The sequence below is a fragment of the Azohydromonas aeria genome, from assembly GCF_009760915.1.
Lineage (GTDB): Bacteria > Pseudomonadota > Gammaproteobacteria > Burkholderiales > Burkholderiaceae_C > Azohydromonas > Azohydromonas aeria.
In genome coordinates this window covers 55,737-145,700 of sequence record NZ_VIDQ01000007.1, presented here as the reverse complement: position 1 = coordinate 145,700, position 89,964 = coordinate 55,737, and the positions used below count along the sequence as shown (strand labels likewise).

Annotated in this window: 68 protein-coding genes; 30 read left to right on the top strand and 38 right to left on the bottom strand. The window is 72.0% G+C overall.

The annotated features are described in order from the left end of the window. Positions 1-843: 843 nt before the first annotated feature. Positions 844-2,250: a bifunctional enoyl-CoA hydratase/phosphate acetyltransferase gene (locus tag FJ694_RS06670; protein WP_157265330.1), complete on the bottom strand. Its 1,407-nt coding sequence runs from the start codon at positions 2,248-2,250 to the stop codon at positions 844-846. Positions 2,251-2,713: 463 nt separating this feature from the next. Here FJ694_RS06670 and FJ694_RS06665 point away from each other — a divergent pair, with 463 nt between their 5' ends. The 3 genes from FJ694_RS06665 (at position 2,714) to FJ694_RS06655 (ending at position 5,474) form a co-directional block, all read left to right on the top strand. After that, positions 2,714-2,953: a thioredoxin family protein gene (locus FJ694_RS06665; protein ID WP_157265329.1), complete on the top strand. Its 240-nt coding sequence runs from the start codon at positions 2,714-2,716 to the stop codon at positions 2,951-2,953. A gap of 133 nt (positions 2,954-3,086) precedes the next feature. Beyond that, a complete protein-coding gene (gene ccoG, locus FJ694_RS06660) occupies positions 3,087-4,529 on the top strand; it encodes a cytochrome c oxidase accessory protein CcoG (RefSeq protein ID WP_157265328.1) in 1,443 nt (480 codons plus the stop codon). Between the two features lie 162 nt (positions 4,530-4,691). Beyond that, positions 4,692-5,474 carry a hypothetical protein gene (locus FJ694_RS06655; RefSeq protein ID WP_157265327.1) on the top strand — a complete coding sequence of 261 codons (783 nt, stop codon included), beginning with the start codon at positions 4,692-4,694 and terminating at the stop codon, positions 5,472-5,474. 4 nt (positions 5,475-5,478) lie between these two features. Here the strand turns inward: FJ694_RS06655 and FJ694_RS06650 are convergent, their stop codons facing one another. Then, entirely contained in the window at positions 5,479-6,081 is a 603-nt protein-coding gene (locus FJ694_RS06650) for an MBL fold metallo-hydrolase (protein ID WP_157265326.1), read from the bottom strand. Positions 6,082-6,320: 239 nt separating this feature from the next. On the opposite strand from FJ694_RS06650, the gene FJ694_RS06645 reads away from it, so the two are divergent. Then, positions 6,321-7,679, top strand: a complete 1,359-nt coding sequence (locus FJ694_RS06645; RefSeq protein WP_157265325.1) for a sigma-54 interaction domain-containing protein — start codon at positions 6,321-6,323, stop codon at positions 7,677-7,679. An 18-nt stretch (positions 7,680-7,697) separates the two neighbouring features. On the opposite strand, the gene FJ694_RS06640 is transcribed toward FJ694_RS06645, so the two are convergent. Next, positions 7,698-8,075 (bottom strand): OsmC family protein, encoded by a 378-nt coding sequence (locus FJ694_RS06640; protein ID WP_157265324.1) that lies wholly within the window; start codon positions 8,073-8,075, stop codon positions 7,698-7,700. Positions 8,076-8,462: 387 nt separating this feature from the next. On the opposite strand from FJ694_RS06640, the gene ccoG (FJ694_RS06635) reads away from it, so the two are divergent. Together ccoG (FJ694_RS06635) and FJ694_RS06630 are read left to right on the top strand one after the other, a co-directional pair. Beyond that, on the top strand, positions 8,463-9,917 hold the full coding sequence (ccoG, locus tag FJ694_RS06635; RefSeq protein WP_157265323.1) for a cytochrome c oxidase accessory protein CcoG: 1,455 nt from the start codon (positions 8,463-8,465) through the stop codon (positions 9,915-9,917). 60 nt (positions 9,918-9,977) lie between these two features. Continuing rightward, entirely contained in the window at positions 9,978-10,913 is a 936-nt protein-coding gene (locus tag FJ694_RS06630) for a LysR family transcriptional regulator (protein ID WP_157265322.1), read from the top strand. Here the strand turns inward: FJ694_RS06630 and FJ694_RS06625 are convergent. The 7 genes from FJ694_RS06625 to FJ694_RS06595 form a co-directional block, all read right to left on the bottom strand. Beyond that, a complete protein-coding gene (locus tag FJ694_RS06625; RefSeq protein WP_157265321.1) occupies positions 10,898-11,752 on the bottom strand; it encodes an amidohydrolase family protein in 855 nt (284 codons plus the stop codon). The genes FJ694_RS06630 and FJ694_RS06625 overlap by 16 nt on opposite strands. Before the next feature lie 7 nt (positions 11,753-11,759). Then, on the bottom strand, positions 11,760-12,746 hold the full coding sequence (locus FJ694_RS06620) for a Bug family tripartite tricarboxylate transporter substrate binding protein (protein WP_157265320.1): 987 nt from the start codon (positions 12,744-12,746) through the stop codon (positions 11,760-11,762). Then, the gene (locus FJ694_RS06615; protein WP_157265319.1) at positions 12,743-13,690 is read right to left on the bottom strand and encodes an SMP-30/gluconolactonase/LRE family protein; all 948 of its coding nucleotides are present in this window, start codon (positions 13,688-13,690) and stop codon (positions 12,743-12,745) included. Before FJ694_RS06615 ends, FJ694_RS06620 begins: the two co-directional genes overlap by 4 nt. Before the next feature lie 2 nt (positions 13,691-13,692). After that, positions 13,693-14,655 carry a Bug family tripartite tricarboxylate transporter substrate binding protein gene (locus FJ694_RS06610; protein WP_157265318.1) on the bottom strand — a complete coding sequence of 321 codons (963 nt, stop codon included), beginning with the start codon at positions 14,653-14,655 and terminating at the stop codon, positions 13,693-13,695. A 117-nt stretch (positions 14,656-14,772) separates the two neighbouring features. Continuing rightward, the gene (locus FJ694_RS06605) at positions 14,773-15,696 is read right to left on the bottom strand and encodes an NAD(P)-dependent oxidoreductase (protein WP_157265317.1); all 924 of its coding nucleotides are present in this window, start codon (positions 15,694-15,696) and stop codon (positions 14,773-14,775) included. Then, a complete protein-coding gene (locus tag FJ694_RS06600) occupies positions 15,696-16,394 on the bottom strand; it encodes an RraA family protein (protein WP_157265316.1) in 699 nt (232 codons plus the stop codon). The genes FJ694_RS06605 and FJ694_RS06600 overlap by 1 nt, the downstream gene beginning before the upstream one ends. Before the next feature lie 88 nt (positions 16,395-16,482). Then, positions 16,483-17,454, bottom strand: coding sequence for a tripartite tricarboxylate transporter substrate binding protein (locus FJ694_RS06595; RefSeq protein WP_157265315.1), 972 nt, complete (start codon positions 17,452-17,454; stop codon positions 16,483-16,485). A gap of 246 nt (positions 17,455-17,700) precedes the next feature. Between FJ694_RS06595 and glgC (FJ694_RS06590) the strand changes: the two genes are divergently transcribed. After that, positions 17,701-18,960: a glucose-1-phosphate adenylyltransferase gene (gene glgC / locus FJ694_RS06590; protein WP_157265314.1), complete on the top strand. Its 1,260-nt coding sequence runs from the start codon at positions 17,701-17,703 to the stop codon at positions 18,958-18,960. Positions 18,961-18,978: 18 nt separating this feature from the next. On the opposite strand, the gene FJ694_RS06585 is transcribed toward glgC (FJ694_RS06590), so the two are convergent. Together FJ694_RS06585 and FJ694_RS06580 are read right to left on the bottom strand one after the other, a co-directional pair. Continuing rightward, positions 18,979-20,415 carry an MFS transporter gene (locus FJ694_RS06585; RefSeq protein ID WP_232539924.1) on the bottom strand — a complete coding sequence of 479 codons (1,437 nt, stop codon included), beginning with the start codon at positions 20,413-20,415 and terminating at the stop codon, positions 18,979-18,981. Positions 20,416-20,639: 224 nt separating this feature from the next. Further along, positions 20,640-20,804 carry a hypothetical protein gene (locus FJ694_RS06580; RefSeq protein WP_157265312.1) on the bottom strand — a complete coding sequence of 55 codons (165 nt, stop codon included), beginning with the start codon at positions 20,802-20,804 and terminating at the stop codon, positions 20,640-20,642. Positions 20,805-21,019: 215 nt separating this feature from the next. Here FJ694_RS06580 and FJ694_RS06575 point away from each other — a divergent pair, with 215 nt between their 5' ends. The 6 genes from FJ694_RS06575 to FJ694_RS37760 all read left to right on the top strand — a co-directional run bounded on the left by FJ694_RS06575 (position 21,020) and on the right by FJ694_RS37760 (position 28,619). Continuing rightward, the gene (locus tag FJ694_RS06575; protein ID WP_157265311.1) at positions 21,020-22,897 is read left to right on the top strand and encodes a PHA/PHB synthase family protein; all 1,878 of its coding nucleotides are present in this window, start codon (positions 21,020-21,022) and stop codon (positions 22,895-22,897) included. After that, entirely contained in the window at positions 22,887-23,300 is a 414-nt protein-coding gene (locus FJ694_RS06570) for a hypothetical protein (protein ID WP_157265310.1), read from the top strand. Before FJ694_RS06575 ends, FJ694_RS06570 begins: the two co-directional genes overlap by 11 nt. Before the next feature lie 124 nt (positions 23,301-23,424). Further along, positions 23,425-24,237, top strand: a complete 813-nt coding sequence (gene fabI, locus FJ694_RS06565) for an enoyl-ACP reductase FabI (RefSeq protein ID WP_232539923.1) — start codon at positions 23,425-23,427, stop codon at positions 24,235-24,237. Between the two features lie 50 nt (positions 24,238-24,287). Continuing rightward, positions 24,288-25,724, top strand: a complete 1,437-nt coding sequence (locus tag FJ694_RS06560; RefSeq protein ID WP_157265309.1) for a bifunctional enoyl-CoA hydratase/phosphate acetyltransferase — start codon at positions 24,288-24,290, stop codon at positions 25,722-25,724. A 4-nt stretch (positions 25,725-25,728) separates the two neighbouring features. Next, the gene (locus FJ694_RS06555) at positions 25,729-26,925 is read left to right on the top strand and encodes an acetate/propionate family kinase (RefSeq protein ID WP_157265308.1); all 1,197 of its coding nucleotides are present in this window, start codon (positions 25,729-25,731) and stop codon (positions 26,923-26,925) included. A gap of 122 nt (positions 26,926-27,047) precedes the next feature. Next, positions 27,048-28,619 (top strand): methyl-accepting chemotaxis protein, encoded by a 1,572-nt coding sequence (locus FJ694_RS37760; RefSeq protein ID WP_310735034.1) that lies wholly within the window; start codon positions 27,048-27,050, stop codon positions 28,617-28,619. A gap of 26 nt (positions 28,620-28,645) precedes the next feature. Here the strand turns inward: FJ694_RS37760 and FJ694_RS06545 are convergent, their stop codons facing one another. Further along, entirely contained in the window at positions 28,646-29,353 is a 708-nt protein-coding gene (locus tag FJ694_RS06545; RefSeq protein WP_157265307.1) for a glutathione S-transferase, read from the bottom strand. A 116-nt stretch (positions 29,354-29,469) separates the two neighbouring features. Between FJ694_RS06545 and FJ694_RS06540 the strand changes: the two genes are divergently transcribed. Further along, positions 29,470-30,687, top strand: a complete 1,218-nt coding sequence (locus tag FJ694_RS06540) for a polyhydroxyalkanoate depolymerase (protein ID WP_157265339.1) — start codon at positions 29,470-29,472, stop codon at positions 30,685-30,687. A gap of 220 nt (positions 30,688-30,907) precedes the next feature. On the opposite strand, the gene FJ694_RS06535 is transcribed toward FJ694_RS06540, so the two are convergent. Further along, positions 30,908-31,900, bottom strand: a complete 993-nt coding sequence (locus FJ694_RS06535; RefSeq protein ID WP_157265306.1) for a Bug family tripartite tricarboxylate transporter substrate binding protein — start codon at positions 31,898-31,900, stop codon at positions 30,908-30,910. Between the two features lie 144 nt (positions 31,901-32,044). Here FJ694_RS06535 and FJ694_RS06530 point away from each other — a divergent pair, with 144 nt between their 5' ends. From FJ694_RS06530 to FJ694_RS06515, 4 genes are all read left to right on the top strand, one after another. Beyond that, positions 32,045-32,542, top strand: a complete 498-nt coding sequence (locus tag FJ694_RS06530; RefSeq protein WP_157265305.1) for a MarR family winged helix-turn-helix transcriptional regulator — start codon at positions 32,045-32,047, stop codon at positions 32,540-32,542. Positions 32,543-32,649: 107 nt separating this feature from the next. Further along, on the top strand, positions 32,650-33,855 hold the full coding sequence (locus FJ694_RS06525; protein WP_157265304.1) for a 3-hydroxybenzoate 6-monooxygenase: 1,206 nt from the start codon (positions 32,650-32,652) through the stop codon (positions 33,853-33,855). Positions 33,856-33,875: 20 nt separating this feature from the next. Beyond that, complete coding sequence (locus FJ694_RS06520) at positions 33,876-34,913, top strand: cupin domain-containing protein (protein ID WP_157265303.1); 1,038 nt, start codon at positions 33,876-33,878, stop codon at positions 34,911-34,913. Between the two features lie 45 nt (positions 34,914-34,958). Continuing rightward, a complete protein-coding gene (locus tag FJ694_RS06515) occupies positions 34,959-35,666 on the top strand; it encodes a fumarylacetoacetate hydrolase family protein (protein WP_157265302.1) in 708 nt (235 codons plus the stop codon). 23 nt (positions 35,667-35,689) lie between these two features. Here the strand turns inward: FJ694_RS06515 and FJ694_RS06510 are convergent, their stop codons facing one another. Both FJ694_RS06510 and FJ694_RS06505 read right to left on the bottom strand, forming a co-directional pair. Beyond that, complete coding sequence (locus tag FJ694_RS06510) at positions 35,690-36,568, bottom strand: spermidine synthase (RefSeq protein WP_157265301.1); 879 nt, start codon at positions 36,566-36,568, stop codon at positions 35,690-35,692. 7 nt (positions 36,569-36,575) lie between these two features. Further along, the gene (locus tag FJ694_RS06505) at positions 36,576-37,193 is read right to left on the bottom strand and encodes a fused MFS/spermidine synthase (protein ID WP_198320739.1); all 618 of its coding nucleotides are present in this window, start codon (positions 37,191-37,193) and stop codon (positions 36,576-36,578) included. 173 nt (positions 37,194-37,366) lie between these two features. Between FJ694_RS06505 and FJ694_RS06500 the strand changes: the two genes are divergently transcribed. Both FJ694_RS06500 and FJ694_RS06495 read left to right on the top strand, forming a co-directional pair. Then, positions 37,367-38,338 carry a Bug family tripartite tricarboxylate transporter substrate binding protein gene (locus FJ694_RS06500; RefSeq protein WP_157265300.1) on the top strand — a complete coding sequence of 324 codons (972 nt, stop codon included), beginning with the start codon at positions 37,367-37,369 and terminating at the stop codon, positions 38,336-38,338. A gap of 5 nt (positions 38,339-38,343) precedes the next feature. Further along, positions 38,344-39,072 carry a class II aldolase/adducin family protein gene (locus FJ694_RS06495; RefSeq protein WP_157265299.1) on the top strand — a complete coding sequence of 243 codons (729 nt, stop codon included), beginning with the start codon at positions 38,344-38,346 and terminating at the stop codon, positions 39,070-39,072. Here the strand turns inward: FJ694_RS06495 and FJ694_RS06490 are convergent, their stop codons facing one another. After that, the gene (locus FJ694_RS06490; RefSeq protein ID WP_157265337.1) at positions 39,073-39,597 is read right to left on the bottom strand and encodes a MarR family winged helix-turn-helix transcriptional regulator; all 525 of its coding nucleotides are present in this window, start codon (positions 39,595-39,597) and stop codon (positions 39,073-39,075) included. It lies immediately after the preceding gene. Positions 39,598-39,729: 132 nt separating this feature from the next. On the opposite strand from FJ694_RS06490, the gene FJ694_RS06485 reads away from it, so the two are divergent. Then, entirely contained in the window at positions 39,730-40,239 is a 510-nt protein-coding gene (locus FJ694_RS06485; RefSeq protein WP_157265298.1) for a hypothetical protein, read from the top strand. On the opposite strand, the gene FJ694_RS06480 is transcribed toward FJ694_RS06485, so the two are convergent. Beyond that, on the bottom strand, positions 40,151-42,367 hold the full coding sequence (locus tag FJ694_RS06480; protein WP_198320738.1) for a hybrid sensor histidine kinase/response regulator: 2,217 nt from the start codon (positions 42,365-42,367) through the stop codon (positions 40,151-40,153). The two genes, FJ694_RS06485 and FJ694_RS06480, sit on opposite strands and share 89 nt — an antisense overlap. Before the next feature lie 90 nt (positions 42,368-42,457). Continuing rightward, entirely contained in the window at positions 42,458-42,931 is a 474-nt protein-coding gene (locus FJ694_RS06475; RefSeq protein ID WP_157265296.1) for a hypothetical protein, read from the bottom strand. Positions 42,932-43,278: 347 nt separating this feature from the next. Here FJ694_RS06475 and FJ694_RS06470 point away from each other — a divergent pair, with 347 nt between their 5' ends. The 3 genes from FJ694_RS06470 to FJ694_RS06460 all read left to right on the top strand — a co-directional run bounded on the left by FJ694_RS06470 (position 43,279) and on the right by FJ694_RS06460 (position 46,278). Beyond that, a complete protein-coding gene (locus tag FJ694_RS06470; RefSeq protein WP_157265295.1) occupies positions 43,279-44,346 on the top strand; it encodes a PEPxxWA-CTERM sorting domain-containing protein in 1,068 nt (355 codons plus the stop codon). A 28-nt stretch (positions 44,347-44,374) separates the two neighbouring features. Beyond that, positions 44,375-44,800 (top strand): VOC family protein, encoded by a 426-nt coding sequence (locus FJ694_RS06465; protein WP_157265294.1) that lies wholly within the window; start codon positions 44,375-44,377, stop codon positions 44,798-44,800. A gap of 329 nt (positions 44,801-45,129) precedes the next feature. Further along, a complete protein-coding gene (locus tag FJ694_RS06460; RefSeq protein ID WP_445661318.1) occupies positions 45,130-46,278 on the top strand; it encodes an extracellular catalytic domain type 2 short-chain-length polyhydroxyalkanoate depolymerase in 1,149 nt (382 codons plus the stop codon). Between the two features lie 102 nt (positions 46,279-46,380). Here the strand turns inward: FJ694_RS06460 and malQ are convergent, their stop codons facing one another. The 10 genes from malQ to FJ694_RS06410 form a co-directional block, all read right to left on the bottom strand. Then, on the bottom strand, positions 46,381-47,901 hold the full coding sequence (malQ, locus tag FJ694_RS06455) for a 4-alpha-glucanotransferase (protein WP_157265293.1): 1,521 nt from the start codon (positions 47,899-47,901) through the stop codon (positions 46,381-46,383). Positions 47,902-48,004: 103 nt separating this feature from the next. Further along, a complete protein-coding gene (locus FJ694_RS06450; RefSeq protein WP_157265292.1) occupies positions 48,005-50,485 on the bottom strand; it encodes a glycogen/starch/alpha-glucan phosphorylase in 2,481 nt (826 codons plus the stop codon). A 54-nt stretch (positions 50,486-50,539) separates the two neighbouring features. Continuing rightward, positions 50,540-51,991: a glycogen synthase GlgA gene (gene glgA, locus FJ694_RS06445; protein WP_157265291.1), complete on the bottom strand. Its 1,452-nt coding sequence runs from the start codon at positions 51,989-51,991 to the stop codon at positions 50,540-50,542. Beyond that, entirely contained in the window at positions 51,991-53,295 is a 1,305-nt protein-coding gene (gene glgC / locus FJ694_RS06440) for a glucose-1-phosphate adenylyltransferase (RefSeq protein ID WP_157265290.1), read from the bottom strand. Before glgC (FJ694_RS06440) ends, glgA begins: the two co-directional genes overlap by 1 nt. A gap of 158 nt (positions 53,296-53,453) precedes the next feature. After that, entirely contained in the window at positions 53,454-55,538 is a 2,085-nt protein-coding gene (gene glgX / locus FJ694_RS06435; protein ID WP_157265289.1) for a glycogen debranching protein GlgX, read from the bottom strand. Further along, a complete protein-coding gene (glgB, locus tag FJ694_RS06430) occupies positions 55,535-57,724 on the bottom strand; it encodes a 1,4-alpha-glucan branching protein GlgB (protein ID WP_157265288.1) in 2,190 nt (729 codons plus the stop codon). Before glgB ends, glgX begins: the two co-directional genes overlap by 4 nt. A 92-nt stretch (positions 57,725-57,816) precedes the next feature. Continuing rightward, a complete protein-coding gene (locus FJ694_RS06425; RefSeq protein WP_157265287.1) occupies positions 57,817-59,064 on the bottom strand; it encodes a spore maturation protein in 1,248 nt (415 codons plus the stop codon). 91 nt (positions 59,065-59,155) lie between these two features. Further along, positions 59,156-60,013: a PEP-CTERM sorting domain-containing protein gene (locus FJ694_RS06420; RefSeq protein ID WP_157265286.1), complete on the bottom strand. Its 858-nt coding sequence runs from the start codon at positions 60,011-60,013 to the stop codon at positions 59,156-59,158. A gap of 38 nt (positions 60,014-60,051) precedes the next feature. Beyond that, positions 60,052-60,879, bottom strand: a complete 828-nt coding sequence (locus FJ694_RS06415; RefSeq protein ID WP_157265285.1) for a PEP-CTERM sorting domain-containing protein — start codon at positions 60,877-60,879, stop codon at positions 60,052-60,054. 204 nt (positions 60,880-61,083) lie between these two features. After that, complete coding sequence (locus tag FJ694_RS06410) at positions 61,084-62,148, bottom strand: AI-2E family transporter (protein ID WP_232539926.1); 1,065 nt, start codon at positions 62,146-62,148, stop codon at positions 61,084-61,086. Positions 62,149-62,391: 243 nt separating this feature from the next. Here FJ694_RS06410 and FJ694_RS06405 point away from each other — a divergent pair, with 243 nt between their 5' ends. Continuing rightward, a complete protein-coding gene (locus tag FJ694_RS06405; RefSeq protein WP_157265283.1) occupies positions 62,392-63,717 on the top strand; it encodes an erythromycin esterase family protein in 1,326 nt (441 codons plus the stop codon). Positions 63,718-63,922: 205 nt separating this feature from the next. Here the strand turns inward: FJ694_RS06405 and FJ694_RS06400 are convergent, their stop codons facing one another. Next, on the bottom strand, positions 63,923-64,594 hold the full coding sequence (locus FJ694_RS06400; protein WP_157265282.1) for a hypothetical protein: 672 nt from the start codon (positions 64,592-64,594) through the stop codon (positions 63,923-63,925). Between the two features lie 107 nt (positions 64,595-64,701). Continuing rightward, the gene (locus FJ694_RS06395; RefSeq protein ID WP_157265281.1) at positions 64,702-65,100 is read right to left on the bottom strand and encodes a hypothetical protein; all 399 of its coding nucleotides are present in this window, start codon (positions 65,098-65,100) and stop codon (positions 64,702-64,704) included. Between the two features lie 163 nt (positions 65,101-65,263). Between FJ694_RS06395 and FJ694_RS06390 the strand changes: the two genes are divergently transcribed. The 5 genes from FJ694_RS06390 to vapB all read left to right on the top strand — a co-directional run bounded on the left by FJ694_RS06390 (position 65,264) and on the right by vapB (position 72,623). After that, entirely contained in the window at positions 65,264-66,541 is a 1,278-nt protein-coding gene (locus tag FJ694_RS06390) for a phospholipase D-like domain-containing protein (protein ID WP_198320737.1), read from the top strand. Between the two features lie 100 nt (positions 66,542-66,641). Further along, entirely contained in the window at positions 66,642-68,813 is a 2,172-nt protein-coding gene (locus tag FJ694_RS06385) for a PAS domain-containing hybrid sensor histidine kinase/response regulator family protein (RefSeq protein WP_157265279.1), read from the top strand. A 213-nt stretch (positions 68,814-69,026) separates the two neighbouring features. Then, entirely contained in the window at positions 69,027-70,706 is a 1,680-nt protein-coding gene (locus FJ694_RS06380; protein WP_157265278.1) for a PAS domain-containing sensor histidine kinase, read from the top strand. Positions 70,707-70,868: 162 nt separating this feature from the next. Then, entirely contained in the window at positions 70,869-72,095 is a 1,227-nt protein-coding gene (locus FJ694_RS06375) for an amylo-alpha-1,6-glucosidase (RefSeq protein WP_157265277.1), read from the top strand. Between the two features lie 291 nt (positions 72,096-72,386). Then, positions 72,387-72,623, top strand: a complete 237-nt coding sequence (vapB, locus tag FJ694_RS06370; RefSeq protein ID WP_157265276.1) for a type II toxin-antitoxin system VapB family antitoxin — start codon at positions 72,387-72,389, stop codon at positions 72,621-72,623. Positions 72,624-73,465: 842 nt separating this feature from the next. Here vapB and FJ694_RS06365 read toward each other — a convergent pair. The 7 genes from FJ694_RS06365 to FJ694_RS06335 form a co-directional block, all read right to left on the bottom strand. Then, on the bottom strand, positions 73,466-76,024 hold the full coding sequence (locus FJ694_RS06365) for a putative bifunctional diguanylate cyclase/phosphodiesterase (RefSeq protein ID WP_157265275.1): 2,559 nt from the start codon (positions 76,022-76,024) through the stop codon (positions 73,466-73,468). Positions 76,025-76,073: 49 nt separating this feature from the next. Then, entirely contained in the window at positions 76,074-77,132 is a 1,059-nt protein-coding gene (locus FJ694_RS06360; RefSeq protein ID WP_198320736.1) for a substrate-binding domain-containing protein, read from the bottom strand. A 329-nt stretch (positions 77,133-77,461) separates the two neighbouring features. After that, positions 77,462-78,628, bottom strand: a complete 1,167-nt coding sequence (locus tag FJ694_RS06355) for an HlyD family type I secretion periplasmic adaptor subunit (protein WP_157265274.1) — start codon at positions 78,626-78,628, stop codon at positions 77,462-77,464. After that, a complete protein-coding gene (locus FJ694_RS06350; protein WP_157265273.1) occupies positions 78,625-80,832 on the bottom strand; it encodes an ATP-binding cassette domain-containing protein in 2,208 nt (735 codons plus the stop codon). Before FJ694_RS06350 ends, FJ694_RS06355 begins: the two co-directional genes overlap by 4 nt. Next, entirely contained in the window at positions 80,829-82,145 is a 1,317-nt protein-coding gene (locus FJ694_RS06345) for a TolC family protein (protein WP_157265272.1), read from the bottom strand. Before FJ694_RS06345 ends, FJ694_RS06350 begins: the two co-directional genes overlap by 4 nt. A 162-nt stretch (positions 82,146-82,307) precedes the next feature. Next, positions 82,308-88,112, bottom strand: coding sequence for an Ig-like domain-containing protein (locus FJ694_RS06340; RefSeq protein WP_157265271.1), 5,805 nt, complete (start codon positions 88,110-88,112; stop codon positions 82,308-82,310). Between the two features lie 396 nt (positions 88,113-88,508). Next, a complete protein-coding gene (locus FJ694_RS06335) occupies positions 88,509-89,861 on the bottom strand; it encodes an NAD(P)H-dependent oxidoreductase (RefSeq protein WP_157265270.1) in 1,353 nt (450 codons plus the stop codon). Positions 89,862-89,964: the final 103 nt, after the last annotated feature.

Sequence of the window (89,964 nt, the reverse complement as noted above, 5' to 3'; positions counted from 1 at the left end):
TTCAATCTGAGCCAGGATCAAACTCTTCAGTTCGATCTTGAAAAAATCACTGCTCAAAGGAAATCGACAAGAGAAGCAAAGCTCTCTCAATCAATTTCTCAGAGCGTTCGAGACCAGTAAAGGCCCCAGGAACTCCAGGCATCCCCGAAGCTCCGATGTGTCAGGCACCTCACCCAACGCCTCGAACGCCCACGCTTATCGGCTGTATGTTTTTAAAGAGCATCGACTTTGTTCAACACTTCGCAAACTGCTGCCGGTAACCCGGCTTGCTGCCTGCATCGCGTTTCGCTGTTTCTATCAGCGAAGCCCAAGATTCTAACACGTTTTAAATCAGTGTCAAACACTCGGACTTTCCTGGCGTCAATCGCAAAATGATTTGCGATTTCTGCCGTCTTGCTGCTTCTGCGTTGACAACATCAAGCTGTCGGCGTCAGCAGCAAGGGAATGAATTCTGCCTTCAGGCATTAACTTCGTCAACCGCCGTCTTATTTCCCAGCTGCGTTGCGGGTTATTGCCCGACTCGCTTCAAACTCTTCCCGCATGCACTCGACGGTGCGCTGCCGGACATTTGAACGACCCAACCTTCAAACTCCGGGCAATTCCACAGGGAACCGCGCCGAAGCTTTTCAAGCCTAGATCGAGACACGCTCTCAAATCACCCGGAGCGGTTTCGAGGCCGTCCGAACGATTGGTTTGTGTCAGCGAGGGGATAGAGTATACACGCTTTCGCGGGGATGTCCAGCCTTTGGGTGCTTGACATGCGAAGAAGATGCTCGCGACGCATGCTGACGTTAGCAAGCAGGTCCGCCGCCATCAGCTGGCAGGAGGCCAGCGCCAGAGGGCTCAAGCCGGCAGCCGTTGCCGCCGCGCCGCCACCAGCCGCGCCAGCGCCGCCGAGGCCAGCCGCGTGCGCAGCGAGTCGGCGCGGCTGGTGAGGATGATCGGCACGCGCGCGCCCACCACCAGCCCGGCCGCGTCGGCATTGGCCAGGTAGATCAGCTGCTTGGCCAGCATGTTGCCGGCCTCCAGGTCGGGCACCAGCAGGATGTCGGCACTGCCCGCCACGGGCGAGACTATCTCCTTGGTGCGCGCCGCGTCCACGCTGATGGCGTTGTCGAAGGCCAGCGGCCCGTCCACGCGGCCGCCCCGGATCTGCCCGCGCACGGCCATCACCGTGAGCGCCGCGGCGTCGAGCGTGGCGGGCATGGCCGGGTTGACCGTCTCCACCGCCGCCAGCACCGCCACGTGCGGCGTGGCCACGCCCATCACGTGCAGCAGGTCGATGGCGTTCTGGCAGATGTCGCGCTTGTGCGCCAGCGTCGGGCTGATGTTGATGGCCGCGTCGGTGACGATGAGCGGCTTGTGGTAGCTCGGCACGTCCATGGCATAGACGTGGCTGATGCGCCGCTCGGTGTGCAGCCCCGAGCCCGGCGCCACCACCGCGCCCAGCAGCTCGTCGGTGTGCAGGCTGCCCTTCATCAGCGCCTCGACCTGGCCGCGCACGGCCAGCTCCACCGCGCGCGCCGCGGCAGCGTGGCTGTGTTCGACGCCCTCAATGGCCACGCCCTGCAGCGACAGCCCGGCGGCTTCGGCCACGGCGCGGATGCGCGCCTCGGGCCCGACGAGCAGCGGCTCCAGGAGCCCCTCGTCGCGCGCCTCCAGCGCCGCGGCCAGCGCCTCGGCCGAGCAGGGATGGACGATGGCCGTGCGCATGGCGCCGCAGCCGCGCGCCTCGGCCATCACCGAGGCATAGCGGTCGTGGCGCTGCAGCGCCACGTCGGGCGCGGGCATGCGCGGCCAGGCGATGGCCCGGCCCGGCGCCAGCACCAGCGCCTGGCCCGACAGCACCTCCTCGCCACGCTGGTTCACGCAGCGGGTGTCGAGCACCACCTGCCCCTTGCCCTCGCGCTTCTCGAACACCGTGACGGTGGCCGTGACGGTGTCGCCCGGCAGCACCGGCCGCGCAAAGCGCAGGTCCTGGCCCAGGTAGATGGTGCCCGGCCCCGGCAGCTCGGTGCCCAGCACGGCCGACACCAGCGCCGCCGTCCACATGCCGTGCACGACGACCTGGCCGAAGCGGTCGGTGGCGGCAAAGGCGGGGTCCATGTGCGCCGGGTTGACGTCGCCGGAGACGGCGGCGAAGAGCGCGATGTCGTCCTGGCCCACGGTGCGGGTGAGCGAGGCGCTCTGCCCAAGCCGCAGCTGGTCGAAGGTGTGGTTGCGCAGCAGCGCGGGATCGGCCTGGGACATGCAGGGAACGCCTTTCAGGGGAATGGGGGAAGCCGGCTCGGCGCTGCAGCACCTGGCAACCCGGCGCGTCGCCGTCCTTCCGCTGCGGCGCGGCAGCGCGCACGCGCCCAGGCCGGCATGGTGCGGACAACGGATCGGCAACTCAGGGTTTCCACGGAAGCCGATGATTTGGCACACCCGTGCGCACCCGTTTGACATGCGTCAACCGCCGGCCGCCGCAGCCCGGTGTTTTCCCTGGCCGGCGCGTTTCTTGTCGCCGCCGTTGACCTGCCTCAGCCCGCGGCGTGGTTGCGTACGCATGCTGTGGCTGCGCCCCGAACCTGAACGGACGATGCCACGCGGAGGCGGCTTCCCTTGCCAGCGCCACGTACGGCCGGCGCCGCACCCGCTCCATGGCGCGGCGGCGGTTCATGTCGTCCGGTTCGGTGGACGCTCAACCAAGCCACGAGCAAGGACGTCAGACATGGACATCAAGGTACTGGGCAGCGACCGCGCCAACTGCGCGGCCACGTTCGCACTCATCGAGGAAGTCGCGCGCGACATGGGCGTGCCCGTCACGCTGGAGAAGGCAGAGGACTTCGGCGCGCTCATCAGCCACGGCGTGATGAGCACGCCGGGCGTCGTCGTCGACGGCCGGCTGGTGCATGCCGGCAGCGTGCCCAGCCGCGGCCGGGTCGAGGGCTGGCTGGAGCGCAACGGCTGACCGGGCCTCGAAGGCGCGGCTGGCCGGGACTTGACGGCCGTCAAGGCCCGCCGCGCCAGGGAGCGCAGACTGCAAGCACACCGGCCAGGCGCGCCGCGCCGCCGGTCACGCAGTCAACCAGACCGCTCCCGCCATGAACACCGCCTCCACCGACCCGGCCACCGCCGCCGACGACTCGACCCAGGTCGTCTCGCTGTACCAGGCGCGCAAGAAGATCTACCCGCGTGCCGTCGAGGGCCACTTCGTCAAGTGGCGCTGGGCCGTGGTCTGGCTCACCCAGATCGTCTTCTACGGCCTGCCCTGGCTGATGTGGAACGACCGCCAGGCCCTGCTCTTCGACCTCGGCGCGCGGCGCTTCTTCATCTTCGGCCTCGTCTTCTACCCGCAGGACCTGATCTACCTCTCGGCCCTGCTCATGATCTCGGCCTACGCCCTGTTCCTCTTCACGGCCGTGGGCGGACGCCTGTGGTGCGGCTACGCCTGCCCGCAGACCGTCTACACCGAGATCTTCATGTGGGTCGAGCGCAAGATCGAGGGCGACCGCGCCAGGCGCATGAAGCTCGACGCCGCCCCGTGGAGCCTGGAGAAGCTCGCGCGCAAGGGCGGCAAGCAGGCCGCCTGGATCGCCATCGCCCTCTGGACCGGCTTTACGTTTGTCGGCTACTTCACGCCCATCAGGACGCTGGCCGGCGAGGTCGCGACGCTCTCCACCACGCCCTGGGAGACCTTCTGGGTGCTCTTCTACGGCTTCGCCACCTGGGGCAACGCCGGCTTCATGCGCGAGCAGGTATGCAAGTACATGTGCCCCTACGCGCGCTTCCAGAGCGCCATGTTCGACCGCGACACGCTCATCATCAGCTACGACACCGAGCGCGGCGAGCCCCGCGGCTCGCGCTCCAAGAAGGCCGACCCCGCCAGGCTCGGCCTGGGCTCGTGCGTGGACTGCAGCCTGTGCGTGCAGGTCTGCCCCACGGGCATCGACATCCGCAAGGGCCTGCAGTACGAGTGCATCGGCTGCGCCGCCTGCGTGGACGTGTGCAACGAGGTCATGGACAAGATGGGCTACCAGCGCGGCCTCGTGCGCTACGACACCCTCAACGGGCTGCAGCAGCACCTCGGCCGCGCGCAGGTGCTGCGCCGCATCTTCCGCCCGCGCATCCTCGTCTACAGCGCCATCCTCGTCATCATCTGCATCGCCGCAGCCGCCAGCATCGCCATGCGCTCGCCCTTCAAGGCCGACATCGTGCGCGACCGCTCCACGCTGGCGCGCCAGGTCGAGGACGGCCAGGTCGAGAACGTCTACCGGCTGCAGGTCATGAACGCCACCGAGACGGCGCAGACCTACACCGTGGCCGCCCAGGGCCTGCCCGGCCTGGCCCTGGCCCAGCCGGTGCGCCTGATGCTGGGCCCGGCCGAGGCGCAGTGGGCCACCGTGGCGCTGCGCGTGCCGCCCGAGACCGTGGCGGCCACGCCGGCCGGCGCCCACGAGGTGCACCTCACCATCGAGCGCCAGGCCAGTGACGGCGAAGCCGCGCGCTCGCTCGTCGAGAAGACCACCTTCGTGCTGCTGCGCTGAGGCCGGCAGTGGACGGCGGCGGGCGCTGTCGCAAAGCCTTACGGTATTGCCCGGCGCCCGCGCCAAAAGTGCCCTTGACCTGAGGCAAGCTCGCGGCCGTCGGCAGCGTGCGCCGGCGCCCTGGCGCGCCGCGGCGCCGGCCGAATGCAGTGGGCCGCCTCGATGTCAAGCTTCAAACCTCTCCTTCCTTTCCTGCTGTCGGGCCTCCTGGCCGGCCTGACGGCGCTGCCGGCGCGCGCGGCCGAGGCCGACGCCGCGTCGCTGCCCATGCCCTGCGTCGGCCCGGTGTGCGTCAACGCCGGCTTGCAGTCCCTCCTGGACCTGCCCTGGAAAGCCGTGGCCCAGCCGCGCGCCGAAGGGGTGCAGCAAGTGAAGCTGCAGGACCGCATGGCCCAGGCGCTGCGCGGCGACGCCGCCGCCGTGCAGACGGTGCTGGCGCACTGGCCCGGGCGCTGGTTCGGCGCGCCGGCGCTGCGCGCGCTGGCCTCGCTCGACGCGGTGTGCGAGGACATGGGCGTGTGGTGGCGCCCGCACGCGGCGCTCGACGGCCCGGGCGGCTCGCGGCTGCTGGTGGCCTTCGAGCCGGTGCCTTCGCCGAGGGGCCGGCAGCAGTTCCGCGTCGCCAACGTGTCGGTGCAGTTTCCCCAGGAGGCCGACCCGTCGCAGGCCGAGGCGCTGCGCCAGGAGTTGCGCGCCCGGCTGGAGGGCTATCCCAGCTATCCGGGCGAGGCGCAGCCCGCGGCGCGCTGGCAAGCCGGCGCCCAGGGCCGCGGCGCGCTGGAGCTGTTCGCGCCGCTGCAGGCCCTGGGCGAGCTGCACCTGCAGCCCGCCTGCCGGCGCGCGGCGGTGGCGGCCTCGCCGCTGGCCGCCGAAACGGCGGACGCGCCGCAGGCGCCGGGCGTGATGGGCCGCCAGGCGCAGGCCGCCAGCGCCGCCGCCCACTGACCCGTCACGCCGCCCCGGCGGCGCTGCCCACCCGCGCCAGGAAATCGTCGCGCGTCGCCCCGGCGAACCACGGGTGCGCATGGCGCTGCTCGTAGACCTGGCTAACGGCGCGCGTGCCGTGGGCATGCGCGCTGAACAGCAGCGTCTCGCCGGGCAGCGTGAACACCTCGCGCGTGACGCTGTCCCACAGCGCCGCGGGGTCGGCCGGACGCGGCTGGAACGGGCAGTCGCCGGCGGCCAGCAGCCCGCCGCAAAAGAGCCGGTCGCGCCAGTGGAAGCTCAGGCAGCCCCGCGTGTGGCCGGGCGTGGCCAGGGCGCGCAGCACCTCGTGGCCGAAGGACAGCTCGCCGCCCGGCGGCGGCCGGTGCAGCACGCGCGGCGCGTCCAGCGCGTCGAGCGCCGCGCGCTCGGCGGGCGGCAGCTGCGCGTCGTGCTCATGCGTGCGCAGCACCCAGCGCAGGCGCAGCCGGTGCTCGGCGAGCATGGCGCGCAGCACCGGCACGTCGGGCCCGCGCGGGTCGATCAGCACGGCCTCGCGCGTTTCCAGGTCGGCCAGCAGGTAGCTCATCGCGCCGCTGGCGGGGTCGTGAAGCATGCGGAAGTACATGCGGTCCTCTCTTCTCGCGCGATGCGGGCCGCCGCGCGGGCCGGCCGTCGCAGCCGCAACCAGTCATGCCCGGTCTTATCAAGATGCGGGCCAGCGCCGCGGCGGTGCCCCGCGCCCCTGGGCGGCCCGGGAAATCCGCAGGCCGGGCGGCCCTGACGGCGCCCGCGCCGCGCTGCCAGGACTGACAATGCTGGCAGCCGCGGCCGGCGCCGCCGCCCACGCATCCGGAACCGATCGCCATGACCCAACTGCTGCCCGAGCTCGTGTCCTACCTCGAAGGGTTGTCCGAGCCGCACATCGTCTTCGACCGCCAGTACCGCATCGTCGCGGCCAACGCGGCCTACCGGCAGCAGTTCAGCGCGGGCGGCGCCTCCATCGTCGGGCGCACCTGCTACGAGGTGTCGCACCACTTCGACCGGCCCTGCGACCAGGCCGGCGAGAGCTGCCCGCTGGCGCGCTCGCGCGTGAGCGGGCAGCGCGAGCGCGTGCTGCACCTGCACCACACGCCGCGCGGCGAGGCCTACGTCAACATCGAGCTCGCCCCCGTCGCCGACGCCTCGGGCCAGGCCGCCTTCTACGTCGAGAAGATGGAGCCGCTGCGCATTGCCGAGGGCAAGGCGTCGGCGCAGGGCATGATCGGCCGCGCCCCGGCCTTCCAAGCGATGCTGTCGCTGGTGGCGCGCGTCGGGCCCTCGCAGGCCAGCGTGCTGCTGCTGGGCGAGTCCGGCACCGGCAAGGAGCTCGTGGCGCGTGCCGTGCACGAGGTCAGCCTGCGCGCGGCGCGGCCGCTGGTGGTGGTGGACTGCGCCAGCCTGCCCGAAGCGCTGTTCGAGAGCGAGCTCTTCGGCCACGAGCGCGGCGCCTTCACCGGCGCGCACGCCAGCAAGCCTGGCCTGGTCGAAGCGGCCAGCGGCGGCACATTGTTCCTGGACGAGGTCGGCGACATCCCGCTGCTGATGCAGGTGAAGTTGCTGCGCCTGTTGGAGAACGGCACCTACCGCCGCGTCGGCAGCACCGAGCTGCGCCGCGCCGACGTGCGCGTGGTCTCGGCCACGCACCGCGACCTCGACGCCATGGTGGCCGACGGCCGCTTCCGCGAGGACCTGTACTACCGGCTCAGCACCTTCCCGATCCGGCTGCCGGCGCTGCGCGAGCGGCGCGAGGACATCCCGCTGCTGGCCGCGTCGCTGCTGGAGCGGGTGGCGCCGCGCCCGCTGAAGCTCGCGCGCGAGGCGCTGGCACGCCTTTGCGCGCACGACTGGCCCGGCAACGTGCGCGAGCTGCGCAACGTGCTGGAGCGCGCCGCGCTGCTCACCGACGGCGAGCGCATCGAGGCCGCGCAGATCGAGCAGGCCCTGGCCGTGGGCCGGCGCGGGCCCGCGGCCCCGGCCCACGCCGCGCCGCCCACCGTCGCGGCGGCGCCCCAGGCCGCGCGCACCGGCCAGCCGCTGCGCGACGCCGAGCTCGAAGCGCTGGCCGCCATGCTGGCCGCGCACCGGGGCAGCCGCGCCGAGCTGGCACGGCAGCTGGGCATCAGCGAACGCTCGCTCTACCGCAAACTGCGGGCGCTGGAGCCGGCCACGCCGCGCGAAGGCTGAAGGAGCAGGCCGCCGGGCTCAGCCCTCGCGCACCACGAACTCCACGCCCGCGCCCTGCTGCACCAGTTCCTTGACGGCGCAGTGGCTCACCGCGTCGAGCACGGCCGGGCGGTGCTCGGCCGGGAACTCCGGCGGAAAGCTCAGCGCCGTCTCGAAGCGCTCCAGGCTCAACGCGCCGGCCCGGCCGGCGTGCGGGCGGCAGCGGATGTGGATACCGCGCGCGGGCAGCCGCAGCTCCTTGCAGGCCTTCTTGACGTACACCGCCGCGCAGCCCGCCAGCGCCGCGTAGAAGCCTTCGAGCGGGTTCATCGCGGAGCTGTCCGTCGCGAAGTCCATCGACTTGGCGCGCGCCTGCACGCGGATCGCCGCGCCCTCCTCCACATCGACCTGGTACATGGTGTCCTCTCCCGGCGTTGCCGTTGCTCTCCGCCATGCGGTGGCGGGTTGGCGGGGCTTATCAAGATTCAGGCCAAGGGCGAAAGCCGGGCAATCGTTGCAGGCACATCGAAGTCAGGCGCCGCGCGTCGGCTGGCGATGGGCTTGGGGTCCGCCTGGATTCCCGCCTTCGCGGGAATGACGAAGCAGGGGGCGTGATTTCGCAGCCTCCGGCCAACGTCACGAGAACTGCCACGCCCTGCCACCAACGGCAGCCCCAGGCAGCCGCTCCCGGCAGTGCGGCACCCGCCGCGCGCGCAAGTCCTTGAGCCGCCATGCCCGCACACGCCGCGCCGGCATGGCACGGATCTTGGAGAAGCGGTGTGAAGCAACCAGCCCGCTCCCGCCATGAGCACCACCACGTCCACCCCCGCGGCGCCCGCGCCGGCCGCCGCCGACGACTCGACCCAGGTCGTCTCGCTGTACCAGGCGCGCAAGAAGATCTACCCGCGTGCCGTCGAGGGCCACTTCGTCAAGTGGCGCTGGGCCGTGGTCTGGCTCACCCAGATCGTCTTCTACGGCCTGCCCTGGCTGATGTGGAACGACCGCCAGGCCCTGCTCTTCGACCTCGGCGCGCGGCGCTTCTTCATCTTCGGCCTCGTCTTCTACCCGCAGGACCTGATCTACCTCTCGGCCCTGCTCATGATCTCGGCCTACGCCCTGTTCCTCTTCACGGCCGTGGGCGGACGCCTGTGGTGCGGCTACGCCTGCCCGCAGACCGTCTACACCGAGATCTTCATGTGGGTCGAGCGCAAGATCGAGGGCGACCGCGCCAGGCGCATGAAGCTCGACGCCGCCCCGTGGAGCCTGGAGAAGCTCGCGCGCAAGGGCGGCAAGCAGGCCGCCTGGATCGCCATCGCCCTCTGGACCGGCTTTACGTTTGTCGGCTACTTCACGCCCATCAGGACGCTGGCCGGCGAGGTCGCGACGCTCTCCACCACGCCCTGGGAGACCTTCTGGGTGCTCTTCTACGGCTTCGCCACCTGGGGCAACGCCGGCTTCATGCGCGAGCAGGTATGCAAGTACATGTGCCCCTACGCGCGCTTCCAGAGCGCCATGTTCGACCGCGACACGCTCATCATCAGCTACGACACCGAGCGCGGCGAGCCCCGCGGCTCGCGCTCCAAGAAGGCCGACCCCGCCAGGCTCGGCCTGGGCTCGTGCGTGGACTGCAGCCTGTGCGTGCAGGTCTGCCCCACGGGCATCGACATCCGCAAGGGCCTGCAGTACGAGTGCATCGGCTGCGCCGCCTGCGTGGACGTGTGCAACGAGGTCATGGACAAGATGGGCTACCAGCGCGGCCTCGTGCGCTACGACACCCTCAACGGGCTGCAGCAGCACCTCGGCCGCGCGCAGGTGCTGCGCCGCATCTTCCGCCCGCGCATCCTCGTCTACAGCGCCATCCTCGTCATCATCTGCATCGCCGCAGCCGCCAGCATCGCCATGCGCTCGCCCTTCAAGGCCGACATCGTGCGCGACCGCTCCACGCTGGCGCGCCAGGTCGAGGACGGCCAGGTCGAGAACGTCTACCGGCTGCAGGTCATGAACGCCACCGAGACGGCGCAGACCTACACCGTGGCCGCCCAGGGCCTGCCCGGCCTGGCCCTGGCCCAGCCGGTGCGCCTGACGCTGGGCCCGGCCGAGGCGCAGTGGGCCACCGTGGCGCTGCGCGTGCCGCCCGAGACCGTGGCGGCCACGCCGGCCGGCGCCCACGAGGTGCACCTCACCATCGAGCGCCAGGCCAGTGGCGGCGAAGCCGCGCGCTCGCTCGTCGAGAAGACCACCTTCGTGCTGCCGCGCTGACGGCGCGGCCGCGCAGGTCCGCTCGATAATTTCCGTGGAACCATTCACGGAGCTTTTGCGATGGACCTGCGCGACCTGCGCTACTTCGAGACCATTGCCGAGCTGCAGCACATCGGCCGCGCCGCGCAGCGGCTGCACCGCACGCAGCCCGCGCTCACGAGCTGCGTGCGCCGGCTCGAAGAGGCCTGCGGCGCGCCGCTGTTCGAGAAGTCGGGCCGGGGCATCCGGCTCACGCCGGCCGGCAAGGTGCTGCAGAAGTGGGCACAGCGCATGCGCTTCGACGTGGAGGACGCCAAGCGCGAGATCGGCGACATCGGCCGGGGGCTGTCAGGGCACGTGCGTGTCGGCGTGGTGCCCACGGCGGCGCAGTTCCTGCTGCCGGCCGTCACGCGGCAGCTGCTGGCCGAGGCGCCGTCCGTGACGCTCAAGACCGTGGTGGGGCTGGTGGACGTGCTCAAGCCGCAGCTCACGGCCGGCGAGCTCGACCTGATGGTGGCGACGGAAACCCCGGCCGAGCCGGGCTTCGAGTCCCGGCCGCTGGCCGAGGACAACATCGTGGTGGCGGCCAGTGCCAGCCACCCGATCTTCGACCAGCCGGTGTCGATGGCCGCGCTCGGCGCCCACCGCTGGGTGCTGCAGCCGCCGGGCGCGCCCACGCGTGACTGGCTGGATGCGGCCTTCGACCGCGCGCGGCTGCCGCGCCCGGTGGTGCAGGTCGAAAGCACCATGCTGCTCATGCTGCCGCCGCTGATCGCCGAGACCGGGCTGCTGAGCTTCGTGTCGCGCCACCACGTCGGCGAGGGCACGCTGCTGCGCGAGGTCGTGCTCAAGGAAACCACCATGCGCCGGCGCCTAACCGTGAACTACCGCGCCGACAGCTACCTGCTGCCGGCGGCGCAGCGCCTGATCGAGCTGTTTGCCGCCGTCCAGGACGGCGGGCCCGAGCCGGCGCCCCGCGCGCGCCGTGCCAAGGGCCGCGCTCAGCCCAGCCGGTAGAGCGCGGCCGGGTTGTCATGCAGCACGCGGCGGCGCTGCGCCGCGTCCGGGGTCCAGTCCCGGAAGCGCTGCCACAGATCCGTCGTGCGCACCGCCGCGCCGTGCGCGCGGGTGTGCGGCCAGTCCGAGCCCCACACCAGCCGCTCAGGGTTGGCCGCGAGCAGCCGCCGGTGCACCGCGCCGGCATCGTCCCAGCCCGGCCGCTGCGAGATGTTGGCCGCGCCCGAAAGTTTCACCCACAACCATCCTTCGTCCAGCAGCGCGCACATCGCCTCGATGCCCGCGTGGTCGGCGCCCAGTGCCGCGGGCGCGCGGCCCATGTGGTCGAGCACCACCGGCACGCCCGCGGCGCGCAGCGCGGGGGCGATGCCGGGCAGCAGCCGGCTGTCGGTGAGCAGCTGCAGGTGCAGGCCGTGCGCCCGCAGCCGCGGCGCCAGGGGCGCCAGCGCGTCCGCCAGCATCACGAAGCCGTTCATGCGCCGCGGGTCGTCGGGATCGACATGCGCCATGCGCACGCCGCGCACGCCGGCCTGCGCCAGCGCGGCCAGCTCGGCGTCGGTGATGCCGGGCTCGACGGCGGCGATGCCCGCGAGATCGCCGCCGCCCTCGGCCAGGGCGTGCAGCAGCACGCGGTTGTCGGTGCCGTAGAAGCTGGGCTGCACCACCACGCCGCGCGCCACGCCCAGCGGACCGAGCGTGTCGCGCCAGCCCTGCAGCGGCGCCGGCGCGGGCGTGTAGCTGCGCTCGGCCAGCATCGGGGACTCGTCCGGCGCGGCGATGACGTGGAAATGCGCGTCGATGGCCGCGCAGGGCGTGGCGAGCGTGGCGGGCTGGGCCATGGCGGCTTCAATCCAGCGTGATGTTGGCCTGCCGCACGATGCGCGCCGTGCGCGCCACCTCCGAGCGGATGAACTCGGCGTACTGCTCGCGCGTGCCCGGGCGCGGCTGCGAGCCCAGCCTGGCGAACTGCTCCTGCACCGCCGGCTGCTGCAGCGTGTCGTTGAGCAGCGCGTTGAGCTGCGCCGCCATCTCCGGCGCCACGCCCGCGGGCATGACCAGGCCCAGCGTGGTGCTGGCGTCGAAGCCCGGCACGCCGGATTCCGCCAGCGTCGGCACGTCGGGCAGCAGCGGCGTGCGCCTGGCCGTGGTCACGGCCAGGGCCTTGAGCTTGCCGCCCTGCAGCAGCGGCAGCAGCGAGGACAGCTGGTCGACGTGCAGGTCCACGTGGCCGCCGGCCACGTCCGTGTTGGCCGGCGCGCTGCCCTTGTAGGGCACGTGCGTGAACTTCACGCCCGCCGCGTCCTGCAGCAGCTCGCCGACGATGTGGTTGCCGCTGCCGCTGCCCGCGGAGGCCATGGTCAGCGGCGTCTTGCGGCTCCTGGCCAGCGCGACCAGTTCCTGCACGCTGTGAGCCGGCGAGGACGGGCCGACCACCAGCACCATGGGCACGCTGGCCACCAGGCCGATGGGCGTGAAGCTGCGCACCGGGTCGTAGGGCAGCTTCGGGTGGAGCGACGGCGCCGCGAGGTGGTTGATGGGCGAGGCGATGCCCAGCACGCAGCCGTCCGGCGCGGCCTTGGCCACGGCGTCCAGCCCCAGCGTGCCGCTGGCACCGGCGCGGTTGTCGATGACCACCGGCTGGCCCAGGCGCTTGGCGAACTCCGGCTGCAGGATGCGCGCGCTCAAGTCCACGTTGCCGCCGGGCGGGAACGGCACCACCAGCTTCACCGGCTTGCCTGCACACAGCTGCGGCTGCGCCAGGGCGGCGGGCGTGGCCAGAGCGGCGGCCAGGACCGCGGCCGCGGCCTTCAGTGCGGGGGCGATGGGCTTCATGCGGTGGGCCTTGCTTGCGGCGGTTGGGCAGGACGGGCGACCGGCAGCCCAGGGGCTTCCATGCGCGCCATGAGGATGGAGCCCGAGACCGATTCGGTGCAGTAGAGGGTGCGCCGGTCGGCGCCGCCGAAGGCCAGGTTGGTGAGCGACGCGCCCTCGGGGCTGCGGATCACCTGCACCGGCTCGGCGCGGTGGTTCAGCACCCAGCACCAGCCGAGGCCCGGGTTGGCGACGAGGAGGTGGCCCGCCTCGTCCATGGCCAGGCCGTCCGGGCCGCTGGGGCCGTAAGAGGTGAAGAACTGGCTCGCCTTGGACACGCTGCCGTCGGCCATCAGCGGCACGCGCCAGACGCAGTTGCCGCGCGTCACGGCCACGAACAGCAGCTTCTCGTCCTTCGACAGCACCACGCCGTTGGGGCTGGGCACGTTGGCCAGCAGCAGGTCGAGCTGGCCCGAAGGGCGCAGCCGGTACACGCGCCCGGTGGGGTCGTGCAGGCCGCTCTGGCCCTGGTCGGTGAAGTAGAGGTTGCCCTGCGAGTCGAAGGTCAGATCGTTGACGCCGCGGAAGCGCTCGCTGTTGCGCCGCTCCAGGAACGGCCGCACCGCGCCGGTGGCCACGTCGCAGACCATCAGCCCGTTCTTGTAGTCCGTGATCAGCAGCTCGCGCGCGCCGAGGAACTTCATGCCGTTGGGCTCGCCGTCGTACTCGGCCACCTGCGTCCAGCGGCCTTGCGCGTCGATGCGGAAGATGCGCCCGAAGGGGATGTCCGAGACGTAGAGGTTGCCGGCGTCATCGAACACCGGCCCTTCGAGGAAGGAGTCGCAAGGCACGCCGCCGCGGTTGGCGTCGGCCCAGTCCGAACGCACCCCCGTGCGCCGGAACTCCGCCGGCATGCTGGTGAAGACCTCGGCGTCGCGGACCTGGGGAGCTTGCAGCAGGAACATGGTCACTGGCGCTCGAAGGCGGTATTGGCGGCGATCTTGCCCCAGTAGGCGGTGCGCGCGGCCAGGTCCTTGCCGAAGGCGGTGGCATCCCAGTAGCCGGGCTCGGCGGCGATGCCCTCGGCATACGCCTTCATCTCGGCCGTGCCCATGGCGGCGGCAATCTCCTTCTGCAGCTTCGCCAGCACGTCGGCCGGCGTGCCCTTGGGCGCCCACAGGCCGGTGAAGTTGACGACGCTGAAGTCCTTGACGCCGGCCTGGGCGAAGGTGGGCACGTCGGGCAGCGCGGGCAGGCGATGATCGCCGCTGACGGCCAGCAGCCGCGCCTTGCCGCCCTTGACCTGGCCGATGATTCCCGGCGTGGAAGCGATCTGGAAGTCGATGGTGCCCGACAGCAGCGCCAGCGTCGCCTCGCCCGCGCCCTTGAAGGGCACGTGCATGAACTTCGCCCCCGTGGCGATGCCCAGCGCTTCGGAAGCGAAGTGCGGCGTGGTGCCGGCGCCGCCGGTGCCGTAGGTGATGGCGTCGGGCTTGGCCTTGGCGACGGTGATGAGGTCGCCCAGCGTCTTCTTGTCGCTGTCGGCCTTGACCACCAGGGCCATCGGCGCGAACACGAAGGCCGACACCGGCAGCAGGTCCTTCTGGTGGTCGAAGGGCAGCTTCTTGAAGATGTGCGGCAGCAGCGCGTAGGTGGTGTCGTTGGCGACCAGCGTGTAGCCGTCGGCCGGCGCGTTCACCACCGACGTGATGCCGATGGTGCCGGTGGCGCCGGCCTTGTTCTCGACGAAGAAGGTCTGCCCGGTCTGCGCCTGCAGCTGCGCGGCCATCTTGCGCGTGACCACGTCCACCGCGCCGCCCGGCGGGTACGGCACGATGATCTTGACGGGCTTGCTGGGGTAGGACTGCGCGTGAGCCAGGGAAGCGGCGGCGAGCAGGGCGGCGCCGGCCAGGGTGGCAATGAATTTCATGGCTTGTCTCCGTTGTGTTCGTCGCCCGGGGGCTTGTAGGAGGCCCGCTTGCGGGCCGAATTGCAGCCGGGCCACGGTTCGGCCCGCAAGCGGGCCTCCTACCGGCTGGGCAACTGGTCAGCTTGCGAGCATGGCCAGCGCGTTCTGCGCCGCCGCCACGCCCATGTTCACGTAGGCGTCGCTGGTCACGCCGCCGATGTGCGGGCTCAGCGTGATGCGCTTCTCGCCATGGAAGGGATGCGGCGCCGTCATGGGCTCGACCGCGAAGCTGTCCAGGCCCGCGCTGCGGACCTGCCCGCTGCGGACCGCTTCGAGCAGCGCGCCCTCGTCGATGAGGCCGCCGCGCGCGGTGTTGACCACGATCACGCCGGGCTTGCACTGCGCCAGCGTCCGCGCGTTGAGCAGTTTCGCGTTGTCGGCGGTCAGCGGGCAGTGCAGCGAGATGGCGTCGGACTCGCGCCAGATCGTCTCCAGGTCCACGCTCTGCACGTAGTCCGGCAGGTCCCTGGCGTAGGGGTCGAAGCCGATGACGCGCATGTCCATGGCGTGGGCCATGCGCGCGAAGCGCAGCCCGATGGCGCCCAGGCCGACCAGGCCCACGGTGCGCCCGGCCAGCTCCAGGCTCTTGTGCGTGGCCTTGTCCCAGTGGCCGGCATGCATGCGCTCGTCGAGTTGCACCACCGACTTGGCGCAGGCCAGCAGCAGCGCCAGCGCGTGCTCGGCCACCGCCGCGGCGTTGGCGCCCACCGCGGCCTTGACCTGGATGCCGCGCTGCGCGGCGGCCGCCTTGTCGATGGTGTCGGTGCCGCTGCCGTGCTTGGAGATGACCTTGAGCGACGGTGCGGCGTCCATGACGGCGCCATTGACCTTGCCGTAGCGCACGATGATCGCCACGGGGTCGTGCTGGCGGCACAGGGCGATCAGGTCATCCTCGGTCGGCGTCTTGCCGGCGTAGACCACCTCGTAGTCGCCCAGCAGCGCCAGCGCCTGGGTCGCCAGGTCCGCGCCGGTGACGATGAAGACGGGCTTTTTCGCGCTCATCACAGCGTCTCCCCGTCCTTGAGCACGCCGGCGGCGCGCAGCGCGCCGTCGAGCCAGGCCGGGCGCAGCGCCTGGCGGCTCTTGATGCCCTGGATGCGCTTGGTTTCGGCCTCCACCTTCTCGGCGGCCAGCGGGATCAGCGAGGCGGCCTTGGCGCGCTCGACCACGGTCACGCCGTCGGCGTCCCCCACCACCAGGTCGCCCGGGTGCACCGTGACGCCACCGATGGAAATGGGGTGGTTCAGTCGGCCGGCGATGTTCTTGGTCGGGCCGTTCGGGTTCAGGCCGGCGGCGAACATCGGGAAGCCCAGCGCGCGGATGGCCTCGCTGTCGCGCACGGCGCCGTCGATGACGACGGCGGCGATGCCCAGCGCCACGCACTGCTGGGACATGATCTCGCCCATGAGCGCGCTGGAGAGGTCGCCCTTGCCGTCCACGATGATCACGTCGCCGGGCTGGGCGACGGCCATGGCGGCGTGGATCATGAGGTTGTCGCCCGGGCGCACCTCCACGGTGATGGCGGTGCCGGCGAAGCGCATGGACGGGCTCAGCGGCTGGATGCGGCCGTGCAGCGCGCCGCGGCGGCCGGCCACGTCGGCCAGGATGGAGGAGGGAAATTCGGACGCCTGCTTGACGACGTCGGCGGACAGGCGCTCGACGTCACGGATCACGTCGGGCAATGCGGCGGCTTGGCTCATGGAAATCTCCAGGGAATGCGGTGGGATCGATGGATCGGGTGGATGCGCTTGAAACGAAATCGGCAGGGGCGGCACCGGGCCGCCGTGCTCAGTCGGGCTTGGTGCCCGAGTCCTTGACGACCTTGCCCCAGCGCTGGATCTCGTCGCGGATCAGCGCGGCGAACTGCTCGGCCGTGCCGCCGCCGACCTCGGCGCCCTCCTCGGCCAGGCGCTTGCGCAGGTCGGGCTGCTGCAGCGCCTTGTTGAACTCGGTGTTGAGCCGCGCGACGACGTCCTTGGGCGTGCCGGCCGGCGCCAGCAGGCCGAACCAGGTCGAGGCGTCGAAGCCCTTGTAGCCGGCCTCGGCGATGGTGGGCGTCTGCGGCAGGTCGCCCACGCGCTTGGCCGAGGTCACGGCCAGCGGGCGCAACTTGCCGTTGCGGATTTGCTGCAGCACCGAGGTCACCGAGGACATGTACATGTCCACCTGGCCGCCGATCACGTCGTTGAGCGCCTGGTTGGCGCCCTTGTAGGGAATGTGCTGGAAGCGCACGCCCGCGGCCTTCTGGAACAGGTCGCCCGTCAGGTGCGCCACGGTGCCGTTGCCCGGCGAGGCGAAATTCACGCTGCCGGGCTTGGCCTTGGCGGCGCTGACCAGGTCGGCCAGCGTCTTGTAGGGCGAGGTGGCCGACACCACGATGGCCAGCGGCGCCGTGGCCACCGTCGTGATGGGCGCCAGGTCCTTGACCGGGTCATAGGGCAGCTTCGCGTACAGCGAAGGGTTGATGGCCAGGTTGCTGGTCTGGCCCAGCACCAGCGTGTAGCCATCGGCCGGCGACTTGGCCGTGGCGTCCACGCCCAGGTTGCCGCCCGCGCCCGGGCGGTTGTCGACGACGAAGTTCCAGCCCGTGGTGGTGGACACCTTCTGCGCCACCTCGCGGGCAATGATGTCGGTGCCCCCGCCCGGCGGGAACGGCACGATCAGCTTGATGGCCTTGGTGGGGTACGCCTGGGCGAAGGCGGCGGGCGCGCAGGCGGCGGCCAGCGCGGCGGCCAGCAGGTGGCGGCGGTCGAGCAGCATGTTGTCTCCAGGGGCGGTCACTTGGGTCCGCCGCCGTCCTCGGGATGAGGAGGCAGCCCCGTGCCGTCGTGTTGGAGCCAGTATTGGCGCCGCACGCCAAACGGTCCATTTGATAATTTCTGCGGAACGATAGATGCGGCTTTTGCATTCCCGGCCGTCCGGGCCGGTGCCGGTTGCGGGCTCCTCCCGGGGGCAAGAGGCACATCGATTGCCGTTTGCAACCGCCTATTCAAAAAAGGGGATGACATGGCGGTGAACGAACTTGCCCGGACACTCGAATTGCCCAAGCGCACGGTGGCGCTGGTGCTCGCCGGTGGGCGCGGCACGCGGCTCAAGCAGCTCACCGACCGGCGCGCCAAGCCGGCGGTCTATTTCGGGGGCAAGTTCCGCATCATCGACTTCGCGCTGTCCAACTGCCTGAACTCCGGCATCCGCCGCATCGGCGTCATCACCCAGTACAAGTCGCACTCGCTGCTGCGCCACCTGCAGCGCGGCTGGGCCTTCCTGAAGGCCGAGATGAACGAGTTCGTGGATCTGCTGCCGGCGCAGCAGCGCATCGACGAGGAGAACTGGTACCGCGGCACGGCCGACGCGGTGTGGCAGAACGAGGACATCATCGACAGCTACCGGCCCGACTACGTCGTCGTCCTGGCCGGCGACCATGTCTACCGCATGAACTACGCGCTGATGCTGGCCGACCACGTCGCCAGCGGCGCCGAGTGCACGGTGGGCTGCATCGAGGTGCCGCGCGCCGACGCCAGCGGCTTCGGCGTGATGGCGGTGGACACGTCCTGGCGCGTCACCGACTTCGTCGAGAAGCCGGCCGACCCGCCGCCCATGCCGGGGCAGCCCAACACCGCGCTGGCGAGCATGGGCATCTACATCTTCAACCGCGAGTACCTGTTCCGCGCGCTGGCGACCGACGTGCAGGACGAGAGCTCGGGCCACGACTTCGGCCACGACATCCTGCCGCGCGCGGTGCGCGAGGGCGTGGTCATGGCGCACCCCTTCGGCCGCAGCGGCGTGGTCGGCGGCGGCGGCGAGCCCTACTGGCGCGACGTGGGTACCATCGACGCCTACTGGGACGCCAACATCGACCTCACCGCCGCGCGCCCGCTGCTCGACCTCTACGACCAGCGCTGGCCGATCCTGACCTTCCAGCCGCAGCTGCCGCCGGCCAAGTTCATCGGCGACGGGCGCCCGAACTGCGGCAGCGCCACGGACTCGCTGGTGTCGGGCGGCTGCATCGTGGCCGGGCGCGTGACGCGCTCGGTGCTGTTCTCCAGCGTGCGCCTGGACACGGGCGCGCAGGCCGAGCGCAGCGTGCTGCTGCCCTACGTGCGCCTGGGCCGCGACGTGCGCCTGAACCGCGTCGTCATCGACCGCGGCTGCACCGTGCCCGACGGCATGGTCATCGGCGAGGACCCGGCCCTGGACGCCCAGCGCTTCGAACGCACCGCGCAGGGCATCACGCTGGTGACGCAGGAGATGCTGGCGCGGCTGTGAGGGCTTGAGCGGGCGGCCTCACTCCCCGCCCGCCTCCAGCCGCGCGCCGTCCTCCAGGTGCACCGGCGGCACCCGCGAGGCGATCCACGCGCCCAGCGCCACGAACAGCGCCAGCACGCCGTACACCACGTGGAAGGCGCGCGTCAGCGCCTCGGGCGGCAGGTCCACCGACAAGCCGCCCGACGCCGACGCCGCACCCTCGCCGCCCGGTGTGACGTGCAGCAGCACGAAGGCCAGCCCGCCGAAGGCCGCCGTGCCCAGCGAGGCCCCCAGTGAGCGCGTGAGCGACAGCAGCCCCGCCGCGGCGCCCAGCCGCGCCTGACCGGCCAGCACCTGCGTGGCCAGCTGCGCACCCGGCATGACGGTGCCGAAGCCCAGCCCCACCACCGCAGCGGCCACCATGATCAATCGCGGCGACGGCGGCGCCAGCGCCAGCACGCCCAGCGCCAGCGCGGCCAATGTCAAACCCCAGGGCGGCGTGCGCGTGGGCAGCGCGGTGCGCGCGGTGATGCGGCCGTTGATGGTCGAGCCGACCACCAGGCCCAGCGTCAGCGGCAGCATCTGCAGCCCGGCATCGGCGGCGTTGGCGCCATGGGCCAGCTGCAGCTGGATCGGCAGCAGGAACACCAGCGCGAACATGCTCGACGCGAACACGATCACCGTGCCGCAGATCCAGCCCACGCCCGGCAGCCGCAGCAGCTCCAGCGGCAGGAAGGGCGACGCGTGGCGGCGCTGCTGGCGCAGCAGCAGCGCGCCCGCGGCCAGCGCAAGCGCGACCAGTCCCAGGCTCGGTGCCGACAGCCACGGGAAGCGCCGCCCCGCCAGGCTGAACCACAGCAGCGCCGCCACGGCGGTGAGCACGAACAGCAGCAGCCCCGCGAAGTCCATGGGCGCGCCGCGCAGCGCTGGCGGCGCCTTCTGGCGCGGCAGCCGCAGCACGCGCCACGCGGCCAGCGCGCACAGCGGCACGTTGGCCCAGAACAGCCAGCGCCAGTCGGCGTGGTGCACCACCAGGCCGCCGATGACGGGACCGCCCACGCTCGAAGCCGTGAACACGGCGGCAAAGTACGCCTGGTAGCGCGGGCGCAGGCGCGGCGGCACCAGCTCGCCGATGAGCGCCTGCGACATCACCATCAGCCCACCGCCGCCCAGGCCCTGCAGCACCCGCGCCGCGATCAGCTCGCCCATGCCACGCGCCAGGCCGCAGGCCATCGATCCCAGCGCGAACAGCACCAGCGCGCCGAACAGCACGTTGCGCCGCCCGAAGCGGTCGCCCAGCCGCCCGTATACCGGCGCCATCACGGTGGCGGCGATGAGGTAACCCACGGCGATCCAGGCGCTGTCGCCCAGGTCCTGGAAGTCCGCCGCGATGCGCGGCGTGGCCGTGGCCAGCAGCGTCTGGTCCACCGCCGCCAGGAACATCGGCAGCATCACCGCGCCGAACAGCGCCAGCACGGCCGCCCGGGGCGGCGCTCCAGCGTCGGCGGCAGGCTCCAGGGCAGGCGATGGCGGTGAGCGGGGCGGGTCCAGGGCAGGCGATGGCGGTGAGCGGGGCGGGTCCAGGGCAGGCGGCATGGGCTGCAGAGTGCAAGCCTCATGCCGCAAGCCGCGAGCCCGAGCCGCCGAACGTCCGCCAGGAGGCATTTAGGGTTTGCCCGGAATCAAATTTGATGCGCAATTCACAATCCGGTGATGAGCTGGATATCGGACATGAATTTCAGCCACGGCCGATATTCCTGCCGGCCCGACCCGGGCGCCTGTGGAAAATAAACAGCCTTCGGGTTGACTTGCGTCAAGCCGCACATTGCTGCGGGGCAGCATGCAGCCATTTTCGTGATCAACATCACGATATGCGCCACCGATACGGCCTGAAACCTCATCCTGGCTTGCACGGAACTGACGGCGACAGACTGCCAACTATTTGTCGCCGGCTGGAGAAAAGGCCGGTTTTCCGGTCCAGTTGCTTTATTCACAGTCCTGCCATCAATTCATAGTCACGGCTATCGACAGTCACGAATCAACGGTTTCCCGCTGAACTCTCATGTCCAAACAGCGAACGATGCTTGAAGAATCTCCGGCGGCCGGCGCCGCGACGCAGGCCGCCGTGGCCGCGACCGCGCCGGCCACGCGCCCCGCGCCCGTTGCCGCCGCCCTGCCGGCACCGCGCGCCGCGGCCACCGAGCTGCCGGCCGCGCAGCACCTGGACCAGGCCGCGCACGCGCTGTTGTCGCGTGCCGCCATGGGCCTGTCGCCGATCAGCCTGACGCTGGCCTGGGCCGACTGGGCGCTGCACCTGGCCGCCTCGCCGGGCCGCCTGGCCACGCTGGCGCAGGAGGCCGCGCGCGGCGCCGCCGCGGCGTTGCCGGCGCAACCGGGCACGCCCGCACGCCCCGAGAGCGACGACCGCTTCCGCGACCCGGCCTGGGCGCAGTGGCCCTACGCCGTGTTCAAGGACCAGTACAAGGCCGCCTGCGCCTGGTGGGAGCAGGCGGTGCAGGTGGACGGCGTGTCGCGCCACCACGCGCAGCTGGTGAGCTTCTTCACGCGTCAGGCGCTGGACGCGCTGTCGCCCTCGAACTTCGCCGCCACCAACCCGCTGGTGGCGCAGGCCGCGCGCGAGACGGGCGGCCAGAACTTCGTCAAGGGCCTGCAGCTGCTGGCGCAGGACCTGGCGCAGCAAGCCACGAAGGGCGACGCGGCCGACGCCGCCGCGGCGCTGCAGCCGCTGCCCTTCGCCGTGGGCCGCGACGTGGCCGTGACGCCGGGCAAGGTGGTGTACCGCAACCACCTCATCGAGCTGATCCGCTACGAGCCCACCACCGCCACGGTGCATCCGGAGCCGGTGCTGATCGTGCCCAGCTGCATCATGAAGTACTACATCCTGGACCTCTCGCCCGGGAACTCCATGGTGCGCTACCTGGTGGGCCAGGGGCACACGGTCTACATCATCTCCTGGCGCAACCCCGAGGCCGCCGACCGCGACCTGGGCCTGCGCGACTACCTGCACTCGGGCGTGATGGACGCCATGGCCGCCGTGGGCCGCACCAGCGGCGCCACGAAGCTGCACGCGGCCGGCTACTGCCTGGGCGGCACGTTCCTCTCGATCGTCGCGGCGGCACTGGCCGGCGCGAAGGCGCGCGGCGACGCGCAGCCGCACCGCCGCCACACCGACACCGCGACGGACCTGCCCGAGCTGGCCAGCGTCACGCTGCTGACCACGCTCACCGACTTCACCGAGCCGGGCGAGCTGGGCGTGTTCATCGACGACGACCAGCTGCGCACGCTGCGCGAGGAGATGGCGCGCACGGGCTACCTCAGCGGCAAGCAGATGAGCGGCTCGTTCCAGCTCATGGGCTCGCGCGACCTGATCTGGTCGCGCAACCTGCGCCGCTACGCGCTGGGCCAGGACGACAAGCCCATGGACCTGATGAGCTGGAACGCCGACGCCACGCGGCTGCCCGAGCGCATGCACTCGGAGTACCTGCAGTCGCTGTACCTGAACAACGCGCTGGCCACGGGCCGCTACCGCGTGGGCGACGCCGCCGTGGCGCTGTCGGACCTGCACATGCCGCTGTTCGTGGTCGGTACCGCGCGCGACCACGTGGCGCCGTGGAAGTCGGTCTACAAGATCCACCTGCTGACCGACACCGACACCACCTTCGTGCTGGCCAGCGGCGGGCACAACGCGGGCATCGTCTCCGAGCCGGGGCGCCCGCGCCGCGGCTACCAGATCGCCGAGCGCCGGCGCGGCCAGGCCTACGCCACGCCCGAGGACTACGTGAACAGCGCGCCCGCGCGCGAGGGCTCGTGGTGGGAGGCGTGGAGCGCGTGGCTGGCCGAGCGCTCCGGCGAGCGCGTGGCCGCGCAGGCCATCCCGGCCGAGCAGGCGATCGAGGACGCCCCGGGCCGGTACGTGCACGTGCGCCATGCGGACTGAGGCCCACACCGCCCTGCTGGGCGCGCGGCCGGACACCGACCGGGCGCACCGTCTCGAAGCCGAGCTCGGCGCGCTGCAGGCGCGCATCGCGCAGCTGGCGCTGGCGCTGCGCGCGCCGCTGGAGACGGCGGCCGACGTGGAGCGCATCCTGCAGCGCCCGCCCACGCCGCCGGTGGCGGTGGAGCGGCGCCAGGAAGGCAGCGGCCTGAACTACCGCGGCCCCGAGCGGCGAGCCAGTCACCTGTGGGACGAGCTGCGCGCGCTGCTGGTGTTGCGCTGGCAACTGTGCAGCCGCCTGGCCGGCACGGTCGGCGCCCCGGCGACGCAGCACCTGCTGCAGGCCGCAGGCGACCAGCTGCAACGCAAGGGCTTCAACAAGACACCGCCCGGCATGGCGCTGTAGCCCCCGGGACATTCATCAACCGATCACACACCGGCGCGACGCTGCCGGCATGACCCCACCGCAGCGTCCCCGACCGACACCGCTTCCGCGTGGAAGCACCGAAACGAACGAAAGAGGAAACACCATGGACCAAGCCGTCAACACCGTCACCGCCCGCATCGCCGACCGCCTCTCCCGCATGGGCCTGGCCGGCAAGAAGGGCCTCGTCGTGGGCGTGGCCAACGAGCACAGCATCGCCTGGGGCTGCGCCGAGCTGGCCAAGCTGCAAGGGGCCGACGTCGTCGCCTCCTGCCTCAACGAGAAGGCCGTGCGCTTCGTCGCACCCCTGACCGAGCCGGCGGGCATCCCGCTCAAGCCCTGCAACGTCGAGCAGCCGGGCGAGCTGCAGGCGCTGGTGGACTTCGCGGTGCAGAAGCTGGGCAAGCTCGACTTCATCGTCCACTCCATCGCCTGGGCCCCGCTGGAGGACCTGCACGGCCGCGTGGTGGACAGCTCCTCCACCGGCTTCGCCCGCGCCATGGAAGTGTCGTGCCACTCGCTGGCCGAGCTGGCCAAGCTGTGCGCGCCGCACATGGCCGACGGCGGCGCCATCGTCACCATGACCTACCTGGGCGCCGACGAGGCCGTGCCGCACTACGGCCTGATGGGCCCGGTCAAGGCCGCGCTGGAATCGCTGGTGCGCTACATGGCGCTGGAGCTGGGCCCGCAGGGCATCCGCGTGCACGCCGTCTCGCCCGGCCCGATCCACACCCGCGCCGCCTCGGGCATCGCCGGCTTCGACGAGCTGGTGGCCCACTCCATCGCCAAGGCCCCGCTGGGCCGGCTGGTGACGCTCGACGAGATCGCGCAGCTCACCACGTTCCTGTGCAGCGACGCCGCCAGCGGCATGACCGGCCAGACCATCTACGTGGACGCCGGCTGCCACGCCGTGGCCTGAACGCGCCGCGACCGAGCACTGATCAATTGATTGACTGAGCAAAGAACACCATGAACGCCCTGCTCGAAATCGACCACATCGAGAACACCACCTACGACGAGATCAGCGTCGGCCAGACGGCCAGCCTCTCGCGCACCATCACCGCCGCCGACATCCAGGCCTTCGCCGCCGTCTCCGGCGACACCAACCCGGCGCACCTCAATGCCGAGTACGCCGCCGACACGCTGTTCCACGGCGTCATCGCCCACGGCATGTGGGGCGGCTCGCTGATCTCGGCGCTGCTGGGCACCGTCTTCCCCGGCCCGGGCACGATCTACCTGGAGCAGGACCTGCGCTTCACCAAGCCCGTGCGCATCGCCGACACGCTCACGGTGAACGTCACGGTCGCCTCCAAGGACGACGCCAAGAAGCGCGTCGAGCTCGACTGCCAGGTCGTCAACCAGAAGGGCGCGGTCGTGCTACACGGCAAGGCGCGCGTGCTGGCCCCGACCACGAAGGTGAAGCTGCCGCGCGACAAGGCGCCGCAGATCCACCTCTTCGACGCCCAGGCGCGGCTGCGCGACCTGCTGGCCCTGGGCGCGGACATTCCGGCCGCGAAGTGCGCCGTGGTGCACCCCTGCGACGCCGACTCGCTCTCCGGCGCCATCGACGCCGCGATGCTCGACCTGATCGACCCGGTGCTCATCGGCCCCGAGGTGCGCATCCGCCACGTCGCCAAGGAAGCCGGCATCCAGCTCGGCGACGTGCGCATCATCGACGTGCCCTTCTCCGAGGCCGCGGCCGAGAAGGCCGCCGAGATGGCCGCGCGCGGCGAGGTGGAGATGCTCATGAAGGGCAGCCTGCACACCGACGAGCTGATCCACGCCGTGCTGGCGCAAAAGGCGCTGCGCACGGGCCGCCGCATGTCGCACGTGTTCCGCTTCGACGTGCCGCTGTACCGCAAGCCCATCCTCATCACCGACGCGGCCCTGAACATCGCCCCGACGCTGATGGAGAAGAAGGACATCATCCAGAACGCCATCGACTTTGCGCGCGTCATGGGCGTGGACTGCCCCAAGGTCGCGATCCTGGCGGCGGTGGAGACGGTGAACCCGGCCATGCCCTCGACGCTGGACGCCGCGGCGCTGTGCAAGATGGCCGATCGTGGCCAGATCAACGGCGGCCTGCTCGACGGCCCGCTGGCCTTCGACAACGCCATCTCGGCGCACGCGGCCGAGGTCAAGCACATCGCCTCGCCCGTGGCCGGCGACGTGGACATCCTGGCCGTGCCGGACCTGGAGGCGGGCAACATGCTGGCCAAGCAGCTGGAGTACCTGGCCGGCGCCAGCGGCTCCGGCGTGGTGCTGGGCGCGCGCGTGCCCATCGCCCTGACCAGCCGTGCCGACGGCCCGGATGCGCGCGTCGCCTCCGCGCTGCTGGCCAAGCTCGTGGCGCACAACGCGCGCCGCGACCACGCCCGCAAGAACTGGCACCAGCAGGAGAAGTAAGGCCATGGGCATCCTTTCCGTCAACGCGGGCTCCTCGACGCTGAAGTTCGCGGTCTATCCCCTGCAAGGCGGCGAGGTGCAGCCCGCGCTGCTCAGCGGCAGCTTCGAGGGCCTGGAGCCCCAGGGGCAGATGCGGCTGAGCTGGAGCGCGGGCGCACAGCGCCAGCAGCGCGAGCTCGCCGCCGGCAGCGACCCCTTCGCGCAGGCACTCGTCTCCCTGAGCGAGCTGCTGGAGACCGAGGGCAAGGCGCTGCGCATCGAGGCCGTGGCGCACCGCGTGGTGCACGGCGGCGCGCATTTCCGCGACAGCGTGGTCGTGGACGAGGCCGTGCTCAGGAAGCTGGAGCCGCTGTGCCCGCTGGCGCCGCTGCACCAGCCGGCCAACCTCGCGGGCATCCGCAACTTCATGCGCGTGCTGCCCGGGCTGCCGCAGGTGGCCTGCTTCGACACGGCGTTCCACGCCGGGCTGCCGGAAGTCGAGTACAGCTTCGCGCTGCCGAAGTCGCTGCGCGACGAAGGGGTGCGCCGCTACGGCTTCCACGGCCTGTCCTACCAGTTCGTGTCCGGGCAGCTCCAGCAGCTGGCCGGCGCGCCGGCGCGGGGGCGGCTGTTGATGGCGCACCTGGGCAACGGCGCCAGCCTGTGCGCCGCGCGCGAGGGCCGCAGCATCGGCACGACCATGGGCTTCTCCGCGGTGGAGGGGCTGATGATGGGCTCGCGCTGCGGCGCGCTCGACCCCGGCGTGCTGCTCTACCTGATGGAGCAGGGCTGGACGCACGACCGCATCCAGGCGCTGCTCTACAAGCAGAGCGGCCTGCTCGGCGTCTCGGGCCTGACCGCCGACATGCGCCGGCTGCGCGACAGCGACAGCGCCGACGCGAAGTTCGCCATCGAGCTGTTCACGCACCGCGTGGCGCGCGAGGCCGGCGCGCTCACGGCCTGCCTGGGCGGCCTGGACCTGCTGGCCTTCAGCGGCGGCATCGGCGAGCACGACACGCGGCTGCGCGCCGACGTGGCCGAGCGCCTGGCGTACCTGGGCGTGAAGCTGGATGCCGCGGCCAACGCGCGCGCCACCGGCAACGAAGCACTGCCCATCCACGCCGCCGACAGCGCGGTGCAGGTCTGGGTGGTGCCCACCGACGAGGGCATCGTCGCGGCGCGCGACGCCGCGCGGCTGGTGACGCTGCCGGCCAACGGCTGAGGCGCCACCGTGATGTCCTGAACCCCAGCCCCGGCGCCGTTCGCGTACGGGGCATTTTTTCAATCCGACAACGGGCCGACAGACTCAGAAACGAGCAAGCAGCGCCCGGGGAGACTGCCTCCATGAATACCTCAACCATGAAGCTCGGCACGAAGCTGAGCCTGGCCTTCCTGGCCATGGTGCTGATGACCCTGGCCGTGGGCGGCTTCGGGCTGCTGCGCCTGAGCCACGTCACCGAAGAAGCGCAGGAGATCGCCGACACCTGGCTGCCCAGCATCAAGGTGCTGGGCGACCTGCGCATCGTCTCCAACCGCATGCGCCGCATCGAGGCCGACCACCTGCTCTCCAGCAGCGAGACCGAGATGGCGGAGATGGAAAAGAACCTCGCCACGCTGCGCACCACGCTGCAGGAGAAGCAGTCCGCCTACGAGAAGCTGATCGCTTCCCCGGAGGAACGCCAGGGCTACGAGGAGTTCAAGCGCCAGCGCGACGCGTACCTCGCCATCCAGACCAAGCTGCTGCAGCTCTCGCACGGCGGCCAGGCGACGATCGAAGCCGCCCGGAGCACCTTCCGCGGTGAATCGCGCACCGCGTTCAACGCCATGGTCGGCGCGCTGGGGAGCCTCGTGGAGATCAACGAGAAGGGCTCCGAGGTGTCGGCGCAGCGCGCGCGCGACAGCTACGCGGCGGCCGTGACCGGCACGCTGGTCATCATTGCCCTGGCCGCCGTGGCGGCCGCGGCGCTGGCCCTGTTCATCGTGCGCGGCGTGACGCGCCAGATCGGCGGCGAGCCGGCCGAGGCCGTGGCGCTGGCGCAGCGCGTGGCCGACGGCGACCTGGGCACCGCCATCGTGCTGCGCCCGGGCGACAACGCCAGCCTGATGGCCGCGCTCAAGCGCATGCAGGACAGCCTCGCGGGCATCGTCGCGAGCGTGCGCAGCAACGCCGACGGCGTCTCCACCGCCTCGGTGCAGATCGCGCAGGGCAACGGCGACCTCTCCAGCCGCACCGAGCAGCAGGCCTCGGCGCTGCAGGAAACGGCGGCCTCGATGGAGCAGCTGGCCTCGACGGTGAAGCTCAACAGCGAGAACGCGCAGCAGGGCAGCCAGCTGGCCAAGACCGCCTCCGACGTGGCCACGCAGGGCGGCGCCGTGGTGAGCCGCGTGATCGAGACCATGCAGGGCATCAACGACAGCTCGCGGCGCATCAGCGACATCATCGGCACCATCGACGGCATCGCCTTCCAGACCAACATCCTGGCGCTCAATGCCGCGGTGGAAGCCGCGCGCGCCGGCGAGCAGGGCCGCGGCTTCGCGGTCGTGGCCGGCGAGGTTCGCTCGCTGGCGCAGCGCAGCGCGGAAGCGGCCAGGGAGATCAAGTCGCTGATCAACGCCAGCGTCGGGCGCGTCGAGGAGGGCAGCGCGCTGGTGGACCAGGCCGGTGCCACCATGGGCGAGGTCGTGACGGCGGTGCGCCGCGTGGCCGACCTGATGGGCGAGATCAGCGCCGCCAGCATCGAGCAGAGCGCCGGCGTGCAGCAGATCGGCGAGGCCGTGACGCAGATGGACCACGCCACGCAGCAGAACGCCGCGCTGGTGGAGGAAAGCGCCGCGGCCGCGGAAAGCCTGCGCTCGCAGGCGCAGCAGCTGGTGTCGGCGGTGGCGGTGTTCCGGGTGGGGCACGCGGCGGCCTGACACCGCCCCCGCGCCCGGGGCGCGGCTCAGAAGTCCATGTCGAGCTCCTCGATCTCGTCGGGCTCCTGCAGTGCCGCCTCGACCCACTCCTTCATCTCCGGCAGCGCCATGATGGTTTCGCAGTAGGCGCTGCAGCCGGCATCCAGCGGCACGCAATAGGTGAGGAAGCGCGTGACCACCGGCGCGTACATCGCGTCGGCCATGCCGGGGCGCGGGCCGAAGAGGTACGGCCCGCCATAGGACTGCAGGCACTCGCTCCAGATCTGCACGATGCGGTCGATGTCGGGCTGCGCGCCGGCCCAGACCTTGTGGCCGGGATGGCGCGCCTTGAGGTTCATGGGCAGCGCCGCGCGCAGGTTGGAAAAGCCCGAGTTCATCTCGCCGCACACGCTCCAGCAATGTGCCCGCGCGACACGCGCCGCGGGCACCAGCGGCGCGTCGGGCCGAATCTCGTGCAGGTACTGCGCGATGGCCAGCGTGTTCCACACCCGCGCGCCCTCGTGCGTGAGGCAGGGCACGAGGATCGAAGGCGTCAGCAGCAACAGCTCCTGGCGCGCGTCCACATCGTCGGGCTCGACCACCACCACGTCGAAGTCCAGCCCGGCGAAGCGCGCCAGCAGCCAGCCACGCAGCGACCACGAGGAGTAGTTGCGGCTGCTGATGGTCAGCGTGGGCCGGCTGCCGGGCGCGGCGGCCTGGCGGGTGCCTCTGCGGTGTGGGGTGGCTTGGGCCATGGCGCGCCTCTCGCTCGCGTGAAGGTTGCGCACGCCACGCAAGGCACATGCCACGCCGCACCGCGCTGGCGTGCAAGTTGCATCGCCCGCCCACGCCCAAGCGAGCGGGAGAAGCGATGCTCTACGACACCTACCAGGTCCAGGCCGACCTGATGCGGCCGCTGCGCGCCGCGGCGCGCCACGCCGCGCCCACGCTGGCCCGGCGCCGCCCCGGCCTGGACAGCCTGACGCAGCGCCACCTGGCGGCGGCGTTCGAGGTGTTCAACCTGGCCGAGATCACGCACCAGCGCCCGGACTGGGGCATCCGCAGCGTCACCGTGCAGGGCCGCGAGGTGGCGGTGACGGAGGAAGCCGTGGCGGTCACCCCCTTCGCCACGCTGCGCCGCTTTCGCAAGGACATGGCCGAGCCGCCGGGCGAACGCGTGCTGCTGGTGGCGCCCATGTCCGGGCATTTCGCCACGCTGCTGCGCGACACGGTGCGCACGCTGCTGCAGGACCTGGACGTGTACGTGACCGACTGGCACAGCGCCCGCGACGTGCCCCTGGCCGCCGGCCGGTTCGGGCTCGACGAGTACACCGAGCACCTCATGGGCTTCCTGCGCACCCTGGGTCCGGGCGCGCACCTGATGGCGATCTGCCAGCCCTGCGTGGCCGCGCTGGCGGCCACGGCGCTGATGGCCGAGGACGGCGAGCCGGCCACGCCATCGAGCCTGACGCTGATGGCCGGCCCCATCGACTGCCGCATCAACCCCACCACGGTGAACCGGCTGGCGACGGAGAAGCCGATCGCCTGGTTCGAGGACAACGTGATCAGCGTGGTGCCGCGGCGGTTGCCCGGCGGCGGCCGGCGCGTGTACCCGGGCTTCGTGCAACTCGGCGCCTTCATGAACATGAACCGCGAGCGCCATGTGAAGGCCTTCCACGACTACTACCTGCACCTGGTGACCGACGACCACGACAAGGCGCTGGCCACGCGCAGCTTCTACGAGGAGTACTTCGCCGTGGCCGACCTGCCGGCGGAGTTCTTCCTGGAAACCGTGCGGCTCGTGTTCCAGGAGTACGCCCTGCCCCGCGGCGAACTGCGCTTTCGGGGCCGCCCGGTGCGGGCCGAGGCGATCCGGCGCACCGCGCTGCTGACGGTGGAGGGCGAACGCGACGACATCTGCTCCACCGGCCAGACACTGGCCGCGCAGGACCTGTGCAGCAAGGTGCGCCCGTACCTGCGCACGCACTTCGTGCAGGCCGACGTGGGCCATTACGGCGTGTTCAGCGGCAAGCGCTGGCAGAAGTACATCTATCCGATGGTCAGGAACGTCATCCACAACGCGCGCTGAGAGCCGGCCCGCAGCCGCCGCGCACGCACGCACCGCGCGCGTGCGGCTTGACCAAGGTCAGTTCAGGGTTTCCCCCAGGAACTGTGGATAAGTCTGTGCACAGCCTGCAGACAACCGTGCCAAGTGGCTGTCGGGGCAGGCCCGGGGTTGCCGTGCTCAATCGGTGGGCAGTTTCATGGTCCGATGCACCGCGCCGGGGCGGCGTGTGCCCCGTCCAGGCTCACTCCAGGCTGATGCTCTTGCGCTGCGCCAGCTCGCCGTAGACCTTCGACTTGAGCGCGGCCTGGCGGCCGATCTCGTCGGGAGACCAGCCCAGCGTCTCGAAGGCGAAGGTGTTGAAGCGCGCCTGCACGTCGGGCTCGGCCACGGCCTTGGCGACGTCGGCGTGGATCCTGTCGCGCACCGCGGCGGGCAGCCCGCGCGGCGCCACCAGCACCACGAAGGAGTTGACGTCCAGCGCCGGGCCGCCGGCCTCGGCCATGGTCGGTACCTCGGGCAGCTGCGCCAGGCGCTTCGGCGCCGCCACCGCCAGGTAGCGGATCTTCCCGGCCCTGTAGGCGCCCTGGCTCGACGGGATCGAGCCGAAGCTCCACGACACGTCACCGCCGCCCACCGAGGTGAAGAGCTGCGATACCTCGCGGTAGGGCACGTGCTGCATCTCGGTGCCGGTGCGCAGCTGCAGCTCCTCGCCGCCCAAGTGGCCCGGGCTGCCCACGCCCCAGGAGCCGTAGCTCACCTGGCCCGGCGCGGCCTTGGCGGCGGCCACCACGTCGGCCACCGTCTTCCACTTCGAGTCGGCCGCCACGGCCAGCATGAAGGGCGTGCGGAACAGGATGGCGGTGGGCTCGAAGGTCTTCAGCGTGTCGAAGCCGCGCGACTTGTAGAGGTGCGGCAGCGCGGCAAGGTGCTCGCTGTCGAGCTGCAGCAGCGTGTAGCCGTCGGCGGGCCTGCCTTTCACGGCATCGATGGCGATGAAGCCGCCGCCCCCCGGGCGGTTCTCCACCAGCACGCGCTGGTTCCAGGCCTTGCCCAGCTTCTCGGCCACCATGCGCAGCACGGCATCGGGGCCGCTGCCCGGGGCGAAGGCGGTGAAGATCGTCACCGGCTTGTTCGGAAAGCCGTCCCCTTGCGCCTGCGCCGTGCCGGCCAGCAGCGCGGCTCCGGCAGCCAGCAGCGCGAAGCGGCGGTCAAAGCGGGAAGTCGTGAAATCCATGCGTGTCTCCATCGGTCCTGGTTCGGCCCGGGGCGGTGAATCCACCGATGCCGCTTTGTTCCGCACGCCTATCATCAGCATGCTTAATTTCAGCATAGATGATTGATGGATCTGCATCAGCACGGGTTTACGACAATGGCTGCCATGACGACCGACGCTTCGACCGACTCACTTTCCGCCCTGCCGGCCCTGGACGACCTGCCCGGCCATTTCATCCGCCGCCTGCAGCAGATCGCGGTGGCGCTGTTCATGGACGAGCTCAAGGACTGGAACCTGACGCCGGTGCAGTACGCGGCGCTCAATGCCGCGGCGCGCATGCCCGACATCGAGCAGGGCGCGCTGGCACGGGCCATCGGCTTCGACACCTCCACCACCGGCGGCGTGGTGGACCGGCTGGAGCGCCAGGGCCTGCTGCTTCGTAAACCCTCGCCCAGCGACCGGCGCGTGCGGCTGCTGGGCATCACCGAGGCGGGCCGGGCGCTGCTCGACCAGGTAGGACCGGCCATCGCCACGGTGCAGGAGCGCATCCTCGCGCCGCTGCCGATCGAGGAGCGGCCGCTGTTCCTGCGCATGCTGCGCACGCTGGTGGAAGCCAACAACGAGCTCAGCCGCGCGCCACGCGAACTGCCTGACGGGCGCTGAGCCTCTTCGGACACCGGCCAGGGTTAGCCCGGATTTGATCTGTGCCAATCAAACCTACACTAATCTTCAGTGTGCTGACATTCAGCGTGCATTAACAGGAGACAGGCATGCTCACGGTGGCAAGCGCGGATCTTCCGATCCTGGTGGCCGGTGGCGGCATCGGCGGGCTGGCGGCGGCGCTGGCGCTGGTGCGCCGCGGCTTCCAGGTGAAGGTGATGGAGCAGTCGCCGCAGATCGGCGAGATCGGCGCCGGCATCCAGCTCGGCCCCAATGCCTTCCATACCTTCGACGCGCTGGGCGTGGGCGAGCGCGCGCGCGGCCGCGCCGTGTACACCGACTACATGGTCATGCACGACGCGATCGACGAGACCCGCGTCGGCCTGATCCCCACCGGCGAGGCCTTCCGGCAGCGCTTCGGCAACCCCTACGCCGTGATCCACCGCGCCGACGTGCACCTGTCGCTGCTCGAAGGCGCGCAGGCCAGCGGCCGGGTGGAGTTCCTGACCTCCACGCGCATCGAGCGTGTCGAGCAAGACGCGCAGGGCGTCACGGCGCTGGACCAGCACGGGCGCGCGCACCGCGGCATCGCGCTCATCGGGGCCGACGGCGTGAAGTCGGCGGTGCGGGCGCAGTACGTGGGCGACCCCGCGCGCGTCACCGGCCACGTGGTGTACCGCGCGGTGGTGGACAAGGCCGACTTTCCTGAAGAGCTGCGCTGGAACGCGGCCAGCATCTGGGTCGGCCCCAACTGCCACCTGGTGAACTACCCGCTGCGCGGGGGCGAGCAGTACAACGTGGTCGTCACCTTCCACAGCCGCGAGGCCGAGGAGTGGGGCGTGCGCGAGGGCAGCAAGGAGGAAGTGCAGAGCTACTTCCGGGACATCTGCCCCAAGGCGCGCCAGCTCATCGACCTGCCGAAGAGCTGGAAGCGCTGGGCCACGGCCGACCGCGAGCCCATCGCGCAATGGACCTTTGGCCGCGCCACGCTGCTGGGCGATGCCGCCCACCCCACCACGCAGTACCTGGCGCAGGGCGCGTGCATGGCGCTGGAGGACGCGGTCACGCTGGGCGAGGCGCTGCGCGTGCACGGCAACGCGCTGGAGCCGGCCTTCGAGCTGTACCAGCGCTCGCGCGTGGCGCGCACGGCGCGCATCGTGCTGTCCTCGCGCGAGATGGGGCGCATCTACCACGCCAAGGGCGTCGATCGTCTCGTGCGCAACGACCTGTGGCGCGGCCGAAAGCCCGAGCGCTTCTACGACGCCATGGAATGGCTCTACGGCTGGAACGTGGACAACTGCCTGGCCGATCACTGAAGCACACGAGGAGACAAGGCATGAACGAACTGGGCCGCCTGGAAGACCTGCCCGCCGACTACGTGCAGGCGCTGCGGGCGCAGAACCTGGTGCCGCTGTGGCCCAGCCTGCGCGCCGTGCTGCCGCCGGGCCAGCCGCGCCCGGCCACCCGGCCCACGCACTGGTCGTATGCCGCGCTGCGCCCGCTGCTGCTGCAGGCCGGCGAGCTCACGCCGATCGAGCGCGCCGAGCGCCGCGTGCTGGTGCTGGCCAACCCCGGCCATGGCCTGGAGAAGATGCAGGCCAGCGCTGCCATGTACCTGGGCATGCAGCTGCTGCTGCCCGGCGAGTGGGCGCCGTCGCACCGGCACACGCCCAACGCGGTGCGCATGGTGGTCGAGGGCGAGGGGGCCTGGACCAACGTGGACGGCGAGAAGTGCCCCATGCGCCGTGGCGACCTGATCCTCACGCCCACGGGCCTGTGGCATGACCACGGCCACGACGGCGATGAACCCGTGGTGTGGCTCGACGTGCTGGACCTGCCGCTCGTGTACTACATGGAGGCCTCCTACCACGTGGACGGCCCGCGCCAGGCGGTGAAGCCCGGCCACGGCGAGCGCGCCTGGACGCGCAGCGGCGTGGTGCCGATGCCGGTGTTCCAGCGCTCGGCCAGGGCGTACCCGATGCTGCGCTATCCCTGGGTCGAGGCGCGCGCGGCGCTGCAGTCGCTGGCCGCGGACCAGCCGGCGCTGGAGGCGGTGCAGGTCGGCTACGTCAATCCGGAGACCGGCGCCGACGCGCTCAACATCCTGGGCTTCTACGCGCTGATGCTGCGCCCGGACCAGAGCCTGCGGCTGCCGGTGCGCTCGCCGGCCTGCGTGTTCCACCTCATTGAGGGCGCCGCCGAGGCGCGCATCGGGGGCGAGCGCTTCACGCTGTCCGAGGCCGACACCTGCTGCGCGCCGGGCTTCAGCGCGGTGACGCTTGCCAACGGCTCGTCTTCCGAGCCCGCCTTCCTGTTCATGGCCGACGAGACGCCGCTGCACCGGAAGCTGGGCGTGTTCGAGAACCGGGGCTGAGCCCTGCCCTGTCGGTTGCCTTCACATCCTTCCCTGGAAACCCTCATGACCCAAGCCACGTACCTCTGGACCCCGCCTGCCACGCCCTCGCTGCCCGTGCGCGGCCAGTCCGCGCGCCTGCCGGTGAACCGCATCTTCTGCGTCGGGCGCAACTACCACGCGCATGCCGTCGAGATGGGCAAGCCGGTGGACAAGTCGGCAGAGCGGCCGTTCTACTTCACCAAGTCGGCGCAGGCCCTCGTGCCCTCCGGCGCCACGGTCGCCTACCCGCCGCAGACGAAGAACTACCACTTCGAGATGGAGCTGGTGCTGGTGGTGGGCAAGCCCGGCTTCGAGGTGAAGGCCGAGGACGCGCACGAGCTCATCTACGGCTACGCCTGCGGCCTGGACATGACGCGGCGCGACCTGCAGCTGGCCGCGCGCGACAAGGGCCGGCCGTGGGACCTGGGCAAGGACTTCGAGCAGTCGGCGGTGTGCGGCGAGGTGGTGCCGATGCCCGGCGTGGTCATCGAGCAGGGCGCCATCGCGCTGGCGGTCAACGGGCAGGCGAAGCAGCAGTCCGACGTCAACAAGCTCATCTGGAACATCCGGGAGATCGTCGCGGACCTGTCGCTGTTCTATCACCTGCAGCCCGGCGACCTGATCTACACCGGCACGCCCGAAGGCGTGGGCGCGGTGGTGCCGGGCGACCGCATCACCGGCCACGTCGAGGGCGTGGGCGAGGTGGCGCTGACGGTGGGGTCGGCGCGGTGACGGGCTAAGCCGGCGCCCCCCGTTCAGCGCCCGTTCATCAGGTTCGCCGGCGCGAACTTGTCCGTCAGCAGCCGCGTGCCTTCGGGCCAGCGCGTGCCGGTCTCGAACAGCGGCAGCAGCCATTCCGGCGTCACGCTGAAGCGGCGCAGCGGGCCGTCGAGCGCGGCGGCGCGCGTGCGCACCTCGGCCATGGGCGGCAGCCCGCCCTTGCGCGCCAGGATCACGCGGTTGTGCCGACGCGGGTTCACCAGGTTGTAGAACGGCCCGAACACGCTGAAGTGCGTGGCCGACTCCGCGGCGTACAGGCTGCTCCAGGAAAAGGTGTTGGTGCCGATCACGCCCTGCGGCGCCAGCACCCCGAGCAGCTCGCCGAGGTACTCGCGCGTGACCATGTGCTCCGGAATGTAGTTGTGGTCGAACACGTCGTGCAGGATCAGGTCGTACTGCCGCTGCTGGCGCAGCGCGCGCTTGACGAAGACGCGCCCGTCCTCGGTGAAGACCTGCATGCGCGGCCCCGGCGCGAAGCCGAAATGGCTGCCGGCCACGCGCACCACGGCCGGGTCGATCTCCACGCAGTCGATGCCGGCCTGCGGCAGCAGCTTCTGCAGCGCCATCGGCAGCACGCCGCCGCCCAGGCCCAGCACCAGCACGCGCTTCGGTTCCGGCCCCAGGTACAGCGCGCCCAGCAGCATGCGGTAGTAGTCGAAGAGCAGGTCGTCGGGGTTGTCGAGCGAGACGCAGGTCTGCGCCACGCGCGCGTCGCGCCCGAACTGCAGGCAGCGCCGGTCCTCGCGCTCGTACACCAGGATGTTGCGGTAGGCCGACTTCTCGGTGTGGATCACGCGCTCGGCCGCCGCCGCGCGGCCGGCCGGCAGCGCCAGTGCCGGTGCCAGCGCAACCATCAGGACATCACGCCGCCGCCACATGGCCGCCCTTTCCCCTGGCCACGGCCAGGCCCGCCAGCCCGATACCGGCCGAGGTGGCCAGCAGCCCGGCCATGATCTGGTCCAGGTCGAAGACCAGCACCAGGTAGAACGACGTGGCCAGCGTGCCGATGGTGCTGCCCAGCGTCGAGACGAAGAACACCCAGCCCGCCACGCGCCCGGCCGAGCCCAGCCGGTCCACCAGCAGCCGCACCGCGTAGGGCGACACGGTGCCCGACACCGTGATGGGCAGGAAGAACAGCGCCACCGAGCCGGCCAGCGCGCCGTAGCGCGCGTCCTCGATGCGCGCGGCCACCGCCTCCAGGATCGGCTCCTGCGCCAGCGCGCAGGGCAGCGCCGCGGCCATGGCCAGCAGCACCAGCGCGCTCAGGCGCGCCAGGCTGGGCCCGCGCGCCGACAGGCTGCCGCCGATGAGGTAGCCCAGCGACAGCGACAGCATGAAGAGGGTGATCACCGCGCCCCAGACGTAGATGCCCGAGCCGAAGTAGGGGCCCAGCGCCCGCGCCCCCAGCAGCTCCAGCGCCATCACGAAACAGCCCGACCAGAAGGCCAGCACATAGACGCACAGGCGTTCGCTTCTCAAACCAGCTCCCCGGCGCGCCACGCGCGCGCCCACGCCTGCATGATCGCACCGCGCGCCGGGGCCGCCGCGGCACGCGCCCTGCCCCGCCACCACGGGTAAGCCATGGTGGGCAGGCGCGGCGCCATGCATTAACTTAGATGGCTATGTTTTTCACGGCGCACGGAGACAACCTGATGAAGTACGCGATGGGCGCGCTGGCGCTGCTGCTGGCCTCGGCCGCGGTGGTGCCGGCACAGGCACAGGCGCAGGGGGACTGGCCTTCGAAGCCGGTGACGGTGGTGGTGCCCTCCTCGGCCGGTGGCGGCACCGACGCCTACGGCCGCATCCTGGCGCAGGCGCTCACGGAGCAGATGAAGCAGAGCTTCGTGGTGGACAACAAGCCCGGCGCCAGCGGCGCCATCGGCGCGACCCACGTCGCCAAGGCCGCGCCCGACGGCTACACCGTGCTGGTGGCTTCGAACTCGTCGCTGGGCATCAACCCGGCGCTGTACAGGTCGCTGAGCTACGACGTGTTCCGCGACCTCGCGCCGGTGACGCGTGGCGTGATCGCGCCGATGGTCGTCGTGGCCCATCCCGGCGCCAACGCGCGGACGCTGCGCGAGCTGGTCGAGCGCGGCAAGCGCGAGCCCGGCAGCCTGTTCTACGGCACCGCCGGCGTGGGCAGCCCGCTCTACATCGGCGTGCGCATGATCGAGGCCGCCACCGGCGCGCAGTTCAACCACATCCCGTACAAGGGCGTGGGTCCGGCCTACCAGGACCTGCTGGGCGGGCGCGTCAACTTCATGCTCACCGACCTGGCCAGCGTGCGGCAGTACATCGACGCGGGCAAGGTCCGGGCCCTGGCCGTGACCGACAGGACCGCGCTGCTGCCCGGCGTGCCCACGCTGGCCGAGGCCGGGGTGCCGGGCATCAAGGCCTTCACCTCGTTCTCGGTGATGGTGCCGGCGAAGACGCCGCAGCCGGTCGTGAAACGCCTGGCCGCCGAGATCCAGAAGGCGATGAAGGAGCCCGCCACCGCGCGGCGCCTGGAGCAGCAGGCGCTGGAGCCGGTGGCCGACACGCCCGAGGAGTTCGCCGCCTCGCTCAGGGAAGAGCAGCAGAACTGGGGCGCCTTCATCCGGCAGCACCACATCCAGCCGGAGTGACGGCCATGCCCGACATCGACGCCAGCCCCGGACTGGTCGAGGACCTGGTGGATGCGAACCACATCCTGTTCCACCAGGGCATCGTGGACGCCTTCGGCCACGTGAGCGTGCGCAACGACCGCGATCCCGGGCGCTTCCTGCTGGCGCGCAACATGGCGCCGGCGCAGGTGACGGCGGCCGACGTCGTCGAGTACGAGGTCGCCAGCGGCGAGGCGGTGGCCCCCGACGCGCCGCGGCCGTACCTGGAGCGCTTCATCCACAGCGAGATCTACCGCGCCCGGCCCGACGTGGTGGCGGTGGTGCACAACCACTCGCCGGCGGTGCTGCCCTTCGGCATCGTGAAGGGCGCGCGGCTGCGCCCGGCCTGCCACATGTGCGGCTTCCTAGGCGAGGGGCCGCCGCTGTTCGAGATCCGCGACCACGCCGGCGACGCGACGGACCTGCTCATCCGCAGCCGCGAGCTTGGCGCCGCGCTGGCGCGCACGCTCGGCGCTGCGCGCGTGGTGCTCATGCGCGGCCACGGCTGCACCGTGGTGGCCGACTCGCTGCGCCTGGCCGTCTACCGCGCCGTCTACACCGAGGTCAACGCGCGGCTGCTGCTGCAGTCGCTGCCGCTGGGCGAGGTGGAGTACCTCACGCCCGAGGAAGCCGACGCCGGCCACACCACGGAGGGGCAGGTGGACCGGCCGTGGAACCTGTGGCGGGCGCAGGCGCGCGCGGCGCGGCAGGCCTGATCAGCCCGGCGCCGGCGCCTCGCCTCCCGCGGCCTCGTCGCGCGAGAGGTTGTCCAGCATCGTCAGCAGCGCGCGGCGCGCGGCGGCCGCCTCGCCCTCGGGGATGCCGTGCAGCGCGATGGCGTTCACTTCTTCGGCCAGCGGCACCAGCAGTTCCTTGAGCTTGCGGCCGCGGGCGGTGAGGAACACGTAGACGTTCTTGCGGTTGTCGGCGCGCTGCTCCAGCGTGACGTAGCCCAGCGACTCCATCGCCCGCAGCGCGATGAAGGTGGTGGGCTCGGCCACGCCGGCCTCGACGCTGAGCTCGCGCTTGGTCAGCCCGTCGCGCTCCCAGAGGATGCGCAGGTAGACCCAGTGCCCCATCTGCACCTCGTGCCGCGCCAGCCGCGCGCGCAGCGAGCGGTCGAAGGCGCGCATGGTGTCCTTGACCAGGTGCGCCATGCGGTCGTTCGGCACGGCCTCGTGCCAGTGCCGCAGCACGCGGCGGGCGATTTCGGCTTCCCGGTCCTGGGCGGCTTTGGATATGCGCACGGTAGAGGCAGGCCGGTCAGGCCCCGTGATGGTTGTTTGAAGGCATTCTGACAAAGCCCGGGCGGCCCGGGCTTGCTCCGGGCCGGCGCGACGGCCCGCAGTCCCATTCAGCCGGGAGTCGAGCCCATGCCCGCCATCACCGGCTCCACCCGCGTCTTCTGGATCCTGGGCGACCCGCTGTTCCAGCGCCACGGCGTGGACGCGGTGGTCGTGCCGCTGCAGGTCAGCGCGGCGGCCCTGCCGGGCTGGCTGGAGCATGGCATGCAGGCCGGCAAGGTCGGCGGCTTCCGGGCCACCATCCCGCACAAGCCGATGCTGGCGCAACTGCTGCGGCCCGCCGACCCGGTCGCCGCCATCGCCGGCGCGGCCAACGCGGTGCGGCGCCATGCCGACGGGCGGCTGGAAGCGGCGCTCTTCGACGGCATCGGCTTCGTCAAGGGGCTGGACCACTTCGGCATCGAGGGTCCGGGCCGCTGCGGGAGTCCGTGCATCCGAAGTGAGATGCGGGCCCCGGCGCTGCCGCAAACGCCACGGGTTCCGCAGCCTCCTAACCCGTACCCGCCGCCCCCGTCTCCCCCATCCCCGCCTGCACCTGCTGCAGCACCGCCTGCAGCGCCGCCGGGTCCACCGGCTTGACCAGGTGCAGCGTGAAGCCGGCCTGCCGCGTGGCCTCCCGGTCGCGCTCCTGGCCCCAGCCGGTGATGGCCACCAGCGTCAGCGGCGCGCCCTGGGCGCGCTCGCGCAGGCGCCGCGCCACCTCCAGCCCGGACAGGTCGGGCAGCCCCAGGTCGAGCAGCACCACGCCCGGGCGCAGGCTGTCGAAGGCCTGCAGCGCCGCGGCGCCGTCGTAGACCGCGCTGGCGCTGTGGCCGCCGGCGCGCAGCAGCGCCGCCAGGCTGTCGGCGGCGTCGCGGTTGTCGTCCACCACCAGCACCGCCGGGCCGTGCGCGAACAGCGGCACCACCTGCGCCACGGCGGCGCCGCCGTCGGGCGCCGGCGCGCGCGCGGCCAGCGGCAGCCGCACCGTGAAGCGGCTGCCCCGGCCCGCGCCCTCGCTGTGCACGCGCACGCTGCCGCCGTGCAGCTCCACCAGCTGCCGCACCACGGCCAGGCCGATGCCCAGGCCGCCGCTGCCGGCGCCGCCGCGCTGCACCTGCGTGAACAGCTCGAACACCTGCGCCTGGTCGCCGGGCTCGATGCCCACGCCGTTGTCGATCACGGCCACCACCGCCTCGGCGCCCTGGCGGTCCAGCCGTAGCGTGACCTCGCCGCCCGGCGGCGTGTACTTGGCGGCGTTGTCCAGCAGGTTGCCCAGCACCTGCTGCAGCCGCGTCGAGTCGCCGTCCACCCACACGCTGTCCGGCGGCAGCGACACCACCAGCCGGTGCCGCTGCCGCGCGAAGGCCGGCCGCGCCGTGTCGGCGGCCTGCTCGACGACGGCGCGCAGGTCCAGCACCGCGCGCTGCAGCTCGATGGCGTTGCGCGTGATGCGGCTCATGTCGAGCAGGTCGTCGAGCAGCCGCGCCATGTGCGCGGCCTGGCGCTCGATGACGGCGCGCGCCTGCTCGCGCACCGGCGCCGGCGTGTCCCCGCCCAGCATCGCCACGGCGTAGCGGATCGGTGCCATCGGGTTGCGCAGCTCGTGCGCCAGCGTGGCCAGGAAGGCGTCCTTGCGCTGGCTTTCCTGGCGCAGCTGCGCCTGCGCCGCGGCCAGCTCGGTGATGTCCACCGAGGCGCCGACCACGCGCGCCACGCGCCCGGCCTCGTCCTTGACCGGGCGCGCCGAGCACAGCAGGTGGTAGGGCTGGCCGCGCGCGATGCCCTCGACCTGGAACTGCACCGGCTCGCCGGCCGCGTACACGCGGTCCAGCGCCTGCATGTGCGCCTCGTTCGGGATGGTCTCGCCGATGCGCCGCCCCACCACGTCGGCCGGCTGCAGGCCGAAGCCGGTGTTGGCGATCCAGGTGTAGCGCCGCTGCGCGTCGCATTCCCAGGCCGTGACCTTGCCGATCTCCAGCGCCAGCTCGAAGCGCTCCTCGGCGGCGCGGCTGGCCTCCAGCGCCAGCTGGCGCTCGGTCACGTCGGCCGTCACGCCCGAGACCCGCAGCGGCCGCCCGGCGGGGTCGCGGTGCACGCAGCCGTGGGTCTCGATCCAGCGCAGCTCGCCGGTGTCGGCGCGCAGCATGCGGCTCACGAAGCGGTAGTGGCTGCCCTCGCGCAGCGCCGCCTTCACCGTGGCGCGCACGCGCCCGACGTCGTCCGGATGGCCCAGCGGCCAGGCCTCGTCCACGTGCGACCAGGTCTTGCCGAACAGGGCCTGCGCGCCCTCGGAGAACTTCACCGCGCCGCTGGCCACGTTCCAGTCCCAGGCGGCCATGCGCCCGGCCGTGAGCGCCAGGTGCAGCCGCTCGCGGCCCAGGCGCGCCTGGCGCAGCAGCCGGCGTGACCTGGCGGACACGGCCACCACCATGCCGCCGGAGAGCAGGAACAGCCCGACGATGAGCAGATCGCTGGGCCGGGTCACCGGCCAGGGCACGCCGACCGGGTCGAACCAGAAGGTGCTCACGGTCAGCGCCGCGCCCACCAGCACCGCCGCGCCCGGCCCGGCGCCGGCGTGGTAGCCCGTGAGCACCAGCGCGGGAAAGTAGGGCAGCCACGGGATGCGGCCGTTGAAGAGGGGCTGCAGCCAGAAGTTCAGGGCCGTCGGCAGCCCCCACGCCAGCGCGGCCAGCAGCCAGCGCCTCCACCGCACATCAACAACCAAGACGACCTCCGGCGACTGCAGGGTCGTCCATTGTTGACGAGGCACCGCCGCGCCGCCCGCGCGCCGGGGCGGCGGCGCGAAACAAGCGTGTCAGTCCTGGCTGGCAGCGGCCGCCACGGTGGCCGCGGCGGCGCCGGCCTCGTAGCGCAGCGCGGCCACGGCGCTGCGGTCCAGCGTGTCGGCGTAGTCGTAGCGCACCTGCAGCGCCATCTCGGCGCCGGGCGCCGCGTCCGCGGCGCGCGCAAGCAGGTAGCTGCAGCTCGCCGCCGAGGGTAGCGGCTCGCCGGTGCAGCCGTCGTGCAGCAGCCTGAAGGCCGCCGGCAGCACCAGTGGCTGGATGTGCGTCGCGGTCTCGACGCCCTCGTTGCGCAGCGTCAGCACGATGCGCGCCGGCCGCCCGGCGGCGTCCACGTGCTGCACCTCGGCACCGAGCGTCAGGCCCCGGCCGCCGCCGCGCGGCTCGGCGGCGAACCCGCCCTCGTCGCCGCCGCGCAGGCCACCGCCGGCCAGCAGCAGGGCGGCCAGGCAGGAGCCGGCCGTGACATGGATGACTGCGTTGCGCATGCAAGCTCCTCCCCGTTCGTGATGCCCCCGCCCGGCGCAGCCGTCCGTGACGGGTCGAGCCCATGGTGGCTCAGCACCCGCGGGCCAGCCAGGGAGGCGTCGGGCCCCGCGCACAGGAGCTTTGTCCTGCCCCGACCGGGACAAAGCTCCTTGCAAGGCATTTCCCAGGGGGTCCGTGCAATATCTCTTCCATGATGTATCCGGAATGATCAGTAATACTCCCGGGTTGAAATCCAGAATTTGTCATCAATATGTCGCAGTCCGGTTGTCAGTCGTGAAACCCATGAACGAGGCATTTGGTCGCCCTTGACAAAATGCCTATGCTGGAGTTTCCCAGGAGACAACACATGAAATATCCATATTTCCACGCGCAGAGTTTTGTTGCATTGGCGCTGACGGCGCTGGGCATTTCCGTGGCGCAGGCGGTGCCGCTGTACCGGGTGCAGGCGCTGCCCGCCGCCAACAGCGGCGACGGCTTCTTCAACGCCGTGGCGCTCAACAACCGCGGCGACGTGGCTGGCTATGCCGCCGATGCCCAGGGCTCGCGCTCGTTCGTCTGGACCCGGGGCGGTTTCAGCTACCTGCCGCAGGCCGGCGCGTCGAGCCTGCCGGTGGACATCAACAACCGGGGCCAGGTGCTCTTCAATGCCAGCGGCGCCAACGGCACGACGCAGCCCTTCCTGTTCAACCGCGAGGGCGGCGTGAACATCAGCCCGGCCGCGGGCGGCGCGGGCTTCGGCCGGGCGCTCAGCAGCAACGGCCTCGCCGTGGGCGACGCCGGGGGGCGCAGCTTCTATTTCGACGGCCGCGACAGCCGCTGGCTGGACTGGTCGCTCGACGGCGCGCGTGCCGCCTTCGCCACCGGCATCAACCGCAACTGCACCATCGTCGGCCACGCCCTGACGTCGGGCGACGGCTCGCAGGCCTTCATCGCGCGCAACGGCCGGGCCTCGTTCCTGGACGGCCTGTCCGACGCCTGGGCCATCAACGACCGCGGCCAGGTGCTGGGGCTCGACGGCAAGGGCTACCTGGTGCGCGACGCCGACGGCAGCACGGCCTACCTGGGCTTCGCCAACGCCACGCAGCTCAACGCGCGCGGCTGGGCCGTGGGCAGCGCGGTGGTGGATGGCGCGCTGCACACCCACGTCTGGCGCGACGGCCAGAGCCTGGACCTGAACCGGCTGCTGGCCGGGACCGCCGCCACGCGCTGGACGCTGGCCACCGCCGCCGACATCAACGACCGCGGCCAGATCATCGGCATCGGCTGGCTCAACGGCGTGCGCACCTCCTTCATCGCCACGCCCGTGCCCGAGCCGCAGACCTGGGCGCTGCTGCTGGGCGGCGTGGGCCTCGTCGGCGCGGCGGTGCGGCGGCGCCGCGGCCCGGACCACGCGCAACCCACGAGCCCGCGCTGAACGCGACCGGTCCCGACGCCCGCGTGCCATGCGGCCCCGCATCACCCTCATCACCCTGGGCGTCGCCGACCTGGCGCGCGCCGTGGCCTTCTACCGCGACGGCCTGGGCTGGGCGACGCAAGGCATCGTCGGGGCCGAGCTCGGCGACAACGGCGCCGTGGCCTTCTTCAACCTGGAGGGCGGGCTGAAACTGGCGCTGTGGCCGCGCGCGAGCATCGCCGCCGACACCGGGCTGGCCGAGGCCGCCCCCGCGCCAGGCAATTTCACCCTCGCGCACAACGTCGCGTCGCGCGGGGAAGTCGATGCCGTGCTGGCCCAGGCCGTGGGCGCCGGCGCCGAGTTGGTGAAACCCGCGCACGACACTTTCTACGGCGGCTGGGCCGCCTATTTCCAGGACCCGGACGGGCACCTGTGGGAAGTGAGCTTCAACCCGGGGTTTGCCGAGCTGGGCTGAGCCGCCGACAAAACCAGCCGGATATTGGCCGCCCGAGCCGGCCCGCCCTCACCGGGTTGAACCGGGCCAGGATGGATGATCGCATGTAAACAGTTGTTGCGTCAAGCCACAATCGCATTCAGAAACTCCCTTGAAATCCTCAGCGACGCTCCTTTTGCACACTTTGGTCATTTGAATTATTGCGGCGCACCAATGCCGCAAGCTCCCGTCATATAGTGCGCGGCGCTGGGAATCCGCTCTGGATTTTCATGCAAATCCATTTGAAAACGGGTAAGGTTCATATGAGCAAACATCGTGGCTTCTGGGTATCGGGTGGTTTGCTGCTTGGAATGATTGCAATGCAATCCCATGCGCAGACTCAATTGCCGGCATTGAAGCTGGACGAGAATCAGACGACGGTATCCGGGCTCTCCAGCGGAGCGTACATGGCCGTCCAGATGCAGGTGGCTTATTCACGCAGCATTGCCGGCGCGGGCGTCGTGGCGGGCGGACCGTATCACTGCATGGCACCGGTTGACGGCACCAACCCGTACTTGAAAACGCCCGAGGTTTCGCAGCGGGTAGCCGACTGCATGATGGTCAAGAATTACAAGACTCCGCTGCCTTTCTGGACGCTCAAAGGCAAGACTCCTCCAGATACCGCGCAGTTGGTGGCCGCCGCCAGAAAGGCGGCGCTCGACGGCAGGATCGATTCGCTGGAAAACCTGAAGAACAGGAAGATTTATATCTTCGGAGGCACCCGCGACGAAACCGTCGGCGCGCCGGTGGTCAGCGCCACCAAGGATTTCTTCACGCAACTTGGCGTGGACGAACGCAACAATATCGAGTTCGTCAACGACAAGCCCGCTGGCCATGCCTTCATCACCGACAATTTCGGCAACGAATGCGGCATTGCCTCAAAGGAACCTTATATCAGCAATTGTAAGTATGACCAAGCCAAGGCCATATTGAAGCATCTGTATGGCGACCCGAAGCCTGTCGATGCCAAGTATGCCGACAAGCCGGGGCAACTGCTGAAATTGAGCCAGGCCGAAGCGGCGAAGAAGGCGACGGGCGACGCGAGTTCCACGCCGCTCGACACGGCATTTCTGGAGGCCGACGCCTATCTTTACGTGCCCGCCGCCTGTGCCGCCAGCGAACCTTGCAAGCTCCATGTCGTGTTTCATGGCTGCCATCAGTCCGCGCGCATGCTCAAATCCCAGGCCGTAACGCACATGGGTTTCAATGAAACTTATTTCATTGACAACGCCGGCTACAACCGGTGGGCCGACAAGTACAACGTCGTGCTGTTGTATCCCCAGGCTGCCGCATCATCGATGTGGGCCTTTCCCAAACTCAATCCCAATGGCTGTTGGGATTGGTGGGGCTACACTGACGTCAGCCGCAGCGATTATTTGAAGAAGAGTTATTACGCCTACAAGGACGGCTATCAGATGAAGGCCGTAAAAGCCATGGTCGATTCGCTGACTGGAAACTGATTCCATGCCGCCGGCTGCGGCCGGCCCGGGCACGAGGCCGCTCCTGGGGCAGCGGGCCGGTGAAACGGCCCGCCGCTTCTTGATTCGGATTCCGGCGGCCCCTCAGCCCGCCGGCACCCGCCCGTAGAGCCCCGCCATGCGCCGCAGCCGCGCCGCCGTGTCGGGCGCCACCATCGGCCACTCGAAGCGCCAGGCCCAGTTGCCCTCGGCCGTGCCGGGGCGGTTCATGCGGTGCCCGGTGTGCAGGCCCAGCGCGTCCTGCAGCGGGAACAGCGCCAGGTCGGCGACGCTGGCCAGGGCGCAGCGGATCAGGTCCCAGTGGATGGCGCGGCCGTCGCAGGCCAGGTACTCGCGCAGGTGATGCCGGACCTCTTCGGAGGCACCGGCCCACCAGCCCGGCGTGGTGTCGTTGTCGTGCGTGCCGGTGTAGACCACCGTGTCGCTCGCGTGGCTGTGCGGCAGGAAGCGCGGCTCGCCGCCGGCCGCCTCCGGGCCCCAGGCGAACTGCAGCACGCGCATGCCCGGGAAACCCAGTTGCCGGCGCAACGCCTCCACGTCCGGCGTGATCACGCCCAGGTCTTCGGCGATCACGGGCAGATCGCCCAGCGCGCGCGCCGCCGCCTGGAACAGCGCCGCGCCCGGGCCCGGACGCCAGCGGCCGTGCACGGCCAGCGGCTCCGTGGCCGGTATCTCCCAGTAGCCGGCGAAGCCGCGGAAGTGGTCGATGCGCACGATGTCCACCAGCGCCAGCGTGCGGCGCAGCCGCTCGGTCCACCACGCGTAGCCTTCCTCGGCATGCGCGCCCCAGCGGTACAGCGGGTTGCCCCAGCGCTGGCCGGTGGCGCTGAAGAAGTCCGGCGGCACGCCGGCCACCACCGTGGGCCGGCCGTCGGGGCCCAGCTCGAACAGCGCCGGATTCGCCCACACGTCGGCGCTCTGCAGCGCCACGAAGATCGGCATGTCGCCGACGATGCGCACGCCGCGCGCGTTGGCGTAGCGGCGCAACTCGGCCCACTGGCGGAAAAAGGACCACTGCGCGAACTCGTGGAAGGCGATGCGCCCGGCCAGCGCCGCGCGCGCCGCGCGCAGCGCCGCCGGCTCGCGCCAGGCCAGGCCCTCGGGCCACTCGACCCATTCGCGCCCCTGGTGGGCCTCGGCCAGCGCCATGAACAGCGCGTAGTCGGGCAGCCAGGCGGTGTGCTCGGCCCGGAAGGCTTCGAAAGCCTCGCGCTCGGCCGCGCCGGCCTGGGCCGCGAAGCGCTGCGCGGCCAGGGCCAGCCGCTCCAGCCGCCACGGCGCCACGCGGGCGAAATCGACGTGGCCGGTGGGCAGGCCCGTCGGGGGCACGACCTCTTCGGGCGTGAGCCAGCCGTGGCGCTGCAGCGCATGCAGGTCGATGAGCTGCACGTTGCCGGCAAACGCCGAGCTGCTCATGTAGGGCGAGTTGCCCAGTCCGACGCCGCCCAGCGGCAGCATCTGCCACAGCGTCTGCGCGCCGGCGGCGAGCCAGTCCACGAAATGGTAGGCGCCGGCGCCGAAGTCGCCCGAGCCGTGCGGCCCGGGCAGCGAGGTGGGATGCAGCACGACGCCGCTGCCGCGGGGGAAGCGCTGGGCGAGGGGCATGGGGAAGTCTCTCGGTCAATGTTGTTCTTGGGAACACCGGGGCGCACCTTGCGTGCGGCCCGGCGGACAGGCCCGTCGTCTGTCCAGGCTGTGCCTGCGGCAATCAGCCCGCGCTGCCCTTCGCCGCCAGCTTCACCGGCGCCGTCTTCCAGATCTCGCGCGCGTACTCGGCGATGGTGCGGTCCGAGGAGAACGGGCCCATGCCGGCGACGTTCATGATCGCCTTGCGGGTCCAGGCCTCGCGGTCGCGGTAGAGCGCATCGACCTGGTCCTGCGTGTCCACGTAGCTGCGGTAGTCGGCCAGCAGCATGTAGTGGTCGCCCCAGTTCACCAGCGTGTCGAAGAGCTGGCGGTAGCGCCCGGGCTCCTCGGGGCTGAAGACGCCGTCGCGCAGCGCATCGAGCGCGCGCTTGAGCTCGGCGTCGCGCTCGTAGTACTCGCGCGGGTGGTAGCCGTGCGCGCGCAGCGCCTGCACCTCGGCCGTGGTGTGGCCGAAGATGAAGATGTTGTCCTCGCCCACGTTCTCGCGGATCTCGATGTTGGCGCCGTCGAGCGTGCCGATGGTCAGCGCGCCGTTGAGGGCGAACTTCATGTTGCCCGTGCCCGAGGCCTCGGTGCCGGCGGTGGAGATCTGCTCGGAGAGGTCGGCCGCCGGGATCACGGTCTCGGCCAGGCTCACCGAGTAGTTGGGCAGGAACACCACCTTGAGCCGGCCGCGCGTGCGCGGGTCGGCGTTGATGATGCGTGCCACGTCGTTGGCCAGGTGGATGATCTGCTTGGCCACGTGGTAGGCGCTGGCCGCCTTGCCGGCGAACACCACCACGCGCGGCACCCAGTCGCGCCCGGGCTCATCGACCATGCGGTGGTAGCGCGTGATCACGCCCAGCAGGTTGAGCAGCTGGCGCTTGTACTCGTGGATGCGCTTGACCTGCACGTCGAACAGCGCGTCGGGGTCGAGCTCCAGCTTCAGCTGCGGCAGGTGCGTGGCGATCCACTGCGCCAGCCGCTCCTTGTTGTGGCGCTTGGCCGCGGCGAAGGCCTGCACGAAGGCGCCCTGGTCCACCATCTTGCGCAGCTGCGAGAGCTGGTCGAGCTCGCGGCGCCAGCCGCGGCCGAGCTTGGCGTCGAGCAGCGCGGACAGGCGCGGATTGGCCTGCGACAGCCAGCGCCGCGGCGTGATGCCGTTGGTCTTGTTGTTGAAGCGTTGCGGCCACAACTTCGCGAACTCGCTGAAGATGCTTTGCTGCATCAGGTCCGAGTGCAGCTGCGACACGCCGTTGATGCTGTGGCTGGCCACCACCGCCAGGTACGCCATGCGCACGCGGCGCTCGCCGGACTCGTCGATCAGCGACACGCGCCGCAGCAGCTCCGGGTCGTGCCCGTGCGTCTCGGCCACGCGCTTGAGGAACTCGGCGTTGATGTCGAAGATGATCTGCAGGTGGCGCGGCAGCACGCGGCCGAGCATCGACACCGGCCAGGTCTCCAGCGCCTCGTGCATCAGCGTGTGGTTGGTGTAGCTGAAGATGCGCTGCGTCAGGTCCCAGGCCGCGGCCCAGGGGATGCCGTGCTCGTCCACCAGCAGCCGCATCAGCTCCGGCACGGCCAGCACCGGGTGCGTGTCGTTGAGGTGGATGCTGACCTTCTCGGGCAGCTTGGCGAAGTCCTTGTGCGTGCGCAGGAAGCGGTGCAGCAGGTCCTGCAGGCTGGCGCTGCAGAAGAAGTACTCCTGGCGCAGCCGCAGCTCGCGCCCGGAGGGCGTGCTGTCGTCGGGATAGAGCACGCGCGAGACGTTCTCGCTGTGGTTCTTGCGCTCGACCGCGGCGAAGTAGTTGCCCTGGTTGAAGGCCGAGAGGTTCATCTCCTCGGTGGCCAGCGCGCGCCACAGCCGCAGCGTGTTGGTGGCCTGCGTGCCGTAGCCGGGGATGATGGTGTCGTAGGCCATGGCCTCGACGTCCTCGGTGGGCACCCAGCGCCGGCTGGTGCCCTCGATCTCGACGTGGCCGCCGAAGCGCACGCGAAAGCGTACCTCGGGGCGCGGGAACTCCCACGGGTTGCCGTGCGAGAGCCAGTAGTCGGGCACCTCGACCTGGCGCCCGTCCACGATGGTCTGGCGGAACATGCCGTACTCATAGCGGATGCCGTAGCCGAAGCCCGGCACCCCGAGGGTGGCCATGCTGTCGAGGAAGCACGCGGCCAGCCGGCCCAGGCCGCCGTTGCCCAGCGCCGCGTCGGGCTCCAGGTCGGCCAGCGAGTCGAAGTCCACGTCGAACTCGGCCAGCGCCTGCTTCACCGGGTTCATGATGTCCAGGGCCAGCAGCGCGTTGGTGAAGGTGCGCCCGACCAGGAACTCGGCCGAGAGGTAGTAGGCGCGCTTCACGTCCTGCTGGTACTGCGCGCGCGTGGTCTGCATCCAGCGCTCGACGAGCTGGTCGCGCACGGCCAGCGCCACGGCATGCAGCCAGTCTTCCTTGCGCGCGGCCACCGGGTCCTTGCCGACCGCGTAGATCAGCTTGTTGGCAATCGCCTTCTTGAAGAAGGCCACGTCGCGGTCGGGGTGGTCGTAACTGAAATCGTCAAGGCTCATCGCCTGATCTCCCGGCAAGTCCGTTCTTTCAAAACAATTCGTTGGGCTGCGTCGTCAGGTGCCGAGAGCACGGTACAGGGCCATGTACTGCTCGGCCGCGTCGTCCCAGCCGAAGTGTTGCGCCATTGCGCGCCTCTGTACCGTCTTCCACTCGGTTTGGCGCGCAAATAGCGCGAACGCGCGACGCAGTGCACGCCGCATCTCCCCCGCATCGAAGGCGTCGAAGACGAAACCCGTGGACTTTCTCTCGGCCAGGTCTTCGAGCGTGCAATCCACCACGGTGTCGGCCAGGCCGCCCACGCGGCGCACCAGCGGCAGGCTGCCGTAGCGCAGCCCGTACATCTGCGTCAGCCCGCAGGGCTCGTAGAGCGAGGGCACCAGCGTCACGTCGCTGCCGGCGAAGATGCGGTGCGCCAGCGCCTCGTCGTAGCCGACGCGGATGGCCACGGCCTCCGGATGCGCCGCGGCCGCCTCGCGCAGCGCGGCCTCGATGCCGGCATCGCCCGAGCCCAGCGTGACGAGCTGCCCGCCGCGCGCCACCAGCTCCGGGATCAGCTCGACCAGCAGCGGCAGCCCCTTCTGCCCGGCCAGCCGGCTGACCATGCCGAACAGCGGGCCCGGGCGCGGCTCCAGCCCCATCTCGGCCTGCAGCGCCTTGCGGCAGTGCGCCTTGCCGGCGAGCTTGTCCTTGTCGAAACGCCGCGCGATGAGCGCGTCGGCCGCCGGGTCCCACACACGCCGGTCCACGCCGTTGAGAATGCCCGTGAGTTGGCCCAGCGCCGCGCGCGCGCGCAGCAGCCCCTGCAGCCCGCAGCCCTGCTCCGGCGTCTGGATCTCGCGCGCATAGCTCGGGCTGACGGTGGTGACGTGGTCGGCGTAGAACAGGCCCGCCTTCATGAACGAGAGCTGGCCGTGGAACTCCAGCCCCTCCACCGCCAGCGCCGTGTGCGGCAGGCCCAGCTCGGCCAGGTGCCCCGGCCCGAACAGGCCCTGGTAGGCCAGGTTGTGCACGGTGTAGACCGTGGCCACCGGCGGGCGGTGCGGGCTGAAGGCGAGGTAGGCGTTGACCAGCGCGGCGTGCCAGTCATGGCTGTGCACGACCTGGGGCGCCCACCAGCCGTCGAGCCCTTCCGCCAGCCGCGCCGCGGCGAAGCCCAGCAGCGCGAAGCGGCGGTGGCTGTCGGCCCAGGGCTGGCCGTGCTCGTCCTGGTACGGGTTGCCGCCCCGGCCGTACAGGTTCGGCGCCTCGACCACGTAGCCCGGCAGGCCGCCGAGCGCGGGCAGGTGGCCGAACAGCAGCCGCGCCGGCTCGCCCCAGGGCGCGTGGATCTCGGCCACCAGCGCCGGCTCCTGCAGACCCTCCAGCAGCGCCGGGAAGCCCGGCAGCAGCACGCGCACGTCGGCGCCGGCCTGCGCCAGGGCCGCGGGCAGCGCGCCGGCCACGTCGGCCAGCCCGCCGGTCTTGAGCAGCGGAAAGATCTCCGCACTGACTTGCAGGACCCGCATCACGCCGCACGCACCGGGTTCGCCAGCCTGGCCAGCATCTCGCCGGTGACGAGCACCACGCCGCCCTCGCTGCGCTCGAAGCGCGCGGCGTCGGCTTCGGCGTCCTCGCCGATGACCATGCCCGGCGGTATCTCGCAGCCGCGGTCGATGACCACGCGCTTGAGCACCGCGCCGCGCCCGACCGTCACGCCGGGCAGGATCACCGCGTCCTCGACGCGGCAGAACGAGTGGATGCGCACGTTGGAGAACAGCACCGAGTTGATGACCTGCGAGCCGCTGACGATGCAGCCGCCCGACACCATGGTGTTGACCGCCAGCCCGTGCTTGCCCTCGTGGTCGGGAATGAACTTGGCCGGCGGCAGCTGGCGCTGGTAGGTCCAGATCGGCCAGTCGTCGTCGTAGATGTCGAGCTCCGGCGCGATGCTGGCCAGGTCGAGGTTGGCGGCGTGGAAGGCGTCAAGGGTGCCGACGTCGCGCCAGTAGGCCTGGCCGCCGCCGCGGTTGCGCACGCAACTCATGCTGAACGGGTGCGCCAGCGCGCGCCCTTCCTCGACGGTGCGCGGGATGATGTCCTTGCCGAAGTCGAGGCTGGAGCCGGGCTTGTCCATCTCCTCTTCGAGCAGCCGGTACAGGTACTGGGCATTGAAGATGTAGATGCCCATGCTGGCGAGCGAGGTGTCGGTGCTGCCGGGCATGGTGGGCGGGTCGGCCGGCTTCTCGACGAAGCTGGTGACGCGCCGCTCGCCGTCCACCGCCATCACGCCGAAGGCGCTGGCCTCGGCCTTCGGGACCTCGATGCAGCCCACCGTGCAGCCCGCGCCGCTGCTGACGTGGTCGCGCAGCATGATGGAGTAGTCCATCTTGTAGACGTGGTCCCCGGCCAGCACCACGATGTACTCGGGCTTGCCCGAGGCGATGATGTCCAGGTTCTGGTAGACCGCGTCGGCCGTGCCGCGGTACCAGTGCTCCTCGTCGATGCGCTGCTGCGCGGGCATGAGGTCGAGCATCTCGCTCATCTCGCCGCGCAGGAAGCTCCAGCCGCGCTGCAGGTGCCGCAGCAGCGAGTGCGACTTGTACTGCGTGATCACGCCGATGCGGCGGATGCCGGAGTTGATGCAGTTCGACAGCGCGAAGTCGATGATGCGGAACTTGCCGCCGAAGTACACCGCCGGCTTGGCGCGGCTGTCGGTGAGCTGCTTGAGCCGCGAGCCGCGCCCGCCTGCCAGCACCAGCGCAATGGTCTTGCGCACGAGTTGGGCCGAATGCACCGGCCGGTCGATGGAACTTGTCGCCTCGGTCTTCATGACTGCTTCTTCTGTGGGGGGTGTTGGGGGCCCGCCGCCGGCGCGGCGCGGCATCCAGCCGGCCCGGGCTCCCGTTTCGCAAGCTTCATGCCGCGCAAACGGCCCGCCCGGGGCCGGACCGCTCCATTCTGGGGCGCAGCCCGCCGGGCGCGGTTGCTTCAGGCCAACAAGGTGTCAGCGTCCGCATCGGCGCCGCCACGCTCGGCCACCCACAGGCTGTGCCCGGGCAGCACCGCGTCGTCGCCCAGCACCGGCGCGACCAGGTCGAGGTCGCTGCGCAGCACCAGGCGCCAGCCGGGTTCGCCGCCATCCCCGGCGGGCAGCGTGAAGCGGTGCGGCGCCCCGTCGGGGTTGAACAGCAGCAGCAGCTCGCAGCCGGCCCCGCCGTCGGGCAGCCAGGCGCCGAAGGCGCGGCGGTCCAGCCGCTGCCACTCGTTGCCCGCGAGCCGGTCGCCGTCCGGATGCAGCCAGCGCACCTCGCCGTCGTCGAACCAGCGGTTCATGCGCAGCCGCGCATGGCGCCGGCGCAGCGCCAGGCAGCGCGCCACGAAGTCCGGCAAGCCGGATTCCGCATTCGCCCAGTCCAGCCAGGTCGTCTCGTTGTCCTGGCAATAGGCGTTGTTGTTGCCGCGCTGGCTGTGGCCGATCTCGTCGCCGGCCAGCAGCATGGGCGTGCCCAGCGACAGCGCCAGCGTGGCCAGCAGCGCGCGGCGCAGCCGCAGGCGCAGGCCGGCCACGGCCGGGTCGTCGCTGGGCCCTTCCACGCCGCAGTTCACGCTGAGGTTGTGGCCGTGACCGTCGCGGTTGCCTTCGCCATTGGCCTCGTTGTGGCGCTCGCGCCAGCTCACCAGGTCGAGCAGGTTGAAGCCGTCGTGCGCGGTGACGAAGTTGACGCCCGCCAGCGGCCCGCGCCGCGACGGCCGGAACACCTCGCTGGACCCCGCCAGCGCGTGCACGAAGCCGCCGCGCGCCAGGCTGCCGGTGAGCCAGTAGCCGCGCAGCGCGTCGCGGCTGCGGTCGTTCCACTCCTGCCACGGCGCCGGGAAGTGCCCCAGCTGGTAGCCGCCGGGGCCGATGTCCCAGGGCTCCGCAACCAGTTTCACGCCCGCCAGCACCGGGTCCTGCGCCACGGCGGCGAAGAAGGTGGCGCGCGCCGAGAAGCCGCCGGCGTCGCGGCCCAGCACCGGCGCGAGGTCGAAGCGGAAGCCGTCCACGCCGACGTGCTGCACCCAGAAGCGCAGCGCGTCCATCACCAGCCGCAGCGCCGGCGGCTCGGACAGCTTGAGCGTGTTGCCGCAGCCGGTCCAGTTCTCGTAATGCGCCGCGTCGCCCGGGCGCAGGTGGTGGTAGGCGCGGTTGCCGATGCCGCGCAGGCTCAGCGTCGGGCCGGCCTCATCCAGCTCGGCGCTGTGGTTGAAGACGACATCCACCAGCACTTCCAGGCCGCGCGCGTGCAGCGCATCGACCATGGCGCGGCACTCGGCCAGCGGGCTGCCGCCCGGAGAGGCGTAGCGCGCCTCCGGCGCGAACCAGGCGATCGGGCTGTAGCCCCAGTAGTTCGACAGGCCCAGCTTCAGCAGCCGCGCCTCGTCGGCGCGGTGCGCCAGCGGCATCAGGCTCAGCGTGGTCACGCCCAGGCGCTGCACGTGGTCCAGGAAGGCCGGATGGGCGAGTCCCGCATAGGTACCGCGCAGCTCGGCTGGCACGCCCGGATGCCGCATCGTTGCACCACGCAGGTGCACCTCGTAGAGCACCGTGTCTTCCGGCGCCACGCGCACGTGCGCCTCGGCAGGCAGCGGCGGCGGCTCGGCCACCACGCGCGCCTTGAGCGCCCTTGCCGCGTTGTCACGCGTGTCGGGCCGCTGCGGATGCGCCGGGTCGTGGCCGAGGAAGAGGTCGCTGCCGTCGTAGCGCCCCACCACCTCGCGCGCGTACGGGTCCAGCAGCAGCTTTTGCGGATTGAAACGGTGTCCCTGCGCCGGCTGCCACGGCCCGTGCACGCGCCAGCCGTAAACGAGCCCGATACCCGCGCCCGGCAGGAAGCCGTGCCGGATGCCGTGCGTGCAGCCCGGCAGCGCCAGCCGGCGCAGCTCGGTGCGGCCCGCGGCGTCGAACAGGCACAGCTCCACCCGTGACGCATCCGGGGCCGCCAGGGCGAAGTTGATGCCCTCCTGCGTGAGCGTCGCGCCCAGCGGCCAGGGCCGCCCCGGGGCCAGCGTGTCCGCCACCGTCGCCCCGCTCATTCCGCCGGCGCCCACAGCAGCGTCGCCAGCGGCGGCACGTTGATGACGAGGGAATGCGCGTGGCCGTCCCAGGGCACCTCCTCGGCATGGCGCACGCCGCTGGCCACGCCGCTGCCGCCATAGACGTCCAGGTCGGTGTTGATGAGCTCGCGCCACGCCCCGGCCCGCGGCACGCCGATGCGCCAGCCGTGCCGCACCACGGGCGTGAAGTTCGACACCGCAACGATCACGCCGCCGGCGTCGTCGCGGCGCTGGAAGGCGAACACCGAGTGCGCCTTGTCGTCGTGGCGGATCCACTCGAAGCCGCCCGGGTCCACGTCGCGCCGGTGCAGCGCCGGGAAGTGGCGCAGCACCGCGTTGAGGTCGCGCACCAGGCGCTGCACGCCGCGGTGCAGCGCGGCATTGGGCCCGTGCTCCAGCAGGTGCCAGTCCAGGCTGCTCTCGAAGTTCCACTCGCGCTCCTGCGCGATCTCGCCGCCCATGAACAGCAGCTTCTTGCCCGGGTGCGCCCACATCCAGCCGTAGCCCGCGCGCAGCGTGGCGAAGCGCTGCCAGTCGTCTCCGGGCATGCGCCCGATCAGCGAGCGTTTCCCGTGCACCACCTCGTCGTGCGACAGCGGCAAGACGAAATTCTCGTTCCAGGCGTACATGAAGCCGAAGCGCAGCTGGTCGTGGTGCCAGGGGCGGTGCACCGGCTCGCGGCCCAGGTAGCCCAGGGTGTCGTGCATCCAGCCCATGTTCCACTTGAAGTGGAAGCCCAGCCCGTGCAGCGCGTCGCCGCCGGGCGGCCGGCTCACGCCGGGCCAGGCGGTGGACTCCTCGGCAATGGTCACGGCCCCGGGCCGCTCGGTGCCCACCACGTGGTTCATGCGGCGCAGGAAGTCGATGGCCTCCAGGTTCTCGCGCCCGCCGTGGCGGTTCGGCAGCCACTGGCCAGCCTCGCGGCTGTAGTCGCGGTAGAGCATGGAAGCGACCGCATCGACGCGCAGCCCGTCGATGCCGAAGTGCTCCAGCCAGTACAGCGCGTTGCCGATCAGGAAGCTGCGCACCTCGGCGCGGCCGAAGTTGTAGATGAGCGTGTTCCAGTCCGGATGGAAGCCCTCGCGCGGATCGGCATGCTCGTACAGGTGCGTGCCGTCGAAGCGCGCCAGCGCGAAGGCGTCGGTCGGGAAGTGGCCCGGCACCCAGTCCAGGATCACGCCCAGCCCGGCCTCATGCGCCGCGTCCACGAAGGCCCCGAAATCCTCGGGCGTGCCGAAGCGCGAGGTCGGCGCGTACAGCCCGGTGGGCTGGTAGCCCCAGGAGCCGTCGAAGGGGTGCTCGTGCACCGGCAGCAGCTCCAGGTGCGTGAAGCCCATCTCGCGCGCATAGGGCACCAGCTGCCCGGCCAGCTCGCGGTAGGTGAGCCAGCGGTTGCCCTCGCCCCGGCGCCAGGAGCCCAGGTGGACCTCGTAGATGCTCATGGGCGCATCCAGGCCGTTGGCCGCGGCGCGCGCCGGCGCCATGGCCCGGCGCGGCGGCAGCGCGGCCACGCGCGAGGCCGTGCCCGGACGCAGCTCGGCCGCGAAGGCCATCGGGTCGGCGCGCAGCGCCACCTGGCCGTGCGCGTCGAGCAGCTCGAACTTGTAGAGCGCGCCGGCCGCGAGCCCGGGAATGAAGAGTTCCCACACCCCGGCCTCGCGGCGCAGCCGCATCGGGTGGCGGCGGCCGTCCCAGTGGTTGAAGTCGCCCACCACCGACACGCGCCGCGCATTGGGCGCCCACACCGCGAAGCGCACGCCCTCAACGCCATCAACGCTGAGCAGCTGCGCCCCCAGCGCCTCGTGCGGCCGCAGGTGCGTGCCTTCGGCCAGTAGCCACAGGTCGATCTCGCCCAGCAGCGGCGGGAAGCGGTACGGGTCGTCAACGTCCACCTCAAGCCCGTCCCAGTCCACGCGCCAGCGGTAGGCGAAGGGCTCCAGCGGCCCGGCCACGGCCGCCTCGAACACGTCGCTGCCCTCGATGCGCTGCAGCTCGGCGATGTCGGCGCCGTCCTCCGGCGCGACCGCCCGCACGCGCCGCGCGCCCGGCAGCAGCGCGCGCAACCACCAGGCGCCGTCCTCGTCCGGGCCGTGCAGGCCCAGCACGGCAAAGGGGTCGCCATGGTCGGCGCGCATCAGGGACTGGACGGTGGCGGCGGGGAGCATCGGGGGCAATCCTTCTACTTCGCGTACTTCGACAGGGGCCGGGGCGGCCGTCGTCGATCCTACCCGCCGGATTCGGGACTAACCCGCACCCCTCACCGGTAGAACAAGTACGCCACCCCGATGGCCCCCACCAGCCCCACCGCGTCCGCGATCAGCCCGCAGGCCAGTGCGTGGCGCGTGCGCTTGATGTCCACGCTGCCGAAGTACACCGCCAGCACGTAGAAGGTGGTTTCCGTCGAGCCCTGGATGATCGAGGCCAGCCGGCCCTGGAACGAATCGACACCGTAGGTGCGCAGCACGTCCACCATCAGGCCACGCGCGCCGCTGCCCGAGAGCGTCTTCATCAGGCCCACGGGCAGCGCCGGCACGAAGGCGGTGTCCAGGCCCAGCGCCGCCACGCCGCGGCCGATGAGGTTGACCAGCGCATCCATCCCGCCGGTGCTGCGGAACATCGAGATCGCCACCAGGATCGCGATCAGGTACGGAATGATCCGCACCGCCACATCGAAACCCTCCTTGGCCCCTTCGACGAAGGTTTCGTACACATTGATGCGCCGCCAGGCCCCGACTGCCACGAACAGCGCGATCACGCTCACCACCGCACCGCTGCCCAGCAAGCCCACCAGCTCGGCCATGCGCGCCGGCGGGTAGCTGCTGAGCCAGGCGTACAGCCCGCCGGTGAAGCCGACGAAGCCGGCGAAGAAGATGAGCACCGGCGCGCACAGCAAATTGATGCGCTGCCACGCCGCCACCGCCAGCAGCCCGGCGGTGAAGGAGATGAAGGTGGCGATGAGCGTAGGCAGGAAGATGTCCGCGCCGTTGAAGCCGGTGAGCCCCTGCTCGATGGCAATGGACTGGCGCAGCGCGATGACCGAGGTGGGGATCAGCGTGATGCCCGCGGTGTTGAGCACCAGGAAGGTCACCATGGCGTTGCTCGCGGTGTCCTTGCGCGGGTTGATCTCCTGCAGCTCGCGCATGGCCTTCAGGCCCAGCGGCGTGGCCGCGTTGTCCAGGCCCAGCATGTTGGCGCTGAGGTTCATGACGATGCTGCCGCCGGCCGGGTGGCCGCGCGGGATGTCGGGAAACAGCCGCTCGAAGAACGGCGCCAGCGCGCGCGCGAAGAGCCGGATCAGCCCGGCCTGCTCGCCGATGCGCATCACGCCCAGCCACAGGCTCATGATGCCCACCAGGCCCAGCGAGATGTCGAAGCCGAGCCGGGCGGTGTCGAAGATGCCGGCCATGACGCGGCCGAACACGCCCGTGTCGCCGAGCAGCAGCTGCACCAGCGCCGCGAGAAAGCCGATGAGGACGAAGGCAACCCAGACGTGGTTCAGGATCATCGGCGGCGCGCGCGGCAGGCGGGAGACGAAAGGCGGCGCAGCATAAGCGACGCCCCGCGCCCTCCCCGGCGCGCACGCCCGGGCGGGCGCTTCAGGCGCCGCGCCGGCGCCCCCGTGCGGCCGCCCCGGCCACCACGCCCAGTCCGCACAGCAGCAGCGCCAGCGTGGCGGGCTCGGGCACCGGCGCCAGCGCGCCAGGCATGAGCCCCGGGGACACCTGCCCCGTGGCGAGGACCTGGATGCCCAGGACGCCGTTGCCGACGCTGCTGCCGGCGTTTTCAAACGTGAAGCTCACGCTCTGGCGCAAGCGCCGGTGCCTCTCGGCGCCGCCCGCCAGCTCCACGCCGTATTCGCGCCGCTCGCTCCAGCCAGGCTGGGTGCTGTACGTCAGGTGCACGCTGGCCTGCGCGGTCTGCACGAAGCTGGCCGAATCCGCCACGGTCCGGCGTACGTCCGTGGTCACGACCCCGGAGAACACGACCCGGGTGAAGGGCGTGACCTCGAACAGGCCGTCGCCATAGCTCTCGAAGCTCGGCTGCAGCAAGGCGCCGAAGCCGCGCTCCACGTCTTCCGCGGCCCGGCTCCGCAGGAAGCCGCTCGCGACCGCGCTGAAACGGCCCGGCCCCGCGCCGAAGACGCCGCCCATCCGCGCCTCGGCATGGAGCCCGGGCAGGTCGCTCCGCAACACCATGGGCGCGAAGTTGGACAGGCCGTTGGAACGACTTTCGAATTCCTCGCGCGAGCCTTCGGTCAGACCCACGCTGGCCGACGAATCCCCGCCCCGCACGAAACGCAGCGCCGGCGCCATGCCGTCGCGCGGCCGCAAATCGACCAGCCGGTAGCCGAAATTGTCCAGGCGTGCCCGGGCCGATATGTCGGCATGCGCGCTGGGCCAGGCCGCCGCCATGACGAGCGCGGCCAGCAGTGGCAGCGGAAATCCGGTTTTCATGGCGGCTCTCCCGCGGGCCGAATGATTCAGGGCGGTTTTCATGCCGAGCCCCGCCGCCGCGCGCCGGCCACGCCCGCCAGCAGGCCCAGGCCGCCCAGCATCAGCCAGTTCGTCCCGGGCTCGGGCACGGGAAACAAGCTCTCGCCCTGGAGATCGAACCGGGTTTCCAGGGTGAATTGCCGCGACTGCGCGCCGGCATTGGCAAAACCCAATCCGAAATCCTGCATCCCGCTGCGGCGGTCCACCTGGCCCGGGGTCAGGTAATGGCCGAAGAACGCCTGTTCCACCGTCTCCCCCGCCTCGTCCGTGAGCAGCATGCGGCCCTCGGCATCGGCGACCTCCACCCGCGCCCCGCGCCGCCCCAGGGTCTGGGCCAGGTCCACCAGCAGCGTCCCGCTCCACACCACCTCGGTAAAGGGCGTCACCGTGAACGCCACCCTGTAGGCCGGCGTGCCGGTCAAGGTCGCGCGGCTGCTCAAGACCCGGCTGGCGCGGGTGTTCCGCGCCACGCCCTGCGCGTGGATCTCCAGGCTGTGGCTGGCCAGGGCGCCGGAAATGCCGAAAGCCGCCTCGGCGTACGGAAAATCCACCTCGCGGAACAGGCTGCCGCCATCGTCAAATTGCCCGCCCTTGTGGACATATGAACCCTGCGCACTGCAATAGGGCGGCATGCATGAATCGCTGCCGACATCCGCGCGCAGATTGTAAAAATTGGGACCCAGGGCCAGCGCCGGCGCAATGCCGTCGTCCGGGCGCAGGTCGATCAGGCGGTAGCCGAAATCCTTCAATCGCACGTCGAACGTCGCATCGGCGCGGGCCATATTCGCGGATGCCGCCGCAACGGCACCCAGCGCCATGATATCCATCGGCACTGCATTTCAGCACTCCTGCTGACACCGACGACCCATCGGCCCGGGAATATTAAATACCGAAGAACCCGGCGCCGAAAACCATGAACCCGTTACGGCCCCGATTGGGGGCTGAAAAAATCCATGGCCCCGCTTGTTTCAAATTGGACATGGCATTGGTGCCGGTTTTGTCGCCGGGATCGGCACGGGCCGGCCGGCGCGTCAGTCCTGACGGGCTCCGCCCTGCTCCTCGCCCGGCACCCGCACCGGCGTGTCGAGCGCGTCGCGCACGTACAGCCGCGCCACGGCCACGGCCAGCAGCACCGTCAGCGGTGCGGCCAGCACCAGCCCCAGCGGGCCCAGCACCAGGCCGAGCGCCACCACGGCGAACAGCACCAGCGCCGGCGGCAACTCCAGCATGCGCTTGGCCACCAGCGGCGTGATGACGTTGCCTTCGAGCTGCTGCACCACCACGTACACCGCCAGCGCGTACAGGCCCATCTCCGGGCCCAGCGACAGGCCCAGCAGCACGCCGGGCACGGCCGCCACGATCGGGCCGACGTAGGGCACGAACTCGGCCAGCCCGGCGATCAGCCCCAGCGCCAGCGGCGCGGGCATGCCCACCGCCCACAGCCCCAGCCCGGTGAGCAGGCCGACCGCGGCCATGATCGCCAGCTGTCCCATCAGCCACAGCCGCAGCGCCTGGCCGCCGTCATCGAGCACGGCCTCGACCTCCGCGCGCGCGGCGCGCGGGAACAGCTTCAGCAGGCCGCGCCGGTACAGGCCCGGGTCGGCCGCCATGTACACCGCGCCGCAGGCCACCAGCACCAGCCCCACCAGCACGCCGGCGGTGGCGGCCGTGAACTGCGTGACGCGCTGCAGCAGCGGGCCCAGCACCGGCCCGGCGTCCTGCAGCCCGGACAGCAGCATCGCCCCGACCTCGCTGTGCTGCAGCAGCCCGCGCAGGTCGCTCCAGGCGCCCGGCAACTGGTCGATAAGCTGCGTGAGCTGCGCTGCGGCTTCCGCGCCGAACAGCGCCAGCGCCCCGGACAGCAGCGCCAGCACCAGCAGCACCGACAGTCCCAGCGCCACCTTGGGCGACACCCCGGCGCGGCGGGCGATCGGCTCGGCCAGCGCGCGCAGCAGGATCGCCCCCAGCACCGAGGCGAAGGCCAGCAGCAGCACGTCCAGCACGCGCCACAGGAACAGCGCCAGCGCGCCCAGCGCCAGCACCACGAGCACGCGCAGGGTGAAGCTGCGCAGGGCGGGCGGCGGGGCGTCGGGCATGTCGGGCAAGGGGGTGGGAATGCGGTGGAAGGCGGCCGGGACGGCTGGCCGGTCATGGCAAGTTCCCGTCCCGGCATGGCCCCGCTTTCAGGCGGTACCCCGGGCCGCCGCGCCGTCCCGATCCAGCCGCAATCCGTGCGCTTGCTGGGAACGGCGGTTGCCGCAGCCGGGCCGGGACGGCGGCCGGGCCGGCTCGCGGTTCGGCAGGCACCGTCCTGCACGCACCGCCCGGGGAGCACCGCCATGACCAAGTTCCGAGAAGCCGCCTTGCAGGCGATACGGCAATCCGCGCGTCCGCTCACCGGCCCGCACGCCCTGGACGGCCTGCTCGACCTGGCCGGCGACGCGCGCGTCGTGGTGCTGGGCGCGGCCGCGCCCGGCTCGCGCGAAGGCCAGCAACTGCGCGCCGAGATCACGCGGCGGCTGGTCACGGAGCGCGGCTTCGACGCCGTCGCCGTGGACGCCGATGCCGGCGCGGCGCTGCGCGTGCACCGCTGGCTGCACGGCCGCTCGCCCGACGCCTCGGCGGCGCAGGCACTCGGCGGATTCGGCCGTTTCCCGGGCTGGACCTGGCGCAATGCCGAAACCATGGCGCTGCTGCAGGCGCTGCGCGCCTGGAACGAGGCACAGGGTGCCGGCGCGGCGCGGCCCGCGGGCTTCTTCGGGCTCGACTTCCATGATGCGGGCGAGGCCCGGCACGCGCTGCTGCGCCACCTGGACGAGGCCGACCCGGCCGCCGCGCGGCGCGCCCGCGAGCGCTTCGCCTGCCAGGACGACTTCACCCACCACGTGGCCGCGCCCGGCCACGCCGTGGCTTTTGGCCTGGAAGCCGGCGCCGAAGGCGAGCTCCTGGCGCTGCTGGCCAACCGGGCGCGCCATGCCGGGCAGCGCCTGGCACGCCAGGGTTCGGCCGGCGCCGACGTGCCCGACGAGCGCTTCTTCGCCGCGCGGCAGGCGCTGGCGCTGCGGGACGGCGAGGCGCACTGGCGCGGCCTGCTCGCCGGCCGCGCCGACAGCTGGAACGTGCGCACCCGGCACCTGGCCGGCACGCTGCAGGCGTTGCGCGAGCACCTGGCGGTGCAGCACGGGCGAGCGGCGCGCATCGTGGTGTGGACGCACAACGCGCAGGCCGGCGACGCCCGCGCCACCGACCGGGCCGCGCACGGCCAGCTCAGCCTCGGGCAGCTGCTGCGTGACGGGCAGGCCGATGCGGATTCAACCTTCCTGCTGGGCATCACCGCGCACGAGGGCCTGCTGGCCGCCGCGCCCGACTGGGACGCGCCGGCGCTGCCCATGGTGCTGCAGCCCTCGCGCATCGACAGCGTCGAGCGGCTGCTGCACGAGAGCGGCCTCGGGCACTTCGTGCTGCCGCTGACGCGCGGCGCCCCGGCGGCCCTGCGCCAGGCACTGCAGCCGCCGCGACTGGAGCGCGGCATCGGTGCCGTCTACCGGCCCGGCACCGAGCGCTGGAGCCACTATTTCCACGCCTGCCTGCCGGCGCAGTTCGACGCCGTGGCGCACCTGGACCGGTGCGAGGCGCTGCAGGCCCTGACCGGAGTTCCGACATGAAGAAGAGAGCGACCCCGCCTGCCGCCACCGTCCCGGACTCGCCGCTGGAGCAGCCCGAGCGGCTGCCGCCCACGCCGCAGCCGCCCGTGCCCAGGACGGCGCGCTAGCGCGGGCCGGGGCCGGGGCCGGGGCCGGGGCGGGGGCCGAGGCCGGGGTCTCCAGCCTCGGCCCGCTCCAGGGATCGGGTCACCGGGTCAGCGGGGCCTCAGTGCAGCGCCGCGCCGTCCCGCTCGTGCCCCGGCGCCTGCTGCGGGCGCCAGGGGTCGGCCGGCGCGCCGAGTTCGGCCATGTGGGCGCCCTGCCCCGGCGGCTCTTCCTGCGCGGGCCGGTGCGTGAGGCGGGCCATCGCCTGGCCCAGGTGCGAAACCCGGTCGCGCGCCTGGGCCAGGCGCTGCCGGCCTTGCTGCGGGTTGAGCCAGTACATGGCAGCCGCCCCCAGTGCGGCCACGGCCGCGACGGACAGCAGCGCGGTGCCGAGGCCCGGGCCGTGCCTGTCCCGGGGGAGTCCGGATTCCAGGTCGCGCCGCACGCCGTGCAGGCGGGCCGACAGGCGCTCGCGGCCCGCGAGGGCCAGCTCGCGCACCTGCCGCAGCCCTTGCGAGCCCTTCTCCCGGCCCTCGTCGGCCGCGTCATGCGCCAGCGCCCGGGCGCGGTGCAGGAGGCTGCGGCCGGCGTCCTGGAGTTGGGCGGCGGCTGCATCGGCCTGGGCGGCGGCCTCGCGGCCGGCGCGCTCCATGGCGTCCATCGTCTCGCCGGCCGCCGCGGCGAAGCGGCGCTTGAGCAGCGCGCGGCGGTGGCGGCCCTGTTCCGGGTCCGACAGGTAGACGGCGGCCGCGCCCAGAGTGAGCGCGCCCACGGCGGTCAGGAAATTGTTCATGAGCCTCTCCTTGTGCGGGCCGCAGCCGGCGCGGCCCTGCCCGGGAGCCTGCAACCGATGTTCCCGCACGGCCCCGGCGCCGTCCCGGGTGCCGCCGCGGGCCGGCGCTAGGGACGGTGGCCCGGGTCGCGGTCCGGTGCGCCGGGGCTGCCCGGTTCGCCGGGCCCGGCCGCGCGGCCGGCGCGCCAGCGCGTGAACCGGTCGGCGAAGTCGTCGCCCTCGCTGCCGCCCTGCTCGCGCCAGGCGCGGTAGTCCTCGTCCAGCGCGCGCAGCTGCGCCTCGCGCCAGCGCAGGTAGTCCGGTTCGAAGGCGTGTTCCTGCGCCGCGCCGTGGGCGGCCGGCGCCGGTGCCGCGTGCGGGTCCGCGCCGGCGGCACCCGACTGCACGGCCGCGCCCGCCGGCCGGCCCCAGGGCACGCCGCGCTTGTCCTCGGCCCCGGCCGGCTGCACCGGCGCCTCGGCGGGCAGCGCGCCGGGCAAGGGCATGGAATCGTGCTGCGAGTTCATGGCGTCACTCCTTGGAGGTTTGTCGGGTCGGCCCCGGGCCGCTCCGGGCGGCGTCCGGGGCCGGCCCGCGCCGGGCAAGCCCCGTGCCCCGCTGGAGCGGCGGGAGGAAAACCGCCCTGGCGCGGTGTCGCCGCCTTTGCGCGCGGGTGTTGCAATCACCCTCATGTGGGAAGCCGACATGCTGTGGGAGCTGGCGCTGGGCGCGCTGGTGGTGGTGCTGGGCATCGTGATCTGGTCCATCAAGCGCCACCGCGACCCCGAGCTGGCCATGGCGCACGAGTGCAACGAGCCGCTGCACGAGCTGCTGCCCTCGGTGAGCGGGCTCACGCACGCCGCGCTGGTCGAGGGCAACGCGGTCGAGCTGCTGGAGAACGGCGACTTCTTCGACGCGCTGTTCGAGGAGATCGGCGCGGCGCGGCTGTCGGTGCACTTCGAGACCTTCCTGTGGAAGGAGGGCCGCCTGGGCGCGCGGCTGGCCGCGGCGCTGGCCGAGCGGGCGCGCGCCGGCGTGCAGGTGCGCGTGCTGCTGGACGCGCGCGGCTGCAGCGGGATGGGCGAGGCGGCCGACCGGCTCATGGCCGCGGCCGGCTGCCGCATCGTGCGCTACCACGCGCCGCGGCTGCGCAACCTGGGCATGCTCAACCGGCGCGACCACCGCAAGGCCTGCATCGCCGACGGGCGCGTGGCGCTGGTGGGCGGGCACTGCATCGTGGACCACTGGCTCTACGAGGGCATGAAGGGCGGCCCGCCCTTCCGCGACATCGGGCTGCGCCTGCGCGGGCCGGGCGTGCACGCGGTGCAGTCGGCCTTCAGCGAGAACTGGGTGGCCGAGTGCGGCGAGCTGTTCGTGGGCGAGGACGTGTTCCCGCGGCTGGCGCCCGCGGGCGACGTGATGCTGCACGTGGCGCGCGCCAAGCCCGAGCGCGCGGCGCCGGCGGTGAAGATCCTGCACCACCTGGTGCTGTGCATGGCGCGCGAGCGGCTGTGGATCCAGAACCCCTACTTCCTGCCGCAGAAGAAGGCCGTGCACGCGCTGGCCGCGGCCGTGAAGCGCGGCGTGGACGTGCGCGTGATGGTCCCTTCCGCCCAGGCCTCGGACATGCCCGTGGTGCAGCACGCCGCGCACCACAACTTCGAGGCGCTGCTGGCCGCGGGCGTGCGCATCTTTGAGTACCCGCACACGCTGCTGCACCAGAAGGTCATGACCATGGACGGCCGCTGGTGCGCCATCGGCTCCAGCAACTTCGACGACCGCTCCTTCGAGATCAACGACGAGATCACGCTGGGCCTGCTCGACGCCGGCCTGGCGCGGCGGCTGGAGGCGATCTTCGAGCGTGACATGCGCGAGTGCCAGGAACTCGACCTGGCCACCTGGCGCCAGCGCGGCCCCGGGCACCGGCTGCTCGACGCCGCGGCCAACCTGCTGCGCGAGCAGCTCTAGCCGCGCCCCGACACGGCCCCGGCGCACGGAAGCCGGCGCGGCTCGGCTTAAGCTGGCGCCGATCCCGCCGCCGTCGCGCGGGACCCCTTCCGCCGACACCGTGCCCTTCACCGTCCCGACGCTGCCGCCCCTGACCAAGCGCCTGCTGCCGCTGCTGCTGCTGGTGCTTGCGCTGACGCTGGCCGGCGTGCTGTGGGTGCTGCACGAGCAGCGGCGCACCCAGGCGGTGCGGCTGGACGCGCTGGCCGACGCCAAGGCGCAGCAGGTGGCCGAGTGGGTGCGCGAGCGCCGCGGCGGGCTGCGCTTCCTGGGCGGCAGCCCGTTCCAGGGCGAGCTCTACCGGCGCGGCTACGAGCGCGGCGACGCCGGCGCGCGCGCGGTGATGGCGGCGCGGCTGGCGGAGTGGCGCCGCGGCGCCAACGTCGATGAGCTGCTGCTGCTCGATGCGCACGGCGCCGTGCTGTGGTCCTCCGATCCCGGCGCGGTGCCCCCCGCGGCGCTGCCCGAAGGGCTGACGGCCGAGGGCGCGATGCGCGGCCCGCACCCGGTCGGCGAGCGCGTGGCGGTGGAGTTCCTGGTGCCGCTGGCCGGCGTGCCGCGCGCGCAGGCGCCGGTGCTGCTCAGCCGCGTCTGGGCCGAGCGCTTCCTGGTGCCGGTGCTGGCGAGCTGGCCCGCCGACTCGCCCGGCGGCGAGACGCGCATGGCGTGGCGCGTGGACGGCGGCGACGGCGACGGCGCGGGTGCCATCCGCATCCTGCGCGCCGTGCGCGACGGGCCGGCGGCCCGCGCCGCGCTGCTGGCGGCCACGCCCGAGTCGCCGGCGGCGCGCGTGGTCGAGGGCCGCGAGCCGCCGGGCCAGGCCTTCGACGGCACCGACCCGCTGGGCCGCGACTACCTCGTCACCGGGCGCCCGGTGGCGGGCACGCCGTGGTGGCTGCTCACCGGCGTGCCGCAGGCCGAGATCCGGCAGAACGCGGTGCTGCCGGCGGTGGCCGTGTCCTTCGCCGGGGCCATGGCGCTGCTGGCCACCGGGGCGCTGGGCCGGCTCGAATCCAAGCGCCGCGAGCTCGCCACGCTGGAGCGGCTGCGCCTGAGCGAGCAGCGCCTGGCGCTGGCGGTCGAGGGCGCCGGGCTGGGGTTGTGGGACTGGGACCTGCGCACCGGCGCGCTGGCCTTCAACGAGCACTGGCCGCGCATGCTCGGCCGCGAGCCGGCGTCGATGGAGCCGCGCTACGGCACCTGGGAGTCGCTGGTGCATCCCGACGACCTGGAGGCGGCGCGCGCGGCCTTCCAGCGCCACCTGCGCGGCCAGGCGCCGCTCTTCGCCATCGAGTACCGGCAGCGCCACCGCGACGGGCACTGGGTCTGGCTGCTGACGCTGGGCCGGGTCGTCGAGCGCGCCAGCGACGGCCGCGCGCGCCGCGCCGTGGGCGTGTTCCTCGACATCTCCGAGCGCCGCCGCATCGAGGATGAGCTGGCGCAGTACCGCCAGCGGCTGGAGACGATGGTGGCGCAGCGCACCGCGCAGCTGGCCGAGGCGCGCGAGCGCGCCGAGGCCGCCAACGAGGCCAAGAGCCGCTTCCTGGCCAACATGAGCCATGAGATCCGCACCCCGCTCAACGCCGTCATCGGCCTGAGCCAGCTGCTGTCGGGCATGGCGCTGCCGGACAAGGCGCGCGGCTTCGTCGGTCACATCGCGCTGGCCGGCGAGCAGCTGCTGGCGCTGACCAACGACGTGCTCGACCTCTCGCGCATCGAGTCCGGCGAGCTGCACCTGGAGGCCGTGCCCTTCGAGCCGGCGGCGCTGCTGGAAACGGTGCGCGCCATCGTCCAGGCCCAGGCCGCCGCCAAGGGCCTCACGCTTCACTTCGAGGCCGACCCCGAGCTGCCGCGCGAGCTCGTGGGCGACCCCCTGCGGCTGCGCCAGGTGCTCATCAACCTGCTGGGCAACGCCGTGAAGTTCACGCCGCAGGGCAGCGTCACGCTGCGCGTGGGCGTGCCGCGCCGCGACGCCACGGGCTGCCTGCTCTGCTTCGACGTGATCGACACCGGCATCGGCATCGCGCCGGAGGCGCAGGAGCGCATCTTCGAGGCCTTCACGCAGGCCGACGGCTCGACCACGCGGCGCTTCGGCGGCACGGGGCTGGGCCTGTCCATCGTGCGCCGGCTGGTGCACATGATGGACGGCGAGCTTGTCCTCGACAGCGCGCCGGGCCGGGGCAGCACCTTCAGCGTCCGGCTTCGGCTGCGCACCCCGCTGGTGCCCGGTTAGCCGGAAGCCGGCGCAGGCACCGGCGCCGCGCGCAGCTTTCCTGGCCGTACGTGCAAGGCCGCGCTGTCCATGACAAAACTCCCATGACAAAACCGTGGCCGCCGGAGGTTTTGCCGCTTCCGCAAGCCCCGGTGCGCGGGTAGGCTGCGCGAACGGGTGGTTACGCCCGCGCCGGGGTCCATCCGAGATGCCTTCCAACACCTGCCGCCGCCCATGAGCCCACTGTCCTTCTCGCCGTTGTCGCGGCCCGATGCCCCGCCGCTGCCGGAGCGCGGCGCCGAGGTGCCGGGCTCGGCCGGCTCGGCGGCGCAGGACCTGGCGCGCAGCGAGGCGTGGTGGCGCGGCACGGTCGAGCATGCCGCGGTGGGCATCGCGCACGTGGCGCCGGACGGGCGCTTCCTGGCCGTCAACGACCGCTTCTGCGCCATCACCGGCTGGTCGCGCGAGCAACTGCTGGCCGCCGGGTTCCAGCACATCACGCACCCGCAAGACATCGCCGGCGACGAGGCCAACGTGACGGCGCTGCTGCGCGGCGACGTGAGCCACTACACGATGGACAAGCGCTACGTCAGCCCGGACGGCGCGCCGGTGTGGGTGTCGCTCACCGTCGGGCTGGTGCGCCGCGCGGACGGCACGCCCGACCACTTCGTCTCCGTCATCCAGGACGTCGCCGAGCGCAAGCGCGCCGAGGAGGCGCTGCATGCCAGCGAGGAATTCAACCGCCGGGTGCTGGAGGGCTCGCCCGACTGCATCAAGGTGCTGAGCCTGGACGCGCGCCTGGAGTTCTTCAGCGTCGGCGGCCTGTGCGCCATGGAAGTGGACGACTTCGAGCGCCAGTTGCGCGGCGCACCCTGGCTGCCCTTCTGGCAGGCCGAGGACCGGCCGGCGGTGGAGGCGGCCATCGCCGTGGCCAAGGCCGGCGGCTTCGGCCGCTTCCAGGCCTTCTGCCCGACCGCCAAGGGCACGCCGAAGTGGTGGGACGTGTCGGTGAGCGCGCTGCTGGATGCGCAGGGCCGGCCGGAGAAGCTGCTGGCCATCTCGCGCGACATTACCGGGCTCAAGGCCGCCGAGGAGCGGCTGGCGCGACTCAATGCCGAGCTGGAGGCGCAGGTGCGCGCGCGCACCGCCGAGCTGGAGCAGCGCTCGCGCGAGCTGCAGGCGGCCAAGGACGCCGCCGAGGCCGCCAGCCAGGCCAAGAGCACCTTCCTGGCGCACATGAGCCACGAGCTGCGCACGCCGCTCAATGCCGTCATCGGCCTGAGCGACCTGCTGCGGCGCATGGCGCTGCCCGAGCGCGCGGCCGGCTACGTCGGCCACATCCAGGAGGCGGGCGACCAGCTGCTGGCGGTCATCTCCGACGTGCTCGACCTCTCGCGCATCGAGTCCGGGCAGCTGCGGCTGGAGCAGCTGCCCTTCGAGCCGCGGCCGCTGCTGGAGACGGTGTGCGCGCTGCTGCGCCCGCAGGCCGAAGCCAAGGGGCTGGCGCTGCGGCTGGACCTGCCGGCGAAGCTGCCCGAGGAGCTCGAAGGCGACCCGCTGCGGCTCAAGCAGGTGCTCATCAACCTGGTGGGCAACGCCGTGAAGTTCACCGCGCACGGCCACGTGGCGGTGCGCGCGCGGGTGCTGAAGCAGGACGCGGCGCAGTGCCGGCTGCGCGTGGACGTGATCGACACCGGCATCGGCATCGCGCCGGCCCTGCAGCCGCGCATCTTCGAGCCCTTCACGCAGGCCGACAGCTCGACCACGCGGCGCTTCGGCGGCACGGGGCTCGGGCTGTCGATCGTGCGCCGGCTGGTGACGATGATGGACGGGCAGGTGGAGCTCAGCAGCACGCCCGGACGCGGCAGCACGTTCAGCATCGTCCTGAACCTGCGGCTGCCCGCCGGCCACTGAAGGCGCGTCCCCGCGAGCGCCGCGCGTGCCGTGCATAGGTCACGGCAAGTGTGGCGACAGGGTGAACTGGCAGGCTTTGAGGCGGCAATTGCGGCGTTGGCGGCGCATTGGGCGCGCGACCATGCCGGTTGAACCATGCCCAGCGCTGCCCGAGACCATTCCATGCTGACCCTGAAGGACGCCCATTCACCCGCGCCACTGCCGGCGCACGCCGACGAGGAAGCCGCGCTGCTGGAGCGATGCCGCCAGGAATCGCTGGCGCTGCTGCGCCGCAACTGCACCGCCGGCGGCGTGCTGGCGGCCACGCCCGGCGCGATGGCCGAGTCGCGCAGCTACACGCGCGTGTTCGGGCGCGACGCCGCCATCTGCGTGCTGGCCATGGCCGGCAGCGGCGACGCCGAACTCGAAGCCGGTGCCGTGGCCAGCCTGGATGCGCTGGCGCGCGGGCAGGCTGGCAACGGGCAGATCCCGAAGTACGTGGACCCGGCCGGCACCGAGGCCGACTTCTGGTATCTCGGCTGCATCGACGCCACGCTGTGGTGGCTGATCGCGGTGGACCACGTGCGCCGCCATGGCCGCGACCCGGCGCTGAAGGCGCGCTGGCAGCCGCAGGTCGAGAAGGCGATCGCCTGGCTGCAGGCGCAGGAGCACCAGCACTTCTTCCTGCTGCAGCAGAACGAGGCCAGCGACTGGGCGGACATCATGCCGCGCTCGGGCTACGTGCTCTATACGAACGCGCTGTGGTTCCGCGTCAAGTCGCTGTACGAGCTGCCGCAGTGGGAGGAGACCCGCTGCCACTTCAACGACCTCTTCAATCCCTTCGACCGCCGGCTGCCCGCGTACCGGCGCAGCCGGCTCATGGGCCACTACGCGCGCCGCGGCAAGGAGAACCCGGGGCTGTACCTGAGCTTCGTGAACCTGTCGTTCACGGGCGACGAAGGGGACGTGTTCGGCAACGTGCTGGCGGTGCTGTACGGGCTGGCCGGCGACTCGATGGCGCAGCAGGTGCTCAAGACGCTGCAGGCCGGCGGCGCCGGCACGCCGTACCCGGGCCGTGCGGTGCTGCGGCCCATTCCCCAGGACCACGCGCTGTGGCGCCCCTACATGGGACGGCACCAGCAGAACCACCCGCACCAGTACCACAACGGCGGCATCTGGCCCTTCATCGGCGGCTTCTACGTGAAGGCGCTGGCACTGATGGGGCAGCGCGAGCTGGCGCGGCGCGAGCTGGTCAAGCTGGCGCAGGCCAACGCGGCGGCCGACTGGCGCTTCACGGAGTGGTTCCACGGGCGCTCCCTGAAACCCTGCGGAATGGCGGGGCAGAGCTGGAACGCGGCGGCGTTCCTGACGGCACTGGAGGCAGTGGAGGGGGGGAGGTTCTGCATGTGACACCGACTCGTTCTAGCCGGTGAAACAGCAAGCGGCTGACCGGAGCCGGTAGGAGTTGTTCACCGTGCTTCGCACGTCCCACGACCTGGGAAACGGCGAGCCAGTTTCTTCCTAGGCCCGCTTGCGGGCCGAACCCGCCACGGTGGCCACGAATTCGGCCGGCAAGCGGGCTTCCTACAAACGCTTGCGCGAACAATCATTTAGCCAGCGAGCTGGATTTGGAATGAACCGTCCGGCTTGCCCGCTGCGGCAGTGGAGTACAACCACTGTCATTTCCCTACCGGAGCGGCCATGCACACCACGCGAATCTTCATGGACGGTGACTCCCAAGCGGTTTTAATTCCTGCCGATCTGGCTTACGGGCGGACGGATATGGAACTTGAAATAGAACGGATTGGCGACGAGATTCGCATCCGGCCTGCTCGCCGCTCGCTGTCCGGCGTGCTGAATAAATTCGCCAGTTTCTCGCCGGACTTCATGGCCGAAGGCCGCGGCGACCAGGAACAGGCTGACAGGGATGCGCTGTGATGGCGCTTGCAAAGATAATGCCAAAATCGCCAAGGCTGAGGGTGCGATGGGTAACGGATTTATCCGCTGGACAAATTCTTTCCCGTTCGCCCTGAGGTATCGAAGGGTGAACGGCCCGCACGGTGTGCGGGCTTTCGAGCCTGTCTGATTCGGCCTTCGATACTTCAGTGCGAACGGAGTGGCATTCGAAGATCAAATGCGATGCGTATGACCCATGTATTGTCGAAGACGAAATATGTGCTTCCGAATTGAAAAAATTTTGCGCCATAGCAATTACCAATCCAACGGCAAACAGCACGCCGTACTCCACAACGAATCCACGCCGAGGCCGGCACCGAAGTGCGCTGCCGCACCACGCCGCCGCGCTTCGACGGCTCGACGCGCTCCGGCGAGTTCCTGGCGCCCCTGGCCTCCAGCCCTCGACAACCGCGGCGACGTGGTGGGCTACTTGCAGCCACGGTGGGGCAAGTCCCGCCTGGTGCAGACCGCCTGCCTGTACTCCGGCGGCCAATAGCGGCACCTGCGCGCCTGACCGCCCCGCCCCTCACCGCGCCGGCGCCGCCAGCCCCTCCAGCCTGCGCCGCGGCCTGAACCGCGCGGCGGAACCAGGCGATGGCGGTGCCGCCGGACGGGTCCTGCTCGGTCGTGGCGATGATCAGGCGTGGTCGGCGCCGCGGTAGCTGGCGTCCAGCACGTCCTTGAGCGCGCCAGGCCTCGGTGGCGCGGTCCAGGTACAGCTCGACCAGCACCAAGCCGCTGACCGTGGGCGGCGCCAGCGCCCGCCGCCGTTGACCCGGCACCGTAGCGCCGTCAACTGCTGGTTTGGGGCGTGGCGCCGGGCCTCACGCCGCCAGCCGCACCCGCTGCGCCGACGGGGTGGCGGTGGCGCCAGCGGTGGCCGCCGCCTCCCGCTCCAGCAGCGCCTCGAACTCCTCCACCGCCATCGCCTTGCCGAACAGCCAGCCCTGGAACAGCCGGCAGCCGTTGGCCTGCAGGAACTCCAGCTGCGCCTCGGTCTCGATGCCCTCGGCCACCACCTCCAGGCCCAGCTCGTGGCCCAGCGCGATCACGGCGCGCGCGATCGTGGCGTCGTTGGCGTCGCTGAGCACGTCGCGCACGAAGGAGCGGTCGATCTTGAGCTCGCGCAGCGGCATGCGCTTGAGGTAGGCCAGCGACGAGTAGCCGGTGCCGAAGTCGTCGAGCGCGAAGGCGATGCCGGCGCGGCGCAGCGCCTCCATCTTGGCCACCACGTCGGCCACGTCGTCCACGAACAGGCTCTCCGTGATCTCCAGCGTGAGGCGCGCCGGGTCGGCGCCGGTCTCGCGCAGCACGCGCAGCACCTGCGCCACGAAGTCGGCCTGGCGGAACTCGCGCGGGCTGACGTTGACGGCCAGGCCCAGGTGCGCGCGGCGCGCGTCGGCGCTCCACGCCACCAGCTGCGCGCAGGCCTGGCGCAGCACCGCCTCGCCCAGCGGCAGGATCAGCCCCGTCTCCTCGGCCAGCGTGATGAACTCCTGCGGCGGCACCGCCCCGTGCCCCGGGCGCTGCCAGCGCACCAGCGCCTCGGCGCCGACGATGCGCCCGCAGCCATCGACCTTGGGCTGCAGGTGGATGCGGAACTGCGCGTCGGCCAGCGCCTGGCGCAGGCTGTGCTCCAGCGCCGTGCGCGCCAGCAGCCGTGCCTGCATCGCCGGCTCGAAGAAGCGCAGCGTGTTGCGCCCGGCCTCCTTGGCCTGGTAGAGGGCGATGTCGGCCTGCTTCATCAGCTCCTCCAGGCTGCACGGCGCCTCCGCCCCGCCGCCGCTGCTGCCGCCGCCGCCGTGCACCGCGACGCCGATGCTCGCCGAGCAGCGGTAGGCCGAGTCGGCCAGCAGCGCGTAGTCCGCGGCCAGCGCGCGCAGCAGCCGCGTGCCCAGCGCCTGGGCCTGGGCCGCGGCGGCGTCGCGGTCGGCGTCCAGGCCCTGCAGCAGCACCACGAACTCGTCGCCGCCCAGCCGCGCCACGGTGTCGCCCACGCGCACGCCCGCCTTCAGCCGCTCGGCCACCTGGCGCAGCAGCGCGTCGCCGGCGTCGTGGCCCAGCGTGTCGTTGAGGGTCTTGAACTTGTCCAGGTCCAGGAACATCAGCGCCAGCGACTGGTGCCGGCGCGCGCTGTCGGGCATGGCCTGGCGCAGCCGGTCGATGAGCAGGCGGCGGTTGGGCAGCCCGGTGAGCGGGTCGTAGAAGGCCAGCTGCGCGATCTCGCCCTGCGCGGCCGCGCGCTGCTCCATGCCTTCGAGGAAGGCGTTGAACCACTGCGCCAGGTCGACGATGGGCTGCAGCGAGCGCGGCCGCGGCATGCGCCAGCCCGGCGCGATGCGCTCCAGCCGGAAGTCCCGGAAGCCCTGGGCGATCGCCGCGATCGGCTCGACGATGCGCATGGCGAACAGCCGCAGCAGCACCAGGATCACCGCCACCATCAGCACCAGCATCACGCCGGCGACGCGCCGCAGCTCGGCCATGGACGCCAGCAGCGTGTGCTGCGGCACGATGCTGACCACGACCCAGTCCTGGTCGGGAAGGGCCTCGTAGCTCAGCAGCACCTCCTCGCCGCCCAGCCGCTGCGTGAACGAGCCCGAAGGGCCGCGCAGCAGCGCGGCGAACTCCGGCGTCACGGCCTGGCCGATGCGCGCCGCGTCGGGATGGTGGATCAGGCGCCGCCGCTGGTCGAGCACCAGCAGCGACGCGCCCTCGCCCAGCGACACGCGGGAGAGCCGCTCGTGGAGGTCGACGGTGGAGATGCTGATCAGCAGCATCCCCACCGGCTCGGCGCGCGCCTGCCCGGGGCCCGCGCCCATGAGCATGTGCGAGGCGGCCAGCACCTTCTGCACGCCGGAGAACTTCTCGACGTTGTCCTCGACGCCGTGCCAGGTGACGAAGGCGCGCGAGCGCATGGTGCGCTCCAGCAGCTCGTCGCGCAGATCGGAGCGCTCGCGGCTCTGCGCCAGCGTGTCGCCCACGTGGTAGCGCGTGCCGTCCAGGCCGAAGACGTCGATGGCCACCAGCCCGCGCAGGTTGCGGTGGTGGCTCAGCAGGTAGCCGATGCGCGCGCGCGTGGCCAGCACGTCGTAGGTCGAGCCCGTGCCGGAGGCGCCGCCGAGCGTGGCCACCAGCTCCTCGCTCTGCGAGAGGTTGGCGGCCAGCGATTCGACCTGGTCGATGTGCAGCTGCAGCACGTCGCGCTGGTTGCGCAGCGTCTGCAGGCTGTGGCGCGAGGCCTGCTCCAGGATGGTCTTCTCCGCCGCGCGGTACGACACGGCGTAGTACAGCAGCAGCGGCAGCACGCTGATGAGCAGCAGCAGCGCGCTGAGCTGCAGCGCCAGCTGGCCCGGGCGGCGGTAGAGCGCGGCCAGGTGCTTCATCAACTGGCGCGGCTCCGCGGGCGGCGGCCGGGGCGGGGAAGCGGCGGCTTCACTGCAGCGCCCGCGCCGTCACGAGCCGGCTGTCGATGAGCTGCTGCGGCGGCACGCTGGCGCCGGCCAGCAGCGCCAGCGCCGTCTTCACGCCCAGGTAGCCCTGCTCGGCGGCCTGCTGGTCCACCGTCACGGCCAGCTGCCCGGCGCGCAGGGCCGGCAGCACCTCGGCCAGCGCGTCGAAGCCGCCGACCAACACGTCGCCGCGGCCGCTTTCCTGCAGGTACTTCAGCGCGCCGATGGCCATCATGTCGTTGGCGCACACCAGCACCGACACCCGCGGATGGCGCTTGAAGATGCGCGCCGCCACGGCGTGGGCCTCGTCGATCTTCCAGTTCGCCGACTCGCGCGCCACGATGCGGATGCGCGGGTTCGTGCCCAGGCCGCGCTCGGCGCCCAGCAGCCGCTGGCGCGCGTTGTCGGCGCCGCGGATGCCCTCGATGATCGCCGCCTCGGCCGGCTCCCCCGCCGGCACGCGAGCGGCCAGGTGGCGCGCCGCGGCGAAGGCGCCCTGCTCGTTGTCCACGCCCACGAAGGGCACGGGCCGCATGCCGGCGGCGGCCATGGCCTCGGCGTCGAGCCGGTTGTCGATGTTGACCACGGCGATGCCCGCGTCCTGCGCGCTCTTGAGCGCGGGCACCAGCCGCGCCGAGTCGCCCGGGGCGATGACGATGGCGCGCGCGCCGGCGCGCACGGCGTCGCCCACGAGCTGGATCTGCTGCTCGATCGAGGTTTCCTGCGTCGCGGTGCGCACCTGCAGCTCGACGCCGGCCTCCTGCTGCGCGCGGCGCGCGCCGCGCTCCATCTCCACGAAGAACGGGTTGGTCAGCGTCTTCATGATCAGCGCCACGCGCGTCTGCGCCGGCGCCGGGGGCGCGGCCTGCGACGCGGCGGGCTCGGCCGTGACGGCGCTCACCGCCGGGTGGCGCGGCGCGTCGCAGCCGGCCAGCAGCGCCAGCGCCCACACCCCGCCGGCCAGCCAGGCCCGGCGGCGGCGCAGCGCGCCGGACATCGGCGCAGGCGGTGCTTCGGAGCGGCGCAGGCGAAGGAACGGCATCGGCGGGTCTCCTGGTTGTCGGGCGGCGCGGCACGGCGTGCACGTCTTGTGGCGCCCTATCGGCCGCGGCCCGCGGCGCTTGATGCCGCTCAGGGGAAACAGGACACAGGAAATGCCCGCCAGCGTGCAGATTGCGCGCCGCGCGCCTCGTTCCGGTACCCGCCCGGGGCCGATGCGTCGATCCGGCAGGCCTGCGCGGGCGGGGTGATGGCCGGGGAAGCTGCGACCCAGGGCATCCCGACAGCCACGACGCTTCGCATCCCGATCCGTCATTCCGGCGAAAGCCGGAATCCACGCGCACCGCGGCGGCGGCACGGCTGACGCCGGGATCAGCGCTCGCCCATCGACTCCGACAGCGTCTTGGTCAGCGGCTTGGTCAGGTAGCGCCACACCGTGCTCTGGCCGGTGCGGATCTCGGCGCTGGCCGTCATGCCGGGCTGGATCTCGACGCGCTCGCCGGGCCGCGCCTGCAGCTGCGCCACCGAGGCGCGCACGTGCACGCGGTAGTAGGGCTGCTCCTGCTGGGGCTGGTTCTCGGTGAGCGTGTCGGCGCTGATGTACGTCACCTGGCCGTGCGCCACGCCGTAAACGGCGTAGTCGTAGGCATCGAACTTGACGGTGGCGGGCTGGCCCACGCGGACGAAGCCGATGTCCGCGGGCCTGACCTTGGCCTCGACGATGAGCTCGTCGCCCGTGGGCACGATCTGCAGCACCTCGTCGCCGGCGCGCACCACGGCGCCCACGGTGGTGTAGCGCACGTTCTTGACGATGCCGTCGGCCGGCGCCGTCAGCTCGGTGTAGCCGAGCTGGTCACGGCGCTGCGTGAGCACCTGCTCGACGCCGGCGAGGTCCTCCTGCGCCTTGGCCAGCTCCGTCTGCGCGTCCTGCAGGTACTTGTTGCGCCGGTTCGTGATCTGGCCTTCCAGCTCCGCGGCCTGGCGCTGCAGCTTGAGCACCTCGGCGCGGCTCACGTCGCCGGTGGCCAGCAGCGGCTCGTTCATGGCCAGCTCCTCGCGCACGAGCTTGAGCGACTGCTGCAGCGCCGCCACCTCGGCGTGCAGCGCCGCGCGGCGCTGCGCGTGCAGCGCGCGCTGGTTGGCGACGAAGGCCGGGTAGGCGGCCACCTCGGCCGGGAAGTTCAGCGGCCGCTCGAACACCTCGGCCTCCAGCCGCGCCACGGCGCCGCGCAGCGCGGCGGCCTTGGCCCGGCTCTCGTTGAGGGCGGACTCGGCCTTGACGCGGTCCAGGCGCACCAGCAGCTGGCCGCGGCGCACGCGGTCGCCCTCGCGCACGTTGAGCGCCGCCACCACGCCGGCGTCGGCGCTCTGCACCACCTGCACGCGCCCGCTGGGAATGACCTGCCCGGCCGCGCGCGCGATCTGGTCGAGCTCGGCCCACTGCGCCCAGCCCACGAAGCCCGTCACCGTCACCAGCGACAGCGCGATCACGCCGCGCGCGCCGCGGCGCCCCGGCAACCCATGTTGAAGATGCTTCATGCGCTGGCCGCCTCCTGCGCGGCGCGGACGGTTGCGGCCGGCGCCGCGGTGACGGCTGCCGCGGCCGGCGCGACGGCCTTCGCGGCGGCGGCTGCTGCTGCGGCGGCCGGGGCGGTGGCGCGCGCATGCTCGGCCAGCCGCGCCAGCACCGCGTCGCGCGGCCCGTCCATCAGCACCTTGCCGCCGGTCATCACGATCACGCGCTGCACCAGGCCCAGCAGCTGCGGCCGGTGCGTGACCATGACCAGGGTGGATTCGGGCGTGAGCGCACGCCCCACGAGCTGCAGCACGCGCTGCTCGGATTCGGGATCGAGCGAGGCCGTGGCCTCGTCGAGCAGCCACACGCGCGGGCGCGCCAGCAGCAGCCGCGTCAGGCCCACGAGCTGGCGCTGCCCGCCCGACAGCCCGCGCCCGCCCTCGCCGATGGGCAGCGCCAGGCCCTTGGGATGCGCGGCGATGAGCCGCTGCAGCCCGGTGGCCGCGGCCGCGGCCATGAGCGCGTCGTCGCCCGGGTCGGCGCAGCCCAGCAGCAGGTTCTCGCGCAGCGTGCCGGCCACCAGCCGGTACTCCTGCGGCAGGTAGGCCACCGCGCCGCGCACCACCTCGCGCCCGATCTGGCCCAGGTCCATGCCCGAGAGGCGCACGCTGCCCTGCGCGGGCGCGTACAGCCCGGCCAGCAGCTTGACCAGCGTGCTCTTGCCCGAGCCCACCGGGCCGATGATGCCCACGCGCTCGCCGGGGCTGATCGAGAGCTGCGGCACGTCCAGCCCGTCGCGGGTGCCGGGATAGCCGAACTTCACGCCGTCGAGCGCATAGTCGCCCTGCAGCTGTTGCGGGCGCAGCTTCTCGCCGGCCAGGTCGTCGTCGGAGGGCAGCGCCAGGATCTGGTCCAGCCCCTTGAGCGCGGCGCGCGCGTAGGACCACTGCACGATCAGCGCCGGCAGCTGCGCCACGGGGCCGGTGATGCGGCCGCTGATCATGGAGCAGGCGATAAGCGCGCCCATGGTCATGCGGCCCTGCGCCACCTCGTAGCTGCCCAGCGCGATCAGCGCGACGTAGGCCAGCTGCTGGATCAGCCCCGAGGACGCCTGCGCCAGCGCCGACAGCCGCTTGACGTCGTGGTCCGACAGCGTCACGCGCTCGACCAGCGCGTTCCAGCGCCGCAGCAGGTGCCACTGGCCGCCCACGGCCTTGATGGTTTCGGCCGCATCGATGGACTCCACCAGCAGCCCGTTCTTCTGGTTGGCCCCGGCCTGGTTCTGCAGCGTGCGCGCGTGGATGGCGCGCGCGAAGACCGCGCCGGTGGCCAGCGCCAGCGGCAGCGCCACCAGCGGCACCACCGCCACGACGCCGCCGATGGCCGCCACCACCGCCAGCAGCAGCAGCGCGAAGGGCATGTCGGCCAGGAAGTACAGCGAGGCCGAGGACAGCACGTTGCGCACCTGGTCGATGCCGCGCAGCTGCGAGGCCAGCGTGCCCACGGTGGCCGGGCGCGCGTCCAGCCGCACGCCCTGGGCGCGGGCAAAGAAGTGCTCCGACACCTCGGCGTCGATCTCGGCGGCCTCGCGGTCCAGGGTGTGGGCGCGCGCCACCTTGAGCGCGAACTCCAGCAGCAGCGCCAGCGCCACGCCGGCGGTCAGCACCCACAGCGTGCTGTAGCTGGCATGCGGGATGACGCGGTCGTAGACCTGCATGCTGTAGAGCGAGACGGCCAGCCCGATGCAGCTCAGCAGCGCCGTGGCCAGCACGCCTTCGAACAGCATCGAGCGCCGCGCCAGCAGCGCGCGCACGAACACCTGCAGCGCCTGCGAGCCCGTGCCCTGCCCGGGCTGCGCCGGCAGCCGCAGCAGGAAGAAGGTCGGCGCCGTCGCGGCCCCGTCCAGCGCCCAGGTCTCGGCCGTGCCGTCGGGGCGGCGCACGCGCAGCCGCTGCCCGGCGCCGTCGCCGGCGATCTCCTCGGCCACGGCCCAGCCGCGCACGGCGTCGTGCACGGGCAGCGGGAAATGGTGCGCCGCGGGCGCGGCGCCGAGCGGGCGCGGCGCGGGCCAGTCGAGCTGTGCGCACACGGCGTCCAGGCTGCGGGCATCGGCACGCGCGGCGTCCTCGCCGGTGGCGGCGCTGGCCGCCTGCGCCCAATCCGGGCCCAGCTCCACGCCGCGCAGCCGCGCGAGCTGGCCGATGACGGCCAGGACAGGATGGTTCATCGCATCTCTCCGGCGGCCGCGGCCGCGGGGGTGGGGTTCTGCAGGGGCTGCCAGCGCCCGCTGCGCAGGCGCAGCCGCGCGCCGGAGGCCACGGCCGAGGCCTGCGCGTCGGCCAGCGCCAGCCGCGCGGCGACGGCGTCGCGCACGGCGTTGAGCACGTCCGACCAGGTGCGCCGCCCGGCCGTGAACTGGCGCAGGAAGGAATCGGTCACGCCCTGCGCCGCGTCGGCCGCGGCCGCACCGGCGCGCACGCGGTCGAAGGCGAAGCGGTTCTCCGACAGGTCCGCGCCCAGCGCGTCGCGCAGCTCGCGCTCGGCGGCCTGCAGCGACTGCTGCGCCGCCTCGCGCCGGCGCGAGGCCGCGTCGCGCTCGGTCAGGCGCGACAGGCCCGCGTCGGTCTGGGCCTGCAGCACCACGTACACCTGCTCGGGCAGGTGGCGCTGGCGCTCGTAGCGCAGGTTGACCTGCGGCAGCAGCGCGGCGCGGCGCAGCGCCACTTCGGACTCGGCGGCCTGCGCCTCCGCGCCCAGGCGGCGCAGCCGCGCGTCGAAGGCCAGCGCCTCGTCGAGCAGCCCGGCCGGGGCGACCTGGTCGCGCGCGGGCTCCAGGCGCAGCTCGCGCAGCTCGGCGGCCTGCACGCGCCGGCCCGCCAGCTCCGACAGCCGCGCCAGCGCCGCGTCGAGCCCGCCCAGCGCCTGCTGCCGGTCGGCCTCGACCTGCAGCGCGCGCGCCACGGCCAGCTGCAGGTCCGACGCCGGGCTGACCTCCTGCTGCACGCGCCGGCGCATCGACTCCACCAGGCGCTCGTGCTCGCGCAGGCTCTCGTCGAGCAGCGCCGCGCGCCGCGCCTGGCGCTGCGCCTCGGCCCAGGCCTGCGTGGCGCGCACGCCCACGTCGGTCTGCGCCTCCTCCACGCCGGCCTGCGCCGCCGCGAGCCGCCGCTCGGCGCGCTCGATGCCCGACTCGATGCGCCCGCCCGCCCACAGCGGCTGGTCCACGCGCACCAGGCCGTGGCCACGCATGGCGCCGGCGGTGGCCGCCGAGGCGGTCTCCACCGACACGGACGGGTAGCGGCCCCAGCGCGCCGTGCCCAGCTCGGACTCGGCCGCCGCGGCATTGGCGCGTGCGGCCTGCACGCTGGGATAGCTGCCCATGGCCGCGGCCACCAGCTCGTCGAGCGTGGCGGCGTGCGCGGAAGGTGCGAAGGCAACGGTTGCCAGGGCGAGTGCCAGTGCCGGCGGCAACCGGCGCGCCGGGGCGGCGCGGCGCCGCAGGGCGCAGGCCGCCCGCCAGGCGGCGGGGACAAGGGACATCGGGAAAGGGCTTCGCAAGGTCGGGAAGAGCCCGCGATTCTCGATTCCGTCCCCCCAAAAAAGATTGCCGCGCCGGTGCCCGTGGGCAGCGGCGCGGCTTACGTCACGCTAATACGTCACGCCCATCACGCGGCCAGGCCGAGCCGGCCGCCGCGCCGGGGCTCAGCCGGAGATGGACCCGCTGGTGGAGCTGTAGTAGAGCTCGTTGGTGCCGATGCTCCACATGTGCTGCGGCAACTGGGCCAGGCCGCTGAAGGTCAGCAGCAGGTCGTCGCGCATGGCCACGCCGTTGTACTCGGCGCCCTCGACGAGGATGTGGTGGTCGCCGTTCAGGTTGAACCGCGCCCACTGCGCCCCGCCGCCCATCGAGGCGGCGCCGTCCTTGTGGAACTCGGCCTGCAACCACTGCGTGATGGCTTCCAGCGTGGCCTGGCTTTCGTTGGTCACGGTCAGCTCGTGGCCCGTCAGCGACCAGTACGTGCCGGCCACGGGAGTCGAGGGCCCGCTGCTGCTCAGCCCGAAGCCCATCAGCTGCACCATCTCGTCCTCCTCCAGGTCGGCCAGCGTCACCTTGTCCAGCACGCCATCCGTCTGGGGAACCGCCGGCATGATGCCGGTCGAGCCGAACAGCTGGAACGTGTCGTGGCCGCTGCTGCCGTACAGGTGGTCGTTCCGGCCCTGGCTGATCAGCGTGTCGTCGCCCGCCCCACCCAGGAGCCAGTTCTCGTTGTACGCACCTGCCACCGAGTCGTTGCCGTCGAGCCCGAACTGCACCAGCACGGCCGCGGCGTAGGCACCGGTCGTGTTGTTCGCGAACAGCAGGTCGTTCTGGGCCTTGCTGAACATCGATTCCATGCCGGACGCGGGCACGTCCACCAGCACGGTGACGTCAGGCACGGTGCCGCTCTCGCCCACCCAGTACGTGCTCATCCACGGCACCACGGTGACGTCGTCGTTGGGCTGGAAGCGCTCGCCGTCGGCGGCTTGGTAGGCGAAGGCCAGCGAAGCATTGTCGTGAAAGGTCAGCCCGACCGTGTCGCCCGCGGCCAGGTCGTGCCAGGAACCGTACTGCATCAGGCTCAGCGGCGCGCTGCCCGTCTCGTACTCCGGGTAGCCGGTTTCGCCCACGTTGATGGTCGCCTGCCTGTACATGCGCACGTAGACGTCCGTATCCACCGTGGCCTTCAGCCTGGCGCCGCTGACGACACTGGAGCCCACCAGGGCTTGATCGAGCACCATGTCCACCACCAGCGGCGCCGTGGGCGCGGGTGCGGGGGCGGGTGCCGGCACCACCACCTCGTTCGTCACGCTGTTGCTGACGTTGCCGGCCGCGTCCGTCACCGTCAGCGTGGCCGTGTGCAGGCCGCTCGACAGCATGGAGAGGTCCACGCCGGCGGCCGACCAGTCGCCGTTGACGTCCCTGTACAGCGTCACGGGCGAGTTCAGGCCCTGCACGCTCACGCTCGCGCTGACCACGTCGCTGTCCACGCCGGTGGCGGCGAACCGCATGTTGCCCAGCCCCTGCGACGCGAGCGACAGATGGCTCAGGCTCAGGGGAGCGGCGTCGGCGTCGGCGCTGAGATCGACCACGAAGCCCTGGTTGCGATGGCTGAAGGTGTTGCCGGCGCGGTCCGTGCCGCGGAGCTCGACATGCCACAAGGAACTTTCCTGGCTCAGCCCGATGGACTGCAGCAGGTCCAGGCCGGTGTTGGCCACCACCATCCAGGTGCCGCTCAGGGCATCGCGCGTCAGGGGCAGTTCGATGTTGACGCCCTGGGTGTTGCCGTCGTCGCACACCAGCGTCACCGTGAGGCTGTCGACGTCGGCATCCACGCCCGTGAGCGCGGCCTGCAGCAGCTGCGGCAGCTGCGGCGCGCTCACGCTGGTGCCGATCGCGGCGGCCCGCAGGTCGAGCAGGTCTTGCCGGTTGAGCCAGCCGTCCTGCAGGGCCGGGAGGTCCAGCATCGCCTGCTGGGCCGTGTCGGCGCTGCGGTCGAGCGTGAAGGTCAGGCTGGCGCTGCGCGAGTTGCCGGCCAGGTCGGTGTCCGTCACCTGCACGGTGTGCTGGCCATCCTGGAGGCCCGGCACGGCGGCGTCGTAATCGGCCACTGGGGTGCCGTCCACCGTGATCACGCGCGTCACGTCGGGCGCCGCGCCGGAAATCGTCAGGCGCGGGTCGTTGGTCACCAGGTCGCCCGGCAGCGTCGGCAGCGTCGGCAGCGGGAAGATGATGGGGTACGGATAGGTCGGGCTCGTGTACAGGCTGCCGGGATCGCCCGGCAGCGTGTTCAGGTACGGGTACGGGTACAGCGGGAAGGGCATGAACGGCGCCCCCGAGTCCACCACCAGCGACAGCGTCGGCGTGTCGATGTGCGTGTCGATCATCAGGTCCAGCGTTGCCGCCGAAACCACCGGCGCGCCGCCGCCCGCGGGCAGGTAGCGGGCCTGCAGCGGGACCAGGCCGTCGGACAGGTTCGCGCCGCCGTCCTGCAGCGTGAGCTCGACGTAGCCGTTGGCCACGTCCTGCGCGGTCAGGGTGGCCAGGCCGAAGGTGCCGACGGCGTCGGCGCGGCCGACCTGCACGGTGGCGCCGGCCTGGGCGTCCAGGCCGGCAATGCTCACGCGCACGGTGGGCGAGGCGTCGTTGGTGACGAGGTCCGCCGGTTCGCCGCTGTTGCTGCCGGGCAGCAGGCTCACCGTCAGCAGCTCGGCGGCGCTGCGCAGCGAGAAGCCGAAGTACCGCGAGTCCTCGTTGCCACGCGCATCGACCACGTTGACGACGTACGTGAGCGACCCGCCGTGCGACGGCAGCAGCGAGGCCAGGGCGGCGTGGTCCAGCGTCCAGGCGCCGGTCGAGGCGTCGCGCGTGGCCGCCACCGGCGCGCCGACCGGAATCCAGTTGTCGTTGAACAGCGTCACCGTCACGACGTCAACGTCCGCGTCAACGCCGCTGAGGGTCACGGACGCGGCCTGGGCGAAGTCCAGCGTGTGACCGTTCAGGTACTCGTTGCCCACGTTCAGCAGCAGGTCGCCGTTGCCCATCCAGCCGGTCTCGGCGCGGTAGTCCACCTCGACGCTGGGGCCGACGTGCAGCATCTCGTTGCCGGCGCGGTCCACGCCGCTGATCTCGACGTGCCAGCGGCTGCCTTGCTGGATGGCATGCATCCCCGGGACTTCGCCCAGGCCCGCGGTCGTGACCATCCAGGTGCCGGTCGCGGCGTTCCAGCTCACCGGCAGCGCGATGCGCACCGGGCCGGCCACCACGCTCGGGGCATCGCCCAGGACCTGCGACATGTCCGGCTGGCTCATGCCGGCGCTGTCGAGCACCAGCGTCACGCTCACGCGCACCACGTCGGCGTCCACGCCGGTCAGAGCCGTCTGCGCGGCCTGCACCACCGGTGCCATGGTGATGCCCGACATGCCCGTCCCGAAGAACAGCTGCATGAGCTCGGCGTTGCTGAGATAGCCGTCCTGCAGCGCGGGCAGGTCCAGCGCGGCCTGCGCGCCGGTGTCGGCGCTGCGGTCCAGGGTGAAGTTCAGCGTGCCGGTGCGCACGTTGCCCGCGGCGTCGCGGTCGGTGACGACCACCGTGTGCGCGCCGTCCTGCAGCGCCGAGAGGTTGCCGTTGGCGCTTTGCTGGCCGTCCACCGTGATGACGCGCGTCACGCCCGGGGCCAGGGGCAGCGGCGCGAGCACCGCCTCGCGCGTCACGCGGTCGGTGCCCGTGCCGGCGACGCCGGGCAGCGTCGGGTCGGCGGCCAGGTCCACGCCCGTGTCCACGAGCAGCGCCGGCGCGGGCGTGGCCAGCGTGGTGTCAAGGGTGAAGTTCAGCCCGCTGCTCGCGCTGGCGTTGCCCGCGGCGTCCACGGCGCGCACCAGCACGCTGTTGGCGCCCTCGACGGCCGTGAACTGGCCGCGCCAGGTCCGGCCGCCGTCGGTGCTGTACTGCACCTGCGCGCCGGCCTCGGCCTGCACGCGCAGCGTGCCGTCGTTGGTGAGGCGGTCGCCGGCGGTGCCGCTGTCGTGCGCCAGCGCCACGACGGGCGCGTCCGGCGCGGCCAGGTCCACGCGGGTCGTGGCCACGGTGGCCTGCGAGCGGTTGCCCGCGACATCGGTGGCGTAGAGCTTGAAGGACAGCGCGCCCGTGCCCACGGCGGCGAGCGCCCCGCCCGGCACGGGGATCTGCCACTGGCCGTCGGCGCCGACGAGCACCTGCACGTCGTTGGCACCGGCCACCGACAGCCGCACCGTGGTGCCGGCCTCGGCGCTGCCGCTGAGCACCAGTCCGGCCTGCGCGGCGGCGGCGTTGACGACGGTCGGCAGCGGCTGCACCACCGGCGCGTCGGGCGCGGTGGTGTCGGCGTGGGGGTTGCCCGCGCTGCGGTCGCCCTGCTGCTGCGTGCTGGTGAGGTCGCCCAGGCTGGTGGCCGCGGCCACCGCGCCGGTGTAGGCGCCAGCCTGCGCCACGAGCTTGTCCAGCGACTCGTCGCCCGCGCCGTCGCCCTCGTTGCTCAGGCCCGCCTCGGTGTAGACGGCGCGCAGCGTCTGCGCGTCGGCCAGGTCCACCCCGGCGTTGCCGGCCCGGGCCTGCAACACCGCACCGGCCAGCGCCGCGAGCACCTTCGCGCCGTCGGCGCCGGCCTCCTGGCCCAGCGCCAGCACGCCGGCCACGGCGATGGCGGCCTTCTGCGTGGCCACGTCGCTGCTGGCGATCGGGTCGTGCGTGAGCAGGTCCACGTCCGGGTCCAGCCCCAGCGTGGCGCGCACCGCGGCCTGGGCCTGCGCCAGCGTCAGGCCTCCGGCCTCGGCCACCGCCGTCACCAGCGTGGTCAGCGGCGTGACGACGGCCGCGCCCAGCGGCGCGCGCAGCACCAGCGTGTTGGGCACGCCGGAGTCGCCGTTGACGCCGCCGATGACGGTGACCATGCCGCTGGTCACGCCCACGGGCACCACCAGGTCGTAGCGGCCCTGCGCGTCCGTCACGGCCTGGGGCTCGCCCGCGTCGAGCGTGCCGTTGCCGTTGGTGTCGAGGAACACGGTGGCGCCGACGAGGTAGCCGTCGATGGCCGTGCCCAGCACCAGGTGGTCCTTGCTCAGCGCCAGCGTGGCGTGCGCGGTGTTGCCGTGGCCGTCGGCCACGTCCACGCGCGCGGTGAGCGTGCCGGCCACCAGGGTGCTGGTGTCGGCGCTGTAGCTGCCGTCGGCATTGCGCGTGGCCGTGACGCTGTGGCCGGCGCTGTCGGTGACGGTGACGGTGGTGCGCGCAGCATCGATGTCGGCATCCAGGCCGGCGAGCGTGAAGGTCACGACGGACGCCTTGGCGTGGATGGCGGCGCTGCCCTGGCGCGCCAGGGCCAGGTCGCCGTCAACGTCGGCCGAGGTGTCGGCCGGGACAGGAGCCGGAGCCGGAGCCGGAGCCGGAGCGGGTGCCGGTGCCGGGGCCGGTGCCGGTGCCGGGGCCGGAGCGGGAGTCGGGGCCCTGCCGCTGCCACCGCCGCCGGAGGCCAGCGCCAGCGCGCCCAGGCCCAGCCCGGCGCCCAGCAGCCAGGGCATGGCCTGGTCACTGCCGTCGTCCTGCGCGGCCTCGGCCACGGGCGCCTGCGGCGCCGGCGTGCCGGCCTGGGCCAGCAGTACGCCGGCCATGGCGTCGGCGGCGGGCGCGGCCACGGCGCTGCCCGGCTCCGCCGGCGCGGCTTCTTCCACGGCGGCAGCGGCCGCTGCCGCGGACGGCTCGCCGCTGGCCTGCACCGGCTTCACCTTCGCGGCGCCCGCGGCGTGGCCGGCCGGGTGCGGCGCGGCCGGCAGCGCGGCGGCAGTGGACCGGCCGGCAGCGCCGGGCGCGTGGCCGGCGGCGGGCGTCGGGACACCGGCAGCGGCGGGCACGGGCCCTTGCGGCGCATCGGCCAGGGCGACGGGCAGTTCCGGAGCGGGAGCCGTGGAACGCGGAGAGGTCTGGGAGGGGGTCATGGGTACTGCGGACGGGAACGGCGCCGTGGCGTCGCCACGGCGGGAAGAAGGGCAGGCCGGGCCGGGTGCGCGAGGCGCGCCCGGATTCCGCATGCGGCAAGGTCCGCGGATTTCAGAACACCCGTGACCGGAAAGCGTGGCCGGTTTGTGTCGGTATCAGCCTGGGCGCGATCCCGGCAGCGGCCGCGCCGGCGTCATCGCCGGCCATGAGAAAAGCCGGGCGTGACCGAAATCACGCCCGGCTCGGGCCTTCTCACAGGATTTCACCGCCCGATGGCTGCGCTCGCGGCGGGGCCATCGGGCCGGTGGAATGGTCAGGGCGTGCCGGGATGCCGGCTGGTGAATCTCAGCAGTGCCGCTGGATCTGTCGGCCGGCAGATCCAGGCCTTCCCCCTGTCAGAGCCCCAGCTCCGCGCGGAACAGCGCCTCCTGCTCGCGCCGCACCCGCACCGCCTGGCGGCCCGGGTCGAAGTCCACGTCGTCCCAGCCCACCACCGCGCCGGCGGCGACGTCGCGCCTGAGCACCATGTCGTGCGCCAGGCCGATGGGCAGCGCCTGGCGGCGCAGCGAGTCCGCCGCGGGCATGAGCTTGCCGTACACCGTGAAGCCGCCCTCGCCGTCGAGCCGCTCGCCGGCCCTGAGCGCGCGCTTGGCCGTGGCCGCCACGTCGCCGCGCCATGCGCCGGTGGCGCCGGTGGCCTCGTGGCGCAGCGCGATGCTCGCCACCGACAGCCCCAGCTCCAGTCCGATGAGGTGGTAGGGCTTGTACATGGCGGCATAGCGCCCGCTGGCGTCGGTCTTGAGGCCGTACTGCTGGAAGCACTCCATCACGTAGCGGCTGGGCGCCTCGAACACCACGTAGACGCCCCAGCGCAGGTCGCGGAACACCGGGCGGCCGTCGCGCTCGACCGAGGACACCACCTCCACCATGCCCTTGCGCGGCAGCAGCCCGCCGTCGGCCACCGGGCGCAGCACGTGCGGCAGGTCGTCCACGCCGCAGGGCGGGAAGGCCAGGCCGTCGGCGGGCGGGTCGAGCTCGCAGGCATTGGCCACGGCCGCCATCTCCAGCGCCGACTTGGTGCCGTCCAGGAAGCTGTTGAACATCTGGGCGTTGAAGTCGCCCGCCGCCACCTGCGCCGCGCTGAAGCCGTAGTGGCCCCAGACGGTGTCGGGCGTGCTCTGGTGGTAGGCCGGCAGGTACTTGGTGCCCTTGCCGGCACAGACCACTTCCATGCCGATGGTGCGGGCCCAGTCCACCTGCTCGGCGATCAGCGCCGGCTGGTCGCCCGCGGCCATCGAGTACAGGATGCCGGCCTCGGCGGCGCGCCGCGCCAGCAGCGGGCCGGCGAGCACGTCGGCCTCGACGTTGACCATCACGACGTGCTTGCGGTGCTCGCAGCACAGCAGCACGTGGCGGATGCCGGCGGCCGGGCTGCCGGTGGCGTCGATGACGATGTCCACGCCGTCGCTGGCGATGACGGCCTCGGCATCGTCGGTGACGAAGGTGCTGCCCTCGCGCACGGCTTGGGCCAGGGAGGCGGCCGCGAAACGCGCCGGCTCCCAGCCCACGCGCTGCAGCGCGGCGCGGGCGCGGTCGGGCGAGAGGTCGGCCACGGCGACGAGGTGGATGCCCGGCGTGCGCGGCGCCTGCGACAGGTACATCGAGCCGAACTTGCCGGCGCCGATCAGGGCCACGCGCACCGGGCGGCCCTCGGCGGCGCGGGCCCGGAGTTGCTGGATCAGGGACATGCGGGTACCTCCATGCTGGACGGCCCCGAGGTTAAGCGCGCCCCGGGCGGCGGCGGCTGCGGGCATGCCCGCCTTCAGTCCGACCGCGGCCGGCCGAAGGCCG

Excerpts from the sequence above, each read along its gene's own strand:
- FJ694_RS06545 (WP_157265307.1), bottom strand. The coding sequence starts at position 29,353 with ATGGCCCAAGCCACCCCACACCGCAGAGGCACCCGCCAGGCCGCCGCG.
- vapB (WP_157265276.1), top strand. The coding sequence starts at position 72,387 with ATGCACACCACGCGAATCTTCATGGACGGTGACTCCCAAGCGGTTTTA.
- FJ694_RS37760 (WP_310735034.1), top strand. The coding sequence starts at position 27,048 with ATGAATACCTCAACCATGAAGCTCGGCACGAAGCTGAGCCTGGCCTTC.
- FJ694_RS06360 (WP_198320736.1), bottom strand. The coding sequence starts at position 77,132 with ATGCCGTTCCTTCGCCTGCGCCGCTCCGAAGCACCGCCTGCGCCGATG.
- FJ694_RS06355 (WP_157265274.1), bottom strand. The coding sequence starts at position 78,628 with ATGAAGCATCTTCAACATGGGTTGCCGGGGCGCCGCGGCGCGCGCGGC.
- FJ694_RS06665 (WP_157265329.1), top strand. The coding sequence starts at position 2,714 with ATGGACATCAAGGTACTGGGCAGCGACCGCGCCAACTGCGCGGCCACG.
- FJ694_RS06400 (WP_157265282.1), bottom strand. The coding sequence starts at position 64,594 with ATGAACAATTTCCTGACCGCCGTGGGCGCGCTCACTCTGGGCGCGGCC.
- FJ694_RS06630 (WP_157265322.1), top strand. The coding sequence starts at position 9,978 with ATGGACCTGCGCGACCTGCGCTACTTCGAGACCATTGCCGAGCTGCAG.
- FJ694_RS06620 (WP_157265320.1), bottom strand. The coding sequence starts at position 12,746 with ATGAAGCCCATCGCCCCCGCACTGAAGGCCGCGGCCGCGGTCCTGGCC.
- FJ694_RS06615 (WP_157265319.1), bottom strand. The coding sequence starts at position 13,690 with ATGTTCCTGCTGCAAGCTCCCCAGGTCCGCGACGCCGAGGTCTTCACC.
- FJ694_RS06670 (WP_157265330.1), bottom strand. The coding sequence starts at position 2,250 with ATGTCCCAGGCCGATCCCGCGCTGCTGCGCAACCACACCTTCGACCAG.
- FJ694_RS06610 (WP_157265318.1), bottom strand. The coding sequence starts at position 14,655 with ATGAAATTCATTGCCACCCTGGCCGGCGCCGCCCTGCTCGCCGCCGCT.
- FJ694_RS06380 (WP_157265278.1), top strand. The coding sequence starts at position 69,027 with ATGAGCCCACTGTCCTTCTCGCCGTTGTCGCGGCCCGATGCCCCGCCG.
- FJ694_RS06575 (WP_157265311.1), top strand. The coding sequence starts at position 21,020 with ATGCTTGAAGAATCTCCGGCGGCCGGCGCCGCGACGCAGGCCGCCGTG.
- glgX (WP_157265289.1), bottom strand. The coding sequence starts at position 55,538 with ATGAGCGGGGCGACGGTGGCGGACACGCTGGCCCCGGGGCGGCCCTGG.
- FJ694_RS06580 (WP_157265312.1), bottom strand. The coding sequence starts at position 20,804 with ATGTTGATCACGAAAATGGCTGCATGCTGCCCCGCAGCAATGTGCGGC.
- FJ694_RS06510 (WP_157265301.1), bottom strand. The coding sequence starts at position 36,568 with ATGGTTGCGCTGGCACCGGCACTGGCGCTGCCGGCCGGCCGCGCGGCG.
- FJ694_RS06375 (WP_157265277.1), top strand. The coding sequence starts at position 70,869 with ATGCTGACCCTGAAGGACGCCCATTCACCCGCGCCACTGCCGGCGCAC.
- FJ694_RS06650 (WP_157265326.1), bottom strand. The coding sequence starts at position 6,081 with ATGTACTTCCGCATGCTTCACGACCCCGCCAGCGGCGCGATGAGCTAC.
- FJ694_RS06335 (WP_157265270.1), bottom strand. The coding sequence starts at position 89,861 with ATGTCCCTGATCCAGCAACTCCGGGCCCGCGCCGCCGAGGGCCGCCCG.
- FJ694_RS06655 (WP_157265327.1), top strand. The coding sequence starts at position 4,692 with ATGTCAAGCTTCAAACCTCTCCTTCCTTTCCTGCTGTCGGGCCTCCTG.
- FJ694_RS06425 (WP_157265287.1), bottom strand. The coding sequence starts at position 59,064 with ATGATCCTGAACCACGTCTGGGTTGCCTTCGTCCTCATCGGCTTTCTC.
- FJ694_RS06645 (WP_157265325.1), top strand. The coding sequence starts at position 6,321 with ATGACCCAACTGCTGCCCGAGCTCGTGTCCTACCTCGAAGGGTTGTCC.
- FJ694_RS06460 (WP_445661318.1), top strand. The coding sequence starts at position 45,130 with ATGATTGCAATGCAATCCCATGCGCAGACTCAATTGCCGGCATTGAAG.
- FJ694_RS06530 (WP_157265305.1), top strand. The coding sequence starts at position 32,045 with ATGACGACCGACGCTTCGACCGACTCACTTTCCGCCCTGCCGGCCCTG.
- FJ694_RS06415 (WP_157265285.1), bottom strand. The coding sequence starts at position 60,879 with ATGGATATCATGGCGCTGGGTGCCGTTGCGGCGGCATCCGCGAATATG.
- glgA (WP_157265291.1), bottom strand. The coding sequence starts at position 51,991 with ATGCGGGTCCTGCAAGTCAGTGCGGAGATCTTTCCGCTGCTCAAGACC.
- FJ694_RS06340 (WP_157265271.1), bottom strand. The coding sequence starts at position 88,112 with ATGACCCCCTCCCAGACCTCTCCGCGTTCCACGGCTCCCGCTCCGGAA.
- FJ694_RS06525 (WP_157265304.1), top strand. The coding sequence starts at position 32,650 with ATGCTCACGGTGGCAAGCGCGGATCTTCCGATCCTGGTGGCCGGTGGC.
- FJ694_RS06470 (WP_157265295.1), top strand. The coding sequence starts at position 43,279 with ATGAAATATCCATATTTCCACGCGCAGAGTTTTGTTGCATTGGCGCTG.
- FJ694_RS06405 (WP_157265283.1), top strand. The coding sequence starts at position 62,392 with ATGACCAAGTTCCGAGAAGCCGCCTTGCAGGCGATACGGCAATCCGCG.
- FJ694_RS06420 (WP_157265286.1), bottom strand. The coding sequence starts at position 60,013 with ATGAAAACCGGATTTCCGCTGCCACTGCTGGCCGCGCTCGTCATGGCG.
- FJ694_RS06345 (WP_157265272.1), bottom strand. The coding sequence starts at position 82,145 with ATGTCCCTTGTCCCCGCCGCCTGGCGGGCGGCCTGCGCCCTGCGGCGC.
- FJ694_RS06365 (WP_157265275.1), bottom strand. The coding sequence starts at position 76,024 with ATGAAGCACCTGGCCGCGCTCTACCGCCGCCCGGGCCAGCTGGCGCTG.
- FJ694_RS06570 (WP_157265310.1), top strand. The coding sequence starts at position 22,887 with ATGCGGACTGAGGCCCACACCGCCCTGCTGGGCGCGCGGCCGGACACC.
- FJ694_RS06390 (WP_198320737.1), top strand. The coding sequence starts at position 65,264 with ATGTGGGAAGCCGACATGCTGTGGGAGCTGGCGCTGGGCGCGCTGGTG.
- FJ694_RS06520 (WP_157265303.1), top strand. The coding sequence starts at position 33,876 with ATGAACGAACTGGGCCGCCTGGAAGACCTGCCCGCCGACTACGTGCAG.
- FJ694_RS06625 (WP_157265321.1), bottom strand. The coding sequence starts at position 11,752 with ATGGCCCAGCCCGCCACGCTCGCCACGCCCTGCGCGGCCATCGACGCG.
- FJ694_RS06535 (WP_157265306.1), bottom strand. The coding sequence starts at position 31,900 with ATGGATTTCACGACTTCCCGCTTTGACCGCCGCTTCGCGCTGCTGGCT.
- FJ694_RS06595 (WP_157265315.1), bottom strand. The coding sequence starts at position 17,454 with ATGCTGCTCGACCGCCGCCACCTGCTGGCCGCCGCGCTGGCCGCCGCC.
- FJ694_RS06515 (WP_157265302.1), top strand. The coding sequence starts at position 34,959 with ATGACCCAAGCCACGTACCTCTGGACCCCGCCTGCCACGCCCTCGCTG.
- FJ694_RS06475 (WP_157265296.1), bottom strand. The coding sequence starts at position 42,931 with ATGCGCAACGCAGTCATCCATGTCACGGCCGGCTCCTGCCTGGCCGCC.
- glgB (WP_157265288.1), bottom strand. The coding sequence starts at position 57,724 with ATGCTCCCCGCCGCCACCGTCCAGTCCCTGATGCGCGCCGACCATGGC.
- FJ694_RS06485 (WP_157265298.1), top strand. The coding sequence starts at position 39,730 with ATGCCCGCCATCACCGGCTCCACCCGCGTCTTCTGGATCCTGGGCGAC.
- FJ694_RS06600 (WP_157265316.1), bottom strand. The coding sequence starts at position 16,394 with ATGAGCCAAGCCGCCGCATTGCCCGACGTGATCCGTGACGTCGAGCGC.
- FJ694_RS06540 (WP_157265339.1), top strand. The coding sequence starts at position 29,470 with ATGCTCTACGACACCTACCAGGTCCAGGCCGACCTGATGCGGCCGCTG.
- FJ694_RS06465 (WP_157265294.1), top strand. The coding sequence starts at position 44,375 with ATGCGGCCCCGCATCACCCTCATCACCCTGGGCGTCGCCGACCTGGCG.
- fabI (WP_232539923.1), top strand. The coding sequence starts at position 23,425 with ATGGACCAAGCCGTCAACACCGTCACCGCCCGCATCGCCGACCGCCTC.
- FJ694_RS06640 (WP_157265324.1), bottom strand. The coding sequence starts at position 8,075 with ATGTACCAGGTCGATGTGGAGGAGGGCGCGGCGATCCGCGTGCAGGCG.
- glgC (WP_157265314.1), top strand. The coding sequence starts at position 17,701 with ATGGCGGTGAACGAACTTGCCCGGACACTCGAATTGCCCAAGCGCACG.
- glgC (WP_157265290.1), bottom strand. The coding sequence starts at position 53,295 with ATGAAGACCGAGGCGACAAGTTCCATCGACCGGCCGGTGCATTCGGCC.
- FJ694_RS06500 (WP_157265300.1), top strand. The coding sequence starts at position 37,367 with ATGAAGTACGCGATGGGCGCGCTGGCGCTGCTGCTGGCCTCGGCCGCG.
- FJ694_RS06495 (WP_157265299.1), top strand. The coding sequence starts at position 38,344 with ATGCCCGACATCGACGCCAGCCCCGGACTGGTCGAGGACCTGGTGGAT.
- ccoG (WP_157265328.1), top strand. The coding sequence starts at position 3,087 with ATGAACACCGCCTCCACCGACCCGGCCACCGCCGCCGACGACTCGACC.
- ccoG (WP_157265323.1), top strand. The coding sequence starts at position 8,463 with ATGAGCACCACCACGTCCACCCCCGCGGCGCCCGCGCCGGCCGCCGCC.
- FJ694_RS06410 (WP_232539926.1), bottom strand. The coding sequence starts at position 62,148 with ATGCCCGACGCCCCGCCGCCCGCCCTGCGCAGCTTCACCCTGCGCGTG.
- malQ (WP_157265293.1), bottom strand. The coding sequence starts at position 47,901 with ATGCCCCTCGCCCAGCGCTTCCCCCGCGGCAGCGGCGTCGTGCTGCAT.
- FJ694_RS06350 (WP_157265273.1), bottom strand. The coding sequence starts at position 80,832 with ATGAACCATCCTGTCCTGGCCGTCATCGGCCAGCTCGCGCGGCTGCGC.
- FJ694_RS06395 (WP_157265281.1), bottom strand. The coding sequence starts at position 65,100 with ATGAACTCGCAGCACGATTCCATGCCCTTGCCCGGCGCGCTGCCCGCC.
- FJ694_RS06555 (WP_157265308.1), top strand. The coding sequence starts at position 25,729 with ATGGGCATCCTTTCCGTCAACGCGGGCTCCTCGACGCTGAAGTTCGCG.
- FJ694_RS06605 (WP_157265317.1), bottom strand. The coding sequence starts at position 15,696 with ATGAGCGCGAAAAAGCCCGTCTTCATCGTCACCGGCGCGGACCTGGCG.
- FJ694_RS06560 (WP_157265309.1), top strand. The coding sequence starts at position 24,288 with ATGAACGCCCTGCTCGAAATCGACCACATCGAGAACACCACCTACGAC.
- FJ694_RS06450 (WP_157265292.1), bottom strand. The coding sequence starts at position 50,485 with ATGAGCCTTGACGATTTCAGTTACGACCACCCCGACCGCGACGTGGCC.